This window comes from Amycolatopsis sp. NPDC004368, assembly GCF_053602515.1.
Genome location: NZ_JBSGDT010000006.1, coordinates 55,332 through 166,761 on the forward strand (window position 1 = coordinate 55,332; position 111,430 = coordinate 166,761).

Annotated in this window: 109 protein-coding genes and 2 pseudogenes (1 of these 111 running past the window's edge); 62 read left to right on the forward strand and 49 right to left on the reverse strand. The window is 71.6% G+C overall.

What is annotated here, in order from left to right; translation table 11 throughout:
• The 4 genes from nadA to ACWEOE_RS11905 all read left to right on the forward strand — a co-directional run.
• On the forward strand, nt 1-65 hold the end of the coding sequence (gene nadA / locus ACWEOE_RS11890) for a quinolinate synthase NadA (protein WP_452007349.1). It extends 961 nt beyond the left edge of the window; 65 of the gene's 1,026 nt are visible here — the last part of the coding sequence; the start codon falls outside the window, past its left edge; its stop codon occupies nt 63-65.
• A complete protein-coding gene (locus ACWEOE_RS11895) occupies nt 62-1,702 on the forward strand; it encodes an L-aspartate oxidase (protein WP_452007351.1) in 1,641 nt (546 codons plus the stop codon). Before nadA ends, ACWEOE_RS11895 begins: the two co-directional genes overlap by 4 nt.
• Nucleotides 1,699-2,598 (forward strand): carboxylating nicotinate-nucleotide diphosphorylase, encoded by a 900-nt coding sequence (gene nadC / locus ACWEOE_RS11900; protein ID WP_452007353.1) that lies wholly within the window; start codon nt 1,699-1,701, stop codon nt 2,596-2,598. The genes ACWEOE_RS11895 and nadC overlap by 4 nt, the downstream gene beginning before the upstream one ends.
• A 72-nt stretch (nt 2,599-2,670) precedes the next feature.
• The gene (locus ACWEOE_RS11905; RefSeq protein WP_452007355.1) at nt 2,671-3,849 is read left to right on the forward strand and encodes a S8 family serine peptidase; all 1,179 of its coding nucleotides are present in this window, start codon (nt 2,671-2,673) and stop codon (nt 3,847-3,849) included.
• Nucleotides 3,850-4,086: 237 nt separating this feature from the next.
• On the opposite strand, the gene ACWEOE_RS11910 is transcribed toward ACWEOE_RS11905, so the two are convergent.
• The 6 genes from ACWEOE_RS11910 to ACWEOE_RS11935 form a co-directional block, all read right to left on the reverse strand.
• Nucleotides 4,087-4,449: a hypothetical protein gene (locus ACWEOE_RS11910; RefSeq protein WP_452007357.1), complete on the reverse strand. Its 363-nt coding sequence runs from the start codon at nt 4,447-4,449 to the stop codon at nt 4,087-4,089.
• Nucleotides 4,446-5,747, reverse strand: coding sequence for an alpha/beta hydrolase (locus tag ACWEOE_RS11915; protein ID WP_452007359.1), 1,302 nt, complete (start codon nt 5,745-5,747; stop codon nt 4,446-4,448). Before ACWEOE_RS11915 ends, ACWEOE_RS11910 begins: the two co-directional genes overlap by 4 nt.
• A 16-nt stretch (nt 5,748-5,763) precedes the next feature.
• Nucleotides 5,764-7,065: a WXG100 family type VII secretion target gene (locus tag ACWEOE_RS11920; RefSeq protein ID WP_452007361.1), complete on the reverse strand. Its 1,302-nt coding sequence runs from the start codon at nt 7,063-7,065 to the stop codon at nt 5,764-5,766.
• Nucleotides 7,062-7,460 carry a hypothetical protein gene (locus tag ACWEOE_RS11925; RefSeq protein WP_452007363.1) on the reverse strand — a complete coding sequence of 133 codons (399 nt, stop codon included), beginning with the start codon at nt 7,458-7,460 and terminating at the stop codon, nt 7,062-7,064. Before ACWEOE_RS11925 ends, ACWEOE_RS11920 begins: the two co-directional genes overlap by 4 nt.
• Nucleotides 7,461-7,557: 97 nt before the next feature.
• Nucleotides 7,558-7,857, reverse strand: a complete 300-nt coding sequence (locus ACWEOE_RS11930; RefSeq protein ID WP_452007365.1) for a hypothetical protein — start codon at nt 7,855-7,857, stop codon at nt 7,558-7,560.
• A gap of 21 nt (nt 7,858-7,878) precedes the next feature.
• The gene (locus ACWEOE_RS11935; RefSeq protein WP_452007367.1) at nt 7,879-8,223 is read right to left on the reverse strand and encodes a WXG100 family type VII secretion target; all 345 of its coding nucleotides are present in this window, start codon (nt 8,221-8,223) and stop codon (nt 7,879-7,881) included.
• Between the two features lie 225 nt (nt 8,224-8,448).
• Here ACWEOE_RS11935 and ACWEOE_RS11940 point away from each other — a divergent pair, with 225 nt between their 5' ends.
• Both ACWEOE_RS11940 and ACWEOE_RS11945 read left to right on the forward strand, forming a co-directional pair.
• Nucleotides 8,449-9,408 carry a hypothetical protein gene (locus ACWEOE_RS11940; RefSeq protein ID WP_452007369.1) on the forward strand — a complete coding sequence of 320 codons (960 nt, stop codon included), beginning with the start codon at nt 8,449-8,451 and terminating at the stop codon, nt 9,406-9,408.
• 24 nt (nt 9,409-9,432) lie between these two features.
• Nucleotides 9,433-10,887: a class I adenylate-forming enzyme family protein gene (locus tag ACWEOE_RS11945; RefSeq protein ID WP_452007371.1), complete on the forward strand. Its 1,455-nt coding sequence runs from the start codon at nt 9,433-9,435 to the stop codon at nt 10,885-10,887.
• Here the strand turns inward: ACWEOE_RS11945 and ACWEOE_RS11950 are convergent.
• Nucleotides 10,884-11,309: a nucleotidyltransferase domain-containing protein gene (locus ACWEOE_RS11950; RefSeq protein WP_452007372.1), complete on the reverse strand. Its 426-nt coding sequence runs from the start codon at nt 11,307-11,309 to the stop codon at nt 10,884-10,886. The genes ACWEOE_RS11945 and ACWEOE_RS11950 overlap by 4 nt on opposite strands.
• Before the next feature lie 161 nt (nt 11,310-11,470).
• Nucleotides 11,471-15,436: a type VII secretion protein EccCa gene (gene eccCa / locus ACWEOE_RS11955; RefSeq protein WP_452007374.1), complete on the reverse strand. Its 3,966-nt coding sequence runs from the start codon at nt 15,434-15,436 to the stop codon at nt 11,471-11,473.
• Between the two features lie 135 nt (nt 15,437-15,571).
• On the opposite strand from eccCa, the gene ACWEOE_RS11960 reads away from it, so the two are divergent.
• From ACWEOE_RS11960 to eccD, 6 genes are read left to right on the forward strand one after another with little or no spacing between them, the layout of a single operon-like run.
• Nucleotides 15,572-16,348, forward strand: coding sequence for a WXG100 family type VII secretion target (locus ACWEOE_RS11960; RefSeq protein WP_452007376.1), 777 nt, complete (start codon nt 15,572-15,574; stop codon nt 16,346-16,348).
• Between the two features lie 39 nt (nt 16,349-16,387).
• Nucleotides 16,388-17,473 (forward strand): WXG100 family type VII secretion target, encoded by a 1,086-nt coding sequence (locus tag ACWEOE_RS11965; protein ID WP_452007378.1) that lies wholly within the window; start codon nt 16,388-16,390, stop codon nt 17,471-17,473.
• Nucleotides 17,473-18,825: a WXG100 family type VII secretion target gene (locus ACWEOE_RS11970; protein WP_452007380.1), complete on the forward strand. Its 1,353-nt coding sequence runs from the start codon at nt 17,473-17,475 to the stop codon at nt 18,823-18,825. The genes ACWEOE_RS11965 and ACWEOE_RS11970 overlap by 1 nt, the downstream gene beginning before the upstream one ends.
• Nucleotides 18,825-19,328, forward strand: a complete 504-nt coding sequence (locus ACWEOE_RS11975; protein WP_452007382.1) for a hypothetical protein — start codon at nt 18,825-18,827, stop codon at nt 19,326-19,328. The genes ACWEOE_RS11970 and ACWEOE_RS11975 overlap by 1 nt, the downstream gene beginning before the upstream one ends.
• A complete protein-coding gene (locus tag ACWEOE_RS11980) occupies nt 19,325-19,648 on the forward strand; it encodes a YbaB/EbfC family nucleoid-associated protein (RefSeq protein WP_220237990.1) in 324 nt (107 codons plus the stop codon). The genes ACWEOE_RS11975 and ACWEOE_RS11980 overlap by 4 nt, the downstream gene beginning before the upstream one ends.
• On the forward strand, nt 19,645-21,024 hold the full coding sequence (gene eccD / locus ACWEOE_RS11985) for a type VII secretion integral membrane protein EccD (protein ID WP_452007384.1): 1,380 nt from the start codon (nt 19,645-19,647) through the stop codon (nt 21,022-21,024). Before ACWEOE_RS11980 ends, eccD begins: the two co-directional genes overlap by 4 nt.
• On the opposite strand, the gene ACWEOE_RS11990 is transcribed toward eccD, so the two are convergent.
• The 3 genes from ACWEOE_RS11990 to ACWEOE_RS12000 form a co-directional block, all read right to left on the reverse strand.
• Nucleotides 21,021-21,227: a hypothetical protein gene (locus ACWEOE_RS11990; RefSeq protein WP_452007386.1), complete on the reverse strand. Its 207-nt coding sequence runs from the start codon at nt 21,225-21,227 to the stop codon at nt 21,021-21,023. The two genes, eccD and ACWEOE_RS11990, sit on opposite strands and share 4 nt — an antisense overlap.
• Before the next feature lie 205 nt (nt 21,228-21,432).
• Complete coding sequence (locus ACWEOE_RS11995; RefSeq protein ID WP_452007388.1) at nt 21,433-22,137, reverse strand: GNAT family N-acetyltransferase; 705 nt, start codon at nt 22,135-22,137, stop codon at nt 21,433-21,435.
• Complete coding sequence (locus ACWEOE_RS12000) at nt 22,134-23,141, reverse strand: Lrp/AsnC family transcriptional regulator (RefSeq protein WP_452007390.1); 1,008 nt, start codon at nt 23,139-23,141, stop codon at nt 22,134-22,136. Before ACWEOE_RS12000 ends, ACWEOE_RS11995 begins: the two co-directional genes overlap by 4 nt.
• Nucleotides 23,142-23,239: 98 nt before the next feature.
• Between ACWEOE_RS12000 and ACWEOE_RS12005 the strand changes: the two genes are divergently transcribed.
• Nucleotides 23,240-23,599, forward strand: a complete 360-nt coding sequence (locus tag ACWEOE_RS12005) for an MFS transporter (RefSeq protein WP_452007392.1) — start codon at nt 23,240-23,242, stop codon at nt 23,597-23,599.
• A 224-nt stretch (nt 23,600-23,823) separates the two neighbouring features.
• Here the strand turns inward: ACWEOE_RS12005 and ACWEOE_RS12010 are convergent, their stop codons facing one another.
• Nucleotides 23,824-24,897 (reverse strand): type VII secretion protein EccE, encoded by a 1,074-nt coding sequence (locus ACWEOE_RS12010; RefSeq protein WP_452007682.1) that lies wholly within the window; start codon nt 24,895-24,897, stop codon nt 23,824-23,826.
• Nucleotides 24,898-25,043: 146 nt separating this feature from the next.
• Between ACWEOE_RS12010 and eccB the strand changes: the two genes are divergently transcribed.
• From eccB to ACWEOE_RS12025, 3 genes are read left to right on the forward strand one after another with little or no spacing between them, the layout of a single operon-like run.
• Nucleotides 25,044-26,465 (forward strand): type VII secretion protein EccB, encoded by a 1,422-nt coding sequence (gene eccB / locus ACWEOE_RS12015; protein WP_452007394.1) that lies wholly within the window; start codon nt 25,044-25,046, stop codon nt 26,463-26,465.
• 14 nt (nt 26,466-26,479) lie between these two features.
• Nucleotides 26,480-27,157 (forward strand): response regulator, encoded by a 678-nt coding sequence (locus ACWEOE_RS12020; protein ID WP_452007396.1) that lies wholly within the window; start codon nt 26,480-26,482, stop codon nt 27,155-27,157.
• A 3-nt stretch (nt 27,158-27,160) separates the two neighbouring features.
• On the forward strand, nt 27,161-27,829 hold the full coding sequence (locus ACWEOE_RS12025; RefSeq protein WP_452007398.1) for a response regulator: 669 nt from the start codon (nt 27,161-27,163) through the stop codon (nt 27,827-27,829).
• 348 nt (nt 27,830-28,177) lie between these two features.
• On the opposite strand, the gene ACWEOE_RS12030 is transcribed toward ACWEOE_RS12025, so the two are convergent.
• A complete protein-coding gene (locus ACWEOE_RS12030) occupies nt 28,178-28,972 on the reverse strand; it encodes a carbon-nitrogen hydrolase family protein (RefSeq protein ID WP_452007684.1) in 795 nt (264 codons plus the stop codon).
• A gap of 84 nt (nt 28,973-29,056) precedes the next feature.
• On the opposite strand from ACWEOE_RS12030, the gene hisD reads away from it, so the two are divergent.
• From hisD to hisB, 3 genes are read left to right on the forward strand one after another with little or no spacing between them, the layout of a single operon-like run.
• Nucleotides 29,057-30,382, forward strand: a complete 1,326-nt coding sequence (gene hisD, locus ACWEOE_RS12035; protein ID WP_452007400.1) for a histidinol dehydrogenase — start codon at nt 29,057-29,059, stop codon at nt 30,380-30,382.
• Entirely contained in the window at nt 30,379-31,491 is a 1,113-nt protein-coding gene (locus tag ACWEOE_RS12040) for a histidinol-phosphate transaminase (RefSeq protein ID WP_452007401.1), read from the forward strand. Before hisD ends, ACWEOE_RS12040 begins: the two co-directional genes overlap by 4 nt.
• Nucleotides 31,488-32,087 (forward strand): imidazoleglycerol-phosphate dehydratase HisB, encoded by a 600-nt coding sequence (hisB, locus tag ACWEOE_RS12045; protein ID WP_452007403.1) that lies wholly within the window; start codon nt 31,488-31,490, stop codon nt 32,085-32,087. The genes ACWEOE_RS12040 and hisB overlap by 4 nt, the downstream gene beginning before the upstream one ends.
• Before the next feature lie 26 nt (nt 32,088-32,113).
• Here hisB and ACWEOE_RS12050 read toward each other — a convergent pair whose 3' ends face one another.
• Complete coding sequence (locus ACWEOE_RS12050) at nt 32,114-32,617, reverse strand: GNAT family N-acetyltransferase (protein ID WP_452007405.1); 504 nt, start codon at nt 32,615-32,617, stop codon at nt 32,114-32,116.
• Nucleotides 32,618-32,767: 150 nt separating this feature from the next.
• Between ACWEOE_RS12050 and ACWEOE_RS12055 the strand changes: the two genes are divergently transcribed.
• Nucleotides 32,768-32,926: a hypothetical protein gene (locus tag ACWEOE_RS12055; protein ID WP_285969281.1), complete on the forward strand. Its 159-nt coding sequence runs from the start codon at nt 32,768-32,770 to the stop codon at nt 32,924-32,926.
• Nucleotides 32,927-32,947: 21 nt separating this feature from the next.
• Here the strand turns inward: ACWEOE_RS12055 and ACWEOE_RS12060 are convergent, their stop codons facing one another.
• Nucleotides 32,948-35,131, reverse strand: coding sequence for an MMPL family transporter (locus tag ACWEOE_RS12060; protein WP_452007407.1), 2,184 nt, complete (start codon nt 35,129-35,131; stop codon nt 32,948-32,950).
• A gap of 206 nt (nt 35,132-35,337) precedes the next feature.
• Here ACWEOE_RS12060 and ACWEOE_RS12065 point away from each other — a divergent pair, with 206 nt between their 5' ends.
• Nucleotides 35,338-35,913, forward strand: coding sequence for a TetR/AcrR family transcriptional regulator (locus ACWEOE_RS12065; protein WP_452007409.1), 576 nt, complete (start codon nt 35,338-35,340; stop codon nt 35,911-35,913).
• Between the two features lie 379 nt (nt 35,914-36,292).
• Here ACWEOE_RS12065 and ACWEOE_RS12070 read toward each other — a convergent pair whose 3' ends face one another.
• A complete protein-coding gene (locus ACWEOE_RS12070) occupies nt 36,293-36,838 on the reverse strand; it encodes an RNA 2'-phosphotransferase (protein ID WP_452007411.1) in 546 nt (181 codons plus the stop codon).
• Nucleotides 36,839-36,884: 46 nt separating this feature from the next.
• Nucleotides 36,885-37,346 (reverse strand): redox-sensitive transcriptional activator SoxR, encoded by a 462-nt coding sequence (soxR, locus tag ACWEOE_RS12075; RefSeq protein WP_452007413.1) that lies wholly within the window; start codon nt 37,344-37,346, stop codon nt 36,885-36,887.
• 53 nt (nt 37,347-37,399) lie between these two features.
• Here soxR and ACWEOE_RS12080 point away from each other — a divergent pair, with 53 nt between their 5' ends.
• Nucleotides 37,400-38,077 (forward strand): thiamine pyrophosphate-dependent enzyme, encoded by a 678-nt coding sequence (locus ACWEOE_RS12080; protein ID WP_452007415.1) that lies wholly within the window; start codon nt 37,400-37,402, stop codon nt 38,075-38,077.
• 2 nt (nt 38,078-38,079) lie between these two features.
• A complete protein-coding gene (locus ACWEOE_RS12085; protein ID WP_452007417.1) occupies nt 38,080-38,970 on the forward strand; it encodes a transketolase family protein in 891 nt (296 codons plus the stop codon).
• Between the two features lie 60 nt (nt 38,971-39,030).
• Here ACWEOE_RS12085 and ACWEOE_RS12090 read toward each other — a convergent pair whose 3' ends face one another.
• Both ACWEOE_RS12090 and ACWEOE_RS12095 read right to left on the reverse strand, forming a co-directional pair.
• Complete coding sequence (locus ACWEOE_RS12090; protein WP_452007419.1) at nt 39,031-40,203, reverse strand: acyl-CoA dehydrogenase family protein; 1,173 nt, start codon at nt 40,201-40,203, stop codon at nt 39,031-39,033.
• Nucleotides 40,204-40,247: 44 nt separating this feature from the next.
• On the reverse strand, nt 40,248-40,442 hold the full coding sequence (locus ACWEOE_RS12095) for a hypothetical protein (RefSeq protein ID WP_452007421.1): 195 nt from the start codon (nt 40,440-40,442) through the stop codon (nt 40,248-40,250).
• Nucleotides 40,443-40,620: 178 nt separating this feature from the next.
• Between ACWEOE_RS12095 and hisH the strand changes: the two genes are divergently transcribed.
• The 3 genes from hisH to ACWEOE_RS12110 all read left to right on the forward strand — a co-directional run bounded on the left by hisH (nt 40,621) and on the right by ACWEOE_RS12110 (nt 42,437).
• Nucleotides 40,621-41,241 (forward strand): imidazole glycerol phosphate synthase subunit HisH, encoded by a 621-nt coding sequence (hisH, locus tag ACWEOE_RS12100; protein WP_452007686.1) that lies wholly within the window; start codon nt 40,621-40,623, stop codon nt 41,239-41,241.
• Nucleotides 41,242-41,276: 35 nt separating this feature from the next.
• The gene (priA, locus tag ACWEOE_RS12105) at nt 41,277-42,008 is read left to right on the forward strand and encodes a bifunctional 1-(5-phosphoribosyl)-5-((5-phosphoribosylamino)methylideneamino)imidazole-4-carboxamide isomerase/phosphoribosylanthranilate isomerase PriA (RefSeq protein ID WP_452007423.1); all 732 of its coding nucleotides are present in this window, start codon (nt 41,277-41,279) and stop codon (nt 42,006-42,008) included.
• Nucleotides 42,009-42,095: 87 nt separating this feature from the next.
• Entirely contained in the window at nt 42,096-42,437 is a 342-nt protein-coding gene (locus ACWEOE_RS12110) for a DUF1330 domain-containing protein (RefSeq protein WP_452007425.1), read from the forward strand.
• A 9-nt stretch (nt 42,438-42,446) separates the two neighbouring features.
• Here ACWEOE_RS12110 and ACWEOE_RS12115 read toward each other — a convergent pair whose 3' ends face one another.
• The 3 genes from ACWEOE_RS12115 to ACWEOE_RS12125 are packed head-to-tail and all read right to left on the reverse strand — an operon-like array spanning nt 42,447 to nt 44,301.
• A complete protein-coding gene (locus tag ACWEOE_RS12115) occupies nt 42,447-42,833 on the reverse strand; it encodes a PPOX class F420-dependent oxidoreductase (protein WP_452007427.1) in 387 nt (128 codons plus the stop codon).
• Nucleotides 42,834-42,868: 35 nt separating this feature from the next.
• Nucleotides 42,869-43,795, reverse strand: a complete 927-nt coding sequence (locus tag ACWEOE_RS12120; protein WP_452007428.1) for a hypothetical protein — start codon at nt 43,793-43,795, stop codon at nt 42,869-42,871.
• Nucleotides 43,792-44,301, reverse strand: coding sequence for a sigma-70 family RNA polymerase sigma factor (locus ACWEOE_RS12125; RefSeq protein WP_452007430.1), 510 nt, complete (start codon nt 44,299-44,301; stop codon nt 43,792-43,794). Before ACWEOE_RS12125 ends, ACWEOE_RS12120 begins: the two co-directional genes overlap by 4 nt.
• 106 nt (nt 44,302-44,407) lie before the next feature.
• Between ACWEOE_RS12125 and hisF the strand changes: the two genes are divergently transcribed.
• The 10 genes from hisF to ACWEOE_RS12175 all read left to right on the forward strand — a co-directional run bounded on the left by hisF (nt 44,408) and on the right by ACWEOE_RS12175 (nt 49,614).
• Entirely contained in the window at nt 44,408-45,181 is a 774-nt protein-coding gene (gene hisF, locus ACWEOE_RS12130) for an imidazole glycerol phosphate synthase subunit HisF (RefSeq protein ID WP_452007432.1), read from the forward strand.
• Nucleotides 45,178-45,543 (forward strand): phosphoribosyl-AMP cyclohydrolase, encoded by a 366-nt coding sequence (gene hisI / locus ACWEOE_RS12135; protein ID WP_452007434.1) that lies wholly within the window; start codon nt 45,178-45,180, stop codon nt 45,541-45,543. The genes hisF and hisI overlap by 4 nt, the downstream gene beginning before the upstream one ends.
• Nucleotides 45,540-45,902: a DUF1304 domain-containing protein gene (locus ACWEOE_RS12140; RefSeq protein ID WP_452007436.1), complete on the forward strand. Its 363-nt coding sequence runs from the start codon at nt 45,540-45,542 to the stop codon at nt 45,900-45,902. The genes hisI and ACWEOE_RS12140 overlap by 4 nt, the downstream gene beginning before the upstream one ends.
• Before the next feature lie 111 nt (nt 45,903-46,013).
• On the forward strand, nt 46,014-46,199 hold the full coding sequence (locus ACWEOE_RS12145) for a hypothetical protein (RefSeq protein ID WP_452007438.1): 186 nt from the start codon (nt 46,014-46,016) through the stop codon (nt 46,197-46,199).
• Nucleotides 46,184-46,420: a hypothetical protein gene (locus ACWEOE_RS12150; protein ID WP_452007440.1), complete on the forward strand. Its 237-nt coding sequence runs from the start codon at nt 46,184-46,186 to the stop codon at nt 46,418-46,420. Before ACWEOE_RS12145 ends, ACWEOE_RS12150 begins: the two co-directional genes overlap by 16 nt.
• A 14-nt stretch (nt 46,421-46,434) precedes the next feature.
• Nucleotides 46,435-46,752 carry a hypothetical protein gene (locus ACWEOE_RS12155; RefSeq protein WP_452007442.1) on the forward strand — a complete coding sequence of 106 codons (318 nt, stop codon included), beginning with the start codon at nt 46,435-46,437 and terminating at the stop codon, nt 46,750-46,752.
• Between the two features lie 74 nt (nt 46,753-46,826).
• Nucleotides 46,827-47,558: a DUF3592 domain-containing protein gene (locus ACWEOE_RS12160; protein WP_452007444.1), complete on the forward strand. Its 732-nt coding sequence runs from the start codon at nt 46,827-46,829 to the stop codon at nt 47,556-47,558.
• 46 nt (nt 47,559-47,604) lie between these two features.
• Entirely contained in the window at nt 47,605-48,345 is a 741-nt protein-coding gene (locus ACWEOE_RS12165; protein WP_452007446.1) for a DUF3592 domain-containing protein, read from the forward strand.
• A gap of 187 nt (nt 48,346-48,532) precedes the next feature.
• The gene (locus ACWEOE_RS12170; protein ID WP_452007448.1) at nt 48,533-48,808 is read left to right on the forward strand and encodes a hypothetical protein; all 276 of its coding nucleotides are present in this window, start codon (nt 48,533-48,535) and stop codon (nt 48,806-48,808) included.
• Complete coding sequence (locus tag ACWEOE_RS12175) at nt 48,805-49,614, forward strand: hypothetical protein (protein ID WP_452007450.1); 810 nt, start codon at nt 48,805-48,807, stop codon at nt 49,612-49,614. The genes ACWEOE_RS12170 and ACWEOE_RS12175 overlap by 4 nt, the downstream gene beginning before the upstream one ends.
• On the opposite strand, the gene ACWEOE_RS12180 is transcribed toward ACWEOE_RS12175, so the two are convergent.
• A complete protein-coding gene (locus tag ACWEOE_RS12180) occupies nt 49,611-50,219 on the reverse strand; it encodes a TetR/AcrR family transcriptional regulator (RefSeq protein WP_452007452.1) in 609 nt (202 codons plus the stop codon). The genes ACWEOE_RS12175 and ACWEOE_RS12180 overlap by 4 nt on opposite strands.
• Nucleotides 50,220-50,326: 107 nt before the next feature.
• Between ACWEOE_RS12180 and ACWEOE_RS12185 the strand changes: the two genes are divergently transcribed.
• The 6 genes from ACWEOE_RS12185 to ACWEOE_RS12210 all read left to right on the forward strand — a co-directional run bounded on the left by ACWEOE_RS12185 (nt 50,327) and on the right by ACWEOE_RS12210 (nt 56,318).
• The gene (locus tag ACWEOE_RS12185) at nt 50,327-51,889 is read left to right on the forward strand and encodes an anthranilate synthase component I (protein WP_452007454.1); all 1,563 of its coding nucleotides are present in this window, start codon (nt 50,327-50,329) and stop codon (nt 51,887-51,889) included.
• Nucleotides 51,890-52,028: 139 nt separating this feature from the next.
• Nucleotides 52,029-52,541, forward strand: a complete 513-nt coding sequence (locus ACWEOE_RS12190; RefSeq protein ID WP_452007688.1) for a Trp biosynthesis-associated membrane protein — start codon at nt 52,029-52,031, stop codon at nt 52,539-52,541.
• 154 nt (nt 52,542-52,695) lie between these two features.
• On the forward strand, nt 52,696-53,505 hold the full coding sequence (trpC, locus tag ACWEOE_RS12195; RefSeq protein ID WP_452007455.1) for an indole-3-glycerol phosphate synthase TrpC: 810 nt from the start codon (nt 52,696-52,698) through the stop codon (nt 53,503-53,505).
• Nucleotides 53,502-54,722, forward strand: a complete 1,221-nt coding sequence (trpB, locus tag ACWEOE_RS12200) for a tryptophan synthase subunit beta (RefSeq protein WP_452007457.1) — start codon at nt 53,502-53,504, stop codon at nt 54,720-54,722. Before trpC ends, trpB begins: the two co-directional genes overlap by 4 nt.
• Nucleotides 54,719-55,513, forward strand: coding sequence for a tryptophan synthase subunit alpha (gene trpA, locus ACWEOE_RS12205; protein WP_452007459.1), 795 nt, complete (start codon nt 54,719-54,721; stop codon nt 55,511-55,513). The genes trpB and trpA overlap by 4 nt, the downstream gene beginning before the upstream one ends.
• A 19-nt stretch (nt 55,514-55,532) precedes the next feature.
• Nucleotides 55,533-56,318 (forward strand): MBL fold metallo-hydrolase, encoded by a 786-nt coding sequence (locus tag ACWEOE_RS12210; RefSeq protein ID WP_452007461.1) that lies wholly within the window; start codon nt 55,533-55,535, stop codon nt 56,316-56,318.
• A gap of 22 nt (nt 56,319-56,340) precedes the next feature.
• Here ACWEOE_RS12210 and ACWEOE_RS12215 read toward each other — a convergent pair whose 3' ends face one another.
• Nucleotides 56,341-57,705, reverse strand: coding sequence for a glutamine synthetase (locus tag ACWEOE_RS12215; RefSeq protein WP_452007463.1), 1,365 nt, complete (start codon nt 57,703-57,705; stop codon nt 56,341-56,343).
• Between the two features lie 74 nt (nt 57,706-57,779).
• Between ACWEOE_RS12215 and ACWEOE_RS12220 the strand changes: the two genes are divergently transcribed.
• Nucleotides 57,780-57,962 carry a hypothetical protein gene (locus ACWEOE_RS12220; RefSeq protein ID WP_452007465.1) on the forward strand — a complete coding sequence of 61 codons (183 nt, stop codon included), beginning with the start codon at nt 57,780-57,782 and terminating at the stop codon, nt 57,960-57,962.
• A gap of 40 nt (nt 57,963-58,002) precedes the next feature.
• On the opposite strand, the gene ACWEOE_RS12225 is transcribed toward ACWEOE_RS12220, so the two are convergent.
• Nucleotides 58,003-58,302, reverse strand: a complete 300-nt coding sequence (locus ACWEOE_RS12225; RefSeq protein ID WP_452007467.1) for a hypothetical protein — start codon at nt 58,300-58,302, stop codon at nt 58,003-58,005.
• A gap of 163 nt (nt 58,303-58,465) precedes the next feature.
• Between ACWEOE_RS12225 and ACWEOE_RS12230 the strand changes: the two genes are divergently transcribed.
• Nucleotides 58,466-59,197, forward strand: coding sequence for an amino acid permease (locus ACWEOE_RS12230; protein ID WP_452007690.1), 732 nt, complete (start codon nt 58,466-58,468; stop codon nt 59,195-59,197).
• Between the two features lie 196 nt (nt 59,198-59,393).
• On the opposite strand, the gene ACWEOE_RS12235 is transcribed toward ACWEOE_RS12230, so the two are convergent.
• Entirely contained in the window at nt 59,394-60,041 is a 648-nt protein-coding gene (locus tag ACWEOE_RS12235; RefSeq protein WP_452007469.1) for a helix-turn-helix domain-containing protein, read from the reverse strand.
• Nucleotides 60,042-60,183: 142 nt separating this feature from the next.
• Between ACWEOE_RS12235 and ACWEOE_RS12240 the strand changes: the two genes are divergently transcribed.
• The 5 genes from ACWEOE_RS12240 (at nt 60,184) to lgt (ending at nt 64,819) form a co-directional block, all read left to right on the forward strand.
• Nucleotides 60,184-61,029: a helix-turn-helix domain-containing protein gene (locus ACWEOE_RS12240; protein ID WP_452007471.1), complete on the forward strand. Its 846-nt coding sequence runs from the start codon at nt 60,184-60,186 to the stop codon at nt 61,027-61,029.
• Nucleotides 61,026-61,205, forward strand: coding sequence for a DUF397 domain-containing protein (locus tag ACWEOE_RS12245; RefSeq protein ID WP_452007473.1), 180 nt, complete (start codon nt 61,026-61,028; stop codon nt 61,203-61,205). Before ACWEOE_RS12240 ends, ACWEOE_RS12245 begins: the two co-directional genes overlap by 4 nt.
• A gap of 86 nt (nt 61,206-61,291) precedes the next feature.
• Nucleotides 61,292-62,422 (forward strand): amidohydrolase family protein, encoded by a 1,131-nt coding sequence (locus ACWEOE_RS12250; protein WP_452007475.1) that lies wholly within the window; start codon nt 61,292-61,294, stop codon nt 62,420-62,422.
• Between the two features lie 11 nt (nt 62,423-62,433).
• Nucleotides 62,434-63,609: a M20 metallopeptidase family protein gene (locus tag ACWEOE_RS12255; RefSeq protein ID WP_452007692.1), complete on the forward strand. Its 1,176-nt coding sequence runs from the start codon at nt 62,434-62,436 to the stop codon at nt 63,607-63,609.
• Nucleotides 63,610-63,700: 91 nt separating this feature from the next.
• Entirely contained in the window at nt 63,701-64,819 is a 1,119-nt protein-coding gene (gene lgt, locus ACWEOE_RS12260; RefSeq protein WP_452007477.1) for a prolipoprotein diacylglyceryl transferase, read from the forward strand.
• A 79-nt stretch (nt 64,820-64,898) separates the two neighbouring features.
• Here the strand turns inward: lgt and ACWEOE_RS12265 are convergent, their stop codons facing one another.
• From ACWEOE_RS12265 to ACWEOE_RS12280, 4 genes are all read right to left on the reverse strand, one after another.
• Entirely contained in the window at nt 64,899-65,729 is an 831-nt protein-coding gene (locus ACWEOE_RS12265) for a hypothetical protein (protein WP_452007479.1), read from the reverse strand.
• Nucleotides 65,730-65,743: 14 nt separating this feature from the next.
• On the reverse strand, nt 65,744-67,099 hold the full coding sequence (locus ACWEOE_RS12270) for a hypothetical protein (RefSeq protein WP_452007481.1): 1,356 nt from the start codon (nt 67,097-67,099) through the stop codon (nt 65,744-65,746).
• A 10-nt stretch (nt 67,100-67,109) separates the two neighbouring features.
• Nucleotides 67,110-67,451 carry a hypothetical protein gene (locus tag ACWEOE_RS12275; RefSeq protein WP_452007483.1) on the reverse strand — a complete coding sequence of 114 codons (342 nt, stop codon included), beginning with the start codon at nt 67,449-67,451 and terminating at the stop codon, nt 67,110-67,112.
• 133 nt (nt 67,452-67,584) lie between these two features.
• Nucleotides 67,585-68,370: an SDR family oxidoreductase gene (locus tag ACWEOE_RS12280; protein ID WP_452007485.1), complete on the reverse strand. Its 786-nt coding sequence runs from the start codon at nt 68,368-68,370 to the stop codon at nt 67,585-67,587.
• Between the two features lie 370 nt (nt 68,371-68,740).
• Here ACWEOE_RS12280 and gltB point away from each other — a divergent pair, with 370 nt between their 5' ends.
• From gltB to ACWEOE_RS12295, 3 genes are all read left to right on the forward strand, one after another.
• Nucleotides 68,741-73,282, forward strand: a complete 4,542-nt coding sequence (gene gltB / locus ACWEOE_RS12285; RefSeq protein WP_452007487.1) for a glutamate synthase large subunit — start codon at nt 68,741-68,743, stop codon at nt 73,280-73,282.
• Entirely contained in the window at nt 73,275-74,783 is a 1,509-nt protein-coding gene (locus ACWEOE_RS12290; protein WP_452007489.1) for a glutamate synthase subunit beta, read from the forward strand. The genes gltB and ACWEOE_RS12290 overlap by 8 nt, the downstream gene beginning before the upstream one ends.
• A 299-nt stretch (nt 74,784-75,082) precedes the next feature.
• Nucleotides 75,083-76,474 carry a class II 3-deoxy-7-phosphoheptulonate synthase gene (locus ACWEOE_RS12295; protein ID WP_452007490.1) on the forward strand — a complete coding sequence of 464 codons (1,392 nt, stop codon included), beginning with the start codon at nt 75,083-75,085 and terminating at the stop codon, nt 76,472-76,474.
• Here ACWEOE_RS12295 and ACWEOE_RS12300 read toward each other — a convergent pair.
• From ACWEOE_RS12300 to ACWEOE_RS12320, 5 genes are all read right to left on the reverse strand, one after another.
• Nucleotides 76,471-77,775 (reverse strand): wax ester/triacylglycerol synthase family O-acyltransferase, encoded by a 1,305-nt coding sequence (locus ACWEOE_RS12300; RefSeq protein WP_452007492.1) that lies wholly within the window; start codon nt 77,773-77,775, stop codon nt 76,471-76,473. The genes ACWEOE_RS12295 and ACWEOE_RS12300 overlap by 4 nt on opposite strands.
• Before the next feature lie 108 nt (nt 77,776-77,883).
• A complete protein-coding gene (locus ACWEOE_RS12305; RefSeq protein WP_452007494.1) occupies nt 77,884-79,146 on the reverse strand; it encodes a hypothetical protein in 1,263 nt (420 codons plus the stop codon).
• 3 nt (nt 79,147-79,149) lie between these two features.
• Complete coding sequence (locus ACWEOE_RS12310) at nt 79,150-80,658, reverse strand: SPFH domain-containing protein (protein ID WP_452007496.1); 1,509 nt, start codon at nt 80,656-80,658, stop codon at nt 79,150-79,152.
• A 50-nt stretch (nt 80,659-80,708) separates the two neighbouring features.
• On the reverse strand, nt 80,709-80,918 hold the full coding sequence (locus tag ACWEOE_RS12315) for a hypothetical protein (RefSeq protein ID WP_452007498.1): 210 nt from the start codon (nt 80,916-80,918) through the stop codon (nt 80,709-80,711).
• Entirely contained in the window at nt 80,915-82,969 is a 2,055-nt protein-coding gene (locus ACWEOE_RS12320) for a PASTA domain-containing protein (RefSeq protein WP_452007500.1), read from the reverse strand. Before ACWEOE_RS12320 ends, ACWEOE_RS12315 begins: the two co-directional genes overlap by 4 nt.
• A 103-nt stretch (nt 82,970-83,072) precedes the next feature.
• Between ACWEOE_RS12320 and ACWEOE_RS12325 the strand changes: the two genes are divergently transcribed.
• Entirely contained in the window at nt 83,073-83,441 is a 369-nt protein-coding gene (locus tag ACWEOE_RS12325; RefSeq protein WP_452007502.1) for an Rv2175c family DNA-binding protein, read from the forward strand.
• 142 nt (nt 83,442-83,583) lie between these two features.
• Here ACWEOE_RS12325 and ACWEOE_RS12330 read toward each other — a convergent pair whose 3' ends face one another.
• The 5 genes from ACWEOE_RS12330 to merB all read right to left on the reverse strand — a co-directional run bounded on the left by ACWEOE_RS12330 (nt 83,584) and on the right by merB (nt 88,651).
• The gene (locus tag ACWEOE_RS12330) at nt 83,584-84,372 is read right to left on the reverse strand and encodes an LLM class F420-dependent oxidoreductase (protein WP_452007504.1); all 789 of its coding nucleotides are present in this window, start codon (nt 84,370-84,372) and stop codon (nt 83,584-83,586) included.
• Nucleotides 84,373-84,376: 4 nt separating this feature from the next.
• Nucleotides 84,377-85,300 (reverse strand): phytoene/squalene synthase family protein, encoded by a 924-nt coding sequence (locus ACWEOE_RS12335; RefSeq protein WP_452007506.1) that lies wholly within the window; start codon nt 85,298-85,300, stop codon nt 84,377-84,379.
• Nucleotides 85,297-86,775: a phytoene desaturase family protein gene (gene crtI / locus ACWEOE_RS12340; RefSeq protein WP_452007508.1), complete on the reverse strand. Its 1,479-nt coding sequence runs from the start codon at nt 86,773-86,775 to the stop codon at nt 85,297-85,299. The genes ACWEOE_RS12335 and crtI overlap by 4 nt, the downstream gene beginning before the upstream one ends.
• The gene (locus ACWEOE_RS12345) at nt 86,772-87,863 is read right to left on the reverse strand and encodes a polyprenyl synthetase family protein (RefSeq protein ID WP_452007510.1); all 1,092 of its coding nucleotides are present in this window, start codon (nt 87,861-87,863) and stop codon (nt 86,772-86,774) included. The genes crtI and ACWEOE_RS12345 overlap by 4 nt, the downstream gene beginning before the upstream one ends.
• Nucleotides 87,864-87,964: 101 nt before the next feature.
• Complete coding sequence (gene merB, locus ACWEOE_RS12350; protein ID WP_452007512.1) at nt 87,965-88,651, reverse strand: organomercurial lyase; 687 nt, start codon at nt 88,649-88,651, stop codon at nt 87,965-87,967.
• Nucleotides 88,652-88,751: 100 nt separating this feature from the next.
• Between merB and ACWEOE_RS12355 the strand changes: the two genes are divergently transcribed.
• The 3 genes from ACWEOE_RS12355 to ACWEOE_RS12365 all read left to right on the forward strand — a co-directional run bounded on the left by ACWEOE_RS12355 (nt 88,752) and on the right by ACWEOE_RS12365 (nt 92,553).
• A complete protein-coding gene (locus ACWEOE_RS12355) occupies nt 88,752-89,636 on the forward strand; it encodes a methylenetetrahydrofolate reductase (RefSeq protein ID WP_452007513.1) in 885 nt (294 codons plus the stop codon).
• A 41-nt stretch (nt 89,637-89,677) separates the two neighbouring features.
• Nucleotides 89,678-91,366, forward strand: coding sequence for a DUF885 domain-containing protein (locus ACWEOE_RS12360; RefSeq protein ID WP_452007515.1), 1,689 nt, complete (start codon nt 89,678-89,680; stop codon nt 91,364-91,366).
• 275 nt (nt 91,367-91,641) lie between these two features.
• The gene (locus tag ACWEOE_RS12365) at nt 91,642-92,553 is read left to right on the forward strand and encodes a DMT family transporter (RefSeq protein WP_452007517.1); all 912 of its coding nucleotides are present in this window, start codon (nt 91,642-91,644) and stop codon (nt 92,551-92,553) included.
• Here the strand turns inward: ACWEOE_RS12365 and ACWEOE_RS12370 are convergent.
• Complete coding sequence (locus ACWEOE_RS12370) at nt 92,478-93,056, reverse strand: GNAT family N-acetyltransferase (RefSeq protein ID WP_452007519.1); 579 nt, start codon at nt 93,054-93,056, stop codon at nt 92,478-92,480. The two genes, ACWEOE_RS12365 and ACWEOE_RS12370, sit on opposite strands and share 76 nt — an antisense overlap.
• On the reverse strand, nt 93,053-93,577 hold the full coding sequence (locus ACWEOE_RS12375) for a YbaK/EbsC family protein (RefSeq protein WP_452007521.1): 525 nt from the start codon (nt 93,575-93,577) through the stop codon (nt 93,053-93,055). Before ACWEOE_RS12375 ends, ACWEOE_RS12370 begins: the two co-directional genes overlap by 4 nt.
• A gap of 246 nt (nt 93,578-93,823) precedes the next feature.
• On the opposite strand from ACWEOE_RS12375, the gene ACWEOE_RS12380 reads away from it, so the two are divergent.
• From ACWEOE_RS12380 to ACWEOE_RS12405, 6 genes are all read left to right on the forward strand, one after another.
• Nucleotides 93,824-94,288 (forward strand): SAV_6107 family HEPN domain-containing protein, encoded by a 465-nt coding sequence (locus ACWEOE_RS12380; RefSeq protein ID WP_452007523.1) that lies wholly within the window; start codon nt 93,824-93,826, stop codon nt 94,286-94,288.
• Nucleotides 94,278-95,045 (forward strand): maleylpyruvate isomerase family mycothiol-dependent enzyme, encoded by a 768-nt coding sequence (locus ACWEOE_RS12385; RefSeq protein ID WP_452007525.1) that lies wholly within the window; start codon nt 94,278-94,280, stop codon nt 95,043-95,045. Before ACWEOE_RS12380 ends, ACWEOE_RS12385 begins: the two co-directional genes overlap by 11 nt.
• Nucleotides 95,046-95,105: 60 nt before the next feature.
• Nucleotides 95,106-95,765: a VOC family protein gene (locus ACWEOE_RS12390; protein WP_452007527.1), complete on the forward strand. Its 660-nt coding sequence runs from the start codon at nt 95,106-95,108 to the stop codon at nt 95,763-95,765.
• A 132-nt stretch (nt 95,766-95,897) separates the two neighbouring features.
• A complete protein-coding gene (locus ACWEOE_RS12395; protein ID WP_452007529.1) occupies nt 95,898-96,473 on the forward strand; it encodes a UbiX family flavin prenyltransferase in 576 nt (191 codons plus the stop codon).
• Nucleotides 96,448-97,044 (forward strand): nitroreductase family protein, encoded by a 597-nt coding sequence (locus ACWEOE_RS12400; RefSeq protein WP_452007530.1) that lies wholly within the window; start codon nt 96,448-96,450, stop codon nt 97,042-97,044. The genes ACWEOE_RS12395 and ACWEOE_RS12400 overlap by 26 nt, the downstream gene beginning before the upstream one ends.
• A complete protein-coding gene (locus ACWEOE_RS12405) occupies nt 97,029-97,970 on the forward strand; it encodes a 2-oxoglutarate and iron-dependent oxygenase domain-containing protein (protein WP_452007532.1) in 942 nt (313 codons plus the stop codon). The genes ACWEOE_RS12400 and ACWEOE_RS12405 overlap by 16 nt, the downstream gene beginning before the upstream one ends.
• A 40-nt stretch (nt 97,971-98,010) precedes the next feature.
• On the opposite strand, the gene ACWEOE_RS12410 is transcribed toward ACWEOE_RS12405, so the two are convergent.
• From ACWEOE_RS12410 to ACWEOE_RS12440, 7 genes and pseudogenes are all read right to left on the reverse strand, one after another.
• The gene (locus tag ACWEOE_RS12410; RefSeq protein ID WP_452007534.1) at nt 98,011-99,699 is read right to left on the reverse strand and encodes an FAD-dependent oxidoreductase; all 1,689 of its coding nucleotides are present in this window, start codon (nt 99,697-99,699) and stop codon (nt 98,011-98,013) included.
• Between the two features lie 233 nt (nt 99,700-99,932).
• The gene (locus ACWEOE_RS12415; protein ID WP_452007536.1) at nt 99,933-102,686 is read right to left on the reverse strand and encodes an alkaline phosphatase family protein; all 2,754 of its coding nucleotides are present in this window, start codon (nt 102,684-102,686) and stop codon (nt 99,933-99,935) included.
• 4 nt (nt 102,687-102,690) lie between these two features.
• Nucleotides 102,691-104,073: an ABC transporter permease gene (locus tag ACWEOE_RS12420; protein WP_452007538.1), complete on the reverse strand. Its 1,383-nt coding sequence runs from the start codon at nt 104,071-104,073 to the stop codon at nt 102,691-102,693.
• On the reverse strand, nt 104,070-105,035 hold the full coding sequence (locus ACWEOE_RS12425; protein ID WP_452007540.1) for an ABC transporter ATP-binding protein: 966 nt from the start codon (nt 105,033-105,035) through the stop codon (nt 104,070-104,072). The genes ACWEOE_RS12420 and ACWEOE_RS12425 overlap by 4 nt, the downstream gene beginning before the upstream one ends.
• A gap of 490 nt (nt 105,036-105,525) precedes the next feature.
• The gene (gene def / locus ACWEOE_RS12430) at nt 105,526-106,026 is read right to left on the reverse strand and encodes a peptide deformylase (protein ID WP_452007542.1); all 501 of its coding nucleotides are present in this window, start codon (nt 106,024-106,026) and stop codon (nt 105,526-105,528) included.
• A gap of 510 nt (nt 106,027-106,536) precedes the next feature.
• A pseudogene (locus ACWEOE_RS12435) lies at nt 106,537-106,905 on the reverse strand (hypothetical protein); the annotation flags it as partial.
• Between the two features lie 150 nt (nt 106,906-107,055).
• Nucleotides 107,056-111,303: pseudogene (locus ACWEOE_RS12440) on the reverse strand (ATP-dependent helicase); the annotation flags it as partial.
• Nucleotides 111,304-111,430: the final 127 nt, after the last annotated feature.

Here is a 111,430-nt window from a genome sequence, read left to right on the forward strand (position 1 = left end):
CCGCCCGGGCGCGCGCTTCGGTGCAGCGGATGATCGAGATCGGGCAGCCCGGCGGCGGCGAATGACCACGCCGGTTAACGCTTCTCAGGCGAAAACCCCGATGTGGGAAGCCCGGGCGGACCTGGTCGTGGTGGGCAGCGGGGTGGCCGGTCTGACGGCCGCGCTGCGCGCTCAGGAGCTCGGGCTCCACGTGCTCGTGGTGACCAAGGCGGCGGTGTCCGACGGCAACACGCGCTGGGCCCAGGGCGGCGTCGCGGTGGTGCTGGAAGGTGAGCACGACCTCGGCGACTCGGTCGCGAAGCACGCCGAAGACACCTTCACGGCGGGGGCCGGGCTGTGCGACGAGGACGCGGCGCGCTCGATCATCGACGGCGGGCCCGCGGCCGTGGCGCGGCTGCGGGCCGAGGGCGCGAAGTTCGACGCCGGGGCCGAGGGGCTGGCAAGGACTCGCGAAGGCGGCCACAGCGCGTTCCGCGTGATCCACGCGGGCGGCGACGCGACGGGCGCCGAGGTGGAGCGCACCCTGGTGGCGCAGGCGGGCGACCGGCGCGTGCCGGTGCTGGAGCACCACATCGCGGTCGACGCTTTGCTCACGCCCGTGGGTGAGGTGGCGGGGGTGACCGTGCTGGACCGCGACGGTGTGCCGGGTGTGGTGCGGGCTTCGGCCGTGCTGCTGGCCAGCGGTGGGTTCGGGCAGCTCTACCAGGCCACGTCCAACCCGGAGATCGCGACCGGAGACGGGCTCGCGCTCGCGCTGCGGGCCGGCGCGACCGTGGCCGACGTCGAGTTCGTGCAGTTCCACCCCACCGTGCTCTACACGCCGGACGCGCGTGGCCGCTGCCCGCTCGTGACCGAGGCGGTGCGCGGAGAAGGCGCGACGCTCGTCGACGGCGCGGGGGCATCGGTGATGGCGGGGGTGCACCCGCTGGGCGACCTGGCGCCGCGTGACGTCGTGTCGGCCGCGATCACGCGGCGGATGGCGCTGGCGCCGGGTGGGGTCGACGACCACGTTTTCCTCGACGCCACCGGCATTTCCGGCTTCGCGCGGCGCTTCCCGACCGTGCACGCGGCGTGCGCGGTGCTGGGCCTCGACCCGGCCGTGGACGCGATCCCGGTGACTCCTGCGGCCCACTTCGCGTGCGGCGGTGTGGTGACCACTGTGGACGGACGGTCGAGTGTGACGGGGCTGTACGCCGCCGGTGAGGTGGCGCGCACCGGGCTCCACGGGGCCAATCGGCTGGCGTCCAACAGCCTGCTCGAAGGCCTGGTCGTGGGGCACCGCGTGGCCGGGGCCGTGGCCACGGACCTGGCGGCCGGCCGGTTGCCGGATCCGTCGCGGGGCCGGGTGCCTTCGCGCACGTCGGCGCCGGCGGCCGACCGCGACGCCCTGCAGCGCGTGATGAGCCGCTACGCCGCGATCGGCCGCGACGCCGACGGCCTGGCGGCGGCGGGTTCCGTGCTGGACCTGTCCACCCAGGACAGTCCGTTGTGGACGCACGCGGCCGTCGAGGATGCCGCGCTCACGGTGGTGGCGCAGGCGTTGCTCGCGGCGGCCGCGCGGCGCACCGAATCGCGGGGCTGCCACGTGCGGTCCGACTTCCCCTCGCGGGACGAAGGCCGGCGGCGCAGCCAGCTCATCCGGCTCAGCCCCTCCGGCCAGCCGGTGCTGGCCGACCCGATCGCCCTGGAAGGTGCGGCATGACCGAGTTCTTCCCCTTTTCCGAAGCCGTCTCGCGTGCCCTCGTGGATGCGGGGCTCGAGGTGGCCGATGTCCGGCGCGTGGTGACCACGGCGCTGGAGGAGGACCTGCGCTACGGCCCGGACGCCACCACCGCGTCCACCGTGCCGGCCGACGCGCGGGCCGTGGCCGAGCTGACCCCGCGTTCGCCGGGTGTGCTCGCCGGTGTGCCCGTGGTGCTGGCGGTGTTCGACGCCGTGCTGGGCGAGGACTACGAGGTGGTCTCCGCGCTCGCGGACGGTTCGCGGCTCGCGGCGCGGGAGCCCGCTCTGGTCGTGCGCGGTCCGGTGCGCGGCCTGCTCACGGCCGAGCGGACGGCGCTGAACCTCGTGTGCCGGCTCTCGGGCATCGCGACCGCGACGGCCGTCTGGGTGTCCGAAGTGGAGGGTTCGGGCACGGCGATCCGCGACACCCGCAAGACGACGCCGGGTCTGCGGTTGCTGGAGAAGTACGCGGTGCGCTGCGGCGGTGGCGTGAACCACCGCATGGGTCTCGGCGACGCCGTGCTGATCAAGGACAACCACGTCGTCGCCGCGGGTTCGGTCACGGCGGCGCTGGCGGCCGCGCGCGAGCACGCGCCGGAGCTGGCGTGCGAGGTCGAGGTGGACGATCTGGCGCAGCTGGAAGAAGCGCTCGCCGCGGGTGCCGACGAGGTGCTGCTCGACAACTTCACGCCGGCGCAGTGCAAGCAAGCCGTGGCGCGGCGCGACGCCGTGTCGCCGAAAACGCGGCTGGAATCCTCTGGTGGCCTCACCCTCGACCGTGCTAAGGCCTACGCCGAGTCCGGTGTGGACTTCTTCGCGGTGGGGGCGCTCACGCACTCCTCGCCCGCGTTGGACCTCGGGATGGACCTGCGCTGAACCTGTTGCCGCGGCGCCCGCTCGACTAGAATCCCGTTGTCGGACAGCGAGATTCTCCGGGAGGGTGCCGCGGTGAGGTGGCCAGCCGTCGTCGCCGTGGCCGGTTTGGTCTGGAGTGCCTCGGTGGGTTTTGCGGGGTCCGCGAGCGCGGTGGGGGCGTGCGCGAACCCGTCCGGCACCTACACCGGCGCTGTGTCGTGGGGACAGCGGATCGTCGATCCGCCTCGTCTGTGGCCCCTGTCCCGCGGAGACGGCCAGGTCGTGGCCGTGATCGGCACCGGCGTCGACGCGCAGAACGCGCAGTTCGCCTCCGGACAGGTCTTGACCGGGCCGGGCACGGCACCGTCGGACTGCGACGGCCGCGGCACGATCGCCGCCGGCATCGTCGCCGCCCAGCCCTCGGGTGACACCACCTTCGTCGGCGTCGCTCCCGGCGCGAAACTCCTGCCGCTGCAGTACGTCGACCCGTCCGCCCACGACGGCGGCGATCCGGGCGCGCTGGCCTCGGCCCTGGACACGGCGGTGGACCGCGGCGCCGGCGTGCTGCTGATCGCCGTGCCCGCCGCGTCCGACAGCCCGGCCCTCGACGCCGCCGTGTCCCGGGCCCGCGCCCGCGGCGCCGTCGTGGTCTCCGCGGCGGCCGCCACCCAGCAGGGCGCGCGGAGTTTTCCGACGGCGTCGGCCGGGGTCCTGGCGGTCGGCTCCACCAACCAGGCCGGCGCCCCGGTCCAGACCGAATCCGGCGACTACCTCGGCATCTCCGCCCCGGGCGCCGACCTCGTCAGCACCTCCGCCGGCGCCGGTGGCACCGTCGCGCACCGCTGGCCCCTCACCGACCCGGGCCTGGCGGCCGCCTACGTCGCCGGCGTGGCCGCCCTGGTGCGCGCCGCACACCCGGACTTCACCGGCGACCAGGTCGTCACCCGCCTGACGCTCACCGCGTCCCGCCCCCCGTCGGGCGCCCACGACCCCCGCCGCGGCTGGGGCGTGGTCGACGCTTATGCCGCGGTGTCGTCGACACTGCCGGCCTCCGTTGCGGGGCCTGGTACCGCGCCCGCTGCGGTGGCCGTTCCCGTCGTCGTCCCGGCCGCACCTCCGGCCACAGCTCCGTCGAACACCCCGGCGGCCGCGATCGCCCTGGGCGGCGTCGCCCTGGCGGCGACCGCGGGCGTCGCGGTCGCGACGGTGCGCCGGGGCCGTCGGCGCTCCTGGCGCCCCGCCCGCTTCGACTCGCAGGTTCCGCGCGGCTGAGGTTCGGGACCGAGCGAGCAGGTCAGGCGGGTGTCACGTGGCGCGTTGAGCCGATGATTGCCACTCCGTTGCCCGCGGGATAGGTGCACGGTGAGATCCGCGCCATCACCGTCCAGTACCCGCTGCGGCCGCTGCGGCTCGTGGCGGGCTTCTTGCCTCGGGGGCCGCTGACGCTCCTGCACCGCCCCACCCAACGCGGCGTTGGTCGGGGTAGGGCGTACCGAATGCGGGGTGGGTTCAGGCGGGGGTCACGCAGCGCGTCGACCCGATGATCGCCACCCCGTTGCCCGCCCGGGTCACGTGCACGGTGAAATCCGCGCCATCACGGTGAAACCGCGCGATCAGCTCCCGCGGCGTGCTGCGGTCCTGGGCCTGCCACCCGGCGGCCTCCAAGGACGGCAGCACCGCTTCCGCCAGCCTGTTTTCCGCGTCGTGGGTGGGGGTGAGGTGCACGCCGTACTGCCAGCAGACCAAGGTGCCCGGGTGGGCGGGGTCGCAGTCGAGTTCGCCGGCGACCGTGGGGGTCACGTGGGGGCCGAAGGTGGCGGCGACGTCGTCGATGACGGCGGTGAGCTCGTCGGCCAGCAGGGGGAGGGTCATCGCTGGACTCCCGGGACCGTCGTGAGCGCGCCGCCGGTGAGGACGCCGTAGATGTTGGTCCACGAGTCGGAGCCGGGTTTCAGCACGTCGCTGTGCGAGGACAGGCCCCAGAGTTCGTTGCCGGCCGCGTCGTTGCCCGTGGCGAGGTCCGTGACGCCGGGGAACGTGTCGGGGTCGGCGCCGTGGCCGATGCCGGTCCATTCGGCGCCCCAGGCGTTGCCCTGGGCGAGCACGATGGGGTCGAGCGGCGCGGTCATCGAGAACCGCTGCACGCCGGCCTGGCTCGCGGGCAGGTCGGCCGGGCTCCACACACCGTGGCCCATGCCGGCGGACTCGACGTGCAGCACGCGATCCACGGCCAGCCCCTGGGAATCGGCCAGCCCGACGGTCGCGCCGCCGTAGCTGTGGCCGATGGCGGTGATCGTCGCGGCGCCGCCGGTCTGGGTGTCGACCTGGCCGCGCAGCTCGTCGCCGAAGGTCTTGAGGTCGGGGGCCATCGTCTGCGCGTAGCTCGCGTCCGGGCCTTCGACCAGCGGGTTCTGCGGGAAGTCGCCGTCGGCCCACACGACCGTCGCCGTGCGGCCCGTCGGGTCGGCGGCCACGAGGCTGCGGCCGAGGTCGGCGTAACCCTGGAAGTTGTCCAGCCGCGTGTTCACACCGGGCACGAACAGCCCGACGTTGCGCGTCCCCGGCTGGATCGAGCCCACGAGCTCGACGATCCGCCCGTCGGCGGTGGGATCGAACTTCAGGATCTGCCGGTTGTTCGCCAGGATGTCCTGGTACAGCGCGATTCGCCGCTGTGAACGAGCGATGTCGTCGGTGTCGCCGCCCGAAGACTGCAGCTGCTTCAGGTGCGTCTGCTCGGCCGTCAACGCGTCGGACACCTTGGTGCGGTTCGAGCTGATCGCACCGGCCCACGCCCCGCTCGCCGCCGCCCCGACGGGACCGCTCACCGCCGGCAGCGGGTCCTCCGGCAGCAGCGACCGGTACGACGCCGCCACCTGCTCGTCCGCGCGCCGGTAGCCGGCGGCCGACGCGGTGAGCCCGTTCTGCAGCACCTTCGCGCGCTGCACCTGAGCGTCGATCTTCTCGCCGAGCTCGCTCAGCGTCTTCTTGAGCGTGGCGGCGCAATCTGCCGAAGCCGAAACCTGGCCGAACGCCGTGGCGGGCACCGCAAGCCCGGCCACGGCCTTGCCCGCCGTCTCGAGCGCGCCCGCGCGCCCGCCCAGGTCCGCCGCGGCTGCGTCGAGCTGGGCGGGAGCGACCCGGTAACCCCCGGAGTCCACTGCAGCAGTCACCGAGCCGTCCTCCCTGTCAGTAGGTTTCCGGCTCTTCGCCGATCACCGACGGAGCCACGGGCGCCTGCTGGCCCCACACGTTCTCCGTCTCCACGAGCCACGCCGGGATCCGCCGGCCCGAACCCATGTCACTGCCGGCGCCCATGCCCATCGGCATCATGGGCATCATCGGCATCGCGCTCTTCGCCGCCGCGCCCGCGGCACCGGCCGCGCCGCCCGCGAGTCCACTGAGGACGTTCGACGCGCCGCCGTCGCCCGCGAGGCCGGAGTGCGCCGACGGTACGTCGCCGCCGCCGGAAAGCCCGCCACCACTGGGTATTCCGCCGCCGTCGAGCGGAGGAGCACCTCCGCCGCCGACCGGGATCCCGCCGCCGGCGCCGCCTTCGGTGCCCGCGCCGCCGCCGAGCTTCGTGCCCGGTTCCTCGTCCTTCTTGTCGTCGGAGTCCTTTCCGGACGCCCACGCGGGCACCTTCGGCATGATCGAGCCGAACCGCCCGAACGCCGCCGCCGACGCCGCGGCGAGCCCCGCCGTGAACATGTCGCCGAACAGCGGGCTGCCCGCGGTGGCCGGGTTCGAGCCCGCGACCCCCGTGGTGCCGGTGGTGGTGCCATCGTTCGGCAACGGGTGCGTGTCGCCCGGGGGGCCGAGCACGACACCCGAGCCGCCGAGCCCGTTGCTCGCCGCGCCGCCGCCGGACGCGCCGCCACCGGCCGGAGGGGCCTCCGGTGAGTCGAGGGCGTTGGGCGACACGGGAATCGAGTCCTCGGCGGCGGTGTAGTTGGTGGCCAGGTTCGTCATCACGACGATCGCCTTGGCGTGCGCGGATCCCGCCGCATTCGCGGCCTGCTGCTGCGCCTCGACGTTGGCGATGGCCTGCTGCCGCTGCTGGGCCGCGGCGGCCACGGTGGCCGGCGACGAGTCGGGCGGCAGCAGCGGCGGGTTCACGGCCAGCGCGACCTCGCCGGGGGAGATGTCCGGCACCGCAACCGGCGGCGGCATCTCGGCCTTGGCCTTCACGAGCGCGTCGGCCGCGTCCTCGAGCATGTGCTGCATGCCCTGCGCGGTCTGGGCGACCTTGCGGATGCCGCCGACGAGGTCGGTGATCATGTGCGAGTACTGGTCGGCCGCGCCGCCGGTCCACTCGCCCGAGAAGTCCGACAGCTCCTTCGACAGGTTCTCGGCCTGCTCGTGCAACCCGATCGCGGCGGAGTTCCACTGGTCGGCCGCGGCCTGGGCGCTGCTCGGGTCGCCGGCCTGCAACATCGCGTACAGCTGCTGGTGCGTGTACGCGGCGAAGTTGGTGTGCGCGCCGCTCATGCGTCCGTCCCCCCGTGGTTCGAGCTGCCGCCGGAGCCGAGGCCCAGCAGCGAAAGCAGCGGATCGAGCAGGCCGGTCTCACTGCCGGACTGGTGCAGGTCACCGGCCACCGACTGGTCGGCCTGGGCGTAACCGTCGGCGACGGTGGTGGTCACGTCCTGCGCGAATGTGATCGCGCCGCGGACCTGTTCGAGCAGCCCGCGCATTTCCGCGACCGCCGCGCGGTGGGCGTCGACGAGTGAGCCGGCTTCCCCGAACTCCCCGAACAGCAGCGGGTGGTCGCCGAGCGTGCTGAGGAAATCGTCGGGCTTGGACATCGCGTGGATCTGGGTTTCCAGCTCCCGCACGAAGTCCTTCAGCGATTCGAGGTGAACGTAGTACGACTGGTCCGGCATCGGTCCCGACCCTCTCGTGCGTATCGGACGCTGGAAAGCCGGCCGGCCGGTGCGAGCGGGGGGTTTCCCGCACCGGCCGACCGACGTCGGGAGCGGATCAGGCGAACAGACCCTGGTTGCGGTTCTCCAGCTGCGACTGCAGGTCGTGGGCGTCGCCCACCTTGCCGCCGAACTGCGCGATGATCGCGACGATGTCGGCGGTGGCCTGCCGCAGCCGCGTCTCGGCCGAGCGGGCGGCCTCACCGGCGGAGCTACCGGAGGCGTACCAGGTCGCCGTGATCGGCTGGAGGTTCTGGTGCAGCTGCTCGAGCTGCGAGGTCAGTGCCTTGGCCTTGGCGGCCAGCGACGCCGAGCTGTACTGCAGCGCGGCGAAGTTGATTTCGACGACGTCAGCCATCTTGCCGGTCCTCTCCGAAACTCAAAGGTTGAGGCGAGGGATCACCGACGAGCCCTCGAGGTTGTGGCCGACGCTCTGGAAGCTCTGGTGCACGTCCGAGTCGCCGGTGTTGTAGTTCGTGTGGCTCGTGTGCACGAGCTGCGACATGGTGTCGAGCTCCTTCACCGCGGCCTGCATCTTCTCCTGGAGCCGGCGCTGCAGGTCCCAGAACGCCACGGCCTGGTCACCCTTGTAGTTGCGCAGAGTCTCGGTGAGCTCCGACTCCAGGCTGGCCATGGTCGTCTTCGCGTTCGACGCGGTTTCCTCGAAGCCCTGGACGGCGCGCGTCATCGCAGCGGAATCTGCCTGGAATCCCGGACTGGACATGACGGGCCACCTCCTTCCCTCTCGCGGAAGATCCCGGTGCGCGAGAGGCTTGCCCCTGCCCGCGCGTTGTGAATGTCACGCTAGAAAACGAGAAGGTGTGGTCAAACGGCACAACTGCCGGTCGCTTTGACGGCACTATTACCTACACGCAGTGGGGCGTGCCCCACCGCGGGGACGGGGGCGCTCTCCAGTGCCCTTTTCCGCCGGCCTCGCGACGCTGGGCGCATGACAACTGGGGGAACAACCGCGGGGCGGCTGCACCGCCCGCTCGTGGTGCTGGCCGGGGCGATGGCGGTGCTGCTCGTGGTGTCGGCCGCGGGGCTGGTGTTCGATGATCGCACGCTCGTCAACGCGCCGTTGTGGGCGAAACCGTTCAAGTTCGCCGTTTCGGTGGGAATGTACGCCTTGACGCTCGCCTGGCTGCTCACCTTGGTGCGGCGCGGGCGGCGTGTGGGGTGGTGGCTCGGCACGGCGTTCGCCGTCGGCATCGGCGCGGACATGGCGCTGCTGGTGTGGCAGGTGGTGGGGCGCGGCCGGGCGTTGCACTTCAACCACGCGACCCCGGATGACTTGTCGATCAACAACTTCGTGGCCACCGGCGCGTTCACCGCCTGGAGTGCGACGGCGGCCGTGGTCGTGCTGCTGCTGTTCCAGAAGCTGCCGGACCGCGCCCTCTCCTCGGCGCTGCGCTGGGGAACGGCGCTGGCGGCGGTGGGGATGGGCTCGGCGTTGCTCATGTTCTCGCCCACGCCACAGCAGCGGGCCGTCATGTCCGAGGGCGTCCGCCCACCGACGGTCGGCGGCCACACGGTCGGTCTGGCCGACGGCGGACCCGGCCTGCCGGTGCTCGGGTGGAGCACGGCGGGCGGGGATCTGCGGATCCCGCACTTCGTCGGCATTCACGCGATCCAGGTGCTGCCGCTGATCGCGCTGGCTCTGGTGGCCCTCGCGCGGCGCTACCCGGTGCTGTTGTCGGATTTGGTGCGCCGCCGGCTGGTGTGGACCGCGGCCGCGGGTTACGCGGGACTGATGGCGCTGGTGACGTGGCAGGCGTTGCGCGGCCAGTCGATCGTCCGCCCGGACTTCTGGACGCTGGCGGCGGCCGCCGGGCTGATCGCCGTGGTGGCAGCGGGTGTGGGGCTGTCGTTGCGCTCACCGCGGGTGCACGTTCTGACGGAATTCTGAGATCTTGGGCGTAGGACTCGGTTCATGGTCTACCCGCAGTCACTGCTCGACGCGCTCGGTTCGGATCCGGACGCGGTGGCGTTCGAGCACGGCACCCGCCACGTCACGCGCGGTGAGGTGCTCGACTTGATCGGCCGGTTCACCGCCGGGCTGAGGGCCGCGGGGGTTTCGCGGGGTGACGGTGTCGGCCTGGCCACCGCCGTCACGCCCGAGGGCTGGGCCGCGCTGATCGCCGCGCAGGTGCTCGGGTGCCGCGCGGTCGGTATCCGGGCGGGCCTGCCGGCCGAGCACCTGCGTGCGGTGGTCGGCGACCTGAGCGTGGTCGTGGCGGACTCCGAAACCGCGGAGCTGCGGGAGGCGGCGTCGCGGCTGCTGCCGGTCGAGACGTTGGTGCGGGCGACGTTCGAGGAGCCGGTGCCGTGCGGGCGTCCCGAGGACATCGGGTGGGTCGTGTTCACCAGCGGCAGCACCGGATTGCCGAAGGGGGTCGCGTACAGTTTCGAGGCGCTGACCGCGCAGGGGATCGAGCACCGCCCGTCGGAGGACGCCGCGGACCTGGCCGACCGCTACCGCCGGTTCCTGTTGTTCGGCACCCTGACCAGCGCGGTGATGATCACGCACCTGCGCTCGTGCCTCCTGGCCGGCGGGACGGTCGTGATTCCGTCCGAGCTGCCGGACTTCCCGTGGATCCTGCCGCGACTGGACATCACGGCCGCGCTCACGACCGTTCCCCGGTTGTACCGGATCCTCGACGTACTGCGTGAGTCCACTGTGGATCTCAGCGGCGTCCGGATGCTGGTGGTGGCCGGGTCTCCCGTCGCGCCCGGGCTGATGGCGGAGGCGTTTTCCCGGGTGGGGCCGGGGATGCAGCAGGCCTACGGCCAGACTGAGGTGGGGAAGATGACCGTGCTGACCCCCACGGACGTCGCAGAGTTCCCGACCGCGCTCGGCTCGGTGGGGCGGCCGCTCGCCGGGGTCTCGATCTCGGTGCGGTCGGCCTCGGGTGAGGCCGTGCCGGCCGGTGTCTCGGGGGAGATCTTCGTGCGGACGCCGGGGCTTTTCTCGGGCTACTGGGGAAATCCCTCGCTGACCGCCTCGGTGCTCGCCGACGGCTGGGCCCGCACGCAGGACATCGGCCACTTCGACGCCGACGGTTTCCTGCACCTGACGGGGCGCACGCGCGATGTGGTGATCGTGAACGCGGTGATCCACTACACGGGACCGATCGAGCGTGCTCTGACCGTCGACGCCTCCGTGGACCAGGCTTACGTCGTCGCGGTTCCCGACGAGGGCACCGGGGAGCGGGCGCGAGCCTTTGTCGTCGCGGCCCCTGGCCACACGCCGGACCTGACCGCCCTGCACGCCATCGTGGCCGGCTTCGTCGGCGAGACGGCGGCGTCGGTGACGGTGATCGACGCGGTGCCGGTGGCGGCTTCGGGGAAGCCGGACAAGAAGGCTTTGCTGGGGTTGCTGGGTTAGCCGAAGGCTTTGCGAAGGGCGGCAACGTCGGCCAGATCGTGGGGCCGCGGTTCGTAACCCTCGTGGAACGCGAGCTGCTGCGCTGTCGAGATGCACGGCACGGTGCGGCCGCTGATGGTCCCCGTGGTGAAACAGTCCGCCGGATAGCGGAACAGGCCGCCGGCGGTGTCGGCGGCCTGGGTGGCGGAGCCGTCCGCCGCGAGGTGCAGCGGGTGCAGGTCGAGGACGGCGCCGTCGGGGCGGGTGAGGACGAAGCGGACCGGGCGGAAGTTCTCGGTCTCGGTGAAGTCGTGCAGTGCTGCGATAACGGCGGGTTCTTCGTCGGCGCGGTGCAGCAGGTCGAGGTCGGAGTGGTGGCGCGTCTGGCGGCCCAGCAATGCGTCGACGCCCCAGCCGCCGGCGAGCCAGAAGTTCCTCGACACAGGTCGCGTCCTGAATGCAAAGCAGCTCATCATCAAGATGATGGGTGACGTCCTGCTTGAAGCGGGATTTCGAGTTTTGCCTGATTACTCGGGAGGTGGGGCTTACGACTATCGAGTACTGGAAGCGCCGCGTGGCCCGGTGACCTGAGTCGAAGTCACCGTTAGGACTCCACCGGTTTCGTCCACGCCACCTGCACCAACCCAGTCCCGTGCCGACGTGACACCAACGTCCCCCGGCCCGGTGGCTGGGGCGAAGGCTTCACGTCGCCGAGCAACGGGCCCTCCTCCTTCGCTCCCGACATGATCAGTCCCGGCGAGCCCAGCTCCCGCACCCGCTGCAACACCGGCTCGTACAAGCCCCGCCCGGCGCCGCCCGAGGCGCGGGCGATGATGAGGTGCAGGCCGATGTCCCGGGCTTGCGGCAGGAATTCCAGCAGGGGCAACAGAGGGTTCTTGCCGGCAGTGGCCACGAGTTCGTAGTCGTCGATCAGCACGTACAGGTCCGGGCCCCGCCACCAAGAGCGCGAACGCAGCTGCTCCGGTGTCACATCCGGACCCGGAAGCCGGTTGCGCATCGCCGTCGCGCATTGGCTCACCAGATCCGTCAGGGTGTTCTCCGCGCCGGCGTAACCCAGCAGGTGCGGCTGGTCCACGGCGCCCAACAACCCGCGCCGGTAGTCGCCCACCAGCATCAACGCCTCGTCCGGGGTGAAGGTCGAGGAGATGCCCGAAGCCAACGCACGCAGCAAAGAGCTCTTGCCCGACTCCACGTCGCCGAAGGCCAGGAAGTGGGGGTCGGCGGCGAAGTCCAGTTCGACCGGGCGCAGGGTCGACTCCGCGATGCCCAGCACAACCCGCGACGAAGCCGGCAGTGACTCCAGCGGCACTTCCGCCGGCAGCAACCGCACCTGTGGAGCGCGGGCACCTGGCCAAGCAGCAGTCACCCGGCGCACCAGATCCAAGCCACCGGCACCGATGGTCTCCGGCCGCTGGTCACCATCCACCCGCGGAAGCGCGGACAGGAAGTGCAGCTTCTCGGCAGTCAGACCACGACCAGGACGGTCGGCCGGCACATTGAGAGCCACCTTCCGATCAATGGACGAATCCGCCGGATCACCCAGGCGCAGCTCGAAGCGCGTACCAATGGCGTCACGCAGCTGGGCCCGGATGCCGATCCACTGGTTCACCGTCACGATCACGTGGATGCCGAAACCCAGACCCCGCGCGGCGAGCCCGGTGATCTGCTCCTCCAGCTGCTCGTATTCCTGCCGAATCGTGGTCCAGTTGTCCACGAACAGGAACACGTCGCCGAATTCGCGGCCGTCCGTGCTCTCCGTCAACTCGGCGCGGCGGGAGCGGAAGGCGGCCATCGACTCGATGCCCTGGGCCGCGAAGAACTCCTCGCGTTGTTCCAGCAGCGTGGTCAGCTCGGCGACCACGCGGCGGCACCGCTGGGCGTCACGGCGGGTGGCGTAACCCGAGACATGGGGCAGGCCGGCGATGGGTGCGAGTGCGCCGCCGCCCATGTCCAGCACGAAGAGCTGCACCTCGGCAGGGGTGTGGGTCAGCGCGAGCATCGCCGCGATGTCCTTGAGCAAAGTCGACTTGCCGCTTTGTGGTGCGCCGACGATCAGGGCGTGGCCGGCCGCGCCGGAGAAGTCGGCCCAGAGCATGTCGCGGCGTTGTTCGAAGGGTTTGTCCACCAGGGCGACGGGGATGGTCAGCTTGCCGTTGCCGCCCCAGCCCAGGGGGCACAGGCCGCGCGCGGGATCGTCACCCAGAGGTGGCAGCAGCTGGTCCAAAGTGGGCGGTTCGGCCAGCGGCGGCAGCCAGATCTGGTGCGCGTCGGGACCGCGGCCCTCCAACCGGGACAGCATCGCGCCGATGATGGTCTCGCCCGAGCCAGAGCCGGCGCCGGAACCCGAGGGCAACGCAACCTCAGCCGTCGCCTGCACCGAAAGCGGCACCTCCACCGCCTCGAACGTGAACGGCAGCACCCCCACCTGCCGCCCGTCCTCCCGCACGATCGTGCTGCGCGGCGGCAGCTCCCCCGAGACATACGCCGCCTTGAAGCGCGTCAAAGTCTCGTTGTCCGACTTCAGGTACGCCGACCCCGGCACCGGCGGCAGGTGGTACGCGTCCGCCACCCCGAGCACCGCGCGGCTCTCCGAGGCGGAAAACGTCCGCAGCCCGATCCGGTACGACAGGTGCGAGTCGAGCCCCCGCAGCCGGCCCTCCTCGAGCCGCTGGGAAGCCAGCAGCAGGTGGATCCCCAGCGAACGCCCGAGACGCCCGATCGCCACGAACAGATCGATGAACTCCGGCCGCGACGACAGCAGCTCGGAGAACTCGTCGATGATCACCAGCAGCGACGGCAACGGCTGCAGCGCGACGCCATCCGCCCGGGCCTTCTCGTAGTCGCGCACGGAAGCGTAGTTGCCCGCCGCGTGCAGGAGTTCCTGGCGGCGCAGCAGTTCGCCGTTCAACGCGTCGGCCATGCGGTCGACGAGCGTGAGGTCGTCGGACAGGTTCGTGATCACCGCGCACACGTGCGGCAGCCCGGTCATGCCCGCGAACGTCGCGCCGCCCTTGAAGTCGATGAGCGCCAGGTTCAGCTTCTCCGACGAATGGGTCACGGCCAGCGCCGTCACCAAAGTGCGCAGCAGCTCGCTCTTGCCGGAACCCGTCGCGCCGATCACGAGGCCGTGGGGACCCATGCCGCCCTCAGCCGATTCCTTGAAGTCCAGCTCCACCGGCCGGCCGTCGGGGTTCACGCCGAGGGGAATGCGCAGCCGGTCGCGCGCCGCGCGCGGGGCCCACGTCATGGTGGTGTCGGTGTCGCGCGGGTCACCGATGCCGAGCAGCCCGGCCAGCCCGAACGTCGCCGACATCGGCTTTTCACTGACCACCGCCGTGCCCTGGTACAGCGGCGTCAGCGCGCGCGCGAGCGCCTCCGCGGCCCCGCGGTCGAGCAGGTCGGGGGTGCCGAGGAACCCCAGCCGGGCCTCGGTGCCGCCGTCGAGCACGACCATGCCCAGCTGGTCCGGGGCCACGTGCAGGCTCAAAAGCTGCTCGTTCGACGTCGCGCGCGGCTGTTCACCGCCGATCTCCAGCACCGTGATCCCGAGCCGGCCCTCCTCGGCGAGCAACCGCGGCTCACCCTGCGTGCCGCCGCCGTCGACCACGACCACCACGTGCGGCAGGTCCTGCGGCGCGCCCGGCCGTCGGGTGAACGCCGGGCGCTCGCCCAGGTCCGGGCCCAGCAGTTCCGCCAGCTCCACCGGCCCCGACGCCACGAGCCGGCGCCGCCCCGTGGCGTCCGTCAACACCGAAGCCGTGGCGTGCGGCAGCCACTTCGCCCAGTCCCAGTCGTGTCGGCGGTCCGGGTGCACGCAGAACGCCACGCGCAGGTCGGTGGGGGAGTGGAACGTCACCAGCTGCGCCAGCAGCGCCCGCACCATCGCCAGCACGTCAGGGCGCCGGCCCGAAAGCGTCGTCGCCGCGTACGAGCGCAGCGACAGGGAAACCGGCAGGCCCTCCACAGTGGAGTACGTGCGGATGAAGTACTTCAGGTTCGTCGACGACACCGGGTCGAGGTCTTCCAGCGGCACGGTCTGCGGCGCGCGCAGCGGCGTCGCGAGCGGCTGCGGGCCGCTGGCCGCGCGCACCAGCGCGAAGTGCCGGTCGCCGCGGCGGCGGTCCCAGTACTGGCCGGTCTCCACGTACGCCCACAGGTCGGCGGGGTCGGGTTGCTGCGCGACGAGCGCGGCGCGCTGCTCGTCGGCGACCGCGCGCACCTTCGTGCGCAGACCGGCGAGGTAGCGCTGGTAATCGCGGCGCTCCTCGTTGATCTGCGCCTTCTTGGCCATCCCGCCGCGCCCCAGCGACATCACGACCATGCCGCCCATCGCGGTCACGAACAGAGCGCCGAAGATCCAGGTCATCACCCCGCCGTCGCGTCCGATGTAGACGAACGACATCGCGCCCATGCCGAGCATCATCGGCAGGAACATCATGAGCTGCACGAGCCCGCCCGAGCCGCTCTTGGGAAGCATCGGCGGGGACTGCAGCATGATCTCCCCGGGCTGCTCGCCGAGCAGGTCGAGGCGGTCACGGGACAGGCTCATACCCCGTATTTTCGCCACCACCGCGGCCGTCCTGGTGGGTACTTTTGCCGTCCGCTCACAGCCGGACACGCTTTTACGCTCTGCCGAGCCCCCCCGCACGGGGGAGGCAGCACGCCGCTACCGGGAAGGAGAGCCATGGTCACCACCGGCGAGTACCGGGCGGAACCCGAGGCCATGCGCTCGATCGTGGGCAACGTCGGCGGCATCGTCGCCCACGGCATCAACGCGGTCTCCGACCTGGAGAAACTCGTGATCCAGCCGACGTCGTTCGCCTCCTTCGGCAGCGCGGTCGCGGCGGCCAACTCGGCCCTGCAGTCGACCCAGGTCACGGCCGTGCGCACGCTGCTGCAGCTGCTCCAGCAGGTCAACGGCCTGGTCAAGACCAGCGCCGACGCGTACCAGGCGGCCGACCAGGCCGCGGCGAGCGGCTACGGCGGCGGCACCTCCACCACGGCGGCGCCCACGTCGTCGATCTGGGGCACCCCGCACGCCGGCGAGCTCGCCACCATCGCGATCAACGACAGCGCCGGGGCCCACGGTGACCCGGGCTCGGTCGGCAACGTGCTGCGCTACCTCGGCGACGCCGACCTCGGCAAGCTCGGCGAGCACCCCATCACCGACGCCCGCTTCCACGGCGTCGCCGACTTCAACGACTGGCTCGCCGGAGACGCCGACAACCAGGCCCGGGTCGGCCTGATCGAGGTCTACTCCGGCACCGCCCGCACCTTCGGCGACGTGCCCGGTGGCGTGCACGCCGGCGATGTCGTGGTGGTCGAGCCCCTGCTGTTCGCCGACTCCGGCGCCGTGATCGGCGTGGCCGGCGACGGCGGTGCCCTCTACAACCACGGACTCGTCGATCCCGGGATCGACGGCCTGGCCAAGCTCAGCGTCTACCGGCCCGCGTCCGTCTGACTCCCGACTCCCGAGCGACTCCCGAGCAAGTGAGGTCCGATGCTGACTTTCCCGAACTCCAGCGCGATGGACGCCACGGCGTCCTCGGGTGGCCCGATCACCACGTTGCCGCAGATCGTCACCGGCCAGCCGGAGCAGATCGCGAAGCACGTGCTCGACCTGCTGCACAAGGCAAGCGAGTTCGCGTCGCTCTACACCGAGCTGAGCAAGGCGGCCGACCAGCTGGGCAAGGTGTGGTCCGGCACCGCGTCGGAGTCGGCGCTGAAGAAGATCACCGATTCGCTCGACCAGCTCACGAAGATCATCGGTGTGATCGAGAAAGGCGCGCAGCTGCTCGGCGTGTCCGGCACGCTCGTGAAGACGGCGCAGGAGGCCTACCGCTCGGTGGTCTCGGCGGTGAACCCCACCGTCGCGTCGCTCATGTCGAACTGGTGGACCTACGGCGCCGCCGTGGCGCTGTCCACGGCCACCAGCGCTTCGCTCAAGGCGTTCATCACGGCGATCGGCGCGCTGCTCAAGGCGCTCGGCGCCGGTGACCTGGCCAACCAGATCACGCAGGTCGCGCAGATCATCGGCGAGATCGAGAAGCTGTTCCACGGCGGTGACGCCGGTGCGGCCGCCGCGGCCGGGACCTCGGGCAACGCGGCCGTGTCGGGCACGCCGGTCACCGCGCCGGTGGCGCCGCCCTCGGTGGCGAGCGCGGCCGGCCAGCAGGCGATCGCGGGCGGCACCGGCGGGGGTACGCCGACCGGGCAGCCGTCGTTCACGAACTACACGCCACCCGCACTCGCCGGCACCGCGCCGTCCACCACGCCGATGAACCCGGTGACGGCCAACGGAACCCCGCTCGATCCGGCGAACAGCTGGATCGCCGTCGACCCGAGCACCACGGGCACCACCGGCACGACAGCTCCGAGCACCACGCCGATCGCACCCCCGACCGGCGGCACCGTCAGCCCGATCGCCCCCGGGGGTGCCGGGGAGGTCGTGATCCACACCGATCTCGCCACCGGCCAGTCGACGGTCGAGGCCCCCGCCGGGCAGGACCTCGACATCGACCTGGACCTCACCTACAACGGCCGGCACTTCCAGCAGCACGTGGACATCGACGCGAAGGGCGCCTGATGGCCGTCGACGCGTCCGGGGTCGTCAGCTCGGTCCTGTCGTCCTACCGCCGGGTGCTGGTCGAGTACCAGCGCCGGGTCACGGGCGACCCGGCGGCGTTGACCACCGCGTCTGAGCAGTGCGGCACACAGGCGTCGGCCGTCAACGGCAAGGCGACCGAGATCTCCCAGGCCGCCAAGGATCTGCACACCGACTGGGACGGCGCCGCCTACACCGCCTACGCCGCGGCCGCGCAGAAGTCCGCCGGCGAGCTCACCGAGGACGGCACGAAACTGGCCGACCAGGGCCGGCGGCTGGCGAAGGCCGCGCAGCTGCTGCAGTGGGCCCGCCAGGCGGTCGACTCCGTGCTCGCGCAGTTCGACCAGTACGGCGCCCAGCTCACCAGCCAGGCCAAGGCTGCAAACCCGAACGCCGTGGCCGCGTTCATCTCCGCCGCGCGCTCGCTCGGCGAACAGGCCGTCGCCATGGCGAAGCAGGTGGCCGAAGAGCTGTCCGAAGCGCTGGAGCAGCTCTTCCCTCCGGAGGGCGTCGGCCGGCTCGAACACGAGCTGGGCAAGTGGAGCACCGGTGCGTTGAGCTGGCTGGGCGGCGAACCGCTCGACGGTCGCAAGCGCCCGCGCACGGTGCCGTCGTGGTTCGGCAACTCCGGTTGGAAGAAGCTCACCTGGGACGGCCTCCAGGGCACGCGCGCGTCGAAGAAGGCCGACACGCCGTTCGGGCAACCGGAGCCGGAAACCTTGAAGGACAAGGCCTTCAAGAACACCGAGATCACCTACTACAAGACCCAGCACGAGCAGGACGGCTTTTCCCCGGAGTACGACGGGAAAATCACCTCCGAGGGCTGGGACGCCAAGGCCTCGGGGCACGCCCAGCTCGCCGCGCTCGACAAGAGCGTGGACGGCAAGCTCGAGTACGGCGTCGCGGAGGCGCAGGGCAAGGCGTCCGTCTTCGCGGGCGGCGAGGTGAGCGGTTCGGCGCAGTTCGGTGAACACGGGCTGGGGGTGCACGGCAACGCGTTCGTCGGCGGCAAGGTCGAGGGCGAGGTCTCGGCCGATGTCGCGGGCGTCGGGGTCGGCGCCAACGGCACGCTGCAGTACGGCCTCGGCGCTCAGCTCGACGGCCAGGCCGTGTACGACGCCGGGCACATCAAGGTCAACTTCAAGGCGGGTGTCGCGCTCGGCCTCGGCGCGGGTGTGGGGGCGAAGATCGACATCGACCTGCCGAAGCTGGGCCACACCATCGGCGAGTACGGCGGCGCGGCGGTCGACGCCGTCGGCAGCGCCGCGAACCAGGCGGCCGACTACGTCGGGCACACGTGGGACGACGCCGTGAACTACGTGGGGTCCTGGTAGTGGCCGCCGACACCGTCTCGCTCCCGCTGGGTTTCGACGTCCCCGAGGGGTGGACGCCGCTCGACCCGGCGGGGGCGGGCGCGCCCGGTGTCGCGTTCGTCGCCGTGCACCGCGAGCCCGGGTTCACGCCCAACATCACCATCGGCGTGCGGCAGCGCCCCGACCCGGCGACGCTCGCCGAGATCGCCGACGAGGCCGTGGAACGCCTGGGCCGCACCATGGCGCTGCTCGACGTGGTGCGCCGCCACGACGTCGGCAATCCGACCGCGCCCGGGCTCACGCAAGTGCTGCGCCTGCGCACCGGTGAGGGCACGGACCTGGTGCAGACGCAGGTGTTCCTCACCGTGCCGGGCGTCGACGGACCGGTCGGGCGAGTGGTGCTGGAGCTCGTCTTCACGGCCGAACCCGAGGCCGCGCAACGCCTCACCCCCGACTTCCGCCGGTTCGTCGCCAGCGTGCACGTCCGCCGGGAAACCCCCGCAGGAGAAGGAGAACAGCTGTGACCGACCCGTACGCCGTGCCGGACATGGACGAGCTGCTGGCGCAGGTCCGCCGCCAGACCGAGGAGGTGCAGCGCATCCAGCGCTCGGTCGAGGCCATGGAGGTCAAGGCGGCTTCGCGGCAGAACGAGGTCACGGTGTCGCTGCGCGGTGACGGCCGCTTCACCTCGATCGACATCGATCCGCGCGCGATCCGCGAGTACGACGCGCGCAACCTGTCGGAGATCGTGCTGGAGGCGGTGAACGCGGGCCTGCAGAAGCTGGCCGAGGCGAGCAGTGCGAAGTTCGCCCCGGTGATCGAGGCGTCCAGGTCCGTGCAGTGAGTGCGCCCGCGCTCGCCGGGTCGACCCGGCGCGTGACGATCGTGACGCCGCGCGCCCGCGTCGACGTGGCGCTGCCGCAGCAGAGCACGTTCGCGGAGCTGGTGCCGCAGCTCGTGCGGCTCGCAGGCGCGACCGGCCAGGCCGCGGCCGAGCACCCCGGGTGGGTGCTCTCGCGGCTCGGCGGCGCGCCGCTCGCGCTCGGGCTCACGGTGGCCGCCGCGCAGGTGCGTGACGGTGAGGTGCTGCACCTGACCCCGCGCGAACGCCCGCGTGGCCCGCTGCTGTTCGACGACGTCGTGGACTCGATCGCGAGCGTCGGCGACGCCGCTTCCACGGCGTGGGGCCCTCGGGTCGCCCGGCGCGCGGGCATCGCGGCGGCCGTGGTGCTGCTGGCCGCCGGTGGTCTGCTCGTGCAGGCGTCGACGGCGGGCAGCGTGCTGGCGCCGATCGCGACCGGGCTGCTGTCGGTGCTGTTGCTGCTCGGCGGTGGCGCGCTTTCCCGCGCCTACGGCGATTCGGGCGCGGGTGCGGCCGGTGCGGTGGCGGGGGTGTTCGTCGCGCTGGCGGCCGGGATGTCGATCCTGCCGCCGCACGGAGTGTTCTCGCTGTCGGCGGGCCCGCTCGCCGCGGGGCTGGCGGCGGTGACGGTGTACGGCGTGCTGGCCGCGGTGTCGGTGGCCGACCGGCTGCCGGTGTTCGTGGCCATCACGGGCGCGGCCGGTCTCGGCGCGCTGACGACCGGCGTGGTACTGCTGGCGGGCGTGAAACCCGTGGCCGCGGCGGCCGTTGCGGCGGTGCTGGCCACGGCGCTCGCGGCGGTGGCCCCGATGCTCGCGCTGCGCCTCGGCCGGCTGCCGCTGCCGCGGGTGCCGGACGACATGGAATCCTTCCGCGCCAACGAACAGCCCTCCCTCGGCGCGGACGTCGTCGGCCGGACCACCTACGCGCAGCTGCTGCTCACCGCGCTGCTGGTGGCGCTGGGGCTGGTCGTGCTCGCGTCGGCCGTGACGCTCGCGGTTTCGGGCGGGCCGTGGGAAGCCGGGCTGGCCGCGTTGACGGGGATCGCGTGGGTGCAGCGTTCGCGCTCCTACGCGGGCCGCTCGCAACGCCTCGTGCTCGCCGGCTTCGGCGTGGTCACGCTCCTCACGGCGGCCGCGTGGCTGATCGCCGCCGACAACCGCGTGCTGCTCCTGACGGGCGGCGCGGCGCTGCTGGTCGCCGCCGTGGTGTGCCTGGTGTACGCGACGCGCGTGGCGAAGGGCGTGCGGTCGCCGTACTGGTCGCGGTTGCTCGACGTGTCTGAGTTCCTGGTGCTGCTGGCGCTCGTGCCGTTCGTGGGGATGATCGCGGGGGTGTACCAGGCGGTGCGGGGCTAGCGTCTTGTGATGACGAAGTGGGTGCGGCCCGGGATCAGGTCTTCGGGTTGCGGGTGCAGGTGGCCGTGGTTGGCGTCCGCCTCACCCGGCGCGGTGAGGTGGTCGAGGGTCCAGCCGCCGGCTTCGGCCGGGGCGGCGGGGTCGTCGCTGCCGAACGGTGGCGCAAAACCGGTCTCGGCGCACCACTTGTGGTAGGGCCGCATCGCAGGGGAGTAGAGGCCGGTGGTGCCGGTGACGTCGGCGGCGAAGCGGCTGCCCGGTGCGCTCAGCCGGGCCGTGGTGTCGAACAGCGTGACGATCCGCCGCGCTCTCCGGCCGGCTCCCGGGCCAAGGGATCGTCGAAGAGCCGGTCTTCGCGCTCGGACTCACGGGCCCGGACCGCGGCGATCCAGTACGCGCTGCCCACCGTCACAGCGTCCACCAGGTGGCCGTGCCGACCGTGGTGAAGCCGAGGGAGTCGTAGAGCGGTTTGCCGGGTTTGGCGGCGGTGAGGGTGACGGCGCGTCCGTCCACTTCGGACAGGACGGTGTGCATCAGTGCCCGGCCGACGCCCCGGGAACGCTGGGCAGGCAGGGTGGTCACCCAGTAGAGCCCGACGGCCGCTCCGTCGTCGACGGCGAGGCAGGCGCCGGCGGGTTCGTCGTCGCGGGTGATGAGCCAGGTGCTCACGCCGGCGCGGTCCAGCAGAGCGGGCGGGAAGACCTCGCCGCGGACGTAGGGCTGGTGGCGGTCGAGCGGAAAGCCATGGACGACCACGTTTTCCACCGTCGCGAGCAGGTCCGGATCCTCTACGCGCAACGCACTGCGCTCGCCGAAGCCGGGGCCGGTGCGGGTCATCACGGGCAGCTGCCGTGAGGTGAAGCCGAGCGGGCTCAGGTCCACTGTGGAGTACGCGTCTTCGACCAGCACCACCGGTGCGTTCTTGGCCAGCTCGATGAGCTCGGCGACGTCGTCGGCGCTCGGGGTCGCGGTGCGCAGCACGATCCGCGTGCCGCTGCGCTCGCTGCCGTGCACGCACACGAACCCGGGCCGCGTGGTCACGGCGTGGCCGCGTGTCTCGGCGACGACCGTCCAGAACGCGGCCGCGTTGGCCACGGCGAGATCCAGCGTCATGCGCCCGACCCTAACCGGCCGGTGGCCCGCTCGGGAGGGCCGATTCGACCGCCGAACGGAGTGCCAATCGGGCTGGCGGCCTTCAGCGTCCGCAGCACCGGTGCCGTCTCGCAGGTGCGGATGCCGGGCAGCGCGCCGAGGCGTCGGGTGAGGTAGCGGTGCAGGTCGGCGGAGTCGGTGCACAGGGCGTGGGCGAGCAGGTTGGTGGGTCCGGTCGTCGCCGCGACGACCGCCAGCTCGCGGTGCGCGGCGGGTGCGGTGCCCACGGCGTCGAGGTCGGCGGGCGCGACGGCCATCCACAGCAACGCCTGCGTGGTGGCGCCGAAGAGCGCCGCGTCGATCTCGACGTCGAAGAACAGCGCACCGGCGGTCTTGAGCTCCGCGAGCCGCCGCGCGACGACGGCGGGGGAGCGCCCGGCGGCGGCCGAGAGCTCGGCCTGGCCCGCGCGGCCGTCCTGGCCGAGGGCGGTGAACAGCGGCGCGTCGGCTTCGGTGAGCTCGACCGGACCGGGGCTGACGTCGGACGTGAGCTGCCGTTGTTGCGCCTCGGTGAGCCCGTCGACGCGCCCGCGCCACGCCGTCGGCCCGCCGAGGTAGGTGTGCAGCATCCGGTGCGCGGAGACGCCCGTGATGCCCGCCGTGCGCGGGATGTCGCGCAGCAGCAAGGAGTTCTCCTGCGCCGACGGCGTGACCACGATCGCGCACAGCTCGGTGCCGCCGCCCGCGAGCTTCACCCACGTGGTGTCCGTGCGCCGCACCAGTGCCGTGGCGACGCGCTGTGCCACCCCGGGCACCACGGTCAGCCGCACGAGCCACTGCGCCTGCCCGGTGAGGTGCGGGTCGGCGAGCCCGACCACCCGCAGGCCGGCCTCGGCCCGCAGCCGCCGGTAGCGGCGCGCGACGGTCTGCGTCGACACGCCCAGCACCGCGCCGATCCGGGCGAACGGGGCCCGGCCGTCGAGCTGCAGTGCGTGGACGAGAGCGCGGTCGAGGTCGCCGAGCATGCACTGATTCTGCTGCTTTCGGGCTTTGCGTGGAATCTTTGTCCACAAATCGGCTTGTTGCTGCAACTGCCTGCAGGCGGTGTCCAGGCTCCTGTGCCATGCCGAACGAACCCCGTCACCGCTGGGCGGCGCTGGCCGTGCTGCTCGTCGCCGAGGCGATGAACCTGCTCGACACCACGATCGTCCAGGTCGCCGCTCCCGCCATCCACGCCGAACTGGGCGGCGCGGCCGCCACGATCTCCTGGTACAGCGCGGCCTCCACGCTGCCGTTCGCGCTGTTGCTGGTCACCGGTGGCCGCCTCGGCGACATCGTCGGCCGCCGCCGGGTGTTCCGCCTCGGCGTGGCCGCGTTCACGCTCGCCTCGGCGGTCTGGGCTGCTACGGCGGTGACGGCCTTCGGGATGACGCGGGTTCGGGTCAGCGCGGAGGGCAGGGTGTCTCGCACTGCGGCTTCGTGACCCCGGTGCAGCGGTACTGCCCGGATTTCTTGCGGCACCGGTGTTTCCGCACTCGGGTAGGTGCCCACTTGCCGGGCGCGCGAGACGGGATCGGGTCAGCGCGGGGGCAGGGTGCGCCGCACTGCGGCTTCGTGACTGTCGTGCAGCGGCACTGCGTGGCTGCCTTGCCGCACGAGCGCTTCCACACTCGGTTGGGTGCCCACTTGCCGGGCGTGCGAGGCGGTTCAGGTCAGCGCGAGCGGCAACGTCCGCCGCACTGCCGCTTCGTGACCGCCGTGCAGCGGCACCACCGAAACTCCCTGCGGCACCGGCGCTTCCGCACCCGACCGGGCGCCCACCCGCACCGTGACGTCCACCCGCTCTCGCCCACCGGGCGTACGGCGCAACGTGGCCGAGGTGGCCGTGAACGCGGCTTCGGGCACAGCCAGGCCGAGGATCCGCGCGAGGCCCCGCGTCGAACGCGGTCGGTAGCACGTCTGGGTGGCCCCGGACCACGACCAGGCGCGCCAGCCGTCGCCGTCGGTCTCCAGGGGGACCGGTGAGGCGGGCACGCCCAGGGCCACCCGCAGTTCCGTGGTCAGCTCGCCGGCTTCGAGGACCGTGGACGGGTAGCCCGCCTCGGCGAGGGCGACCATGAGGCTCAGCGCCGCGCTCGCCGTGCTGCGCAAGGCGCCCAGTTCGCCGCCGCCGCGGGCGAGGGCGGCGATGGGGGCGTCGGCGGGGCGGTAGCGGACGGCGAGCCAGCGCGCGCGGTACACCTGCGGGCCACGCGGCACGGCCCACGTCAGCAGCTGCACGGCGGCGAGCGGGATGTCGGTGCCGTGGAAGGACTTGCGCAGGATCGCGAGCAGCGCGTCGGCCGGGGGTTCGCCGGCGCCGGGGGTGAGGCGGACGATGGCGCTCCAGTCGCCGTCGACCTCGGCGACGCCGAAGCGGTTGCCGGCGCGGTCCACGTGCTGGCGCACCCGCACCGGCCCGGCGACGCGGTGCAGCGGGTCGGGGCTGTCGCGGCGGCTGTCGTGGCGGCGCAGCCGGTAGCCGAGCCACGCGCCCGCCCACGCGGCGAAGTGCCGGCCGCCCACGCGCACCGACGTGGTCAGCACCAGCACTCCCGCGACCGCGGCCACGGTGATCCGCGCAGGCTGCGCGACCTCGCCGACGGTGAACACGAGCAGCACCGCGATCGCCGCGATCTCCCACAGCGCGGCCTGCAGCGGCCGGATCGGCAGCAGCCACGGCAGCGCGGCGGTGCCGGCCCGCGAAGGCGGCGCGGCCACCGGTGCCGGCAGGGCTGACACGGACACGGACGAACCCCTTCCCGGGCGGTACCGGTAACGCTAGTGCCCCACACACCGCCGCGAGGGCGTAAAAATTACCCTCGTCCTCCGCGTCCGCGCGCTCCTACGCTCGCGCCCGGAACAAGGCGTGAGGGGGCCGGAGCAGCGTGTGGACGCAGCGGGACCAGATCCAGGCCTACCAGTTCCTGCGCCGCAGGCTCGTGTCCGCGCTCGTGGCCGCCGACGCCAACCACCCCGTCTCGCCCAGCCGCCGGCTCGTGCTCGGCACGGTGCTGGGCCTGGCCGCCGCGCTGCTGGTCACGGCCGTGTTCGGCGTGATCGGCCTGCTCAACCCCTCCGGCGGCAAGGATTGGCTCGCCGGCGGGCGCGTGATCGTCGAGGAGGGCACGGGCGCCCGGTTCGTGCTCGGTGCCGACGGCGCGGTGCACCCGGTGCTGAACTACGCCTCGGCCCGCCTCCTCGCCGGCGGCAAGGGCGACGCGACCGTGTCCGTCTCCTCCACCGATCTGGGCACGGCCCCGCGCGGCACGGAGATCGGCATCTCCGGTGCCCCCGACTCCCTGCCCGCCACGACGGCGCTGGTCTCGGCGCCGTGGACCAGCTGCAGCCGCACGACGCAGGACGCGCCCGCGTCGGCCGAGCCGCTGGTGGCGGTGGTGCTCGGCGCGCCGTCGGCGGGCACGCAGCTGCCGCGCGGCTCGGGCGTGATCGTCCGGCTGCCCGACGGCGAGCGGTACCTCGTGGCCGACGGCCGCCGCTACCGGCTCAGCGACGAGGCCGCGGCCGCGCTGCAGTTCGACAGCTACCCGACCATCGCCGTGTCGTCGCGGTGGATCGACACCGTGCCCGCCGGGCGCGATCTGGGCGAGATCGCGGTGCCCGGCGCCGGCGGCCCCGGCCCGCACGTCGGCGGCGTGAACACCCGCGTCGGCGAGGTCCTCGGTGTGGTCGACGCGATGGCCGGCGCCGGCGACGCCACCTCGTACTACCTCGTGCACGCCGACGGCCTCGAACCCGTCGGCCAGACCGAGGCGAGCCTGCTCGTCACCACCCCCGCCAACGACTCCGCCTACGACGGCGACCCGGCGCCCGTCCGCGTCCGCGCGGCCGACGTCGCCGCGGTGCCCAAGGTCGCGGCGACGCGCGCCGGTGGCGCCGACCCGGCGGCGTACCCCGACCGGATCCCCGGCAAGGCGCCGATCACCGGCTCGTCGGTCACGCTCTGCGCGCAGGGTGGGCGCATCTTCGTCTCCGCCGACGTGCCCGTGCCGCCGGGCGGGCGCGCCCTGCCGGTGACCACGCGACGTGACGCCCGCGTGGCCGACGAGGTGTACGTGCCGCCCTCGGGTGGCGCCGTGGTTTCCGACGCGGGCTCCGGCACGACCTACCTGGTCACGGACCTGGGCCGAAAATATCCGGTCGCGACCGCCCCGGCGCTCGCCTCGCTCGGTTACGGTTCGGTGGCCAGGCAAGCGCTCGCGAGCGGTCTCCTGGCACTGGTGCCGACGGGACCCGCGCTGGATCCGGCCACGGCCGGTCAGCCGGTGCCCTCGGGTGGAACGGGGTGAGCGAGTCGGTGCACATGACTGAGGAACGACCTGTCGCGGCGGAGGCCACACGCATCCGGGTGGCGGTGATCGAGGACCACCCGCTGTACCGGCGGTCGGTGGAGCGCGTGCTCGCCGAGTCGCCGGACGTCGAGCTGGGGGCGGTGGTCGACTCCGTCGCCCGCTTCCACGTGGAACGCCAGCCGCCGGGCTCGGTGGTCCTGCTCGATCTGGGCCTGCCGGGCGTCGCCGGCGCGGCCGCCGTGCTGGAGGTCTGCGAGCTCGGCCACCACGTGCTCGTGGTCTCCGCCCAGGCCGAGTCCGAACAGGTCCTCGCCGCGATCTCCGCGGGCGCCAAGGGATTCCTGTCCAAGGACGTCGACATCGACGAGCTGCTGACCGCCATCCGCGTGGTCGCCGAGGGCGGTTCGTACGTGTCGGCCGTGGTCGCCGGCATGATCATCAAGGACAACACCGAACGCCCCGTGCCCCGCCCCGAGATGGAACTCTCGCCCCGCGAGGAACAGGTACTACGGCTCGTCGCGGCCGGCGAACGCGACATCGACATCGCCGCCATCCTCGACATCGGCGTCCGCACCGTGCGCGGCTACCTCGACCGCATCCGCGACAAAACCGGCGAACGACGCCGCCCGGGCCTGGTCAAGGAAGCCATCCGCCGCGGCTTGGTGGGCGGCCCCGGAAGGACGCTGTAGCTCATGACCGACTCCGGGGGAGAACCGGCCGCCGTGGCCGACGTCGCCGACCGCATCCACGTCGGCGTCATCGAAGACCACCCGCTCTACCGCGACGCCGTCGCCCGCGTCCTCACCGAGGCTCCTGACATCGAGCTGGGCACCGTCGCCGACTCCGTCGCCCGCTTCGCCGTGCAGGACCAACCCCCGGGCAGCGTCGTAGTCCTCGACCTGAAGCTACGAGGAGTCCAAGACGCCGCCGCGGTGCTGGAAGTCGGCCACATGGGCCACAAGGTATTGGTGGTCTCCGCCCACGCCGAACAACCCGAAGTCCTCGGCGCCATGCAGGCGGGCGCCAAGGGCTTCTTGTCCAAGGACGTCGACGGCGACGAGCTGCTCCGCGCCATCCGCACCATTGCCCAGGACAACGCCTACGTCTCCCCCACCTTGGCCGGCATGATCATCCAGGACAGCGAAGACCGCCACGCCGGCCCCAAGATCGTCCTCTCGGAACGCGAAAGGCAAGTCCTGCGCCTGGTCGCCGCCGGCGAACGCGACGTCGACGTCGCCGAAATCCTCAACATCAGCGTCCGCACCGTCCGCTCTTACCTGGACCGCATCCGCGACAAAACCGGCGAACGCCGCCGCGCCGGCTTCGTCCGAGTCGCCATCCGCGAAGGCCTACTCCGCTAACCCCGCCAGGCAGCAGCCCCGCCAGCTCGCGACCGCGACACCCCGCCACCGCAACGCCCCACCACCTCGCGAACGTGACGGACAGCCCACGAACCACCGCAACGGCCCCTGACCACGGCAGGGCCGTATCACCCAGGCCCCTCCCCGCACCCCGATCCGAAGCCGCACTGCGGCCGCCGAGCCGTTGTCAAGGCACGCTTTCCCGCCTTGACAACGGCTCAGCGGCCGTCAGCACACTCCAGCTTCGGGGTGCACGCCCACCGCAACCCGCCCTGCGAGGACAACCCCCCAAAAAACACAAGCCGCCCTGCGAAGGACGGCGCGGACAGCGACACACCGAACACCCCCTCACAACCTCCGATTACCCAACACCCCAGTAACCCCCCGAGCCTTGCCAGCCACCGCACCATCAACATCCACCACAACCACCTCCGGCGCCTCCCCCAACTCCACCAACACCCTCCCGAACCCGTCCGCCACCACCGAATGCCCAACCCCAGTCGGCGCCTTCGGGTTCACCTCAATCCCCGAAGCAGCCGGATCAGCCTGCCCACACCCCACAACCCAACACCCGGAATCCAACGCCCGAGCCCTCACCAACACCCGCCACTGATCCACCTTCCCTTCCCCAGCTCCCCAGGAAGTGGGCACCAGCACAACATCCGCCCCATCATCCGCAAGCCGCCGAAACAACTCCGGAAACCGAACGTCGTAACAGGTGGCAACCCCGAACACAGTCCCCTCAACCTCGAACGTCACCGGCACATCCCCAGCCGCCACAGTGTCCGACTCCGCAAACCCGAACGCGTCATACAAGTGGATCTTGTCGTAGGACAGCCGCTGCCCGAGCCCGGTGATCAAGAGCGTATTCCGCACCCGCCCGTCCCCGGCAGGTGTGAACATCCCCGCCACGACCAACACCCCGAACTCCGCCGCAACCGCCGACACCGCAGAAGCCCACGGCCCATCCAGTGGCTCCGCGACCGGCAGCAACGGCCGCCCGAACCTGGCCATCATCGCCTCGGGGAAAACCACGATCCGCGCCCCGTCACGCACCGCGGACGCCACCCCGGAACGAAGAAGTTTCAGATTCTCCCCCGGATCGTCCCCCGAATTGACCTGGCACAACGCGATTCGCGGCACGGCGTTCTCCCTCATCGTGGGACGGCAAGTCGCCACCGAGTATCCCCGCCCGGCCACCGAGAGCCACCTCGTACCCTGGTCACCATGCTGAACCGCACCGACCTGCGTGGGCAGGTCCCGACCGCCGCCGAACTGCGTGCCGCCCTGCCGCGGGCCGAATACGACGTGGACGCGGCCCTGCACCACGTGCGGCCGGTGGTGGAGGCGGTCCGCGACCGCGGTGTGGACGCCGTCCTCGAGTACACCGAGCAGTTCGACAAGGTGCGTCCGGAATCCGTCCGCGTGCCCGTCACCGAGCTGGCCAAGGCCCTCGAAGGCCTCGACCCGCAGGTGCGCGCCGCGCTGGAGGAGTCGATCAGCCGTGCGCGCAAGGTGCACGCCGACCAGCGCCGCCACGACGTCACCACGCAGGTGGTGCCCGGCGGCACGGTCACCGAGCGCTGGGTGCCGGTGGACCGCGTCGGGCTGTACGCGCCCGGCGGGCTGGCCGTGTACCCGTCCACCGTGGTGATGAACGTCGTCCCGGCGCAGCTCGCCGGCGTGCGTTCGCTGGTGGTTTGCTCGCCCCCGCAGGCGGCCTTCGGCGGCCGGCCGCACCCGACGATCCTCGCGGCCGCCGCGCTGCTGGGCGTCGACGAGGTGTGGGCCGTCGGTGGCGCGCAGGCCGTGGCGCTGCTCGCGTACGGCGGCACGGACACCGACGGCGCCGAGCTCGCCCCCGTCGACATCGTCACCGGCCCGGGCAACATCTTCCTCACCGCCGCCAAGCGCCTGGTCCGCGGCGTGATCGGCATCGACTCCGAGGCCGGGCCCACCGAGATCGCGATCCTCGCCGACGACACGGCCGACCCGGTCCACGTGGCCGCCGACCTCATCAGCCAGGCCGAGCACGACCCGCTCGCGGCCAGCGTGCTGGTCACCACGTCGCAGGAGCTGGCCGACGCCGTGGACCAGCGGCTCACCGAGCGCGTCGCCGCCACCAAGCACAGCGATCGCGTCACGCAGGCCCTGGGCGGCAAGCAGTCCGGCATCATCCTGGTGTCCACTGTGGACGAAGGGCTGCGCGTGGTCGACGCCTACGCGGCCGAGCACCTCGAGATCCAGACCGCCAACGCCCGCGAGGTCGCCGGGCGGGTGCGCAACGCCGGCGCGGTGTTCGTCGGGGCGTACGCGCCGGTGTCCCTCGGCGACTACTGCGCCGGCTCCAACCACGTGCTGCCCACCGGCGGCTTCGCCCGGCACTCCTCGGGCCTGTCGGTGCAGAGCTTCCTCAAGGGCATCCACGTGGTGGACTACAGCGAGGACGCGCTGCGCGAGGTCGCCGGCCGCGTCGTCGCGCTGGCCGACGCCGAGGACCTGCCTGCCCACGGCGAGGCCGTGACCGCCCGATTCGCGGGGGAGAACCGATGACCGACGAGGCCGTGCCGGGCGCCGAAGTGACGCTCGAGCACCTGCCGCTGCGCGAGGACCTGCGCGGCAAGAGCCCCTACGGCGCACCGCAGCTCGACGTGCCCGTGCGGCTCAACACCAACGAGAACCCGTACCCGCCGCCGCCCGAACTGGTGGCCGACGTGGCCCAGGCCGTGCGCGCCGAGGCCGCCGAGCTGCACCGCTACCCCGACCGCGACGCCGTCGCGCTGCGCACCGAGCTGGCCGACTACCTCACGGTGTCGACGCGGGTCGTGCTGTCCGAGGCGAACGTGTGGGCCGCCAACGGGTCCAACGAGATCCTGCAGCAGATCCTGCAGGCCTTCGGCGGCCCGGGCCGCAGCGCGCTGGGCTTCGAGCCGTCGTACTCGATGCACCCGATCATCTCCTCCGGCACCCGCACGGAGTGGGTGCCGGTGCCGCGTCGGCCCGACTTCACGCTCGACACCGCGGCCGCCGCCGAGCTGGTGGCCCAGCGCAAGCCGGACATCGTGTTCGTGACCAGCCCCAACAACCCCACCGGCGGGTCGATCCCGCTGGAGCAGTTGCGCGGGGTGCTGGCGGCGGCGCCGGGCATCGTGGTGGTGGACGAGGCCTACGCCGAGTTCTCCTCGCAGGCCAGTGCGGTCGCGCTGATCACCGAGTACCCGGCGAAGCTGATCGTGTCGCGCACCATGAGCAAGGCGTTCGCCTTCGCCGGAGGACGGCTGGGGTACCTGGCCGCCGCGCCGGCGATCGTCGACGCGCTGCAGCTCGTGCGGCTGCCGTACCACCTGTCGCGGCTCACGCAGGCCGCCGCGCGCGCCGCGCTGCGCCACGCCGACGCCACGCTCGCCACCGTCGCGAAGCTCGCGGCCGAACGCGACCGTGTGGTGGAAGCCTTGCTGGGGCTCGGGTTCACGCCGGTGCCGAGCGACGCGAACTTCGTCCTCTTCGGACAGTTCGCCGATGCCAAGGCGAGCTGGCAGTCCTATCTGGACCACGGGGTGCTGATCCGCGACGTCGGCATCGACGGCCACCTGCGCGTGACCATTGGCACCCCGGAAGAGAACGACGCGTTCCTCGAAGCGAGTAAGGAAGTGCCGCGATGACCCGCATCGGCAAGGTGGAGCGCACGACCAAGGAGTCGTCGATCCTGGTCCAGCTGGACCTCGACGGCTCCGGCCAGGTCGAGATCGCCACCGGCGTGCCGTTCTACGACCACATGCTCACGGCGTTCGGCGTGCACGGCTCGCTGGACCTCAAGGTCGAGGCCACCGGCGACGTCCACATCGACGCGCACCACACCGTCGAGGACACCGCGATCGTGCTCGGCCAGGCCCTGCGGCAGGCGCTGGGCGACAAGAGCGGCATCCGCCGCTTCGGCGACGCGTGGATCCCCATGGACGAAACCCTGGCCCACGCCGCGATCGACGTGTCGGGCCGCCCGTACTGTGTGCACGTGGGGGAGCCCGAGCAGTTCAACACGTTCACGATCGGCAACAACTACCCGTTCGTGCTCACGCGCCACGTGTTCGACTCGCTGTCGTTCCACGCGCAGATCGCGCTGCACGTGCGCGTGATCCACGGTCGCGACCCGCACCACATCGCGGAGGCGGAGTACAAGGCCGTCGCGCGGGCCCTGCGCGCCGCGACCGAGCCCGACCCGCGTGCGGGCGGGATCCCGTCCACGAAGGGCGTTCTCTAGGACCGCGAGGCCGGCACGACGCCCGGCTAGATCTCGAGGTGCGAGTCGACCCCGTCATCACGCAGGTCGATGTTCGCGCCGACGGATTTCATCAGGCGTTGTGCCGCCTTGTTGTCCGTGGTGGTCGAGGCGACGTACCGGCCGCCGCCGCCCTCGCGGGCCGCGTCGATCAGGGTCTCGGTGACCCACTTGCCGATCCCGCGGCCGCGGTACCGGCGGGCGACCCAGACCTGGGCCTCGATCTCGACCGACTTGCCGCGGTGGACGGGGTGCAGCCGCGCGCCGCCGACGATGGTGCCGCCGACCTGGATGGTCCAGGCCGTGGTGGTCGCCGTCTCCGGGTCGAGTGAGTTGCGCCGGTGGAAGGTCAAGAACGCCTCGCGCCGCTCGGTGGTCCAGCCCGGTGGGCCGTCCATCGGCGGCAGCACGTCGAGCGGGTCGGCGCCCTCGACCGCGACGTCGAGCAGCCGGATCAGGGCCTGCTCGTCCAGTGGTGTCAGGACGATCTCGGCATCGGCGGCTCCGCTCACCCGGGAAGCTTGCCACGTCGAGCCGCCGAGCGCGACGTCCGGGGGCCCGCGGATCGGAGGAGACGTGGGTCACGTGCTCGAGGGCGGCGTGTGCCGCGGCCTCGCTGCCCACTCCTGGCCTGGTCGAGACGGTGTGGGACGCTGGGCCTCGTGAGCAAAGAAGTTGTCGCCATCCTGCTGCTGGCGCTGGCCGGCTTCCTGGCCGGTGGCGTCTACTCCACGTGGAAAACGGCGAAGTTCATCGCCGTGGCCCTGGGTGTCGCGGCGCTGCTGGCGATCGGCGGTGCCGTCGCCTGGCTGGTCGGCTGACCCACCAGGCGACGGCGTCCCTCACACGCGGGCGGGCTCGCGTTCGTCGTCGATCGAGTTGTCCAGGGCCTTGGTGAGGCCTTCGCCTTCCACATCGACGTTGGGCAGCACGCGGTGCAGGCGCTTCGGCAGCCACCAGGCGTGGCGCCCGAGCAGCGACATCACGGCCGGCACGATCGTCATGCGGATCACGAACGCGTCGACGAGCACGCCGAACGCGAGCGCGAACCCGATCGACTGGATCAACGTCGACTCCGCCAGCACGAAGCCCGCGAACACGCTGATCATGATCAGGGCCGCGGCCGTGACCACCCGGGACCCGTGGCGGAACCCGGTGACCATGGCTTCGGCCGGTTCGGCGCCGTGCACGTGTTCCTCGCGCATCCGCGTCACCAGGAACACCTGGTAGTCCATCGCGAGTCCGAAGAGGACACCGACGAGCAGGATCGGCAGCATGCTCATGATCGGCCCGGTCGACTCCACCCCGAGCAGGTCGGTGAGCCAGCCCCACTGGAACACCGCGACCACGGCGCCGAACGTCGCGACCACCGAGCCCAGGAAGCCGAGCGTGGCCTTGAGCGGCACCACGATCGAGCGGAACACCAGCATCAGCAGGAGGAACGCGAGCCCGACGATCAGCGCGAGGTAGGGGAGCATCGCGTCGGAGAGCTTCTCGGACACGTCGATGTTCGCGGCCGTCTGCCCGGTCACGGCGAGGCTCGCGCCCGTCGTCTCGTGCAGCGGCTCGGACTGCGCGCGGATGGCCGCGACGAGGTCCTCGGTCTGCTTGCTGCTCGGCCCGCTCTTCGGGATCACGGTGAGCAGGGCCGTGTCACCGTGGATGTTGAGGCGCGGGGGCGTCACGCCGGCGACGTCGGGCAGCGTGCTGATGCCGGCGACGGCCTGCTTCAGCGCCTCGGGGTCCTTGTTCACGCCGGTGTCCACGACCACGAGCAGCGGCCCGTTGGCGCCGGCGCCGAAGCTCTCGCTCACGAGGTCGTAGGCCTTGCGTTGCGTGGATTCGGGGGCCGCGGTGCTGTCGTTGGGCAGGCCGAGCTGCATGCTCAGCGCCGGGATCGCGACCACGATCAGGCCGGCGAGCGCCGTGAGCAGCACGGGCCAGCGGTGCCGGGCGACGAAGCGCGCCCAGCGTTCGCCGTGCGAAGCCTTGCTGGGGTCGCGGCGCAGGCGCAGGCGGCCGCCCAGCACGCGGGCGCCGGCGAAGCCGAGGATGGCGGGCAGCAGCGTGAGCGCGATGAGCACGGCGATCGCGACGGTCGCGGCCGCGGCGATGCCCATCTGGCCGAGGAACGGGATGCCGACGACGGTGAGCCCGGCCAGCGCGATGATCACGGTGAGGCCGGCGAACACCACGGCCGATCCGGCCGTGCCCGCCGCGCGGCCCGCGGCTTCCTCGGGTTCTCGCCCGATGCCGAGCTCGTGCCGGTAGCGGGAGACGATGAACAGCGCGTAGTCGATGCCCACGGCGAGCCCGATCATCAGCGCGAGCACCGGGGTGTTCGAGTTCAGCTCCAGCGCGCCGGAGGCGAGGTAGATGCCCGCCATGCCGATGCCGACGCCGATCAGCGCGGTGAGCAACGGGATGCCGGCAGCGAGCAGTGACCCGAACGTGATGATCAGCACGACGGCCGCCACGGCCACGCCGAGGCCCTCGGTGGCGCCGGTCTCGGGCATCGCCTGCACCGCGTCGCCGCCGAACTCGACCTCGAAACCGCTCTGCTTGGCGCCGTTGGCACTGTCGAGCAACGCCTGACGGTCGCTGTCCGTGAGCTCGAAGCCCTTCACCTGGTAACTCACCTGGGCGAGCGCCACCCGGCGGTCGGGGGAGATCGATTTCGCCTGGAACGGGTCCGCGACGGTCGTCACCTTCGGCGCCGCCTTGAGCTTCGCCACCGTCGCCTCCACTGCAGCGTGACCGGCGGGGTCGGTCACGGTGTGCCCCGGCGGGGCCGCGATCACGACCCGCGCGGTCGCACCACCGGCCGCTGCCTGCGGAAACTTCGCCTGCAGCTGGTCGATCGCCTGCTGGGACTCCGTGCCCGGGATCGTGACCGAGTCCGAGAGCTGGCCGGACAGCGTGAGCGCGCCGATGCCCAACGCCACGAGCACGGCCGCCCACACGGCCGTGACGACGCCGCGGCGCCGGAACGACAACCGGCCGAGCCGGTACAGAAATGTCGCCACGAGTGTTTCTCCGTTTCGCCCGATAGGGCCTTCGTCACACGAACCAGTGACCCCGAAGCTAGCCGATCGGCAAGGGGAGTGCCAAGCCGATCGGCAAGTGTGTGACTAGCCGCACGGCTAGGAAATTGCTTGTTGATCGGCAAGTATCTCGGTTTGCCGACCGACTAGCGGTCACGTAGGCTTCCCGGGCTTGACGAGGAGGAACGATGACTACCGCCGCCCCGGCAGAAGACACTCGGACGCGGCTGCTCGGCACGGCGCTGCGGCTGTTCGCCGAGCACGGCGTGGAGGGCACGTCGCTGCAGATGATCGCCGACGCGCTCGGCGTCACCAAGGCGGCGGTGTACTACCACTTCAAGACCAAGGCGGAGATCACCGAGGCCGTCGCGGCGCCCGCGATCGGCGAACTCGACCACATCGTGTCGGAGGCCGCGAAGCAACGCCGCCGCGGCGCGCAGGTCGACTACCTGCTCGACGGGTTCGTGGACCTGGTCGTGCGTCACCGCGTGCTCGTCGCCCTGTTCTCGAGCGACCCCGGCATCGGCCGCGCGATCGAGAACTCGACCCGCGGCATGGAGGGCTTCAAGAACGCCCTCATCGGCATCCTGGCCGGCCCGGAACCCGACACCTCGTCCCGCGTGGCCGCCCTCGTCGCCCTCACGGGCCTCGCCATGGCCGGCGGTTCCCCTGACATCGCCGAACTCGACGACGAAAGCCTGCGCCGCGAACTGATCGACGTGGGCCGGCGCTTGCTGAACCGCCCGCGCCGGCACCACGACTAGATCACGGTGAGGTAGTCGGTCGTCTGCGTGCCACACCCAGCACGGCGGCAGCGATCCGCTTCACCGCCACCGGGATGTGATTCCGGGCGGGCACTTCGGTCGTGGGCCGCTTCGCGGCCGATGATCGGCGGGGCGGTGCCTGACTCGCCAGTGCTCGACCGACCGCGACGCCGCCCCGAGATCGGCGGGCGTGGCTGGTTCCCGGTCTCGAGTACTCAGCCGAGCAACTGTTCTGCTGCCCGCATCCAGCGCCCTCGGCCGCGCGGGGCACGACTGCCGGGGAGGGCTTGATTCGTGAACGCTCGGCCGACCGTGTCCCGTTGCCGGGTCGGCGGACTCGCCGTCCGAGCCGGCTGGTGCGGCCAGGCCCGCCGGGCGGTCAGGTCTCCGCCAGGTACTCCGGCGGCACCGTGGCGGTCAGCCACACGCCGTTCTCGCTGCGCTGGAACTCGAAGCCCGCCGCTGCCATCTCGCCGGCCGCCACGCGCAGGACCACGGCGCGGCCGTGGCGTCCGCCCACGGCCAGGGCGGTTTCGACCGCCGCCGACAAGTGCACCGCGTGCCGGCGCATCGGGCGCAAGCCCTCGCGGTGGATCGCACCCAGGAACCGCGTCGCGGTGCCGTGGTACAGCACGGCGGGCGGCGCGAGGGGCATCAGACCGAGCGAGACCGCCACGCTGTGCCCCTGGTTGGCGCGGATCCGCTCGCCGCTGTCGTCGAAGGCGAAGCGCTGCTTGTCGCTGCGCCGCACCACTTCCGTCAACTCCGCGCGCGAGACCCGCAGGCCGTGGGCGCTCAACGCGGCCAGCAGCTGCGCGACGCCGACCCAGCCCGCCTCGTCCAGCACGAGCCCGATCGACCCCGGTTCGTGACGCAGGTGGCGGGAAAGCCGCTTCGAGACGCGGACCATGTGTTTTTCATCCATGACAGCGTCCAGTGACCCACACCCGGACACCCCGGGCAACGGAAATTCAGATGCCGCCCTCGGAAACCGGGCGCAGTTTGCTCGCGCCGGGCCCGAAGCGGGCCAGTTCGTCGTCGGCGTTGTACAGGCTGCAGCTGCGCAGCGACAGGCACCCGCAGCCGACGCAGCCGGTGAGGCGGTCGCGCAGCCGCTGCAGGGCGTCGATGCGGGCGTCGAGCTCCTGTTGCCAGTCGCGGGACAGCCTGGCCCAGTCGGCTTTCGTCGGGGCGTGGTCGGCGGGCAGCGTGGCGAGCGCGCCGCTGATGTCCTCCAGGGAAAGGCCCACGCGTTGCGCCGCGCGGATGAAGGCGATGCGCCGCAGCACCGAACGCGGGTAGCGGCGCTGGTTGCCCGCCGAGCGTTCGGAGGAGATGAGGCCTTTGTCCTCGTAGAACCGCAGGGCCGTGTGCGGTACGCCGCTGCGTTCGGCGACCTGTCCGATGCTCAAGTGCTCCGCCAACCTCGTCATTGGTCCAGGTTAGCGCTTGACCTCGACATTGGTCGAGGTTGCATCGTGGGAGCATGACCACCACAGCAACGGATCTTCCCCGGCTGATCTCGCTGATGACCGGCGACGACAAGCACCAGGCCGCGGCCGAGTCCACAGTGGATGTTCTCTGGGTGCTCTACGACCGCGTTCTCGACATCACGCCCGCGAACATCCACGACCCGGACCGCGACCGTTTCCTGCTGTCCAAGGGGCACGGCCCCATGGCCTACTACGCCGTGCTCGCCGCCAAGGGTTTCCTCGACGAAGCGGAGCTCGCCGGCTGGGCGTCGGCGCGCTCGCGGCTGGGCTACCACCCCGACCGCAAGCGCGCGCCCGGCGTCGAGATCTCCAGTGGTTCGCTGGGCCACGGCCTGCCGCTCGCCCTCGGCACCGCGCTCGGCCTGCGGGCGCGGGGTCTCGGGAGCCGTGTTGTCACGCTCGTCGGCGACGCGGAGCTCGACGAGGGCTCGAACCAGGAGGCGATCGTCGTCGCCGCGCGGCTCGGCCTGGCGAACCTGACCACCGTGGTCGTGGACAACCAGTCGGCCACCCACGGCTGGCCCGGCGGCATCGCGCGCCGGTTCGAAGTCGAGGGCTGGGCCACGCACACGGTCTCCGGCCGCGACCACGAAGCGCTTTACGGCGCCTTCACCGCCGAACACCCGGGGCGCCCGCTCGCCGTGGTCGCCGTCGTCGAACCGAAGGGCTGACCATGCCGAACATGCGCGAGACGTCCCTCGCCACCACCGAAGAGATCGTGGACAACGACCCGGACGTCGCCGTAGTCCTGGCCGACATCTCCGCCGCCCAGCTCGCCGGCGCGGCGCGGCGCCACCCGGACCGCGTGATCAACGTCGGCATCCGCGAGCAGCTGCTGATGAGCTCGGGTGCGGGGCTCGCGCTCGCGGGCCTGCGCCCGATCATCCACACGTTCTCGCCGTTCCTCGTCGAGCGCGCGTTCGAGCAGGTCAAGCTCGACCTGGTCCACCAGGACGTCGGCGCCGTGCTCGTGTCCTACGGCGCGTCCTACGACATGCCCACCGCCGGGCGCACCCACCAGTCACCCGGCGACGTCGCGCTGATCGACTCCCTGCCGTGCTGGTACGTCCACGTGCCCGGCCACGCCGACGAGGCCCGCCGCCTGCTGCTCGACTCCGTGCCCGGCGACAGCCGCGTGTACCTGCGGCTGTCCGCTCAAGAGAACGCCGAAGCGCACCTGGGCGTCGGCTTCCAGCGGCTGCGCAGCGGCGGCAAGGGTGTGGTGCTCGCGGTGGGCCCGATGCTCGACCGCGTGCTCGCCGCAACCGGGGGCCTCGACGTGACCGTGCTGTACGCCTCGACGATCCGCCCGTTCGACGCGGCCGGCCTGCGAGCGGCGGTGGGGGACGTCGCCGACGTCGTGCTCGTCGAGCCCTACCTCAAGGGCACTTCGGCCCACCACGTGAGCGAAGCGCTGAAAGACGTGCCGCACCGCCTGCTCTCGCTGGGCACCTTGCGCGACACCGAGGTCCGCATCTACGGGACGATGGCCGACCACGACCTCGCGCACGGTCTCGACGCGGGCTCGATCGCGTTGTCCATCAAGGATTTCCTGCGTCCGTGAGGGGCGGGTCGCCGGCCCCTGGGGGTGCCGGCGACCGGTCCACTCAGGACACTCGGTGACTCAGCGGAACGCCGCGATCCCCGTCACCGACTGCCCCAGCGACAGCGCGTGCATCTCCTCGGTGCCTTCGTAGGTCAGCACCGTCTCGAGGTTCGCCATGTGCCGCATCACCGGGTACTCCAGCGAGATCCCGTTGGCGCCGAGCATCGACCGCGCCGTGCGCGCGACGTCGAGCGCCGAGCGGACGTTGGCCAGCTTGCCGAAGCTCACGTGGCTGTGGTGCAGCGACCCCGCGTCCTTGAGCCGGCCGATCTGCAGCGCGACGAGACCCGAGCGGTTCACCTCCACCAGCAGGTCGGCCAGCTTGCGCTGCGTGAGCTGGAAGCTCGCCAGCGGCTTGCCGAACTGCTCGCGCGAGAGCGTGTAGTCCAGCGCTGTTTCGTAGCACGTGCGGGCGGCGCCGACGACGCCGTACAGGATGCCGTAGCGCGCTTCGTTGAGGCACGACAGCGGTCCGCGCAGCCCGCGCACCTCCGGGAAGGCCGCCGACTCCGGCAGCCGCACGCCGTCGAGCACGAGCTCGGCCGTGAGTGACGCGCGCAGCGAAAGCTTGTGCTTCACCTCGTTGGCGGTGAAGCCCGGCGTCGAGGTCGGGACGACGAAACCACGCACGCCCTCGTCGGTCTGCGCCCAGACCACGGCCACGTCGGCGACGGTGCCGTTGGTGATCCACATCTTCGTGCCGGTGAGCACCCAGTCGGAGCCGTCGCGCACCGCGCGGGTGCGCATGCTGCCCGGGTCGCTGCCGGCGTCGGGTTCGGTGAGGCCGAAGCAACCCAGCGCCTCGCCCGCGGCCATCTTCGGCAGCCACTCCTGGCGGTGCTCCTCGCTGCCCCAGCGGTGGAGCGCGAACATCGCGAGCGAGCCCTGCACCGACACGAAGCTGCGCAGCCCCGAGTCGACGGCTTCCAGCTCGCGGCACGCCACGCCGTAGGCCACCGCGCTGGTGCCGGCACAGCCGTAGCCCTCGAGGTGCATGCCCAGGAGGCCGAGCTGGCCGAAGCCCTTGGCCAGCTCGCGCGCGGGCAGCGAACCCGACTCGTACCAGTCCGCGATGTGGTCGTGGAGCTGGTCGCGGGCGTAGTCGCGGACCGCGTCCCGGATGGCCCGTTCCTCCTCGGCCAGCCCCGCGTCCAGATCGAGGAAGTCGTGTGGGTCCGGGCTGGTGCTCATCGGCTGCTCCTACTGGCTCGCTTCGGCGCGGTGCCAGCAGGAAATCACAGATGACGCCCGTACCACCTCATGGGATTCATCACGTTCTCGTTGCGAGCGTCACGAGAGCGACATGAGTTGACGTCCTCGCGGGAGACCTGCGGCGGGATCGCCAGGTCCGTGAGCTGCGGAAACGGCACGCTGTCGATGTCTTCCCGCCACGCTTGGAACATCTGGCAGAGGAGGTCCGACTCGGACATGTCTGCCTCTTCCCTTTTTTCCGGGGGCGCCGACTGCGCCTCAGCCGAACGGGTGAATACCCCGTCCGGACGTCCGTGAAACGGGGTTGCGGGGAATTTTTCGCGGGCGCGTGACGAACGTCTACGCCGCGCGTCACGCGCGGTCCCGGACCGGGACTAGGCTTGAGGCGTGTCTCGTGTGGTGATCCTCGACTACGGTTCCGGCAACCTCCGCTCCGCCGAACGCGCCGTCGCGCGGGCCGGCGCCGATGTGGAGGTCACCGCCGACCCGCATGCCGCGCTGGAGGCCGACGGGCTGGTCGTGCCCGGGGTGGGAGCGTTCTCCGCCTGCATGTCCGGGCTGCTCGACGTGAAGGGGCAGCGGATCATCGGCAAGCGGCTCGCCGGCGGCCGCCCGGTGCTGGGGATCTGCGTGGGCATGCAGATCCTCTTCAGCCGCGGCGTGGAGCACGGCGAGGAGACCGACGGCACGGGGGAGTGGCCCGGCACCGTCGAGCGTCTGCACGCCGACGTGCTGCCGCACATGGGCTGGAACACCGTGCGCGCGCCGGAGGACTCGCAGCTGTTCGCCGGCATCGACCCGGACGAGCGCTTCTACTTCGTGCACTCCTACGCCGCCCGTGACTGGGAGCTGGACTCCGGCCTGGCCGGCCGCCAGCCGAAGGTGACCTGGGCCCACCACGGCGAGGACTTCGTCGCGGCGGTGGAGAACGGTCCGCTCTGGGCCACGCAGTTCCACCCCGAGAAGTCGGGCGACGCGGGTGCGCACTTGCTGCGCAACTGGCTGGACACCCTGTAGCTCGGCGCGGTGACCGGCGCCTTTAGGCTGTCGCGGTGACTTTCACGCTGTTTCCCGCAGTTGACGTGGCCGATGGCCAGGCCGTGCGCCTCGTGCAGGGCGAGGCCGGCACCGAGACCTCCTACGGCAGCCCCCTGGACGCCGCCCTCGCCTGGCAGCGCGACGGCGCCGAGTGGATCCACCTCGTGGACCTCGACGCGGCCTTCGGCAAGGGCTCGAACCGCGAGCTGCTGTCCGAGGTGATCGGCCGCCTCGACGTGCAGGTCGAGCTCTCGGGCGGCATCCGCGACGACGCCTCCCTGGAAGCAGCCCTGGCCACCGGCGCCCGCCGCGTCAACCTCGGCACCGCCGCGCTGGAGGACCCCTCCTGGACCGCCAAGGTGGTCACCACCTACGGCGACCGCGTCGCCATCGGCCTCGACGTGCGCATCACGGAGGAAGGCCACCGCGTCAAGGGCCGCGGCTGGACCTCCGACGGCGGCGACCTGTGGGAGGTCCTCGAGCGCCTCGACCGCGACGGCGCCGCCCGCTACGTGGTCACCGACGTGAGCAAGGACGGCACGCTCAAGGGCCCGAACCTCGACCTGCTGCGCGAAGTCACCGCCCGCACCGACGCGCCCGTGATCGCGTCGGGCGGCGTGTCCAGTGTGGACGACCTGAAGGCGTTGTCGGGGCTGGCCGCCGACGGTCTGGAAGGCGCCATCGTCGGCAAGGCGCTGTACGCCGGGGCGTTCACGCTGCCCGACGCGCTCGCCGCCGTCCGCTGAGGTTTACCCCGCGGGTAATCGACGGGGTTACGTCCGCTCGGCAGGATCGGTTCTCGACAGGAGACCGATCCGGCCGAGGAGACCGACATGACCGCTTACGCCATCGCGCACCTTCGCCAGCCCGGAGTCATCCACCCCGAAGTGGGCGAATACCTCCGGCGTATCCAGTCCACTTTGGACCCGTTCGGGGGCCGGTTCCTGGTGCACGGAGCGCAGGCGCAGGTCGTCGAGGGTGTGTGGCCGGGGCCGATCGTGGTGATCGGCTTCCCGGACCTGGTGCAGGCTGGACGCTGGTACGACTCGCCGCGCTACCGCGAGATCCTGCCGCTGCGCACCGACCACCTGGTGGGCGACGTGGTGCTGGTCGAGGGCGTGGCGCCGGGGCACGACCCGGCCGAGCTGGCCGCGGAGCTGCTCGGCGCCGGGTGAGCGGGGCCGTCAGCTTCCGTCGAGCTTCACGGCGATCCCGATCGTGCGCTGCGGGCCGCCGCGGAGCTTGCTGAAGAACATCGACACCGGCCCCACGAGCGGGTAGTGGCGGCGGATGGCCCGGCGCACCCGCTCGGTGCCGGCGTCGTCGAGCAGCCGGGCGCTGCCGCTCATCGTGGGGCCGTGGGTGCGGCCGCGCACGTCGCTCGGCTGGATCTCGACGCGGCCGTTGTTGCGGATGCGCTTGACCTTGCCCGCCTCGCGCTCGGAGTACACGAGCACCTCGTCGCCGTCGAGGCCGAACCACACGGCGGTGGGCACGGCGCGCCCGTCGCGGCGGAACGTGGTGAGGACGACGTATTTCTCGCCGGCGAGGCGCTCCAGGTCCGCGGACATGTGTCCACAGTAGTCCGGAGAGCGCGGACCGGGGTTCAGCCGCCGATCCAGCCGTACCCGGGCTGCGGGTCCGGTACCACGGCGGCGGCGACGGCCAACAGTTGCGAGCGCGGCACCTTGCCCGACACCGTGAGCCAGCGGCCGGAGGCCAGCCGCACCGTGACCAGGTCCGCCGCGGCGGCACCCGGGACCCCGCGGACGGTGACCGGCACCGAACCGCCGAGGCCGGGGGACGCCGGGCCGAGCGTCGCGCGCACGGGCCCGGCCTCCAGCGTTGTCGTGGCGTCCGCCGGCGTGGTGCCGCTCACGGTCGTCGCCGTCGCGTGCAGCCCGGCGGGCAGCTGTCCGAAATAGCCCTCACCCCCGACCGGCGTCGGCCGACCCGGCACGACATCCTCGGCGATCCGCTGCGCGACGGCCTTCGCCGACGGCACCGCGTCAACCTCGGCCCGCAACACGTGCGACTCGTCGGCCGACCAGGTCAGCACCGCCGACGTCGCGGAACCGGTGACCATCGCCACCCGCCCGTGCACCAGCACCTGGTCCGGCAACGCGGCGATCCGCAACGCCGTCGCCGACCACTCCGGATCTTCAGTGGAGAACGCCGACAACTCGATCCGGCTGGGTCCGGCGAACCACCGCCTCACCTGCGGCGTGGTCCCCGGCCCGGCCGACCGGTACTGCTCCGTGAACCCGTCCGGCAACCACCCGGGCGCGTAACTCAGCACCGGCCGGCCCGCGGCCGGCGGCACTCGCGCCGGCCACGTGGCCACCAACGACACCCCGACCGTGGCCGCCACCACCGCTGCGGCCACCGCCGCCAGGGCGAACCGCGGCCTCCGCCGCCGCTGCCGCGCCCTGACCAGCCGGTTGCGGATCTCGTGGCCGTCGGGAGCACGCTCGGCGAGCCGTTCGAGGCTGTCGCGCAGCAGCGTCTCGGTGTCGCGCTCGGGCTGGCTCATTCTCCGGCTCCGGTGGTCAGTGCGGGGGAAAGGGGAAACGCGGCGGCCCGCAGCGTCGCCAGTGCCCGCGAGATCTGGCTGCGCACGGTCGAGGGAGCGCATCTGAGCACGGCGCCGATCTCCTCGTCGGAGTAGTTCTCGTAGTACCGCAGCACCACCGCCGCCCGCTGTTTGCGGGGCAGGGCCGCCAGCCGGGCCAGCATCTCGTCCCGCTCGTCGTAGGCCACGGCGGGGTCGGCCGCCGGCGGGCCGATCGCGTCGAGCACCTCGTGGCTCGACGGCACCACCCGCCGGACCGCGCGGCGCCGCCAGGAGAGGTACTCGTTGGTGACCATCCGGCGCACGTACGTGGGCGGCGAGTCGATCTTCGCCCACCGCTCCTGCGCCCGCAGCAGCACGTCCTGCACGATGTCCTGCGCCAGGTGCGGATCGTCGGTGAGGACGGTCGCGTAGCGCAGGAGCCCGTCGAGGCGCTCCGCCACGAACTCGTCGAAGCTGGTGGTCACGCCCCTTCAGACGCGCGAGCACCCCGTTCTGATGCGTCGGGTCGAGAAATTCTCGCGGCCCGACCGGGCGGACGGACCGTCGCAGGTGGACGGCTACGCTTGTGGCATGGCTGTGGCGGTGAGGGTGATCCCGTGTCTGGACGTCGACGCGGGCCGCGTGGTGAAGGGCGTCAACTTCGCCGATCTGCGGGACGCGGGCGACCCCGTGGAGCTGGCCCATCGCTACGACGCCGAGGGCGCCGACGAGCTGACTTTCCTCGACGTCACGGCTTCCTCCGGTGACCGCGAGACCACCTTCGACGTGGTCCGCCGCACGGCCGAGCAGGTCTTCATCCCGCTGACCGTGGGCGGCGGCGTGCGCTCCACCGACGACGTGAACCGCCTGCTGCGCACGGGCGCGGACAAGGTGAGCATCAACACGGCCGCGATCGCGCGCCCGGAGCTGCTGCGCGAGGCGTCGCGCCGGTTCGGGGCCCAGTGCATCGTGCTGTCGGTCGACGCGCGGCGCGTGCCCGAGGGCAGCGAGCCGACGGCGTCGGGCTTCGAGGTGACCACCCACGGCGGACGCCGCGGCACCGGCATCGACGCGGTGGAGTGGGCCGCGCGCGGCGAGGAGCTGGGCGTGGGGGAGATCCTGCTCAACTCGATGGACGCCGACGGCACCAAGTCCGGCTTCGACCTGTCGCTGATCGAGATGGTGCGCAACGCGGTGCGCGTGCCGGTGATCGCCAGTGGCGGCGCGGGTGCGGTCGACCACTTCCTGCCCGCCGTGTCGGCCGGCGCCGACGCCGTGCTGGCGGCTAGCGTGTTCCACTTCGGACAGCTGAAGATCGGCGACGTCAAGGGTGCCCTGCGCGAGGGCGGGGTCACCGTCCGATGAGCCTCGACGCCGCGCTGTCGGAGCGGCTCAAGCGCAACGCCGACGGCCTGATCGCGGCTGTCGTGGTGGAGCACTCGACGTCCGACGTGCTGATGATGGCCTGGATGAACGACGAGGCCCTGGAATCCACCCTCACCACCCGGCGCGCGACCTACTGGTCCCGCAGCCGCCAGGAGCTGTGGGTGAAGGGCGAGACCTCCGGACACGTGCAGCACGTTCGCGAGGTGCGGATCGACTGCGACGGTGACACAGTGCTCCTGCGCGTGGACCAGACCGGGCCGGCCTGCCATACGGGCACCCACACCTGTTTCGACTCCGCGGAGCGCCTGCTCCTCGCCGACGAGAGTGAGAACACCCCGTGACGGTTGTCGCGAACGTGCTGGTGGGGCTGGTCGCCCTCCTCCACGTTTACATCGTGGTGCTCGAAATGTTCCTCTGGACGACCCCGCGCGCCCGCGCGGCGTTCGGCAACACCGAGACCTTCGCGCGGGAGAGCAAGGTGATGGCGGCGAACCAGGGGCTCTACAACGGTTTCCTCGCCGCCGCCCTCATCTGGGGGCTCATCGCCACCGACCCGACCGGGTTCCAGTTCAAGCTCTACGGCCTGGCCTGCGTGATCGTCGCCGGCCTGTACGGCGCCGCGACGGCGTCGAAGCGGATCCTGTTCGTGCAGGTCGTGCCGGGCGTGCTCGCGCTGGTGTTCGTGCTGCTGGCTCGCTGAGCCCGATTGTGCACACGCCGGCGGCGGCCATTCGGTCGCCTCCGGCGGCGGTGTCGTGCGTCGCAGGATTTTCCCTGGGCGAGGGCAATTTTTCGGCGGTACGTTGGCCCGATGGACCTGGGGACGACCAGCCGGCGGCCACGCCCGCGCAACGCCCGGGCGCGCCGATCGGCCAAGCGGCGCGCGGCGGAAGCACGCGCGTGGGCGAAGTGGGGCAGCGTGATCGGCCCCCGCAAACCCGAGCCGCACGCGATCCCGTTCCGCCTGACCTCCACGTCGAAGTGGACGGTCCGCTGACGAACCGCGCGAGAGGCGGCCTCGACGCCGACGAGCCGGCCTGGAACCGCGTGCTGCGCAAGCGATCGTGGCGATCCGTCACCGCCGCCGTCCTGTGGTTGCTCGTGCTGATCTCGGCGGTGCTCGGCATGGTCGGCGCGGACGCGTCGGCAGACTCCCTGCTCGTGAGGCGGGGTGCGCGCGGTCGGCCGGGTGGCCGAGGTGACGGATCCGGGGCCTGATCTGCCCGGCGCTCGTGGCCCTGGTGTTCTTCCCGTGGAGCACGGCGTTCGCCGTGCGCTGGGTCCGCCGGTGGCGTGCGGCCCGGCGCTCGCGCTGGGTGCCCGTCACGAGAACCGCCGCGAGCCCCGAAGGCGCGCACCAGGTGTTGACGTTGCACGTCGACGGCAGCACGCGGCTGAAGGTCCGGACCTTCTCGATGCTGCCCGGCCGCTACACGTTCCTGCAGCGACCCGAACCGCGGCACGCGTGGCTGGGTGGTGAGGGGCGCGGCCGTGTACTGGTGATCGAGCGCCGGGCGCTCCCCTACCCGATTCCCGTCCGCTCGGTGTGAACAACGGAACACGAGGGGGAGACAAGCAGGAATTGCCGTCATGGCGGCCGGAATCCGGATCTAGGCTTGCGCCGGTGAAGCACGAGACGACCGAGGCCGACACCGCCGCCTGTGATTCCGCGGTGCGGCAGCGCGTCCGCTGGACCGCGGTGGTCGCGGTCGTGTTCCTGGTGCTGCTCGGGGTTTCGGCCTTCGGCGCGAAGCGGATCTTCACGGCGTACAACGGCCTGCAGGTGAACGGGGCACCCGCGACCGGCAAGGTCACCGAGGTGTCCCACAGCCGTCGCGGCGTGAGCACGTTCGAGGTGGCGTACTCGGCGAACGGCACCCGTGAAGAGTCCTCCTTCAGCATCGACGGCGACAACGCGTACTCCGTCGGCCAGACCGTGACCGTGCGCTACGACCCGGCGGACCCGGCCCACGCGGAGGTGGACGGGCAGGTGGCCCCCTTCTCCCGCGAGGGGCTGATCGCGCTCGCGGTGCTGGTGTCGCTGGTCGTGTGCGTCTGGTCCGCGCTGGTGAGCCTGGCCTGGGCCCGTCGCCGCCGCGGCGAGGGCTGGCAGTGGGTCGAGACCACCGACCCGGCCCGCGGTGGCAACCCTGCGCTGAGCTTCCTGTGCACGGGCAGCGGCATCAAGGCGAAACGCACCCGCCACCTCCGCGCGGGCCGGTTCGCGCTCCGGCCCGGACCACCCGTCGCGGGCTGGCTCTCGGGTGACGGGAAGGTGGTCACGCTCGTGGTGCCGCCGGCGAAGGACGGCGGCCGGCCGTCGCTCTACCGCCTGCGCGACGCGGAAAAGCCGTGAGCGCCGCACCTGGTGGCCCGCGGATTCCGAACCGTAGGCTCTGCTGATGGATCTGGGGACGACCGGCTCGGCGAGGTGGGACCGCGTGCTGCGCCGGCAGTACTGGCGGTCGGTGGGCTGGGTCGTGGTGTTCGGGGTGGTGCTGCCGGCGCTGCTGCTGCTGGGCCTGTGGTGGCAGGACAGCCGCGCCACCTGGCTGCTCGACCACGGCGACGAGACCACGGGCCAGGTCACGCAGGTCCGCACCTCGGCCCGCGGGCACGACGTGCCCACCATCTCGGTCGCCTTCCAGGCACACGGCATCCCCGAACAGGTCGACATCGACGGCGACTCCGGCCGCGACTACCAGGTGGGCGACTCCGTCACGGTGCTCTACGACCCCGCCGACCCGACGCACGCGCGGACCCCGGACGACGAAAACCTCAGCGACGGCTGGATGTTGGCCTTCGTGATCCCGCTGCTCCTGCTCATCATCTTCATCCCGGTCACGATCGCGGCCGCGGTGGCCTGGGCACGCCGCCGCCGCGCCGCCCGCACCTCCACCTGGCGGCCCGTGCGCCTGCGCACCCACGAGGACACCGACCACGGCCAGACCGTGCGCTTCACCCTCAACGGCCGCCAGGTCGTCGCCAAGCCGACGGTCCTGTCCTACGTGCCGCGGGGCTCGAAACGCCGGGCCGGCGCACACGTCGCCGGGTCGGGCCGCCGGCTGGTGCTGGTCCTGCCCACCGGCTCCCGCCGCGGCCGGCCCCGCGCGGTCGCGCTGAAGGTGAGCGCCGAGCGGTAAGGGACCGTCAACACGCCTGGCGCGTCCGTTCGGTTGCCTTCTCCACCGGTGTTCTGGATCGCAGCTTTTTCGCTGGTGAAGCGTGATTTCTCGGTCGTAGTCTCGCCTGATGGATCCGGGGATCACGGACGATAAGGACGACGAACCTCTCCTAACCCGCACCGGGCGGCCGAAGGTGCCGGACCCGGTGACGTTGGACCGCGCCGTCCGCGCTCGTATCCGCCGGGCGAACGGGGCGGCGGCGCTGTGGGCGCTCGTGGTGGCGGCGACGATCGCCGGCGCGGGTGCGCTGTTCAGCTGGTCGGATCGGCTGCTCGTGGAGATGACCACCCAAGACCCCCGTCGAAGGGTGTGGGTCGCCGGCAGCGACCGGCGCCGCGTCCTGATGCGGTCCTACGGCCCCGGAAGCGTTGGGCCGTATGCGATCCCGCTGCGGGAGCAACGCGGGAAGGCCGGCCGGTGAGCAGACGTCCGGTCGGCAAGAAACGGCGTGGCCTGGCGAAGTTCCCGGTGGTCCGCGCGGCGCCCCGCGACGGAGAGCCGTACCTGCCACTCGGACGCGACGCGCGACCCGAGGGGGCCGAGCGGGTGCTGCAGCGGATGGGCGGGCGCGTGGCGCTGTACCTCGCGGCCGTGGCCGTCTGCGTCGGCATGGCGATCGCCGGCGTGAACCGCTTCGGTGCCATCGAGGCAAGCTCCCACGTGGTGCACGACGACGCCGTCACCGTCGACGCCGACGTCATCGGCTACCTGGCCGAGGGTACGTACATCCACGTCACCTACCCGGCCCCCAGCGGCAGCGTGTACGACGCGGCGCTGGGCGTGTCGCGGGGGAACTTCCCCGCCCCCGGCGAGCGGGTGCGGATCACCTACAACCCGGACGCGCCGAACACCGCCTGGTTCGCCGACGACGACGGGTGGGACCCCCTCCAGGAGACGATCGCCTTCGGCCTGCTGTTCGCCGGGATGCTCGGCTGGATCACCGCGGTCTCCTTCGCCGGGGTGTGGTGGTGGCGCCGGCGTGTGGTGCGGCGGACCGGGTGGCGCGCGGCGAAGTTCGACTTCGGCGAACCCGGCGTCGTCCATGCCGCGTTCACCGACGGCACCCGCCTCCGGTTGCGGCCGGCCGACGGCCTCTCCCGCAGGTACGCACGCTTCGGCCGCGGCCGGTACCGGGGCTTCCTCGCCGGTACCGGCGACAACATGGTGCTGCTCGTTCCCGGGAAGAAGGAGCTCGTGCTGAAGGCCGTCAGCACCCGGTGGACCTAGAACCCGAGGTCACCCGTGAGGTAGCGCTGCACGGTGGGCGCGATCGCCTTCACGAGCGTGTCGACGTCGGCGGCCACCATAGGCTCGAAGCGCGCGATGTAGCGGATCACGCCGATGCCCACGAGCTGCGACGCGCACAGCGAGGTGCGCAGCGCGGCGTCGCCCGAGCCCATGTCGGCGATGATCTCGGCGAAGAACTTCGAGAAGAACTCCCGCAGCACGGTCGCGGCCAGCTCGTGGCTCGCGACGCTGCGCACGAGTGCCTGGAACGTCTCGCCGCCGACGCCGTCCCAGCGCGTGACGAAGGTGCGCACGATGCGTTCGCCGAACTCGTCGTCCGGGCCGTCGCGCAAGGTGCCGAGCAGTTCGATCGGGGAGAACGGCAGCTCCAGCACGGCTTGGGCGAACAGGCCCTCCTTGCCGCCGAACCAGTGGTTGACCATGGCCGCGTCGACGCCGGCCCGCCCGGCGATGGCCCGCACGGTGGCGCGTTCGTAACCGTGTTCGGCGAACACCGCGCGGGCGGCCTCGACCAGCGCCGTCCTCGTGTCCTGTCCGGCAGGCCGGCGGCCGCGCCTGCGGGAGGTAGTGTCTTCGGTGCTCACGGGTCCACTATGACTGGTCGTCCCCGTGAATTCAACAGTCGCTGAATTCAAGCGCCGCCCCCGGTCCGACCGAGGTCCGCCGAGGCCCGCGCGGCACAATGGGGCGCATGGTCAGCTCAGCAGCCGGCAAATCCGCCGGGCCCGGCCCGGTCAGCCCCTCCCGCGCCGAGTTCCGCGCGCTCGCCGAAGGCCGCCGCGTGATCCCCGTGGTGCGCAAGGTCCTCGCCGACGGCGAGACCCCGCTCGGGATCTACCGCAAGCTCGGCGCCGATCGCCCCGGCACGTTCCTGTTCGAGTCGGCGGAGAACGGCAAGTCGTGGTCGCGCTGGTCGTTCATCGGCGTGGACAGCCCGGCCGCGCTGACCGTGCACGACGGCAAGGCCGTGTGGACCGGCACCCCGCCCGTCGGCCTGCCGACCGAGGGCGACCCGCTGCAGGTGCTGCGCGCCACCGTGGAAGCCCTGCACACCGAACCGCTGCCCGGCCTGCCCCCGCTGACCGGCGGCATGGTCGGCTACATCGGCTACGACGCCGTGCGCTGGCTGGAGAAGCTGCCCGAGCTCGCCGAGCGCGACCTCGACATCCCGGAGCTGACCATGCTCCTGGCCACCGACCTCGCGGCGTTCGACCACCATGAGGGCACCGTCACGCTCATCGCCAACGCCGTCAACTGGGACGACTCGCCCGAGCGCGTGGACGCCGCCTACGACAGCGCGCTGACGCGGCTCTCGGCGATGACCGAGCAGCTGCGCGTGCCCGCGCCGCCCACCGTCGCGACCTTCGACCGGCCGGCGCCGGAGTTCAAGCGCCGCCGCACGAAGGAGGACTTCCACGCGGCCGTCGACAAGGCCGTGGAAGCGATCAAGGCCGGCGAAGCGTTCCAGGTCGTGCCCTCGCAACGGTTCGAGATCGAGACCGGTGCCGACGCGCTCGACGTCTACCGCGTGCTGCGCACGTCGAACCCGAGCCCGTACATGTACCTGCTGCGGCTGGAGGGCTTCGACATCGTCGGCTCCAGCCCCGAGTCGCTGGTCACCGTGCGCGACGGCCGCGCCACCACGCACCCGATCGCGGGCACGCGCTGGCGCGGAGCCGACCCGGAGGAGGACGCGCAGCTCGCCAAGGACCTGCTGGCCGACGACAAGGAACGCGCCGAGCACCTCATGCTCGTCGACCTCGGCCGCAACGATCTCGGCAAGGTCTGCCGCCCGGGCAGCGTGCACGTGGTCGACTTCTTCCAGATCGAGCGCTACAGCCACGTGATGCACATCGTGTCCACGGTCACGGGCGAGCTGGCCGAGGGCAAGACCGCGTTCGACGCGGTCACCGCCTGCTTCCCGGCCGGCACGCTCTCCGGCGCGCCCAAGGTGCGCGCGATGCAGCTGATCGAAGAGCTGGAGCCAGTACGCCGCGCCCTGTACGGCGGTGTGGTCGGCTACCTCGACTTCGCGGGCGACGCCGACACCGCCATCGCCATCCGCACCGCGCTGATGCGCGACGGCGTCGCCTACGTGCAGGCCGGCGGCGGGGTGGTCGCCGACTCCGTGGCCGACTACGAGGACACCGAGTCGTTGAACAAGGCCCGCACGGTGCTCTCGGCCGTCGCGGCGGCCCAGACCATGGTGCCCGCGGGCGAGTTGGATCCGGCAGAGGACTCGGCCGGTGTCTGAGCAGGGAGAACCGGACCGCGTCGCCACGGATTCCGCAGCGGCCGAACCGGTGCAGCCCGCCGATCCGGCGCGATCCGGCGGCGAAACCCCGTCCGGCGCCGGGAAAACTCCGGCCAAGCCGTCCCGCCGTCCACTGTGGATGATCGTCGTCGGCCTGCTGCTGGGCGCGCTCGCCTTGTGGGGCGCGTCGAAGCTCGCTTGGTTCGCCGAGTTCCGCGACGGCGGGGTGCTCGGCCGCCGGCTCTACACCGAGGACGGTGAGCAGCGCGCCACCGCGCTCGTGCCCTTGGCGCTGCTGGCACTGGCCGGTGTCGCGGGCGTGATCGCCACCGGCGGCTGGGCGCGGCGGATCCTGGGTGTCGTGCTGGCGCTGGCCGGGCTCGCGGGTGTCTGGACCGGCGTGAACGGCGTGAAGTTCGGCGGCTGGGCGCCCGGGCTGCCCGTGACGGAATTGCTGGTTGGCCGCGGCCTGGCCGTGCTGGGCGGAATTCTTCTCGTCGTCGCGGGGTTGTTGGCGGTCAAGGTCGCGGGTACCGCGCGGCGGCTCGGGAGTCGTTACGCGGCCCCGGGCGCGAAGCGCGCCAAGCGCGATCCCGACGTCGAGCTGTGGGAGGCGCTTTCCGAAGGTGAGGACCCCACCGCGGGCAGGTGAACGCCGGGTACCGAAGCGCATTCGGAGCAAGGCGTGCACCCGGAACGGGCCCGTCCGAGTGCGGGGGTTAGCATCGTTTCGGCGGGAAGGGGAAGGTTTTTGTGAGCGAACTTGCGATGGGATCGATGATTTCGCCGACGGGCGGGTGTGCCCGATGAGCGTGCTCGAAGACATCGTCGCCGGCGTGCGCGAGGACCTCGCGGTCCGGGAATCCGCGCTGCCCTTCGACGAGCTCAAGGCCCGCGCGGCGAAGGCTCCCGCGCCCCGGGACGTGATGGCCGCCCTGCGCGAGTCGGGCATCGGCGTGATCGCCGAGGTCAAGCGGCGCAGCCCGTCCAAGGGTGACCTCGCCGCGATTCCCGACCCCGCTTCCCTGGCCAAGGACTACGAGGACGGCGGCGCGCGCGTGATCAGCGTGCTCACCGAGCAGCGCCGCTTCGGCGGTTCGCTCGCCGACCTCGACGCCGTGCGCGCGGCTGTCGACATTCCCGTGCTGCGCAAGGACTTCATCGTCAGCCCGTACCAGGTGCACGAGGCCCGGCTGCACGGTGCGGACATGGTGCTGCTGATCGTGTCCGCGCTGGAGCAGAACGCGCTGGCCGCTTTGCTCGACCGCGTCGAGTCGCTCGGCATGACCGCCCTCGTGGAGATCCACAACGCCGAGGAAGCCGACCGCGCGCTCGAAGCCGGTGCCCAGGTGATCGGCGTCAACGCCCGCAACCTGCACACGCTGGAAGTCGACCGGGACGTGTTCTCCCGCCTCGCCCCGGGGCTGCCGTTCGAGGTGTTCAAGGTCGCCGAGTCCGGCGTCCGCGGCCCGGGCGACCTGATGTCCTACGCCGGTCAGGGCGCCGACGCCGTGCTGGTCGGCGAGGGCCTGGTGGCCTCCGGCGACCCGAAGGGCGCGCTGGTGAAGCTCGTCACCGCCGGTTCGCACCCCGCCTGCCCGAGGCCGTCGCGGTGACCGGGGAGCACGGCAAGTACGACCCCGACGAGCGCGGCTACTACGGCCCGTACGGCGGCCGGTTCATGCCGGAAGCGCTCATCGGCGTCGTCGACGAGGTCGCGGCCGAGTACGACAAGGCGCGCACCGACCCGGAGTTCACCGGTGAGCTGCGCCGCCTGCTCAACGAGTACGCGGGCCGCCCGTCCCTGCTCACCGAGGCCAAGCGCTTCGGCGAGCACGCCGGAGGCGCGCGGGTGTTCCTCAAGCGCGAGGACCTCAACCACACCGGTTCGCACAAGATCAACAACGTGCTCGGCCAGGCGCTGCTCACCAAGCGCATGGGCAAGAAGCGCGTGATCGCCGAGACCGGCGCGGGCCAGCACGGCGTGGCCACGGCCACCGCGTGCGCGCTGCTCGGCATCGAGTGCCTGGTCTACATGGGTGAGGTCGACACCGAGCGCCAGGCGCTCAACGTCGCGCGCATGAAGCTGCTCGGCGCCGAGGTCGTGCCGGTGCGGACCGGGTCGCGCACACTCAAGGACGCCATCAACGAGGCCTTGCGCGACTGGGTCACCAACTCCGAGACCACGCACTACATCTTCGGCACCGCCGCGGGCCCGTACCCGTTCCCGACGATGGTGCGCAACTTCCACAAGGTCATCGGCGAGGAAGCGCGCGCCCAGATCCTGGAGCAGGCCGGGCGCCTGCCCGACGCCGTCGCCGCGTGCGTCGGCGGCGGGTCCAACGCCATCGGCATCTTCTCGGGCTTCTACGACGACCCGTCGGTGCGGCTGGTCGGCCTGGAGCCGGGCGGTGAGGGCATCGAGGGCAACCGCCACGGCGCGACGCTCACCAAGGGCTCCCCGGGCAACCTCCACGGCGCGATGACGTACCTGCTGCAGGACGAGGACGGCCAGACGATCGAGTCGCACTCGATCTCCGCCGGGCTCGACTACCCGGGCGTCGGCCCGGAGCACGCGTGGCTCAAGGACACCGGCCGCGCCGAGTACCGCCCGGTGACCGACGCCGAGGCCATGGACGCGTTCCGGCTGCTCTCGCGCACCGAGGGCATCATCCCGGCCATCGAGTCGGCCCACGCGCTGGCCGGAGCGCTGGTGCTCGGGCGTGAGCTCGGGCCCGACGGCCTGATCGTCGTGAACCTCTCGGGCCGCGGCGACAAGGACATGGACACCGCGGCCCAGTGGTTCGGCCTCGTGGACGGGGAGGGCAAGTGAGCGGCGTCGACGACGTCTTCGCGGCGACGCGGGCGGAAGGCCGGGCCGCACTGGTCGGCTACCTGCCCGCCGGCTTCCCCTCCGTCGACGGCTCCAAGGACCTCCTGGCCGCCACGATCGACGGCGGCGCCGACCTGCTCGAGATCGGCGTGCCCTACTCCGACCCGGTGATGGACGGCCCCACCATCCAGGCCGCCGCCCAGTCGGCACTGGACAGCGGGTTCAAGCTGAAGGGGCTCTTCGAGGTCGTCGAGGCCGTGTCCGCGCGCGGCGGCAAAGCCGTGGTCATGACGTACTGGAACCCTGTGCACCGCTACGGCGTGGACCGCTTCGCGCGTGACCTCGCCTCCGCGGGCGGCCTGGGCATGATCACGCCCGACCTGATCCCGGACGAGGCCGCCGAGTGGATCGCCGCCTCGGACACCCACGGCCTGGACCGGATCTTCCTGGTGGCCCCCTCGTCGTCGGAGGAACGCCTGGCGCTGACCACGGCCGCGTCCTCGGGCTTCGTCTACGCCACAGCCGTCATGGGCGTCACCGGCGCCCGCGACGCGGTCGGCGTCCACGCGGAGGACCTGGTCCGCCGCACGCGTGCCCACACCTCGCTCCCGATCGGCGTGGGCCTCGGCGTCCGCTCCGGCGACCAGGCCGCCCAGGTGGGTGCCTTCGCCGACGCGGTGATCGTCGGCTCGGCCCTGGTCACGGCCGCGGCCGAGGGCAGCGTCGACGGCGTGCGCAAGCTGGCGGAAGAGCTCGCGGAAGGCGTGCGCCGGGCTCCGGCCCGGGCCTGACTCCTCTCGGAGGTAGCCGATGCTGCGGCAGGTCGCGGACGGTGTGCGCGTCCACACCAGCACGTTCTGCCAAAGCAACGCGGTGATCGTCGAAGGCGACGCCGGTGTCCTGCTCATCGACGCCGGCGTGCTCGACGAAGAACTGGCCGACCTCGCTCGTTCACTGGACCGGCCCGTGGTGGCCGGCTTCTCCACGCACCCGCATTGGGACCACCTGCTGTGGCACCCGCTGCTGGGCGCGGCGCCCCGCCACGCCACTGCCCGCTGCGCGGCCTTCGTCGAGTCCCGGCTGTCGGCGCCGGGCGCCCAGGCCCGCGTGACGTCGATGATGCCGCCGGACCTGGTCTCACGGATCCCGCTGGACCTGCTCGGCGATGTCACCGCTCTGCCCGCCGACGCCACCGAGCTCCCCTGGGACGGGCCGCGGATCCGGATCCTCGAACACCAGGCCCACGCTCCGGGCCACGCGTCGCTGCTCCTCGAGGACTCCGGCGTGCTGATCGGCGGCGACATGCTGTCCGACGCGCTGATCCCGATGCTCGACCTGAGCGGCACCGCCGACCCGGTGGGCGACTACCTCGCGGCCCTGGACCTGCTCTCGACCACGGCCGCGTCGGTGGTCATCCCGGGCCACGGCTCGGTCGGGGCTGACGTGTCCGCCCGCATCGCCCAGGACCGCGCGTACGTGGAGTCCGTGCGCGACGGCGTGGATCCGGCCGACCCGCGGCTCGGCCCGACGGCGTTCGGCAAGGACTTCCTGCCCGGCGTGCACGAGCGGCAGGTGCAGCACCTCGGTGGTTCCTGAAGCCCACGCGGCCGTCAGTGCTTCAGTGCAGCCACCGCATCACGTCGCACAGGTCTTCGGCGTCCAGCGCGCCCAGTTCGGCGATCTCGCCGCGCCGGACGTCGGCCAGCGTCGTGGCCAGTTCCGGTCCGAAAGCTGTCTGAAGCGCATCGTCGGCGACGAACGCGGCCACCGCCTCGTCCAGTGACCGCGGCAGCCGCGTCACTCCCGCGGCCGCCGCGTCGGCAGCGGACAACGTTCCCGGATCCACCTCCACCGGCGCCGGCAACCGCGCCGAAGCGGCAACCCCGGCCAGGCCCGCGAACAGCAGCCCGGCCACGACCAGGTAGGGATTGGCCGTGAGGTCGAAACATTTCACCTCGAAGTTCGCGGCCGTCTCCCGTTTTCCGATCGGGCCGCGCACCAGGCGCAGTGGTGCTTCGCGGTTTTCCGGCCCCCACGCGGTGAACACGCCGGCCCAGTGGTGCGGTTCGAGCCGCAGGTAACTCACCACCGACGGCGCCCCGAGGGCCAGCAACGCGGGCAGCCGCGTGAAAATCCCCGCGGCGAACGATTCTGCGACGGGGCTCAACCCGAGCGCACCGGAACCTCCGGCACAGAGATTCCGCCCGTCCTCCCAGAGGCTGAAGTGCACGTGCCCGCCGTTGCCGACGCCGTCGGGCGCGTACTTCGGCGTGAACGACGTCCGCAACCCGTGCGCCAGCCCCACCGTGCGGATCGTCTCGCGCGCCAGCACCGCGACGTCCGCCGCGCGCACCGGATCGTCGGCGGCCACCGACACCTCGAACTGCCCTTCGGCGTATTCGGGGTGCACCTGCTCGACACCGATGTCCTGACTGTCCAAAGCGGACACCAGATCCCGCGCGTACTCGGCGTGCGAAGCCAACCGTGAATAGCCGTAGGCCGGCCCGGGAACGAGCAAGCCGTCGAGCCCCGCGACGACCCACTCCAGCTCGAACGCCATCCGCGCCGAATAGCCGTGCGAAGCGAGCTGCGCGGCCGCCGAAGCCGCCAGCGCGCGGGAGTCCTGCGGGTGGGGCGAGCCGTCCTGGTCGTAGCGCCACGCCGGTGCCCACGCCCAGCCCGGCTGCGCCGCGAGCACCGTCACGGCGTCGAGGTCGGGGTGCAACCGCAAGTCGCCGACGGGCCCGAGCGAGTACGCGCCGGAGGTGATCGTGTCCGTGCACAGGAAGAAGTCGAACGAGTTCGACGCCCCCACACCCCACGCCGCCACCTCGGCGAGCCGGCCCACCGGCACGGCCTTCACACGGGAGATGCCGGAGTTGTCGACGAAGGTCAACGCCACCACGTCCACCCCCGAACGGCCCAGCCGCGCCGCCACCTCGACACCCCGCAGGGAAAGTTCTGCCCGATCGAGCTGGCCCATCCTGCCCCCACGAGGTTCACTGGTTCATTCGGTCATCCCCCCGACGAGCCCTCCCGACGAGCGAGGAGCGCATCGTGTCAGACACCATCGAAACCCGTCCAGCGCTGAGGCGCACGCTGTCGGTGTGGCAGGCCGTGGGTCTGTCCGTGGCGCTGATGGCACCGAGCATGGCCGCCAACATCAACCCCCAGCAGACCGCGGCCGCCGCCGGGCGCGCCGTGCCGTATGCCTGGACCGTGGGACCCTGCCGACGCTGACGCCGGGCTCTTGCCGTCGCCTGGATGGTCGTCCCGTGCGCTATTCGCGCACGCAGGTCTGAAGGCCCAGAGATCGCCAACCGGGTGGGCAGTCGGGAACGTGGAAGTGGATGCAGCAGTAGATGACGAACCCCAACACCAGCACCACCGAGGGCACTCCGTAGCGCAGCCACCAGCGCCAGAGGCATCCGCGCGTGCCGCAGCGCGGCATCTCGCCTTCCCACATGGTTGTGCCGTGGGTACACGTCGGAGTGAACCAGCCAGTTTTCTCGGTGGCCGCGTACAGGTGCGCCCGGTTCTCCTCGGGCGTCTGTTTGGTGCTCCGGTGGGTGCTGGTCATCAGCAGTGGCAGGCGGAGCCGCAGACGATGCAGAACTGCGACCCGTTGCTGTGCAGGCAGTTGTGGTCGTAGCCGAGTACACGGCGGACCAAGTTGCGCAGTCGCTTAGTCACGATGTGAATCCTATCTGTAGTGGGCGGCCAATGAAACCGGCTGCCGCAACATCTCGCGCGCCATCCTCGGCACGGCACTGTTCGGCGGTGCGTTCTTCGTGATCGTGACGGCCGTGGAGATGATGGCCTTCGGCTCCGACGCCCCGGCCTTCCACGACTCACCCTCGCTGCTCGGCGAGCTGGGCAGCACCTTCGTCGGCTCCTGGGCCGGCGACGTGATCAGCATCGGCGCCGCCATCAGCGCCTTCGGCTGCTGCCTCGCCTGCGTGGTCGGCGGCTCGCGCCTGCTCTTCGCCCTCGGCCGCGACGCTTTCGACGGCCGCGGCATCGGCCGCACCTCCGCCAAGGGCACCCCGGTCATCGCCGTCACGGCCGTTGCGCTGGCTGCCGCGCTCATCATCGTGGTGTGCGCGGTGTTCTTCGGCGCGAAGGCCGAGGACACGTTCGCGTGGAGCGGCTCCATCGGGACGCTCATCCTGCTGGTGATCTACTTGTTGACCACCCTCGGCGCCATCCTGCTGCTCTTCGTCCGGCGGCGCGCCCACGCGCCGTGGTGGCACCTGGTGTTCCCGATCGGCGCGCTCGCGCTGCTGGGCTACACCGTGTACGTGAACGTCATCCCGTACCCCACCGAAGGCCCCGCCCGCTGGTTTCCCGTCACGGCGGGCGCGGTGCTGGTACTGGCCGTGATCCTGGTCCTCGCGCTGCCCGGTTTCGCCCGCCGGGTGGGGGAGCGGCTGAGCCTCGCGGGGGAAGCCGGCCCTGATTTGACGCAGCCCTGACGTGACGCAGCCCCGACGTGACGCAGCCCCGACGTGACGAGCCCTTACGTGACGAGCCCTGACGTGACCCAGCCCTGACGCATCGGCGCCCCCGGAGCCCGAGAAGCCACCGGGGGCGCCGGCCTTCGCCGCCGTGCGGCGAAGCTGGAACCCGGCCGCCGCGCCCGCTCGGGGTACGGCCGCGGCGGCCGGGAGCTCATTCGCCCGGCAGGTGCGGTTCGTCGTCGCCGGTCTCGGGGTTGCCGTCGTAGACCACGCAGTCGTCGTCGCTGATCCACCAGCCCACATCCATCACCTCCGGCCCGACGAGGTGCAGCCGCACGGTGTAGCCGAAAAAGCGAGCCAGCATCATCACGTTCGTCACCGCGTGATCCACGAACACAGGCGTGTTTTCCTTGCGCCACAACGCGATCGCGTCGATCCCCAACGCCGCCGCCACGTCGTCGCACGGGTACCCCGCCCGCAGCCGCAGCCGGCGCAGCTTCCGTTGCAGGCGCCACAGCTCGGTCATCGCGTACGCGTCGGCCGGGTTGTCGCCGTGGGGCATCCGCTGCCGCCACGGCGGACGCCGCTGCCCCGGATCGTCCTCGACGAGCAGCACCCGCAGCGAACACCCGAGGAACTGCGCGTACGCATCGAACAACGGGATGGTCGTGCTGGTCACCGCTCGCCGCTTCACCACGAGCACGTTCGCCGCCCGGATTCCCAGCATCCGCCCGGCTTCCCGGAAGGTCAGGCCCTCTTCCCGGCGGATCTCGTCGAGCCTCGCGGCCACCGCGACGAGCTGATCGAGCGCGGACAGCTGTATCGGCGCTGTCTCTCGCTCCGCGAGTTCCACTGTCATGTTCTCCCGTCTCTCCGCCGGTGCCGCCCTGGTGCCAATTGGTGCCGCCGAAAGCCGAAGAACTATGAACCCCGGCGGCAATCAGCGCAATGCACCGATCGAGTTAAGTAAAGGCACCAAAAGATGTGGTTTGCTGTGGTGCATGGCTGGCACCACTCCTCGAGCGCGCGCGATCGGCGCCGAACTCCGCAGGGCCCGCGAAGACGCCGGGTTGAGCGCACGCACACTGGCGACCCGCCTCGGGATCGCGCACACCACGATCGGTCGCTGGGAGTCTGGCGAGCGCAGCCCGCGCCCGACCGATGTCGCCGCGGTGCTCGGTGCGCTTGGCGTGGACCACGAGGTGCGCGAGGAACTGATCGAGCTTTCACGCAACAGCGATGGGCGCCATTGGGTTGCCTCCGGACTGCCGGAGCAGAAGCGCCAGCTTGCTGCTCTACTGGAACTGGAGCGCGATGCGGCGCGGATCGTGAATGTCTCGCCGCTGCTGGTGCCGGGCTTGCTCCAGTCTTCCGGCTATGCGCGCGCCATCATCGGTGGCGGTGGAGTCCCCTCAGTCGAGGTCGAGACCAGAGTCGCGGTGCGGATCGGTCGGCGCGATGTAATCATGCGGCGCGAACGCCCTGCCGAACTGCTGGCGCTGGTCGATGAGACCGCACTGAATCGGAACATCGGAGGGCCTTCGGTCATGGCCGATCAGTTGCGCTCGCTCGAAGAAGCCAGCCACTGGGCCAATGTGACCCTGCGAGCCATCCCCGAATCCGCAGGGTGGCACCCTGCACTGGAAGGGCCATTCGTGCTTCTGGAGTTCGCCGACCGCACATCGGTCGTGCAGATCGAGAACCGCCGATCCGCGTTGTTCTTCCACGAACCAGTCGATGTCGAGGCGTATCAGCTGGCGATCGATAGAGTCCAGGACATCGCGATGAGCCCCGCGGAGACCCGGGCACTCATCGCGGATGTCCTCGGCAACTTGGAGACGGGATGAAACAGCCCTTCACCGACTGGCGGAAGTCGAGCCGGTCGCAGAACACCTCGGATTGTGTGGAGATCGCGGTGACCACCGACCTCGTCGGTATCCGTGACACGAAACAGCGGGAAGCCGGTCACCTGACCGCCACCCGCGACGGTTGGTCGGCGTTCCTGGCCCAGCTCGGCCGCTGAACACCACCACCGGAAAGCCCTCAGCGACCCGAGAACGCTGAGGGCTTTCCGCTGTCCACCCCCGGCCCGCCCTTATGGTGGGGGACATGCTGGATTTCGTCGCCGACGTACCGCTCGTCGACCACCACTGCCACGGTGTGGTGACCAGCGCCGTCGAGCGGGAGGGCTTCGAGCGGATGCTCACCGAAGCCGACGCGGTCTCGCCGCTGGGCACGTCACTGTTCGATTCGCTCATCGGCCTGGCCGTGCGCGAGCGGTGCGCCCCCGTCCTCGACCTGCCGAAACACGCGGAACCCGGCGACTACCTGGCCCGTCGCGCCGAGCTGGGCGCCGAGGAGGTGAACCGGCGGTTCCTCCGGAAGACCGGCACCACCGACTACCTCCTCGACGGCGGCTTCCAGCCCGACGCGCTCACCGGCACGACCGAGTTCGCCACCCTCGCCGCCGCCCGGGCCCACGACGTGGTGCGGCTGGAGCAGGTGGCGGAGGACGTCGTGCGCGCGGGCACGAGCGCGAGCCGGTTCGCGACCGATTTCCGGACCGAACTCCAGAAGCGCACGGTGAACGCCGTCGGGGTGAAGTCGATCGCGGCGTACCGGGTGGGGCTGGAGCTTGAGGGGGAGCGTCCGGACGCGGTGGAGGTGGTGGACGCGGCCGGACGGTGGCTGGCGCGCGTCGGGGCCGGGTTGCCGTTGCGGCTGGCCGACGAGGTGCTCCACCGGCACCTGATCTGGTGCGGCATCGACCTGGGGCTGCCCGTGCAGTTCCACGTGGGCTACGGCGATTCCGACGTGGACCTGCACCGCTGCGATCCGTTGCTGCTCACCGGGTTCCTGCGGGCCACCCGCGACACGGGCGTGCCGATCCTGTTGCTGCACAACTACCCGTTCCACCGCAACGCCGCCTACCTCGCGCAGGTCTTCGAGCACGTGTTCGTCGACACGGGCCTCATCACGCACAACGCCGGCCTGAGAGCCCCGGCGATCCTGGCCGAGACACTGGAGCTGGTGCCGTTCGGGAAGCTGCTGTTCTCGACGGACGCGTTCGGGCTGGCGGAGCTCTACCACCTGGGCACGAGCCTGTTCCGCCAAGGACTGTCCGACTTCCTCGAATCGGCGCTCACCGCCGATGCACTGTCCGAAGTGGACGCCCAACGCATCACCCGCCTGGTCGCGAACGAGAACGCGAACCGGATCTACCGCCTGGAGCCCCGATGACTGGAGCCCCGATGACCAACCTGGCCACGCGCTGGCGCGCCGCCCTCGCCGACGAGCTGCCGGGGGCGATCGAGCTGCGTCACCGGCTGCACGCCGACCCGCGGGCGTCCGGCGACGAGGAGGACACCGCGCGCACGGCGGTGGCCGCGCTGGGGGCGGGCGAGGGCGTGCGCGTGGCGAAAACCGGGCGGCTGATCGAGCTGCCGGGCGAGCACGCCGGGCCCGCGGTGGCGTTGCGGGCGGAGCTGGACGCGTTGCCGGTGCCCGAGCGGACGGGGGTGGCGTGGGCGTCGGACTCCGGTCTGATGCACGCGTGCGGCCACGACGTGCACGTGGCCGCGCTGGTGGCCGTGTGCCGCGCGGCGCTCGGTGTCGGGCTGCCGCGGCGGCTGGTCGCGATCCTGCAGCCGCGGGAGGAGACGGCGCCTTCGGGGGCGCTGGACATCGTCGAGGCCGGGGCGCTGGAGGAGCTCGGCGTGGACACGGTGATCGGTGCCCACGTGCAGCCGCGGCTGCAGCACAACGTGGTGTCGGCGGCGCCGGGGCCGGTGAACGCGTCGACGGACGAGTTCGAGATCGTGCTCCACGGCCAGGGCGGTCACGCCGGGTATCCGCACCTGGTGCACGACCCGGTGCTCGCGTTGAGCCAGCTCGTGGTGAGCCTGCAGCAGCTCGCGAGCCGCCGCATCGACCCGGTGCACGGCGCCGTGTGCACGGTGGGGCGGATCCACGCGGGCACGGCCGCCAACGTCGTCCCGAACACCGCTGCCGCGCACGGCTCGCTGCGGCTCATGCGCGCGAGCGACCGCACGCACGCGCTGGAAGTGCTGGCCGACATCGTGCACGGCACGGCCCGCGCGTACGGCTGCACCGCCGACCTGCGGCTCAGCTCGGGTGAGCCGGTGCTGGTCAACGACCCGGCGCTCGCCGCGGCCGCGCAGCCGTGGCTGCTCGACGGTGGTGCCGACGTCGACGTGGACTTCCGCTCGTTCGGCGCCGACGACTTCGCCCACTACTGCGGCACGGGCACGCGGGGGCTGATGCTTTTCGTCGGCCTCGGCGACACCGCGGGCGCCCCCAGCCTGCACGACGAGGTGTTCCTGCCGGAGGACGCGGCCGTCGGGCAGGTCGCCCGGGCGCTGATGGCCGGGTACCTCGCCGCTCTGCAGCCGGGTGGTTACGAGTAGTCACCTTCGCGACCGGACCGTGACCGGTGCTTCACCCACCCTTCGGCAGCGTCCTCACCACACCGGAGCATTGACGCGATACGGTGACCGCGTGTATTCCGCCTCGGCAGCCTTCCTGGCCACGATCCCGAGCCCCGACCGCGGTGTGTGGCACCTGGGGTTCATCCCGATCCGCGCCTACGCACTGTGCATCATCGTGGGCATCATCGTCGCGATCTGGTGGGGTGAGAAGCGCTGGGTGGCCCGCGGGGGCACCAAGGGGACCGTGATCGACGTCGCGGTGTTCGCCGTGCCGTTCGGCCTGGTCGGCGGCCGCCTGTACCACGTGATCACCGACCCCGAGCTGTACTTCACGGCCGGCAAGAACCCGTGGAAGGCCTTCGCCATCTGGGACGGCGGCCTCGGCATCTGGGGTGCCATCGCCCTCGGCGGCGTCGGCGCGCTGATCGCCTGCCGCCGCAAGGGCATCCCGCTGCCGGCGCTGGCCGACGCGATCGCCCCCGGCATCGTCACGGCGCAGGCCATCGGCCGCATCGGCAACTACTTCAACCAGGAGCTCTACGGCGCGCACACCGACCTGCCGTGGGGCCTGGAGATCTACCAGCGCATCGACCCGGCGACCGGGCTGCCCAACGACCTCACCGGCATCGCCGTGGGCCACGTCCCGCTGGCCGACAGCCCCGTGCACCCGACCTTCCTGTACGAGCTGATCTGGAACCTGCTCGTCGCGCTGGTCGTGGTGTGGGCCGACCGCCGCTTCAAGCTCGGCCACGGTCGCGCCTTCGCGCTGTACGTCGCCGGCTACACGCTCGGGCGCTGCTGGATCGAGCTCATGCGCACCGACACGGCCAACCACATCCTGGGCCTGCGCGTGAACGTCTGGGTCGCGATCCTGGTGTTCCTGGGCGCGGTGGCGTTCATGATCGTGGCGAAGAAGAAGGGGCCACGCGAGCTGCCCGAGACCCTGCGCAGCCGCGGCGACGAACGCGACGCGGTCCCGGAGTCCCCGGAACCCGGTTCGCCGGCTGAGGGTTCCGCGCCGGAGTCCGCTTCGGACACCGCCGCGCCACCTTCCGAACCGGGCAGTGCCACGGACGCCGACGCCGACGCCGACGCCGGCGCCGGCGCCCGCGACGAGATCACGGTCGACGCGGGGTCCTCGTCTTCCGCGCCTTCCGGCTCGGACGCGAACAAGCCCGAGAAGTCCTGACTCCTCGGTTTCACGGCTTTCACCAAGCGAAGAGGTCCCCGGCTCACCACGAGCCGGGGACCTCTTCGCGTTGTGCGGTTCAGCCGAGCGGGGAACCACCGAAGTAGTCGTCGTCGCCGTCCGGGCGGTCCTCGCGGGGACGGCGCGGAGCAGGCGGGTTCTGGCGTTTCGGCGTGGGGCGGTCGGCGAGCGGGTCCGCGAACTCGTCGTCCGGGGGAGTGAAGCGGTCGTGGCCGGGCGCGGTGTGGCGGCCCGCGCCAGGAGACTGTGTGCCCGGAGACTGTGTGCCCGGGGACTGTGTGCCCGGAGACGGTGCGGGCGGGGGCGGCGAGGCCGGCGGTCGGCGGTGGGCCAACGGGTCGGCGAAGCCGTCGTCCGGCGGGGGAGCGCTGTGGCGACCGGCCGAGGAGGGCGGCGGGGAACTGCTGGCGAGCGGATCCTCGTTCGAGAACCCCTGCGGCTCCGGCGCCGCGGCCTGCGGGGTCGTACGGCTCGACTCGGCGAGGAGATCACGGGAACCCGTGCGGGCTTCGAGCACCTCCTCGGGGGAGAGGCCCTCCTGCATCTCCTCGTACATGTCCTTGGCCTCGCCGAGTTTGGCGTCGGCCAGGGCGCGCACCTCGGGGTCGGCGAACGCCTTGCCGGACGCGACGTCCTTCCACGACAGCTCGCCGGCGTCGACCTTGCGCTTGACCAGCCGCAGCGCGGCCGGGGCGTCGGGCTTCGAGGCGGCGAGCTTGAGGGCCTCGATGCGTTCGGGGGAATCGGTCTGCGGCAACGGCTTGAGGCGGATCTTCTCCAGGTCCTTCAGCAGCTGCCGAGACTTGCTCACGGTGCTGTCGAGCGCCGATTCCGCCTCGCGGATCTCCGGCGTCTTCCACGCGTCCTGCGCTGGGGTGGGCCGTGACATGACGGCGGGTCCTCTCAGTCGTCGATGCTGCCGCTGATCCGGCCGCTGCCGGAGTGCGCCGGGGTCCGGCTCTTCTTGCGGCTGTCCCAGTAGTCCTTGTTGTCCTGGTGGTTCTCGCGGGATTCCGACACGCCGTCCTTCACGGAGCCCTTGATGTCACCCACGTCACCGGCGATGTCCTTGGCGTTGTCCTTGATGTCGCCGACGTCGCCCGCGATGCCCTTGCCGATGTCGATCACGTCGGAGATGCTGCCGACGTCCTTGATCTTCGCCAGCTGCGAACCGATGTCCTTCACCGAGTTCCACAGATCGCCGACCTTCTGCACGATGTCCTTGATCATGTCGATGATCGAGATCAGCGCGTTGATCAGCGGCAGGATCTCCGAAAGGCCCGTGATCGCGTCGGCGATCCAGCCCGCGATCGGCACACACGCCTCGGCCGCCATCACCAGCAGCCGGTCGATCAGGCTCTTCAGCAGGTCGAGCGCCTTGGCCGCCAGCTTCTGCGAAGTGTCCGACAGCAGCTCGAAACCCTTGGCGATCAGCTCCGCGATCCCGGCCTCCGCGGCCAGCCCCGCGCGCCACCCGAGATCCACGTACGCCTTGTGCGCCAGCGACGCCGGCCCGCTCCAGCTCTCGCCGAGGATCTTCTCGTTGCCCACCATCACGGTCGAGAACGCCTTCATCGCCTCGGCGATGTTGCGCCACGCCTCGGCGTCGGCGGAGATCTTCGAGAAGTCGCCGGTGATGGGCTCGATGAACTTCTGGGTGAGCGTCTCGCCCGTCAGCTGCTGGAAGATCCACTCGACGGCCATGACCTCGACGCCGGCCTCTTTGACGAGGTCCTGGATGTCCTCACCGGAGGTGTCCTCGGGCGGCTGCAGCAGCTCGCTGATCGAGCTGCCTTCGTCGAAGCCGCTGGGCGAGGTCGACGGCGCCGCGCCCGGATCGCCGCCCGAGGACGAGGGCGAGTCGCCTTCGTCGTCCTCGTCATCGTTGTCGTCATCGTCATCGTCGTCGGAGTCGTCGTCGGAGTCCTCGTCCTTGTCGTCTTTCTTCTTCTCGTCTTTGTCTTCGTCTTTGTCGTCGCCGTGCTTCTTCTTGCCGTCTTCGTCCTCGTCCTGGCCGGGGCGCTTGCGTTCGTCGCCTTCGTCCTGGCCGGGCCGTCGGGGGTTGCGGGGGTCACCGGGCTGGTTTCCCTGGGCGGGGACACCGGGCGCCGGCGGGACGGGCGGTGTGTTCGGCCGGCTCGGCGGCGGCGTGGCCGGGTGGTTCTGCGGGGGCGCGGAAGGATGCGTCGGTGTCTGATGGGTCGGGGCTGGGTGCGTCGTGGTCCCGGAGTGTCCGCTCGGGTGGCTGTGCTTGGCCATGTCGTTCCCCTCAGGCCCTCGCGCTCGGGGCGCCGATTTCGTCGATCTCGATGCCGAACTGCTTGAGGATCACCGCGGCCTGGCCGTCGTGGTGGTCGTAGGAGTCGGCGGCCGAGCGGATCCCCTGGCTGAGCGAGTTCAGGCGGTTGTCGCCGAAGTCGAGGGTGCTGCCGTAGAGGTTGCCGACCAGGTCGACGACGGGGCGCAGCAGTGCGAACAGGCCCGTGAAGCCCGAGGTGTCGCACGCGGTGGTGCGCATGTAGTCCCTGATCTTGCCGACCTGGGCGTGCAGCCCGTCGGCGACGTCCGCGTACTCGCGCATGACGTCGGTGTGTACGTCGAAGTCCGACACCGATTCCCTCCCAGTGATCGCCGGTCGACGAACACTATGGCAGGAAGTGATCACCCTGCGTGGGGTGTTTCGGGAAATCCACCGATCAGGAAATCGAATTCCGACAAATCAGGCGTTGATCCACAAAGGACGTTCAGAGGTCCGGCAGTCCGAGCTCCAGGTTCGGCGCCTGCAGCCCACCGTCCACTTCGAGCACCTTGCCGGTGACGTACGAGCCGGCCTCGGAAGCCAGGTACAGCACCGCGGACGCGACGTCTTCGGCCGAACCGATGCGCCGCAACGGGGTCGCGTTCTCCATCTTCACACGGATCTCTTCGTTGCCCGCCACCACTTCCAGTGCGGACGTGAGCACCGAGCCCACGCAGATCGCGTTCACGCGCACCTTCGGCGCCAAGTCCACCGCGGCCAGCCGCGTGTAGTGGGAAAGCGCCGCCTTCGCCGTGCCGTAGGCCAGGAATCCCCGGCCCTGCACGCGGCCCATGATCGATGAGATGTTGACCACCGCACCGCCGCTCTCCAGCAGTGCCGGGGTCGCCGCCACGGTGAGCGCATGGGCGGTCGCCACGTTGAACCGGAACGCCTCCTCGAGGAAGTCCGTCGTCGTCTCCGTGAACGGTCTCGGGTACGTGCCGCCGACGTTGTTGACGACGATGTCAAGCCGCCCGAAGGCATCCGTGGCCGCCGAAGCGAGCGAAGCCGCCGCCGCGGGGTCGGCCAGGTCGACCGGCACCACGTGCGCCCGGCGTCCGGCCGCGGCGACGCGGTCGGCCACCTCGTGGAGCTGGCTCTCGGTGCGGGAGGCGATGACCACGTCGGCGCCGGCTTCGGCGAGTGCCACGGCGGTGGCCGCGCCGATGCCGCGCCCCGCGCCCGTGACCACCGCGACCTGGTCGGTGACGCGGAACCGATCGAGGATCATGCGGCGGACGTTAACACGGTTACGGAGCGAGCGGCATCGGTCACACGGGTGGCCTGCGGCTCGGCGAGACCCCAGGAAAACCGCCGGAAATGCCTGTGCCAGACCGGATGCGTAAAAGCCGGGTTACACTTGACGGAAACGCCCAGATCAGATAGTTAGCTAAGCGAACGACCTGGGTGCCATCAGGAACTACGTCGTTCCACGCAGCCAGATCGTTACCGTTCACCGCCGTCCGGGGCGCTCTGAGGTGCTGCTCCGGTGTTTCCCAGGTGTTAAAGTCGCGCTAACAAGCGGGCCATCGTCGTCCCGTGCGCTCCCCACGGCCGGCCCGCCGGCCTCGCACGAAGACGACGAAGGAGGTCCCTTTTCCATGATCTTCTCCGCCATTCCCGGCAAGCAGGGTCTCTACGACCCGGCGACCGAGCTGGACTCCTGTGGTGTGGCCATGGTGGCCGACATCCTGGGGCGCCGCTCCCACGGCATCGTCGCCGACGGGCTGACCGCGCTGGCGAACCTCGAACACCGCGGCGCCGCCGGCGCCGAACCGACCAGCGGCGACGGCGCCGGCATCCTGCTGCAGCTGCCCGACGAGCTGCTGCGCGCGGAAGCCGGCTTCGCCCTGCCCGCGGCCGGGGCCTACGCGGCCGGCATCGCGTTCCTGCCCACCGACACCGAGCAGCGCCGCAAGGCCGTGGCGCTGGCCGAGCGCATCGCCGCCGAAGAGGGCCTCGACGTGCTCGGCTGGCGCGAGGTCCCCGTCGACGTGGACCGGGCCGGAATCGGTCCCACGGCGCGTTCGGTGATGCCGCACTTCGCCATGCTGTTCGTCGCCTCGCCGGGCGGGGAATCGGGGCTGGAGCTCGAACGGCTCGCTTTCTGCCTGCGCAAGCGCGTGGAGCACGAAAGCCTGACTTCGGGCTGTGGCACGTACTTCCCGTCGCTGTCGGCGCGCACGATCGTCTACAAGGGCATGCTGACCACCGCGCAGCTGCCCGCGTTCTTCTCGGACCTCACCGACCGCCGGCTCGAGAGCGCGATCGCACTGGTGCACTCGCGCTTCTCCACCAACACCTTCCCGTCGTGGCCGCTCGCGCACCCGTTCCGGTTCGTGGCGCACAACGGCGAGATCAACACCGTGCGCGGCAACCGCAACCGCATGCGCGCCCGCGAGGCGCTGCTGGAGTCCGACCTGATCCCGGGCGACCTCACGCGGCTGTACCCGATCTGCTCGCCCGAGGCGAGTGACTCGGCGTCGTTCGACGAGGTGCTCGAACTGCTGCACCTCGGTGGCCGGTCGCTGCCGCACGCCGTGCTGATGATGATCCCGGAGGCGTGGGAGAACCACGCGACGATGGATCCGGCGCGGCGTGCGTTCTACCAGTTCCACGCGAGCCTGATGGAGCCGTGGGACGGGCCGGCGTGCGTCACGTTCACCGACGGCACGCTCGTCGGCGCGGTCCTCGACCGCAACGGCCTGCGCCCCGCGCGCTGGTGGCAGACGGCCGACGGACGCGTGGTGCTCGCCAGCGAGGCCGGCGTGCTCGACGTGCCGCCCGGTGACGTCGTGGCGAAGGGCCGCCTCAAGCCCGGCCGGATGTTCCTGGTGGACACCGAAGCCGGCCGCATCGTCTCCGACGACGAGGTGAAGTCGGCGCTGGCCGCGGAACAGCCGTACGAGGGCTGGCTGCACGCGGGCCTGCTGAAGCTGGCCGAGCTGCCCGACCGCGACCACGTGGTGCAGAGCCACGATTCCGTGCTGCGCCGCCAGCTCGCCTTCGGCTACACCGACGAAGAGCTCAAGATCCTGCTGGCGCCGATGGCCGCCAAGGGGGCCGAACCGCTCGGGTCGATGGGCACCGACACCCCGGTCGCCGTGCTGTCGAAGCGTTCGCGGCTGCTGTACGAGTACTTCAAGCAGAACTTCGCGCAGGTCACCAACCCGCCGCTCGACGCGATCCGCGAAGAGCTGGTCACGTCGATGGCCCGCATCATGGGCCCCGAGCGCAACCTGCTCGCGCCCGGGCCCGCGTCGTGCCGGCACCTGAACCTGCCGTACCCGGTGATCGACAACGACGAGCTGGCCAAGCTCATCCACATCAACGACGACGGCGACCTGCCGGGCTTCGCGTGCAGTGTCCTTTCCGGACTGTACGAAGTGGACGGCGGCGCCGAGGCGCTGGCCGCCGCGATCGAGCGGGTGCGGCGTGAGGCGTCGGAGGCCATCGCGGCGGGGGCGCGCACGCTCGTGCTGTCCGACCGCGACTCCGACCACCGGATGGCGCCGATCCCGTCGCTGCTGCTGGTTTCCGCGGTGCACCACCACCTGGTGCGCACCAAGGAACGCCTGCGCGTGGCGCTCGTGGTGGAGACCGGTGACGCGCGCGAGGTGCACCACATCGCCGTGCTGCTCGGCTACGGCGCCGCCGCGGTGAACCCGTACCTCGCCTTCGAGACGATCGAGGACATGATCGCGCAGGGCGCGATCACGGGGATCGAGCCGGCCAAGGCGATCCGCAACTACGTGCAGGCGCTGGTGAAGGGCGTCCTGAAGATCATGTCGAAGATGGGCATCTCCACCGTCGGCGCGTACACGGCGGCGCAGGTGTTCGAGTCGCTCGGACTGAGCCAGGACCTGCTCGACGAGTACTTCACCGGCACGTCGTCGAAGCTCGGCGGCGTGGGGCTCGAGGTGCTCGCCGAAGAGGTCGCGGTGCGCCACCGCCGGGCCTACCCGGACAACCCGACCGACCGCGTCCACCGTGGACTCGACACCGGCGGCGAGTACTCCTACCGCCGCGAGGGCGAGCTGCACCTGTTCACACCGGAGACGGTGTTCCTGCTGCAGCACGCGTCGAAGACCGGCCGTGACGAGGTTTACCGCCAGTACACCGAAGAGGTGCACCGCCTCTACCGCGAGGGCGGCGCGCTGCGCGGGCTGTTCAAGTTCCGCGAGGGCACCCGCGAACCCGTGCCGCTCGACGAGGTGGAGCCCGCCGAGGCGATCCTCAAGCGCTTCAACACCGGCGCCATGTCCTACGGCTCGATCTCGGCCGAGGCGCACGAGACGCTCGCCATCGCGATGAACCGCATCGGCGGCCGGTCCAACACCGGTGAGGGCGGCGAGGACGCGGAACGGCTCTACGACCCCCGCCGGCGCAGCGCCATCAAGCAGGTCGCCAGCGGCCGGTTCGGTGTCACGAGCGAGTACCTGGTCAACTCCGACGACATCCAGATCAAGATGGCGCAGGGCGCGAAGCCGGGCGAGGGCGGCCAGCTGCCGCCGAACAAGGTGTACCCGTGGATCGCGCGCACGCGGCACTCGACGCCGGGCGTCGGGCTGATCTCGCCGCCGCCGCACCACGACATCTACTCGATCGAGGACCTGGCGCAGCTGATCCACGACCTCAAGAACGCCAACGAGCACGCCCGCGTCCACGTGAAGCTGGTTTCCTCGCTCGGCGTCGGCACGGTCGCGGCCGGGGTGTCCAAGGCCCACGCCGACGTGGTGCTCATCTCCGGGCACGACGGCGGCACCGGTGCGTCGCCCATGAACTCGCTCAAGCACGCGGGCACGCCGTGGGAGATCGGCCTCGCCGAGACCCAGCAGACGTTGCTGCTCAACGGGTTGCGCGACCGCATCACCGTGCAGGTCGACGGCGCCATGAAGACCGGGCGCGACGTGGTGATCGCGGCGCTGCTCGGCGCCGAGGAGTACGGCTTCGCGACGGCCCCCCTCGTCGTCGCGGGCTGCGTGATGATGCGCGTGTGCCACCTCGACACGTGCCCGGTGGGCGTCGCGACGCAGAGCCCCGAGCTGCGCAAGCGGTACACGGGCCAGGTCGAGCACGTGGTGAAGTTCTTCGAGTTCGTGGCCGAGGAGGTGCGGGAAACGCTGGCACAGCTGGGTTTCCGCACGCTCGACGAAGCCATCGGTCACGCCGAGGTGCTCGACACCGAGGAAGCGCAGGCGCACTGGAAGTCGGCCGGGCTGGACCTGTCGCCGGTGTTCGACGTGCCCGTGGAGACCCCGTACGGCGGCGCCAAGCGGCGCGTGCGGGCGCAGGACCACGGTCTGGAGCACGCGCTGGACCGCACGCTCATCCAGCTCGCCGAGGCGGCGCTGGAGGACGCGCACCCGGTGCGGCTGGAGCTGCCGGTGCGCAACGTGAACCGCACCGTCGGCACGTTGCTGGGTTCGGAGATCACGCGCCGCTACGGCGGTGAGGGCCTACCCGCGGACACGATCCACGTGCTGCTCACCGGTTCGGCCGGGCAGTCGCTCGGCGCGTTCCTGCCGCGGGGTCTCACGCTCGACATGGTCGGCGACGCCAACGACTACGTCGGCAAGGGACTTTCCGGCGGGCGCATCATCGTGCGGCCCGACCCCGAAGCCGTGTTCGCCGCCGAGCGCCAGACCATCGCGGGCAACACGCTCGCGTACGGCGCCACGTCCGGCGAGATGTTCCTGCGCGGCCAGGTGGGCGAACGCTTCTGCGTGCGCAACTCCGGTGCCACGGTGGTCGCCGAGGGTGTCGGCGACCACGCCTTCGAGTACATGACCGGTGGCCGCGCCGTGGTGCTCGGCCCCACGGGCCGCAACCTCGCGGCCGGCATGTCCGGTGGCACCGCGTACGTGCTCGACCTCGACCGCGCCAAGGTCAACGGCGACATGGTGGACCTGTCCGCACCGGGTGCCGAGGACCTGGTGTGGCTCAAGCAGATCGTGCAGCAGCACTTCGACCTCACCCGCTCGGCGGTGGCCGCGTCGCTCCTCGGCGACTGGACGCGGCGTTCGGCGGCCTTCACCAAGGTGATGCCGCGCGACTACCAGCGGGTGCTCGACGCAGCCAAGGCCGCCAAGGCCGACGGCCGCGACGTCGACGAAGCGATCATGGAGTCCGCACGTGGCTGACCCGACCGGTTTTCTCAAGCACCACCGCGAAGAGCCGAAGAAAAGGTCCAAAGAGGACCGGCTGGCTTCGTGGGGCGAGGTCTACGCCGACGTGGACCCGGGCGAGCGCAACGAAGCCGTGCGCACGCAGGCCTCGCGGTGCATGGACTGCGGCATCCCGTTCTGCCACTCCGGCGCCTCGGGCTGCCCGCTCGGCAATCTGATCCCCGAGTGGAACGACCTCGTGCGCCGCGGCGACTGGGCCGCGGCGAGCGACCGGCTGCACGCCACCAACAACTTCCCCGAGTTCACCGGGAAGCTGTGCCCGGCGCCGTGTGAAGCCGGCTGCGTGCTGTCGATCTCGCCGCTCTCGGGCGGGCCGGTGGCGATCAAGCGGGTGGAGGCGACGATCGCCGACCAGTCGTGGGAGTCCGGGTACGTGCAGGCGCAGGTGTCGGAAGTGTCCTCGGGCCGCCGCGTCGCCGTGGTCGGTTCGGGCCCGGCCGGGCTCGCCGCCGCGCAGCAGCTCACCCGTGCGGGCCACGAGGTCACGGTGTTCGAGCGCGACGACCGCCTCGGCGGCCTGCTGCGCTACGGCATCCCCGAGTTCAAGATGGAGAAGAAGGTCCTCGACCGCCGCCTCGCGCAGCTGCGCAAGGAAGGCACGCGGTTCGTCACCGGCTGCGAGGTCGGGGTGGACCTCACGGTGGAGGACCTGCGCTCGCAGTACGACGCGGTGGTGCTCGCCGTGGGCGCGCTGCGCGGCCGCGACGACCGCACCACGCCGGGCCGGGAGCTGCGCGGCGTGCACCTCGCCATGGAGCACCTCGTGCCGGCCAACCGGTTCGTGGAGGGCGACGGCCCGCCCGCGATCGACGCGGCCGGCAAGCACGTGGTCGTGATCGGCGGCGGCGACACCGGTGCCGACTCCTACGGCACCGCCACCCGCCAGGGTGCGCTGTCCGTGACGCAGCTGGACCAGTACCCGGTCCCCCCGACGACCCGTGACGACGGCCGTTCGCCGTGGCCCACGTGGCCCTACATCCTGCGCACCTACCCGGCGCACGAGGAGGCCGGCGAGCGCAAGTTCGCCGTGGCCGTGAAGCGGTTCGTGGACGACGGCGCCGGCAACGTGAAGGCGCTGGAGCTGCAGCAGGTGCGCGTGGTGAAGGACCCGGAGACGGGCCGGCGCGAGGTGCTGCCGACCAGCGACGAGATCGAGGTGCTGCCGGCGGACCTGGTGCTGCTGGCGATCGGCTTCGAGGGCGTGGAGCAGATGTCGCTGCTCGAGGGCCTCGGCCTGTCCCTGACCCGGCGCGGCACGCTCTCGTGCGGCGCCGACTGGCAGACGGAGACGCCGGGCGTGTTCGTCTGCGGCGACGCCCACCGCGGCGCGTCGCTGGTGGTGTGGGCCATCGCCGAGGGCCGGTCCGTGGCCAACGCCGTGGACGCGTTCCTCATGGGCGACTCCGACCTGCCGGCACCGGTGCACCCCACGGCGCTGCCGCTCGCGGTGGTTTAGTCACCCCCGGTTCGCAGGCCCCGGCGCAATGGCGCGCCGGGGCCTGTTTTTCACCGTGCCTCGGTGCCGCTCGGCCGGATCCACAGTGGATCACCCGCGAGGACCCGCCGGGCGGAGAAGGAGTCGACCTGCTCAGAACCGGCCGCACGCCGCGCTGCGAACCGCCGTGGTGGGCGTTTCCGTCGCGGCCGTGACCATCGGGCACCGAGCCGGCCAGGACGATCACGAAGACGACCCGGACGTGTGACCCACACCGCCCTCCGACAACGAGCCGGGCGGCGAACCTTATCCTGGGTGCCGTGAACTGGACAGTGGACGTTCCCGTCGACACACTTCCCGAACTGCCGCCCCTGCCGCCCGAGCTGCGCGATCGCCTGGACGCGGCGCTGGCCCTGCCCGCGGCGCAGCAGCCCGAGTGGCCCGACGTCGAGCTGGCCAAGCGGGTGCGCGGCGTGCTGGAGAGCGTGCCGCCGATCACGGTGCCGGCCGAGATCGACCGGTTGCAGAGCCGGCTCGCGATGGTGGCGCGCGGTGAGGCCTTCCTGCTGCAGGGTGGCGACTGCGCGGAGACGTTCGAGTCCAACACCGAGCCCCACATCCGCGCCAACCTGCGCACGCTGCTGCAGATGGCCGTGGTCCTCACCTACGGCGCGAGCCTGCCCGTGGTGAAGATGGGCCGCATCGCCGGCCAGTACGCGAAGCCCCGCTCGGCGGCCACCGACGCGCTGGGCCTGCCGGTGTACCGCGGCGACATCATCAACTCCCTCGTGCCCAAGCCCGAGATGCGCGTGCCCGACCCGGGCCGCATGATCCGCGCGTACGCCAACGCCGGTGCCGCCATGAACCTCGTGCGCGCCCTCACCGGCGCCGGCATGGCCGACCTGCACCAGGTGCACGACTGGAACAAGGACTTCGTGTCCGCCTCGCCCGCCGCGCAGCGCTTCGAGGCCCTGGCCAATGAGATCGACCGCGGCCTGCGGTTCATGAGCGCCTGCGGCGTCACCGACACGTCGCTGCAGTCCACCGAGATCTTCGCCAGCCACGAGGCGCTCCTGCTCGACTACGAGCGCGCCCTGCTGCGCCTGGACAACGCCGACGCCGCCAACCCCAAGCTGTACAACCTGTCGTCGCACTTCCTGTGGATCGGCGAGCGCACCCGCCAGCTCGACGGCGCGCACATCGCGTTCGCGGAGCTGCTGTCCAACCCGATCGGCCTCAAGATCGGCCCCACGACCACACCCGAGCAGGCCCTGGAGTACGTCGAGCGCCTCGACCCGCGCCACGAAGAGGGCCGGCTCACGCTCATCTCGCGCATGGGCAACGGCAAGGTCCGCGAGGTGCTGCCCGCGATCGTCGAGAAGGTCGAAGCCTCGGGCCACAAGGTCATCTGGCAGTGCGACCCCATGCACGGCAACACGCACGAGTCGTCCACCGGCTACAAGACCCGCCACTTCGACCGCATCGTCGACGAGGTCCAGGGCTTCTTCGAGGTGCACCACAAACTCGGCACCTACCCGGGCGGCATCCACGTGGAACTCACGGGCGAAGACGTCACCGAATGCCTCGGCGGCGCCCAGGAAATCTCCGACATCGACCTCTCCGGCCGCTACGAAACCGCCTGCGACCCGCGCCTGAACACCCAGCAGTCGCTCGAGCTGGCGTTCCTCGTGGCGGAGATGCTGCGCGGCTAAACGGTATTCAGCAACACCGCGGTCGACTTCAGCACCGCGTCACGCAGATCGCCGAGGTCGGGGATGGCCTCGGCGTTCGCCTGCAGTCCGATGTGGACGCCGTCGCGATAGGGCGCGACGGCGATGCCCACCGCGTGGCGCGGCGCGAGCGGCACGAACGGGTACACCTGGGCCAGGGGCGCGCCCGCGAGGGTGAGCCGGGCGGCGGGCAGCGGCACGGTGGTCACGACCAGGTCGAACAGCAACGACGCGGCCAGGCCCGCCGTTCGGGTGCCGAGGCGGTGCAGCACCGTCGGCACGCGGTCGGCGAGCAGCGGGAACGCGCCGGCGCCGCGGGACGGGCCGGCGGCCTTGTTGCGGGTCATCGCGCGGCGGACCACGTGGAGGCGTTCGACGGGGTCGTCCTCGCCGATGGGCAGGTCGCACAGGTAGCCGGAGAGTTTGTTGCCGCCGAGCTGGGCGCCGGCGCGGCCGCGCACGCTCACCGGGATCAGGGCGCGCAGGGTGCGGTCGTCGGCGCGTTTGCCGCGGTTGACGAGCCACTCGCGCAGGGCGCCGGCCAGCACGGCGAGGACGACGTCGTTGCTGGTGCCACCGTGGGCGCGGCGGATGCGGCGCACGTCGGCGGTGGGTAGGCGCACGAAGCCGAGCCGTCGTTCCGCCGAACCGGGCGCCGAGACGGGCGACAGGGGCGGCCGAGCGGCGCGCACGACCGACGTCGCGATCCCGGCCGTCTCGCCGGCGTGGGCGAGGGCGTCTTTCACGGTGTCCAGCGCGCTTCGCGGCCGCGGAACCGGGCCGGAGGTTCGTGTGAGCGCGCGGTCGGGCACGGTCAGGCCGTCCAGCAGGCCGACAGTCACCGCGTACGCGCCTTCGCCGTCGGTCAGCGCGTGGTGCAGTTTGAGCAGCACGGCGAACTGCCCGCGCAACCCGGTCACCACGGTCAAGTCCCACAACGGACGATCCGTGTCCAACGGCTCGGTGATCCACTCCGCCGCGAAGCCGGCCAGCGGATCGGAGTCGTGGAGCGTGCTCAGCTCCTGGTGGTGAACGTGTTGTGCCGCAACGAAATCCGGATCTTCGGCCCACGTCGCGGCGCCCGGGGGAAACAGTTCCGTTCGCGCTTTTCGGCGCAGCTGCGGCATTTTCTCCGCCCGCACCGCCAGCAGCGCCGCGAGCTCCTCGCCGTCCGCTCGCCCGCGAGAGGTGAACACCAGTACCGCACCCATGTGCATCGGCGCGGTTTCGCTTTCCAGGCACAGAAACGCGACGTCCAGCGAACTGAGCGGGGTGCGAACCATCACGACCGTCCTGGTGCGGCGGAGCAGGGGTGGGATGGCCCCACGACACCACCTGAACATGACGGGAGGGTGGTCGCGGTGTTTCGTGGGCGCTAACGCCCCGCAGGTTCACTCACCCGGGTCACGCCACCGCCGCGCGCCCCGGCCCTTCGGCGGCTTCGGCTCCGCGACCTTCGCCATCCGCGACGGCTGGGGTAACGGCTGGGGCAACGGCACGGGCTCACCCGGCTTGCCGACCGGACGCGTTTCGTCGGCCGAATCCACCGGCGTCGGCCGCGAGGGCTGGGGCAGTGGTTCGGCGGCGGGCGTGGCCATCGCGACGGTCGGGCTGTCGTCGCCGGTGCGCGGGGGCAGCTGCCTCGCCTGGGCGGGCGGCGACAGCGGCTCCGCGACCTTGCCGGTGGCCTGCGCGATCGTCGGGGCACCGGCCCGCTCGGCGGCCTTGCGCCGGGGCAGCGGCGAGGCTTGACCCGACCGCGGCGCCTCAGGGCCGACCGGGACGTTGCGACGGGGGAGCAGCGCCCCTTCGCCGGCCAACCGTGGCAGCAACACGGACGGCGAACGCGGCGGCCCTCCCGCGGCCTCCGCCGGGGGTGAATCCTCAACGGCCGAGCCGCCCGCGGGATCCCGGTGCGGCAACGGCGAACTCGACCGAACCGGCAGCTCCGCAGCAGGCACACCCGACTCCACAGCACCCCCCGCGGCAGGCGCCGCCGACGAAGACGAACCCTGCCCCACGAACGCCGACGTCGCCCGCCGCAACGTCACCCCGTTACCGGGCCGCCGGGGCAACCCCGGCCACAGCTCCCCGGCCGCCAGTGCCGCGGCGCGAACAGCCGCGCCGTCGAGCTCGGTGTGGGTTTCCTCGATGTCCCGGTCCAGCCACTGGATCACGAGCGTGAACGGGCCGTCACCCGGCAGTGGCCACACGAAGATCTGGTGGTCCAGGTGGAACTGCGTCCCGCCGCCACCCACGGCGCGCAGCACGGGCGACGCGGGCTCGGAGGCCGACGGCACCGAAATGGACTCCGAGCTGGCCCGGCTGCCGTCCGGGTACAGCACGCCGACGAGCAGCGCGTTGTAGTCCGGGATCCGCCGGTGGTCGATGAGGGAGCCGCCGCGGCCCTCCTGGAGGCTGTCACGCGAGTACACGGCCAGGCGCAACGTCAGCGCCTCCGGCCAGACCTCGACGCCGCGCAGGGCGACGATCGTGCGCTCGGATCGGCCGAGCGGCCGGGCCCACGGCAGCAGCGCGGGCACGATGTGGTCGCTCGGCGGGCCCATCCACGGACGGCCCTCGTAGCCGAACAGCTCCTGCTCCCGCACGGGGAACAGGGGGCGTTCACGAGGTCCGTCCGTGAAAAAGCTCATGCGCTACTCGCGGGGGGACAGGTCGCCGTTCGACAACGCCTGCTCGGCGCCCGAAGCGGAGGACGAACCCGAAGAACCCGACGAACCCATGGCGTCCATCAGCTGACGCGCCAGGCCGAGGCCCGTCCCGCCCAGCGACAACGCCTTGGTGAACATGTCCGACATCCCGTCCGCACCGTTCAGGACCACCATGTGGTCGACGTTACCGAACGCCTGCGCGCCGGCCTCGACGATTTCCGGCCAGCGTTCGGCCAACTGTTGTGCTACCACAGCTTCCTGGTTCTCCGCCAGCGCCGCCGCCCGCGCCTTGATGGCCTCGGCCTCCGCCAGACCCTTCGCGCGCGCCGATTCGGCCTCCGCGAGACCACGGGCCTTCGCGGCTTCCGCCTCGGCCAGCCCGCGAGCCTGCGACGCCGCGGCCTCGGCCTCACCGGTGGCCCGCGTGGCCCCCGCCGACGCCTCCGCACGGGCCTTCGTGGCCTGCGCTTCCGCCTCGGCGGCCGTCTTCACGCGTGTCGCGTCCGCCGCGGCCCGCAGCTCGGTTTCCTTGGCCTCGGCCTGCGCACGGGCGATCTGCGCGTCACGGTCGGCGTCGGCCGTCGTGCGGGTTTCGTACGCCTTCGCGTCCGCCGGCTTGCGCACCTGCGACTGCAGCCGCTGCTCCGCCAGCGCCGCTTCCAGCTCGGCCGCCCGCGTCTCCTGGACCACGACCTCCTGCCGCGCCGTCGCCTCGGCCAGCGGGCCCGACTGGCTCGCCTTCGCCTTGGCCTGGTCGACCTCGGCCTGGTAGCCGGCCTGCTTGATCTGGCTTTCCCGCATCGCGCCGGCCTTCTGCGCGGCCGCGACCTGCTCCGCCTGCGTGGCCTCCTGGTCACGCTGCGCCTCGGCGATGCGCGCGGCCGACGCGATGGCCGCCGCGTGCGGCTTGCCGAGGTTGAGGATGTAGCCGGACTCGTCGTCGATCTCCTGGATCTGCAGGGAGTCGACGATCAGTCCCAGTTTGATCATCTCCGTGGCCGACGACTGGCGGACCTCGCCGGTCAGCGCGTCGCGGTTGTGGATCATCTCCTCGATGGTCAGCCCGCCCACGATCGAGCGCAGGTGGCCCGAGAACAGCTCGTGGATGGTGTCGTTCATGCCCTTCTGCTGGTCCAGGAACCGGCGGGCGGCGTTGGCGATCGAGGCGTAGTCGTCGCCCACCTTGTAGATCACCACCGCGCGCACGGTCACCGGCAGGCCCTGCTTGCTGACGCAGGAAACCTGCAGGTTGACGCCCCGCGTGTCGAGCGAAAGCCGCCGTGCGGTCTGGAAGCCGGGGATCACGTTGACCCCGCGACCGGTCACGATCTTGAACCCGAGGCTGTCCGCGGTCTCGGTGCGCTCCACCCGGATCCCCCACCCGGAGATGATGAGCGCCTCATTCGGCTCCGCGACCTTGTAGAGGACCCGCAGGAGCCCGAACAACACGATCACGGCTACCACCGCGATCACGACGATGAGCCAGATTTCCATAACAACCCCTCGCAGCCCGATTTTCGGTTGTCGGTAGCTCTTCGACGCCGTCAGGACGTCAGCGGTTGCCACCGTTCAACGTAAACCGTCCGCGGGGGTTCGAAATCCACCACAAGGACCTGCGTACCGGCCGGATAGCTCAGCTCGGGGTCGGCCGCGTAGGCGTAGAAAGCTTCGGTGCCGCCCCGGACGCTGAGCAGCACTTCGCCGATCAGCCCGGGGCCGACGGCACCCGTGACGCGGCCTCGGTTGCCGATCATCCGCCGAAGCCCCGGATCTTCACCTTCGTGCCCTTCGGCACCAGCGAACCGGGCTGCGGGTCCTGCTGGAACACGAAGTTGAACCCGCCGCCACCGCCGTGGTTGCGGCCACCGCCGCCACTCTGCTTGTCGACGTCGAGCCCGGCCTGCTTGAGGATCTGCTCGGCCTGGTCGAACGGCTTGAACCGCACGTCCGGCACCTGCACGGCGTTGGAGACGAAAACCTTCACCTGCTTGCTGCCCGGCGTGTTCGCCGGCGGGTCCGTGCGCGTGACCCCACCGGCCGGGATCGTCTGCGAGAACTCCTCGCCGCCGTCCACCGGCTGGAACCCGGCCTGCTGCAGCAGGCCGAACGCCTCGGCCTTCGGCCGCCCGGTCACGTCGGGCACCGGCGGAAGCGGTTCCGGGCCCTTGGAGAGCACCACGGTGACCTGGCCGCCGATGTCCACGGGCGAGCCGGGCGCCGGGCTCAGGCTCACGACGGTGCCCTCGGGAGCGGTGTCGCTGAACTCCGGCGTGCCCTGCGCGATCTTGAGCTGCTGAGCTTGGATGGCCTTGGTCGCGTCGGCCAGCGACGTGCCGACCTGGATGTTCGGCACCACCGGCTTGCCCTTGGACACGACGACGGAGACCTTCGCGTCCTTCTCGAGCTTTGTGCCTTCGGCCGGGGTCACCTTGACCACGGTGTTCGCCGGCACGGTGTTGCTGAACTCCTGGCTGTACTGCGGGGTCAGGTTGGCCGCGCGCAGCTTGTCGCCGGCCTCGGCCTGTGAAAGGCCCACGAGCTTCGGCACCGACGACGTGGTGGGCGCCGATTCGCTGAGGATGAACGCGAACGCGCCGATCAGCCCGCCCAGCACCAGCACGCCCAGCGCGATCAGGGCGAACATCTTCCGGCGGTCGCGCGGCTTCGGCTCGTCGGCCGGCGGCCGCCCCCGGCGCGGTGGTGGCGGCGGTGCGGCGGCCGCCGGCATCGCCTGGCCCGCGGGCGGAGACAGCGGCGAGCCCACCGGTACGGCCCGGGTCAGCGCGCGTGTGGGATTCGGCCCGGAGGCCGGAGCCGAGACCGGCAGCGTCTGCTGGGTCACGGGGATGCGCGGCATCGTGCGCTCGGTGTCGGACATGCGGTCGCCGTCCGGCGGCGGGGGCACGGGCACCGGCACGACCGGCAGGCCCAGCTCGGCGCGCACGGCCTGCAGCTCGGCCAGGAACACGCCGGCGTCGGCCGGGCGCAATGGGGCGTCGCGGCGGGTGGCGCGCAGGATGAGGTCGTCGAGCGCGGGCGGCAGGTCCGGGCGCAGCTCGCTCGGGCGCGGCACGTCGTCGTTCACGTGCCGGTAGGCCACCGACAGCGCCGTGTCGCCGGTGTAGGGCGCCTGGCCGGTGAGCATCTCGTAGAGCAGGATCCCGGCCGAGTACACATCGCCGCGGGCGCCGGTGACGCCCGAGGCGACCTGCTCGGGCGAGAGGTAGGCGACGGTGCCGAGGATGACGCTCGAGCTCGTGGTGCCCGCGCTGGCGACCGCGCGCACGAGGCCGAAGTCGCCGACCTTCACCACGCCGCCCGACAGCGCGCCGCTGCTGCGGCCGATGAGCACGTTCTCCGGCTTCACGTCGCGGTGCACCAGCCCGGCGGCGTGCGCGGCGGCCAGGGCCGACAACACGGGCTCGGCGATGCTCAGCGCGAGCGCGACGTCGAGCTTGCCCTGCTCGGCCAGCAGATCGCGCAGCGTGCCGCCGTCCACGAGCTCCATCACGAGGAACGCGAGACCCGCGTCCGCGCCCGGCGGGACGTCGAAGCCCTGATCGTGGACCGCGACCACGTTCGGGTGATGCAGCTGCGCCGCCGATCGCGCTTCGCGCACGAACCGGTCCACGAACGACCGGTCGTCGGCGAAGCGGGGATCCATGATCTTGATCGCGACCGCGCGGTCCAGCCGGGTGTCCACGCCCCGGTAGACCGACGACATCCCGCCCCGGGCGAGCAGCCTGTCCACGCGGTAGCGGCGTTCGAGCAGCGTGCCGACGAGGCTGGGGTGCGTGCGTGTCACGGCTGGATATCGTACGGACCCACGCCCGCGTGGGTGAGGTGAGGCGGCGGGTCACCCGTGCGTACCAGTCGGGAAACCGGTCGAATGTGGCACAGTGTCACGTGTGAGTGGGATTCCTGTCGCCGACGACGTCCTCGACTCCGCTGTCACCGTCCTCCCCCTGAACCAGGTGGCGGCCGTGCTCGGGATCTCGTCCAACAAAGTGCGCCAGATGCTGCGCGACGGTCAGCTGATCGCCGTGCGGCGCGGAGGCGAGCTGTGCGTGCCCAGCGACTTCTTCGTCAAGGACGGGGTGGTCAAGGGCCTGGCGGGCACCATCACGGTGCTCGCGGACTCGGGGTTCAGCCGCACCGAGATGCTGCGCTGGCTCTTCGCGGAGGACGAGACGCTGCCGGGGGTCACTCCGGTCAACGCCCTGCGGACGAGCCACGGCACCGAGGTGAAGCGGCGCGCCCAGGCCATGGCTTTCTAGCGCTTTTCAGGCTTTTCGCCCGGTTCGCTCCGCGCCGGTCCGACCACGCGGGGTGACCGGAACGCGGCCACACCCCCTGTCCGAAACACCGAAGGCCTCCCCGCCGTGTCGCGCGAGGAGGCCTTCGGGTTGTCAGCGGGTGTCAGCCGTTCTGCTTGTCGCGCCAGGCGACCCAGCTCTTGAGCGGCGTGAGGTCGTAGTCGGGGCCGCCGATGCCCACGGTGAACGTGCTCACGCCCAGCCCGACGAGCTTCGGGCCGAGCTCGTCGGGGTCGCCCTGCACACCGCACGAGCGCTCGATCTCGCCGGGGTCGCGGCCGAGGTCCGCGCAGTGCTGGTCGAGGATCTTCACCTTGCGCTCGACGACCTCCGGGTCGCCGAAGCCGTGCCAGATGTCGGCGTGCTTGGCCACGAGCTTGAGGGTCTTCTTCTCGCCGCCACCGCCGATGAGCACGGGGATCTTGCGGGTCGGCGCCGGGTTCAGCTTGCCGAGGCGGGATTCGATGCGCGGCAGCGACTCCGCGAGGTCGTCGAGGCGGCCGCCGGCGGTGCCGAACTCGTAGCCGTACTCGTCGTAGTCCTTTTCGAACCAGCCCGAGCCGATGCCCAGGATGAGGCGCCCGTTCGAGATGTGGTCGACGGTGCGGGCCATGTCCGCGAGCAGTTCCGGGTTGCGGTAGCTGTTGCAGGTCACCAGTGCGCCGATCTCGACCCGCGAGGTCGACTCGGCCCAGGCACCGAGCATCGTCCAGCACTCGAAGTGCATGCCCTCGGGCTCGCCGTAGAGCGGGTAGAAGTGATCCCAGTTGAAGACGATGTCGACGCCGAGGTCCTCGGCGGCGGAGGCGGCGCGGCGGATGCTGTCGTAATCGGCGTGCTGCGGCTGGAGCTGGACGCCGATCCGCAAGCGCTTGTTCGAAGCAGAGGTCATGGTTTCAGACTCTACGCACGCGCGAACGAGCCCACACCTCGACCAGGCGCGGCAGGGCCACGGCCAGGCGGCGGCCCGGGCCGACCACCGCGCGCCGGTTCAGCACGTCGTAGTCCATCGCCTCGATCTCGTCGAGGATGCCTTCGTACAGCGTGATCGCGGTGCGCACGCAAGGACGGGATTCGGGGCGCAGCAAGGGAATTCCGGCCTCGGCCCGGCGGTACACCGCGCGGGTGCGCGACACCGCGACGGCGAGCGCGCGCCGCACCCGCGGGTCGGGCAGCCCGCGCCGGCGCGCCGCCACGAGCAGCTCACGGTCCACTCCGAACACCGAAAGTTCATTTGTCGGCAAGTAGAGCCGGCCGCGGTCGAGGTCTTCGCCGATGTCCCGCAAGAAATTCGTGAGCTGGAACGCTTCGCCGAGCGCCGCCGCGCTCGGCTCGGCCTCGGCCGGCGGCACGACGGTGCCGAACACCGGCAGCATCTGCAGCCCGATCACGCACGCCGAACCGTGCACGTACTGCGCGAGGTCGGCGTAGGTGGCGTACTCGGTGACCGTGAGATCCATTCGCATCGAGTGCAGGAACGCGTCCACGAGCTCACGCCGGATGCCGTAGCGGCGCACGGTGTCGGCGAGCGCGGCGGGCACCGGGTCGGCGGGCGCGCCGCCGTCGTAGATCTCGTCGACCATCCCGGCCACGTGGTCCAGCGCGGCCTTGGGATCCCTGCCCGGCTCGGGGTTGTCCACGAGCTCGTCGGCCATGCGCGCGAAGCCGTACAGCGCGTGCGCGGCGGGTCGGGCGCGAGCCGGCAGGAGGCGGGTGGCGAGGAAGAAGGTGCGACCGTGGCGGGCGTTGATGCGGCGGCATTCGGTGTACGCGGCGCGCAGGCCGGGTTCCGTGATGCCGGCGGCGTCGAGTTCGGTCACCGGCCGGTGATCCTTTCCGCGGCGAGACGTCCGGAGATCAGCACCGGCGGGATGCCGACGCCGGGGGTGGTCCCGCAGCCGGCGAGCACCACGTTGCCCGCGGCGCGCACCAGGTTGGCGGGCCGGAACGGGCCGGTCTGGGTGAACGTGTGCGCCAGCGAGAACGGCGTGCCCGCGGTGAGCCCGCGCGCGGCCCAGTCGGCGGGCGTCACGACCTCGTCGACGGTGAACTCCTCGCCGAACCCGGTGAGCCCGCGCGATTCCAGGGTGCGCAGCAGTTCCGCCCGGTAGGCGGGGCCGACGCGCGGCCAGTCGATGCGGCCACGGCGCAGGTTGGGCGCGGGCGCGAGCACCGACACGATCTCGCCGCCTTCCCCCGCGAGCCCCGGTGCCGTGGCGGTGGGGCGTGTGACGAGCAGCGACGGATCGCTCATCAGCCGGCCGTCTCGCACGATCTCGGCGAACGTCCGCTCCCAGGCGCGGCCGAAGAAGATCGTGTGGTGCCCGAGCTGCGGCCACGACCTCGTGGTGCGGCCGTGCAGGACCACGGCCGAAGGCGAGTAGCGCAGCGGCAGCACGCGGTTGGGCCGCGCGCCGATCAGCCGGTAGGCGGTGCCCAGCTCGGTGGCGAGCACCACCGCGTCGCACCTGATGCGCTCGCCCGTGCGCGTGCGGACCGCACGCACGCGCGACGACACCCGCTCCAGCCACGCGGCCTCGGTGCCGAAGCGCAGGTCGGCGCCCGCTTTCGCGGCGGCCGCGGCCATCGTGCGCGCGACCGCGCCCATGCCGCCGCGCGGGTAGTAGACGCCGCCGACGGTGTCCATGTACGCGATCACGCCGTACGCGCCGAGCGCGCGCGCCGGGTCGAGCCCCGCGTACAGCGACTGGAAGGAGAACAGCCGGCGCACGCGTTCGTCGCGCAAGAACCGCGCCACCTTCGGGCCCAGCCGGCCGAACCCGCCCAGCACGGCGAGCTTCACCAGCTCGGGGCGCACGAGGTTCAGCGGCGAGTCGAAGTTCGCGCCGATGAAGTGGTCTTTCTGCGCCGCGTACAGCTCCGTGAGCCAGCGCCGCAGCGCGCGGTAGCCGGCGGCCTCGGCCGGGCCCGCGAACGCGCGGATCTCGGCCTCCATCGCGTCGCCGTCGGTGCGCAACGCGAGCGTGCTGCCGTCGGCGAAGCGAGCGTGGTAGGCGGGGTCGAGCTTCGTCAGCGGCAGGCTCGCCGCCAGCGATCCGCCGACGGCGTGCAGGGCCTCGTCCACCAGCTCGGGCATGGTCAGCACGCTCGCGCCGGTGTCCACGGTGTTGGCGCCGAAACCCTGCTGGCCCGCGCGCCCGCCGGGCTCCTTGTCCTGCTCCAGCAGCGTCACGCGGCGGCCCGCGCCGAGCAGGTGCAGCGTCGCCGAAAGGCCGGCCAGGCCGGCTCCGACCACCACCACGTGGTCGGTGGGCCCGGACACGGATCTGGTCACGAGGTCCGCCGCGTCGCCTTGCCGACCAGGTCGGCGAGCGCAGCCGGCGCCGGCTCGGCCAGGTGCGCGCGGTCGAGCGCGGCCGTCGCCGAGGCGGTGAGCTCGTCGATGCGGTGCTCGACGGCGTCGACCGCACCGACGTCGGTCAGGGCTTCGCGCACGGCGTCGACGGAGGTGTCGGACAGGTCGGCCTTGCCGATCGCGTCGGCGATCACCTTCGCGGCGGCGCGGTCGCCGCGCTCGTCGGCCAGCTGCACGCCCAGGGCCACGAGCAGGGTGCGCTTGCCCTCGCGCAGGTCGTCACCCGCGGGCTTGCCGGTCACCGACGGGTCGCCGAACACGCCGAGCAGGTCGTCGCGCAGCTGGAAGGCCACGCCGACGTCGCCGCCGAACTCGAGCAGGGTGTCCACGAGCCGGTCGTCGGCCCCGGCGAGCGCGGCGCCGAGGTGCAGCGGGCGCTGCACGGTGTAGGCGGCGGTCTTGAGCCGGTCGATGCGCAGCGCGGCCTCGGGCGAGGCGTCGCCGACGGCCTGCGTGCGCACGTCGAGGTACTGCCCGGCGAGCACCTCCGTGCGCATCGCGCGCCACGCCGGACGAGCCTTCGCGAGCGTCTCGGCGGGCAACGGGGCCTCGGCGAACATGTCGTCGGCCCACGCGAGCGCGAGGTCGCCGACGAGCACGGCCGTGGCCAGCCCGAACGTCGCGGGCGAGCCGAGCCACCCGTGGTCGGCGTGCACCTTGGCCGAGGCCACGTGCACGGTCGGGTTGCCGCGGCGCGAGTCGGAGGAATCGATGAGGTCGTCGTGGATCAGGGCGCACGCCTGGATCAGCTCGAGGCTCGCCACGACCTGCAGCGCGCCCTCGGCGGCTTCCCCGGAAGCCGCCCCGCCGGCGCCGCGCCAGCCCCACCACGCGAACGTCGGCCGGATGCGCTTGCCGCCGCACAGCACGAAGCCCGAGAGCACGTCGATGCCCGCCGCGACGCTCGGCTCCGTGCGCACGATCTCGTCGCCCGCGCGGCCGAGGAACGCGGTCAGCGCACGCTCGACGTGGACAGGCAGATCGTCGTCGAAACCGGGCGCGTCCATGCCGCCATCATCCGGGGCGAGGGGCCGGCCGGTCGCGCCGGGTGCCCCGGATGTGGCGCACGAGACGCCGAGCGGGGCCGGGTACCGGGGCCATCTCGGGGTCAGCCCCGACCGGTCCAGAACTCGCCCGGCAGTCCGGCGGCGCTGAAGTACGCGGCGGCCTCGGCCGGTTCGCGGCGCCGGTAACCGTGGTCGAGCCGCCCCGCGTACCAGCCCTCGGCCAGGTGCCACAGCGCCGGCAGATCGAGCACGGCGCCCTTGGCGAGGCCGGTGCGGGCGACCCATTCGTCCACACAGGACTCGTCGCAGAACAGGCGCTGCACGGAACAGGTGTGGCGCACGTCGTCCCACATCCTGGCGGTCGGCACGGGGAAGTGCGCGACCTGCGTCCCCTCCGGCGGCGCCTCGCGGCTCACGACCAGCGCCAGGGGTTCCGTGCACGTCGGACAGCGCGTGGCGACGAGCACCTCGGGCTCGGCGGGCACCAGGTGCGGGATCGCGAACGAGTCCCACGCGCAGCCGCCCCACCACAGGGTGTGTTCGCCCATCACCGAGAACCCCAGCGGGATCGCCGCGAAGGGGTGGGCCAGCACCACGTGCTCGCACTCGTCGAGCACCAGGTGGCGGGCGTCGGCGAGGCGGTGCAGCGCCTGCTTGGCCACGGCGAGCGACCCGTGCGCGGCGTCGGCCAGCTCGGGTGCCGTGGGCGCACGGCCGCGCGTGGCGAAGGCCCGGTACACGGCCACTCGCACGTCTTCGTCCCAGGCGGTGTCGTCTTCGCGGCTCATGGCCGGCTCCTCGCGAGTCGTGTGCGTCCGACGGTACTCGTGGCCAAGGCCACGCGCCGGGGCCGACCACGCCCGGTTTCGCCCACTATCATTTCCCCTTATGACGTCCGTGATCGAGCGGTTGCAGGGGGACGGGCCCCGGTTCTCCATCGAGTTCTTCCCGCCCCGCGACGAGGCCGACGAGGCCGTGCTGTGGCGCGCGATCCGCGAGCTCGAGCCGCTGGACCCGGCGTACATGTCGATCACCTACGGCGCGGGCGGCTCGAGCCGCGACGGCACGATCCGCAGCATCGCCCGCGTCGCCACCGAGACCACACTCGTCCCGATGGCACACCTCACCGCCGTCGACCACTCGGTGGCGGAGCTGCGCAACGTGATCGGCTGGTACGCGGCCGTCGGCGTGCGCAACATCCTGGCGCTGCGCGGCGACCCGCCCGGCGAGGTGTACGGCGACTGGGTGCGTCACCCCGAGGGACTCGAGTACGCGGAGGAGCTGGTGGAGCTCGTCCGCTCGCTGGGTGATTTCTGCGTGGGCGTGTCGGCGTTCCCCTACGGCCACCCGCGGTCGCCGGACCTGGAGTCGGACACCAAGTACCTCGTGCGCAAGTTCCGCGCCGGCGCCGATTTCGCGATCGCCCAGCTGTTCTTCGAGGCCGAGGACTTCCTGCGCCTGCGCGACCGCGTGGCCGCGGCGGGCTGCGACGCGCTGGTGCTGCCCGGCATCATGCCGCTGACCACCGTGCGCACGCTGCACACCACGATCAAGCTCTCCGGTGCGCCCGCGTCGCGGCGGCTGCTCGACCGGCTGGAGCCGCTCGCGGACGATCCGAAGGCGTTCCGCGAGGCCGGTATCGACGCCGTCACCGAACTGGGTGAGAAACTGCTCGCCGAAGGTGTGCCCGATCTGCACTTCTACACGTTCAACCGGTCCAAAGCCACGCGCGAAGTGGTGACGCGGCTCGGGCTGGTGCCGGCGCGCGCGTAAGTCCGTACCGCGCGGGTGGCCGGGCCGGTACGGTTCGGCCCATGGCTTTCAGCGAACACAGCGTGCACGGGATTTCCGACCGGTACGTCGACGATTACGCGGCCGTGGACCCGGTCGCCGCCACCATGCTCGGCGTCGCGGGATACGACGACCAGCTCACCGACTACTCGCCCACCGGCCACGCGGCCCGTGCGGCGCTCGCGGCGAAGGCCCTGGCCGACGTCACCGCGACCGAGCCCGCCGACGCGGGGGAGCGGGTCGCGAAGGCGGTGTTCACCGAGCGCGTGGGCCTCGACGTGGAGATCCACGACGCGGGCCTCGACGTCGCGGCGCTGAACGTGATCGCGAGCCCCGTGCAGGACCTGCGCATGGTGTTCGACCTGATGCCCCTGGACACGCCCGAGCAGTGGGCCGACATCGCGGCTCGCCTGCGCGGGGTGCCCGAGGCGCTCGCGGGGATGCGCGCGTCGCTGCTGACCGCGGCCGACGCGGGGCGCGTGTCGGCGTTGCGGCAGGTGGCGAAGGTCGCCGAGCAGTGCGAGACCTACGCCGGCCTCGGCGAAGGCCCCAGTTTCTTCAGCGGGCTCGTGGGCAATGCGGGCTCTTCGGTCAGTGCTGCTCTGTCCGGCGACCTGCAGGCCGGCGCCCGCGCGGCCGACGAAGCGTTCGCCGAGTTCGCCGGCTTCCTGCGCGCCGAGCTCGCACCGAAGGCGCCGGCCAAGGACGCCGTGGGCGAGGACGTCTACCGGCTGTGGTCGCGCTACTTCATCGGCGCGGAGCTCGACCTGCGCGAGGCGTACGAGTGGGGCTGGCACGAGTTCGCCCGGATCGAGGCCGAGATGCGCGCGGTGGCTTCACGGATCCGCCCCGGCGCGTCGGTCGCCGAGGCCGCCGCCGTGCTCGACGCCGACCCGCGCTACCGCGTCCACGGCCGTCCGCAGTTCGAAGCCTGGATGCAGTCCCTTTCGGACGATGCCCTGCAATCGTTGCGCGGCAAGCACTTCGACATCCCCGATCGCCTCATGGCCCTCGAGTGCCGCATCGCCCCACCCGGCGGCGGCGTCGGCGCCTACTACACGGGCCCGAGCGAGGACTTCACCCGCCCCGGCCGCATGTGGTGGTCGCTGCCCGCGGACAAGGAGGAGTTCACCACCTGGCGCGAAGTGTCCACTGTGTACCACGAGGGCGCCCCGGGCCACCACCTCCAGATCGCGACGGCCGTGAACCAGGCCGCGTCGCTGAACAAGTACCAGCGCCTCATGACCTTCATCTCCGCCCACGGCGAAGGCTGGGCCCTGTACTCCGAGCGACTCATGCAGGAACTCGGCTACTTGTCCGACGACGGCAACCTCCTGGGCATGCTCTCGGAACAGCTCTTCCGCGCCGCGCGCGTCGTGGTCGACCTCGGCATGCACCTGGAACTCGAGATCCCCCGCGGCACGGGCTTCCACGAGGGTTCTCGCTGGACTCCGGAGCTCGGCCTGGAGTTCATGCTCACCCGCACGATCACCGACCAGGCCCACGTCCGCGACGAGATCGACCGCTACCTCGGCTGGCCGGGCCAGGCCCCCGCGTACAAACTCGGCGAACGGTTGTGGCTCTCCGCTCGTGATGACGCTCGGCAGAGGATGGGGGCTTCTTTTGACATCAAGGAGTTTCACACTCGGGCGTTGGAGATGGGTGGGATGGGGTTGGACACGTTGAGGGCGCAGTTGGCTTTGCTGGGGTGAGGTTGGTTTTGCCGGAGCCCTCCACGGTCTTTTCGAGGCTGTGGAGGGCTTCGCTGTCCAAATCCGTGGCTCGCCACCCCACCAACCCCTAGACTCCCGTTCGTGCACCGGATCTTCCTCGTCACCCCACCGCCCGCGCTCTGAGCGGGGTGGTCTCCGCCGCGTGGGCCGTCTAGAGGCCCGCGGCTGATCTGTGCTGCACAAAGCACGAGCTGCAGAACGAAACCGCCCCGCGTCGTCGTCGTCCGAAATCCTTCGACGCTGGAGCGTTTTCCATGTCTCTTGTCCTGTCCGAACGCGCCCGCGGCTCAGCCGCGCTCGTGGTCGCCGGTGTGCTGTGGGGGAGTGGCGGATTGGCCGGCTCCCTGCTCGGTCACCTGGCCGGCCTGCATCCCCTCGCCGTCGCCACCTACCGGCTCCTGCTGGGAGGTGCGGCGGCGATCGCGATATCCGGCAAAGGCATCCCGCGAAGCCGCGAAGCACGAAAGAACATCCTCGTCGTCGGCGCCCTCTTCGCGTTCTTCCAAACCACCTACCTCGCCGCCGTCGCGCTCGGGTCCGTAGCCACGGCGACCATGACCACCATCGGCGCCGCGCCCGTGATGCTCACCGTCGCCACGGCGGTCCGCAGGCGCCGGGCACCGCGGTCCCGGACCCTGTTGTCGGTCGCCGGCTCCCTGGCCGGCCTGGTGCTGCTGTCGTGGACGGCGCACGCCGAAACGTCGAAAGCCGGGCTGCTGCTCGCCCTCGCGGCGGCCGCGGGCTTCGCGGTCCTCACCACCCGCCCGGTCGACGACCCCCTCGCCACCACCGCGTACGGCTGCCTCACCGGCGGTCTCCTGCTCACCCCGATCGCCCTCACCTTGGGCATGGCGCTGCCCGCGCAACCACAGGTCCTGCTCGTCGCGGTCTACTTCGGCGTCGTCCCGACCGCGCTGGCGTACGCGGCCTACTTCAAGGGCCTCACCACCGCCCACCCCGTGCTCGGCGCGCTGTCGGCGCTGCTGGAGCCGCTCACGGCGACGATCCTGTCCGTCGCGTTCCTCCATGAGCACCTGAGCCCGCAAGCCTGGTGCGGCGCGGGCCTGCTGACCGCGGCCCTCGCGATCGGCTACTGGCGCCCGGAGTCCAGCGGCAGCGAGCGGCCGAGGATCGCGAACGGACGCGGGTCGCCCGTGAACCGGTAGTCGCGCAGCACGTCGACGAAGCCGGTGCGCCGGTAGAGCTTCCACGCGCGGCTCGTGCCCTCGGGGGTGGACAGCAGGACGTTGGCGTTGGGCACCCCGTCGAGCAGGCGGCGCAGCAGGTCCTCGCCGATCTGCTTGCCCTGGTTCTCCGGGCGCACGTGGATCTCGGTGAGCTCGAAGTAGTCGGTCATCCACCGCTCGGCCTCCTGCGGGCCGGAGCGGCGGGTGAGCCCGTGGCGCACCTGCTCGTGCCACCACTGCCCGGCGCGGCCCTTGTACCCGTAGGCGAGCCCGAGCAGCACGTCGTCGGCGTCGAGGGCGGCCATGCAGCGCCAGCCTTCGCGCAACGCGTGCGTGAGCCACATCGGCGCGCGCTGCTCGGCCGTGCCCTCGGGGTAGCGCATGGCCTTCACGTAGATGGCCAGCGCTTCCGGCAGGCGCGTGCGGAACTCGTCCGCGGACAACTGCACGTATCGGGAACACCCGGAGGACATGGCGGTCACGGCTGTCCATCCTCCACTCCCGCCGCGAGCGCGCCCGGGGTGCCCCCGGTCAGCTCGACGAGCCCGGCGAACGTCGTCGGGAACACCGACTTCGGGTGCCCGGCCGCGGCCCACACCTCGTCGTACTGGCGCAGGGCCGTGTCCACGAGTGTGACCAGCCGCCGCGGGTGCCCGACCGGGGCGACGCCGCCGATGGGCTGCCCGGTGTGCTCGCGCACGAAGTCGGCGTCGGCCTTGCCCACCTCGGTGAGGCCGGCCAGCGCCGCCAGCAGCTCCGGGTCGGCGCGGTGGGCGCCTGACGTCAGGGCGAGCAGGGCCGTCTCCTCGCCGCCGGTGGTGCGGGCGCGGAACACCAGGCTGTTGGCGATCGCGCCGACCTCGACCCCGAGCGCTTCGGCGGCCTGGGCCGCGGTGCGGACCTCGGCCGGCAGCACGCGCACGCCCTCGGCGGCGGAGCGCTGGCCGGCCTCGCTCAACGCGGCTGTGACCTTGGCGACGGCGGGATGGTCGAGGGAGCTCATGCGGTTATGCAACCACGCCGGCGGCACCGTGTCCCGCACCACGTCCCCGGATTCCACCGGCGGGGTTGAGAGAACCCGGCACCGGGGGTTACTCTGGAAATCGTTCGAACAGACGTTCGACATCCGGTGAGTGTTCACCGGCAGGTGCCCGGCAGTTGTCAGGCAGTTGTCAGGCAGGGGCGGGGGAAGCGCTCCTGCGGCCGGGCACCTGCCGGGACTCACCCGAGCAGCAGGAGGAGGGTCGTCATGTCCGTCTCGGTCGTGTCCCCTGCGGATCCCGGGCAGCCGCAGCTGCCCCTGTCGCTGCGTCCGCCGGCACCCCCGGCGGCGGCCACCCTGCTCGCCCAGGCCAAGCGCGGCCTGGCCGACGCCGAAAACGAACGTGATCCCGCCGAGCGGTTCATCGGCGCCTACCTCGCGGCCCTGCGCGGCGCGGGGGCGGTGCTCGCCGTGCGCGGGCGGCCGCGCCGGGGCCGGGGCCGCCCGGCCAGCGGCTGGGTGCTGCTCGACGCCGTGGCGCCGGAGCTGAAGGAGTGGTCTGCCTTCTTCGCGGCCAACTCGGCCACGCGCGCGGCTGCCGAGGCCGGCATCACGGGCAAGGTCACGGCCGAGTCGGCCGCGGGCCTGATGCGCGCCACCGGTCTGTTCCTCGAGCTGGTTCGCCGCGTCGTTCACGGCCTGCCCATTTCCGGCGAAGCCCATGTCGCGTGAGCTGGGCCCGGTCGACCACGGCCGGTTGCTCGAAGCGCTGGAAGTCGAAGCGCGCGTGCTGGGGGAGGTGGCGCACACGGCGTCGGCCGAGGCGCCGGTGCCCACCGCCCCGGGCTGGACGCTGGGGGAGCTGCTGCGCCACGTCGGCAGCGTTCACCGCCTCACGCTCGGCTGGCTGCGGGAGGGCCGCAAGCCCACGCAGTGGCAGCGCATCCCGCACCAGGACGAACCGGTCGCCGACTACTACGCCGTGGGCCGCGACGCCGTGATCGCCGAGCTGGCCGCCCACGACCCGGGCGAGCGCGCCGCCACCTGGTGGCCCGCGGACCCCACGTACGGCTTCTGGCGCCGCCGCACGCTCCACGAAACCCTGGTCCACCGCGTCGACGCCGAGCGGGCCGCGGGGACCGCACACCCGACCGTGCCCGCCGACCTCGCCACCGACGGCGTCGACGAGGTGCTCACCCTGTACTTCGGCCACAAGCTCGCCCTGCTCGGCCTCGCCGGCACCCGCCACGGCACCGTCGGCATCCGCACGGGCGGCCACAGCTGGATCGCCCGCGCGGGCCCCGAAACCATGGCCGCGTGGCGCTGCTCGCCCGAGGAGGCGGAGTCGGCCGACGAAGTGGTGAGCGGCGAGCCGGCCAACGTCTACCTCTGGTTGTGGGGCCGGGCCGCCCCGAGTTCCGTCGTCTCCTCCGGCAGCCACGACCTCGCGGCCCAGCTCTGGGCCCTCCTGCGGCTGGCCACCCGCTAGAACCGAAAAGTGGGGAAGCTTCCTCGGTTCTTGTCGGTGGTCGCCGCTACCGTCGGGCTCATGAGTACACCCCGGACCGCCGACGGCTCGATCGCCGGCCTCGTCGTCGAGGCAGCGCGGCCCTTGGACCTCGCCGGGTTCTGGGCCGCGCTGCTCGGCTGGCAGCAGCACGGCCCGGAGGTACGGCCCCCGGACACCGACGGCTGCGAGTTCGCACTCGCCTTCGTCCCCGAAACGGCCGCCAAGACGCACAAGAACAAGCTGCACCTCGACCTCGCCAGTCGCACCCTCGACCACCAGCGCGAGGTGGTGGCCCACGCGTTGACGCTCGGTGCGCGTCTCCTGGACGTGGGGCAGGGCGACGTCCCCTGGGTGGTCCTCGCCGACCCCCAGGACAACGAGTTCTGCGTCCTGGAGCCACGCCCCGAGTACGCCGACACGGGCGCTCTCGCCGCTCTCGTCGTCGACTCCCACGACCCCGTCGGCCTCGCCGGCTTCTGGTCGGCGTTGATCGGGTGGCCGGTCACGTCGACCCTGGCCGAGATCACCCGCGTGCGCAGCCCGTCGCGGCGCGGGCCGGCGATCGAGTTCCTGCTTTCGGCGGACCCCGTACGCGGACGCAACCGCCTGCGCCCCGCGCTGCGCACCTCGCCGGGTGATCCACAGGGTTCGGCCGAAGCAAGTGATCCCGAGGGCAACGAGTACACGCGCACGCCCTGAAAGTGCACGACTTTCGGTACTGTCGGGAGGCCGCCGCCGCGAATCGCGTGCGGTCTTTTCCGAAAACTGATCCCCGAAGCTACTGTGGCGCTCGATTTCGACTTCCACTGCTTCGAGGGATGATGCGACAAAATGAAGATCGTGATCGGCATGTCCGGGAGTTCGGGCGCGATTTACGGAGTGCGGCTGCTCGAGGTGCTGCGCACGGCCGAGGACGTCGAGACACACCTGGTGATCAGCGACTGGGCCGGAAAGAACATCGAGTGTGAGACGGAATACACCCTCGATTCGGTCAAGGCCCTCGCGGACGCCGTGTACGACGTTCGCGACATGGGTGCGGCGATCTCGAGTGGATCATTCCTGGTCGACGGAATGATCATTGCGCCGTGCTCGGTCAAAACACTTTCTTCGGTGGCCAACGCGTACAACGACAACCTCCTCGCCCGGGCCGCGGACATTCAGCTGAAGGAACGGCGAAAGCTGGTTCTGCTGTTCCGCGAAACGCCGCTGAACCGCACGCACCTGCGGCTGATGCTGGACGTGACCGACGCCGGAGGAGTGATCATGCCGCCGGTGCCGTCGATGTACCACGCCCCGAAGACCGTGGACGACATCGTCAACCACACCGTGCAGCGGGCGCTCGACCAGTTCGGGATCGAGAAGGGGCTCTTCACGCGCTGGCGTGGCCTACCCGCGGACGGGGCGTGACCGGGTGGACCTCGCCGAAGCGGTACGCGGAAGACGCACGATCAGGAAGTTCACCTCGGAACCGGTGCCGCGGGAAGTCCTGGAGCGCGTGATCGAGCTGGGGTTCTGGGCGCCGTCGGCCGGGGACGCCCGGTCCCACGCCTTCGTCGTCGTGGGCGGGGCGAAGCGGAAAGAAATCCAGGACATCGTGCGCGCCGCGATGGACGACGTGCGGCGCCTGGTGGAGAAGGAGTTCGCGGCCAACCGCCCGCTGGTGGACGAGATCGTGGACTTCTACGCCGGCTTCGGCTCGGCCCCGGTGCTGATCCTCGCCTACGCCGGCAAGTTCGTCGACGGCGAAGACGACGTTGCGAGCGTGTCCGCGGCGATCCAGAACGTACTTCTCGGCGCGTACGCAGAAGGCCTGGGGACCGCGTGGACGGGCCTCACCACCATGTGCTCGGCCGAGATCAGTGCCGCGGTGGGTGTTGCCGACCGCACGCTCGTGGGGATCCTCCCCATCGGACATCCGCGGGTCCTCCCCGGGCCGCGCGCGCAGAAAGAAGGGGAAGTGCGATGGCTGGGTCTCTGACCGCGGTTTCCACAGTGGACCTGCGGGCCGGCGAGCGCCTCTCGGGCGACGTCGACGCCGCGTTCACCGAGCTGGGCCTCCTGCTGGCCACCGGCCACGGCGTGGCGCCGGAATCCCTGTCGCGGGCCTTCCGCGCGGCGCGGGGCTTCTTCGACCTGCCGAAGGCCGACAAGGAGTCGTTCGCCCCCGCGCCCGGCGAGTTCCTGGGCTACTCGGGCCTGAAGACGGTGCGCGGCTCGACGACGTCGAGCTCCCCGCCCGACCTCAAGGAACGCTTCGCCATCGGCCCCGGCGCCACCGCCACCTCGACCGGAACAACCGACGCGGCGCGGCACCACGAGGAACTGGTGGCCGCCCTGCGCACCTGCTACGACGAGATGGAGCAGCTGGCCAAGCACGTGCTGCGCGCACTGACCGTGCCGTTGGGCGTCGGCCAGGACTACTTCGAGGCCAGGACGAACCGCAGCGCGAGCTACCTCGTGGCCATCGACTACCCCGCACTCGACGACGACGCCTGGGCCTCCGACCGCATCCGCGCGAGCGCCCACCGGGACCGCTCGTGCCTCACCGCCCTCGCGGTCGCGGGCGACGAACCGTCGGGCCTGCAGGTCCAGCTGCCCGACGGCACGTGGCAGGACGTCGCCGTGCCGGCGAACGTGCTGGCCCTCAACGTCGGCAGCATGCTCACCCGGTGGACCGGCGACCGGTGGCCCGCCCCGATGCACCGCGTCCGCAACCCCCACCCGAACGGCTCTCCCGCCACGCGTCGCCAAAGCCTGGCCTTCTTCTTCAACCCGAACCCGGACGTCGTGCTCGCCCCCATCACCCCGTCGAACGCCGCGCAGACCCCGCCGGCCGACGCGGTCACCGTCGGCGAGTTCCTGCGCACGATGCTGGAGTCGCACTCGCGGGGAAGCCCGGTCTGACCGCGGAGTCCATCACCCGAAACACTCCACAGTGGACGGTTCACCGCCCGACGGGCTCCGCGGGTTCCTGCGGCCGTCCCCGCGGCTGCAGCGCCTCGGCGGCGAACATCCGGTGCAGCAGCTGGATCGCCACGGAACCCTCACCCACCGCCGAAGCCACCCGCTTCACCGAGCCGTGCCGCACGTCGCCCGCGGCGAACACGCCCGGCAGGCTCGTTTCCAGCGGCAGCGGGTCGCGGTCGAGCGGCCACGGACCGGTCAGATCCGGGCCGGTCCGGATGAAACCCCGGCCGTCACGCTGGATTTCCGGGGGCAGCCACGCGGTGTGCGGGTGCGCGCCGATCATGACGAACAGAGCGTCGGCGGGCGTGGTGGCCGTGCGGCCGGTCAGGCGGTCGCGCAGCACGAGGTGGTCCAGCCACCCGGTGCCGCCGCCGTCGGCGATCTCGGTGGCCACCAGCACCCGAAGCCGGGGCGTGGCCTCGATTTCCCGCGCGAGGTAGTGCGACATGCCGGAACCCAGCGACTCGCCGCGGATCACCAGCGTCACCTGGGCGGCGAAGCGCGCCAGGTGCAACGCGGCCTGCCCGGCCGAGTTCCCGCCGCCGACCACGTAGACCTCGCGGCCGGCAACACCGGGCGCTTCGGACGCCGGGCCGCCGTAGTACACGCCGGCGCCGCTCAGCGCTTCCAGCGCCGGCACGCCCAGCCGGTGGTAGGTGGCGCCCAGCGTGAGCAGCACCGCGCGCGACCGCACCCGCACGCCGTCGGACAGCGTGAGCGCCAGCTCGCCGTCGCGGCAGAGGTCGGTCGCCCGCTGCATGAACACGAACTTGGCCCCGAACACCCACGCCTGGTCGTACGCCTGCTGAGCCAGCCGCCGCCCGCTGACGCCGCGGGGGAAGCCGAGGTAGTTGCGGATCAGCGAGCTGGACGTCGCCTGGCCGCCGAGACCGCCTTCGTCGACGACGAGCGTGCTGAACCCCTCCGACGCGCCGTACATGGCCGCCGACAGCCCGGCCGGCCCGGCACCGACGATCACCAAGTCGAACTCCATGCGCTCCGGGTTCACGGGCGCGCCCGAGGCCACGGCGATGTCGGCGTTGGTCGGGTTGCGCAGCACCGTGCCGTCGGGGAAGACGACGATCGGCAGCTCACCCGGCCCCGCCTCGGCGATGCGGGCGCGGCCCTCGACCGAGTCGGCAAGCGCGAACGAGTGCGGGATCGCGCACCGGCCGAGCACCTCGCGCAGCTCGTAGGCCCGGCCGGACCACGACTGGCCGACGATGTGGATCGTGTTGGGCGACGTGCGCCGCAGCTCGGTCCACTCGAGCAGCAGGTTCGAGATCGCGTGGTGGAAGACCTCGTCCGGCGCGGCCAGCGGGCGCAGCACGTAGTGGTCGATGAGGCCGCGCGCGATCGCGTCGAAGATCGCCTCGCCCGTGGCCCGGTCACCCCATTCGCCCCAGGCGATCAGCAGCCCGCGTTTCGCGTGCGGGTGCAGCCGCCGCGCCTGGGCCAGCAGTTCGGCGCCCGTCATCTCCGAAAACGACCGGCCGGCCAGCACGAGGGCGACTTCGTCCTCCTCGGCGAGCACCGCCAAGGCTTCCTGCGGCGACGAAAGGCACGCGATCCGGTAGTGGCGTGCGTAGCGCTCGCTCAATTCCCGCTCGACGTCACGCAGCGCACCCGCGTTCTCGTCGACGGCGAGAAGCACGGCGCCGGACATGTCCCCGACAGTAGCGGCGGGTCGTCCCGGAACGAACGGGTGAAATTTCAGCGGTTGTCAAACGCGGAAAGACGAACACCCCGCCGCCGACGGCGGGGTCGGGCCCTGGCCACCGAGGCCGAAATTCCCGGCCCGAGCGGACGAAGCCCCCGGTCGCCGGTGAAGCCGACCGGGGGCCCGTGTCCGCATCTCAGCTGTCACATTTCAGCTGTCACAACTCGGCTGCCGGGAACTCAGCCGTCCGAGTCGTTCGACGGGATGAACGCACCCGGCACCTGGTCCGGCGCGAACACCTTGTTCTCACCGGGGTACGGCGTCTTGAACCCGTGCACCTGGTACCACGTGAAGCGGTTCATCTGCTCGGGGTTCGCGTAGTCCGCCGTGGCGTTGGGACCGGTGAACCGCTGGTTCTTCTGCCACGCCGCCCACTGGTTCGCCACCTGCTGCTTGTCCGCCGGCACCGCGGTGTCGGGCTGGACCGAGGCGAACTGCGGAGCCACCACGTCCGGACCACACGACGGCTGGGTCGCGAGGCCGCCCGTGAGCGACGTGCGGTTCGCCACCGCGTTGAACGGCGTCAGGTTCGGCTTGTTCGTGAACGCACTCGCCATCGGGGTGGCCGCGCTGTCCTTCTGGTTCATCGGCTGGATCCCGAGGATCTGCTCGATCGTGCGAACCATCGTGATCTGCGAGTAGTACGTGCTGTCCACGACACCGTGCTGGGCGTACGGGCTGATGACCTGCACCGGCGCGCGGTGCCCGTCCACGTGGTCCAGACCGGCCTGGGAGTCGTCCTCGACCACGAAGATCGCGGAGTCCTTCCAGTACTTGCTGTGCGAGATCTCGTCGACGATCTCACCCACGGCGAGGTCGTTGTCCGCGACCTGCGCGGCGGCGTTCGCCGGACCACCGGTGTGGTCACTGGAGAGCCAGAACATGTTCAGGTTCGCGGGACCGTTCTTCTCGAAGTCCTGCTTCCAGATCTGCTCCCGGTAGACGTCCGGCACGGAGGTGTCGAACTTCGGGAAGCCGTGCACCGACACGTCGTTGAGCGACGGGATCGGCGATGACGACACGAGCGGGTAGGCGCTCGGCTCACCGGTGTTGGCCATGTTCTTGCTGTCGCAGTACAGGTTCTGCCACGACGCGCCCGACGGCTTGGTCAGGAACTGCTGGAACTCGCCGAAGTCGCGCACGGTGTTGCCCGCCGCTTCGGCACCCGACCACAGCGTGCCGGAGGCCTGGTGGCCCAGCACGTCGTCCTCGGTGTCGTAGCTGCGCAGGTACTCACCGGCCGAGGACTCGGTGTACTCCGGGTCATCGGCCTGCATGAGCCAGTTGTGGCCCTCGGCGGAGTTCGTGCCGATGTCGTACGTGTTGTCGTACAACCCGAACTGCTGCGCGAGCGCGTGCTGGTTCGGCGTCACGTTCTCGCCGAACTGCGCGAGCGCCGCGTCGCCGTTGCCCTGCGGGAGGTCACCGAAGACCTGGTCGTAGGTCCGGTTCTCCTTGACGAGCAGGAACACGTGCTTGATGGTCGACGGGTCGCCGAGGCGAGCCGGCACCGGCACGGCCTGCTTCTTCTTGCCGTTCGCCACCTGGACGGCGTTGTTCGTCCAGCCGTTCTGCTTGAACACCTTCGGCGTGTACGACTTGATCGTCCGGTCGTCAGGCAGCTGGAAGCGCGTGAGGCTGGACGTCGTGTCGTGCGTGCCGTGCCCGGCGGCCGTGGTCGGGCGCTGGGCGTCGATGCCGCGGGTGTTGGACACGACGATGTCCTTGCCCACCGTGGCGATCGCGGTCGGGAAGTAGTCCGTGGGGAGCAGGCCGATGTAGCTGGCCGGGTCCTTCGGGCTGGTGTACTTGTACACGGCGATCGCGTTCGCGCGGCCGAGCGTCACCAGCAGGTGCCCGTCCTTGGTGAGCGCGATGCCGTCGGGCTCGTACCCGACCGTGGCCTCGGGCCATGGCTGGGTCGCGATGGTCTGGGTGACCTTGTCCTTGCCCGAGTCGATCACGGACACGGTGTTGCTGGACGTGTTCGCGACGAACACCGCGCTGCCACTGGCGTACACCGCGGTCGGGTGGAGCCCGACGTTGATGGTGGCCACGGCGGCGGCCGGCTTGGCGGTGTTGATCACCGAGACCGTACCGGTGGTGGAGGCACCCGTGAACGGGTTGGCCGGCACCTGGGTGTTGTACGAGTTGATCGTGGTCTCACCCGGGAGCGGCATGCGGCCGCCCTCGTTGCTCACGTAGAGCTTCTTGCCCACCAGCACGAGGTCGCGCGGCGCGATGCCGGTGTTCCAGCTCTGCTGCACGACACCGGTCGACGCGTTGATGGCGACCACGCGGTTCTGGCCGTTCACGGCGGCGTACACGACGGCGCCGTCGGGCGAGAACACCGCCTGGGCGACCAGGGCGTGCTTGGGTCCGTCGGCGGGGATCTTGACGGAGACGGGGTTGGCGAGCGTGCCGTCTGCATTCACCGAGAACTTGGTGTAGCCGTCGGTCTGGGCGAGCCACAGGGACTTGCCGTCGGGGGAGTACGACGGGCCTTCCTGGCCGACGTCGGTGCCGGCGATCTTGAGGTTCACCTTCGCCGACGTGCCGATCAGCTGCTGGACCTTGTAGGTCTTGAGGTCCACGATCGTCAGCGCGGCGTCGCCGTCGGTGGTGATGGCGGCGAGGTGCGTGCCGTCCGGGCTGATCTTCGACGCCATGATCTTGCCGTCGTTGATGACCAGCCGGTCGCCGATCGGGGCGAGGTACTGGTCACTCGAGATGACCATCCCGTCCTTGGTGTTCTGACCGACGTGCTGCTTGCCGAACTGCTCCGTCGACGCGGAGCCGATACCGGAGGCGCTCACGACCAGAGCGAGCGTGGCGGTTCCGGCGGTGACGAGGCGGATCTGGCGAGATCTGCCCGCACCGGGAGAGCCGGAGCCGGCTCTCCCACCACGCCTGCGGCGGCGTGTTACCTGCATGGGGTCATCCCTTCGGGGTGGAGGACAGCAGTTCGACGCTGGCGTCGAACTGCCACATCGGGTTGGGTTGGTCCCCCGTGGGGGTCCGCACCTGGAAGTAGCCGTTCACTTCCTTCGGTCCGTCGCCGTCGGCGACGAACCGCCCGTCGGAGGTGACGTCGAGCTGGTAGATGGCCTGACCAGTCGTGTCGACGTCGGGGAGGTGCCAAGAGACGACGCAGCGCCAGTCGTTGCCCGGGCCTTCCTGGGCGACGAGGCCGCCGCCCTTCTGGCAGTCGGAGGTGACCTTGAGCTGGGCTTCGGTCACGGCGGGGCGGTGCAGTTCGTCGGTCTGCAAGCGGTAGAGGTGCGCGAACGTCGTCGAGAGCGACTGCTCCACCTTGTCCTTCGTCACGCCGGAGCCCAGTGACGGCGTGGCCACGGCGATGATCGCGAAGGCGACCACGATCAGCCCGACCAGCGGCAGCGCGCCGGCGGTGATCGTGCGGCGGGCCGAGCCGTCGTAGCTCAGGTTGGTGAAGTCGCGGCGCAGGAACAGCAGGTACGCGAGCGCGGTGGCCACGACCGTCCACACGAGACAGACGAGGATGCTGACCAGCAGCGGCCCGGCCTGCGTGGGGCTCGTGAAGAGGCCTTCCCACGCGATGAACGAGTACGTCGGCAGCGCGAGCCGCAGCGCCACGGGCAGCGGCAGCAGCTGCGCGACCGCCATCCCGAGCGCGACGACGGCGGGCAGCAGCAGGCCCATGGGCGAGCGGCCCAGCGCGACGGACCCGAGCAGGCCCACCGCGGCCAGCGCGAGCGTCGGGGCCAGCGCGCACACCCACGCGAGCAGCACTTGACCGGCGGCGGCGCCGGGGGAGAGCAGGTGGCCGTCGAGGCCGACGAGCTGGTTGTCGCCGGCGCCGAGCACACCGCCGACGATGCTGGACACGGCCATGCCGGCCACGAGCACGAAGATCACGGTGAGGCTGGCCAGCACCTTGGCCACGAAGATCCGCCGGTACGAGCGCACGGCCACCAGCAGGTGGCGCCAGGTGCCCAGCCGGTCCTCCGACGCGAACACGTCACCGGCGACCACGGACGTCAGCAGCGGGAGCGCGTAGCTGCCGGCGAACCCGAGCATCACGAGCGAACCGGCCCAGCCCGTGGCGTTCATCCAGCGGCCGAAGACCGTGTCCACGGGCAGGTCGCTCTGCTGGCTCACCACGGCGACGAACAGCGCCGGGGCGATCCAGCACGCGAGCACGAGCAGGCGCACACGCCACTGCGAGATGAGCTTCACGAGCTCGAAGCGGTAGCCGCGGGCCACCGAGGCGGGCGCTTCGCGCGTGGTTGGGGTTTCCGGTGTGCCCGGCGTTCCGGGTTCGGTGAGGGTCGCGGTCATCGGTCGGACTCCTGCTGGCGAGACGCGGGTTCGGGCGCCTCTTCGGATTCAGTGAGGGCGAGGAACGCGGCTTCCAGCGGCGAGACCACGGGCGCGAGCTCGCGCAGGGCCACGCCCGCGTTGACGAGGCGCACCACGAGGTCGTCGAGGGCGGGCACGAGCGCGCGCACCACGAGCAGGCCGCTGTCGGGTCCGGACTTGTCGCCGAGGTGGACGCCGGGGGTCTCGGCCGCCAGCTTGCGCGCGGTCTCGCGGTCGGACGTCACGAGCCGGTAGTCGAGCTCCTGGCTCTCCGAGGAGAGCTTGCCCAGCGGGCCGGTGAACACCACCCGGCCGGTCGCGATGATCGTGACCTCCGAGCACAGCGCTTCGAGGTCGTCCATGCGGTGGCTGGACAGCACGACCGTGGCGCCTTCGGCGGCAAGGCGCTTGAGTACGCCGTGCACGTGCTTCTTGCCGGCGGGGTCGAGGCCGTTGCTGGGCTCGTCGAGCACGAGCAGCCGCGGCCGTGTCAGCAGCGCGGCGGCGAGGCCGAGCCGCTGGCGCATGCCGAGCGAGAAGCCGCGCACGCGGTCGTCGGCCACGTCGGTGAGCCCGACCTGGCCCAGCGCGTCGTCGATGTCGGCGGCGCGGGTGTCACCGCCGCGCAGGGCGGCCAGCGCGGCGAGGTTCTTGCGCGCGGTGAGCGAGGGGTAGAGGCCGGGGCCGTCGACGAACCCGGCGACGCCACCGGGTGCGTCGAGGGTCCGCCCCACGGGCGAGTCGAGGATCTCCAGCCGGCCTTCATCCGCGACGGCGAGGCCCAGCAGCAGACCCAGCAGCGTGGTCTTGCCCGCGCCGTTCGGCCCGGCCACCCCGTGGATCTGCCCCTGGGCGACGTCGAGATCGATTTCGTCGAGAGCGACGACTTCGCCGAAACTTTTGGTGATTCCCCGAGCCCGGACTGCCAGAGGTGTGTCCATGGTCCCTTTGCTTTCGTCGTGAAACGTGCGTCAGGAACTTAGGGACGGTAAATTAATCTCGAACACTGGCCGGGTGAACTGCGGGACAACGGGGTTCGGACGAAACAAGTCGCGCGGGTGGATTGTCCGGCTTAAAGCGGGTTCTTGCCGTGAGTTAACCGTCCGCTTGCTTGCGCTGCTGCCTCAGAGGAGTGACGCCGAGTCGAACCCGGTCGATATTTCTGAACGGCGGGTCGGCGGAGAAAAGCACGCGAACCGCGCTCAGTTGCGGCATGGTCGAGAGTAGCGCCTGATGTGGAAATTGCCGGAATTCGTCGCGAAGACGTGCTCGACGGGTATTCGACTACCGCCCGTTCGGTGTAGTGGGAGGAGTGGCGTGTGGCGCCATTTGTTGGCATGGGCAATACGCCAAATGGAGTACCCGATGCTGAAGGAGCGGGTTCGGCTGCCTCAAGCTTCATCCGCCGTCAGGTACGCCTGCGCCGATCGCTCACCGATTCCAGAACCAGTCCTTGCCCCGCGCCTGCTTGAGCGCCTGCTTCTTGCGCTCGGGCGTGAGCCGGTCGAGGTAGAGCTTGCCGTCGAGGTGGTCGGTCTCGTGCTGCAGGCACTGCGCCAGCACGTCGACCCCCTCCACCTTGATCGGCTCGTTGCGCAGGTCCACGCCCCGGACCACGGCGTGCTTGGCCCGCACAGTCGGAAACCACAGCTCCGGCACGGACAGGCAGCCCTCGTCGATCTCGTGCGACTCCTGCGACAACGAGACGATCTCGGGGTTGATCACATACCCCGTCAACCCGCCCACGTCGTAACTGAACACCCTCAGCCCCACCCCGATCTGCGGCGCCGCCAGCCCCGCGCGCCCGTCCGGCTTCACCGAGTCGAGCAGATCCGTGACCAGCGCTTCGACCTTCTTGTCGAAGGTCGTCACGGGATCGCAGACCGTCTTGAGCACAGGGTCCCCGAAGTAGCGCAGAGCGCGCATCGCCATGATCGAACGTCCTTTTCCCGCCGAGTGTCCGGCCGCAGTCTAGTGACCACCCCGCCCACCCCGACCCCCGGCAGTTGCCTGGTCAAGCCCGCAGCCGGAGTCCCTTCGGAGCGGGTCGGCGATCCGCGCCGCTCAGTCGTGGCCCGGAGCCCTCGCCCGTCTCAGCGCAGTCTTGGGCGCCGCCGACTTCCGCGCGGCTGCGAACCCTGTGCGTTCTCGCGGCCGGGTCACGGTCGCCAACCGCGGCCGCAAGCTGCCTGATCGGGCGAGGTTTCGGGCCACCTGGCAGCCGCCCTGGTCAAGCCCGCAGCTCGAACTCCTCCGGCAAGGCCCGCGATTCGCGCCGCTCAGTCGCGGCCCGGTACCCCCGCCCGCCCCGACGCAGACTTGGGAGCCGCCGATTCCCGCGTGCTGCGAACCCCGTGCGCCCTTGTGGCCAGGTCACGGTCGCGAACCGCAGCCGCAGCCATCTGGCCGGGCAGGTTTCCGGCCACCCGGCGCCTGACCTGGTCAGGCTCGCAATCGGAGTCCCTTCGGGGTCGCGCGGAAGCCGGCCTCCCGCAGGATTTCGGCGAGTTCGGAGGTGAGGGCCTGCTCGCCGTCGGCGCGCTGGACGGCCAGCTGGCCCAGCCAGCCCTCGCGCACGGCCGTGGACAGGCCCGCCGCCGCGGCGCGCAGGGTGTCGCGGTCCTCGGTGAAGCTGAGCAGGGAACGGCCGCCGCGTTCGACGTAGAGGGCGGGGAGGCCGTCGACGAGGACCGCGAGCGCGCCCGCTTTCCGGGCGGGGCGGTGTTTCGTGTCGCCCGTGGCGGCCGGCCAGGGGAGTGCCGCGCCATAGGGCTGAGCCGGGTCGGCGGCCGCCAGGACCACGGCGCGGTCGCCCGTTCGGGCACCGGAACCCGACCAAGCGCCGGGCCCCGACAATCCCGGACCCTGCGGTCCGGAACCCGACGGTCCCGGACCGGACAGCGCAGGCCCAGACAGCGCAGTCCCAGACAGTGCCGGCTCAGACAGTGCGGGCCCCGACAGTGCCCGCAACCGGTCCACCGCTCCCTTCGCCGCGAACTGGGCCGCGCCAAGGCCCTCCACGACGTAGCCGCGCACCACCTGGCCCGCGTCCTCCATGCCGCGCAGTACCTTGTAGATCCCCGAGAACCCACCGGTCACGCGTTCGGTGTCGAGGGCGCCCCGGGTCAGAACGCCGTGCCGCTCCAGGAACGCCTCGGTTCGGGCGTGAGCCCGGCGCGTCGGGTCCGTTTCGCGGGCGGGAGTGAGGGCCCAACGGCCGGCGACCGTCGGCGGGCCCGTGCGCGACGGCATCGCCGGGCGGCCGGCCCGCATGCGCGCGTAGCGCCCGCGCGGGGCCTGCCGCCGGGGTTTGTGCGCGCCGTGGCCCGCGACCTGGGCGCGCAGCGGCGCCAGCGTGTCGCCGGTGACCAGCCCGGCCCACACCAGGTCCCACAGCGCGCCCGCGATGTCGCCGTCGTTCGGCGGGGCCTCCAGCTGCGGCGAAACGCGGTCGACCAGCTGCCGGAAAAACAGCGCTCCACCCTCCAAAGTGGACAGCAGAGCCTCGTGCAGCGGACTCGACTGCGCGTTCTCCTCGACCTCCGGCAACAGCAGATCGGCGACGTCCGTGGGCGCCAGCGCCAGCCACCCGTCACCGCCGGACAGCGCGCCGCAGCCCGCCCACGTGACCTCGCCCGCGGTGGTCAGCTCGTCGAGCAACGCGGGGGAATAACCCGGCAGCCGGCTCGGCAGGATCAGCGACTCCACCGCACTCGCCGGCAGCGGCGCGCCCGCCAGCTGCTCGACCACCGACAGCACGTCGTCCGCCGTCGGTGCCGAGCGCACCCGCGCGCCGATCCCGTGCCACGACGGCAGGAACCGGCCCAGCGCCGCCGGTTCCACCGGCTCGACCTCCGCGCGCAGCTTCGCCAGCGACGCCCGCCGCAGCCGCCGCAGCACCGCCGCGTCGCAGTACTCGAGCCCCACGCCGTGCGTGTCCGGGTGCCCGACCGGGCTCAGCTCACCGCGCACCAGCCGGCCCTGCCCGGTCAGCCGCTCGAGCACCCCCGTGACCACGGCCGGCCCCAGCCCGAACCGCGCGGCCGCCGCCGATGCCGGGAACGGCGCCCGGATCCGCGCGTAGCGCCCCAGCAGGTCACCGAGCGGATCCTCCACCGGTTCCGTGAACGCCTCGGGCACCCCCACCGGCAGCGCGACCCCCAGCGCGTCGCGCACCCGCCCGGCGTCCTCGATCGCCAGGTACCGCTCCTCACCCGCGATCCGCACCCGGATCGCGCGCCGCGCGGCCTCCAGCTCCGCCAGCCACTCCGGCTGGATGCCGCGCGCCGAAGCCTCGGAAACGGACAGATCACCGAGGAACCGCAACAGATCCGCCGCGTCCTCCGCCGACCGCGCGTGCCGGTCGGGATCGAGCCGCTGCAACGACCGTTCGACCTCCCGCACCGCCTCGGGATCCAGCAGCTCGCGGATCGCCTCCGTGCCCAGCAGTTCGGCCAGCAGCCCGGAATCCAGCGACAACGCGGCCGCCCGCCGCTCGGCCAGCGGCGCGTCGGTCTCGTACAGGAACATCCCGACGTACCCGAACAGCAGGCTCCGCGCGAACGGCGAGGCCGCCGGCGTCTCCACCTCCACCAGCCGCACGCGCCGGGCCCGCACATCGGCCATCAGCTCCCGCAGCCCGCCCACGTCGTAGACGTCCTGCAGGACCTCCCGCATCGCCTCCAGCACCACGGGGAACCGCTCGTACTTCGCCGCCACCGACAACAGCTGCGACGCCCGCTGCCGCTGCTGCCACAACGGCGTGCGGCGCCGCGGATCCCGTCGCGGCAGCAGCAGCGACCGCGCCGCGCACTCGCGGAACCGCGCGGCGAACACCGCCGATCCGCCGACCTCCGCGACGATCAGCTGCTCGACCTCCTCCGGGTCCAGCAGCACGTCGTCGGCGCCGATGGTGACCTCGCCGCCCTCGGCGTCGAGCGCGTCGGGCAGCCGCAGCACGATGCCGTCGTCGGAGTGCGCCACCTGGGCGTCGACCCCGCGGTTCTCCCGCAGCCGCGCGGCGATCGCCAACGCCCACGGCGCGTTGACCTGCGCGCCGAACGGCGAGTGCACCACGATCCGCCAGTCGCCCAGCTCGTCGCGGTAGCGCTCGAGCAGGATCGTGCGGTCGTTGGGCACGTGTCGCGTTGCCGCCTTCTGTTCTTCCAGGTACGCCAGCAAGTTGTCGCACGCCCGCTGGTCGAGCCCGGCCGCGGCGGCCCGGTCGCGCGCCGCCGCGCTGTCCGAAGTGGACAGTTCTCGCACGAACGCGCCCAGCGCCCGCCCCAGTTCCAGCGGCCGCCCCGCCGCGTCGCCCTTCCAGAACGGCATCCGCGCGGGCTCGCCCGGCGCGGGCACCACGATCACGCGGTCGTGGGTGATGTCCGTGATCCGCCACGACGACGTGCCCAGCAGGATCGTGTCGCCGACCCGCGACTCGTACACCATCTCCTCGTCGAACTCGCCGACGCGCGACCCGGGTTTGTCGTCGGCGCCCGGCGTCATCACCGTGAACAGCCCGCGGTCGGGGATCGTGCCGCCCGAGGTGACCGCCAGCCGCTGCGACCCCGGCCGCCCGCGCAGCTCACCCGTGACCCGGTCCCACGTGATCCGCGCCCGCAGCTCGCCGAACTCCTCACTCGGGTAGCGCCCGGCCAGCATGTCGAGCACCGCGTTCAACGCGTCGTCCGGCAGCGCGGCGAACGGCGCCGCCCGCCGCACCAGCGCCGCGATCTCCGGCACCGTCCACGGTTCGAGCGCCACCATCGCGACCACGTGCTGCGCCAGCACGTCGAGCGGGTTGCGCGGGTACCGCACGGCCTCGATCGCCCCCGCGGCCATCCGCTCCGCCACCACCGCGCACGACACGAGGTCACCGCGGAACTTCGGGAACATCACCCCCGACGACACGGCCCCCACCTGGTGCCCGGCGCGCCCCACCCGCTGCAGTCCCGACGCGACCGTGGGCGGCGCCTCGATCTGCACGACGAGGTCGACCGCGCCCATGTCGATGCCCAGCTCCAGCGACGACGTGGCCACCACACACGGCAGCCGCCCCGATTTGAGCTCCTCCTCCACGTGTGTGCGCTGCTCCCGCGACATCGAGCCGTGGTGCGCCCGCGCGATGGTCGGCGCCGCGCCCGTGGTGAGCCCCGACTGCCCGATCGCCTCGGCGGGGAACGCGTCGCCCACCTGCAGCTGCGTCTGCTCCGCCACCAGCTCGTTGAGCCGCGCGGTGAGCCGTTCGGTGAGCCGCCGCGAGTTGGCGAACACGATCGTGGACCGGTGCGCCTGGATCAGCTCCAGCACCCGCTCCTCGACCGCGGGCCAGATCGAGGGCCGCTTCACCTCCGCGCCCGCGACCTCCTCCTGCGTGCCGATGCCGCCCTCCGAGGGCAGCTGCGACAACGAGGTGAGGTTCTCCAGCCGCTCCATCGGCGACGGCGCCGGCCCGTCGAGGTTCGCCATGTCCTCCACCGGCACCTCGACGCGGACTTCGATCGTCTTCGCGAGCTTCGGCTGCACCACCGTGACCGGGCGCCCCCCGGCCAGGAACGAGCTCACCTCGTCGACCGGCCGCACGGTGGCCGACAACCCGATCCGCTGCGCGGGCTTCGGCAACAACGCGTCGAGCCGCTCCAGCGACACCGCCAGGTGCGCGCCGCGCTTGCCGCCGGCCACGGCGTGGACCTCGTCGACGATCACCGTCTCCACGCCCGCCAGCGACTCCCGCGCCGACGAGGTGAGGATGAGGAACAACGACTCCGGCGTGGTCACCAGCACGTCGGGTGGCGTCTTGCCGAACGAGCGCCGCTCGGCCGCCGTGGTGTCGCCGGTGCGCATGCCGACCTCGATCTCCGGCGCCGGCAGCCCCAGCCGCCGCGACGCCTGCGAGATCCCCGCGAGCGGCGCGCGCAGGTTGCGCTGCACGTCGACCGCCAGCGCCTTCAACGGCGAGACGTACAGGATCCGGCACCGCTTGCGCGGCTCGGCGGGCGGTGGTTCCACCGACAGCCGGTCGAGTGCCCACAGGAACGCGGACAGCGTCTTGCCGGACCCGGTGGGCGCCACCACCAGGGCGTGTTCCCCGGCGTGGGCGGCCCGCCAGGCCCCTTGCTGCGCCGCGGTCGGCGCGGCGAACGCCCCCTCGAACCACGTGCGGGTCGCGGGGGAGAAGAGGTCCAGAACGTCTGCTGCCACGTTCTCCATAATGCGCGGCACCCCCGACAGTTTCTTCGGCCCCGCCTTCGGCGGGGCGTGCGAGATCGCCTTTGAGCCGGTTTCCGGACGGGGCAGTCGGATCGGCCGGGGGCCGATCGCACCGCCCCATCCGGAA

Bases quoted from the DNA above. Each gene is read 5' to 3' on its own strand.
- ACWEOE_RS11895 (WP_452007351.1), top strand. From the start codon at position 62: ATGACCACGCCGGTTAACGCTTCTCAGGCGAAAACCCCGATGTGGGAA.
- nadC (WP_452007353.1), top strand. From the start codon at position 1,699: ATGACCGAGTTCTTCCCCTTTTCCGAAGCCGTCTCGCGTGCCCTCGTG.
- ACWEOE_RS11910 (WP_452007357.1), bottom strand. From the start codon at position 4,449: ATGACCCTCCCCCTGCTGGCCGACGAGCTCACCGCCGTCATCGACGAC.
- ACWEOE_RS11920 (WP_452007361.1), bottom strand. From the start codon at position 7,065: ATGAGCGGCGCGCACACCAACTTCGCCGCGTACACGCACCAGCAGCTG.
- ACWEOE_RS11925 (WP_452007363.1), bottom strand. From the start codon at position 7,460: ATGCCGGACCAGTCGTACTACGTTCACCTCGAATCGCTGAAGGACTTC.
- ACWEOE_RS11930 (WP_452007365.1), bottom strand. From the start codon at position 7,857: ATGGCTGACGTCGTCGAAATCAACTTCGCCGCGCTGCAGTACAGCTCG.
- ACWEOE_RS11935 (WP_452007367.1), bottom strand. From the start codon at position 8,223: ATGTCCAGTCCGGGATTCCAGGCAGATTCCGCTGCGATGACGCGCGCC.
- ACWEOE_RS11940 (WP_452007369.1), top strand. From the start codon at position 8,449: ATGACAACTGGGGGAACAACCGCGGGGCGGCTGCACCGCCCGCTCGTG.
- ACWEOE_RS11945 (WP_452007371.1), top strand. From the start codon at position 9,433: ATGGTCTACCCGCAGTCACTGCTCGACGCGCTCGGTTCGGATCCGGAC.
- eccCa (WP_452007374.1), bottom strand. From the start codon at position 15,436: ATGAGCCTGTCCCGTGACCGCCTCGACCTGCTCGGCGAGCAGCCCGGG.
- ACWEOE_RS11960 (WP_452007376.1), top strand. From the start codon at position 15,572: ATGGTCACCACCGGCGAGTACCGGGCGGAACCCGAGGCCATGCGCTCG.
- ACWEOE_RS11965 (WP_452007378.1), top strand. From the start codon at position 16,388: ATGCTGACTTTCCCGAACTCCAGCGCGATGGACGCCACGGCGTCCTCG.
- ACWEOE_RS11970 (WP_452007380.1), top strand. From the start codon at position 17,473: ATGGCCGTCGACGCGTCCGGGGTCGTCAGCTCGGTCCTGTCGTCCTAC.
- ACWEOE_RS11990 (WP_452007386.1), bottom strand. From the start codon at position 21,227: ATGCGGCCCTACCACAAGTGGTGCGCCGAGACCGGTTTTGCGCCACCG.
- ACWEOE_RS11995 (WP_452007388.1), bottom strand. From the start codon at position 22,137: ATGACGCTGGATCTCGCCGTGGCCAACGCGGCCGCGTTCTGGACGGTC.
- ACWEOE_RS12000 (WP_452007390.1), bottom strand. From the start codon at position 23,141: ATGCTCGGCGACCTCGACCGCGCTCTCGTCCACGCACTGCAGCTCGAC.
- ACWEOE_RS12005 (WP_452007392.1), top strand. From the start codon at position 23,240: ATGCCGAACGAACCCCGTCACCGCTGGGCGGCGCTGGCCGTGCTGCTC.
- ACWEOE_RS12020 (WP_452007396.1), top strand. From the start codon at position 26,480: ATGACTGAGGAACGACCTGTCGCGGCGGAGGCCACACGCATCCGGGTG.
- ACWEOE_RS12025 (WP_452007398.1), top strand. From the start codon at position 27,161: ATGACCGACTCCGGGGGAGAACCGGCCGCCGTGGCCGACGTCGCCGAC.
- hisD (WP_452007400.1), top strand. From the start codon at position 29,057: ATGCTGAACCGCACCGACCTGCGTGGGCAGGTCCCGACCGCCGCCGAA.
- ACWEOE_RS12040 (WP_452007401.1), top strand. From the start codon at position 30,379: ATGACCGACGAGGCCGTGCCGGGCGCCGAAGTGACGCTCGAGCACCTG.
- hisB (WP_452007403.1), top strand. From the start codon at position 31,488: ATGACCCGCATCGGCAAGGTGGAGCGCACGACCAAGGAGTCGTCGATC.
- ACWEOE_RS12065 (WP_452007409.1), top strand. From the start codon at position 35,338: ATGACTACCGCCGCCCCGGCAGAAGACACTCGGACGCGGCTGCTCGGC.
- ACWEOE_RS12070 (WP_452007411.1), bottom strand. From the start codon at position 36,838: ATGGATGAAAAACACATGGTCCGCGTCTCGAAGCGGCTTTCCCGCCAC.
- soxR (WP_452007413.1), bottom strand. From the start codon at position 37,346: ATGACGAGGTTGGCGGAGCACTTGAGCATCGGACAGGTCGCCGAACGC.
- ACWEOE_RS12080 (WP_452007415.1), top strand. From the start codon at position 37,400: ATGACCACCACAGCAACGGATCTTCCCCGGCTGATCTCGCTGATGACC.
- ACWEOE_RS12085 (WP_452007417.1), top strand. From the start codon at position 38,080: ATGCCGAACATGCGCGAGACGTCCCTCGCCACCACCGAAGAGATCGTG.
- ACWEOE_RS12090 (WP_452007419.1), bottom strand. From the start codon at position 40,203: ATGAGCACCAGCCCGGACCCACACGACTTCCTCGATCTGGACGCGGGG.
- ACWEOE_RS12095 (WP_452007421.1), bottom strand. From the start codon at position 40,442: ATGTCCGAGTCGGACCTCCTCTGCCAGATGTTCCAAGCGTGGCGGGAA.
- ACWEOE_RS12110 (WP_452007425.1), top strand. From the start codon at position 42,096: ATGACCGCTTACGCCATCGCGCACCTTCGCCAGCCCGGAGTCATCCAC.
- ACWEOE_RS12115 (WP_452007427.1), bottom strand. From the start codon at position 42,833: ATGTCCGCGGACCTGGAGCGCCTCGCCGGCGAGAAATACGTCGTCCTC.
- ACWEOE_RS12120 (WP_452007428.1), bottom strand. From the start codon at position 43,795: ATGAGCCAGCCCGAGCGCGACACCGAGACGCTGCTGCGCGACAGCCTC.
- hisF (WP_452007432.1), top strand. From the start codon at position 44,408: ATGGCTGTGGCGGTGAGGGTGATCCCGTGTCTGGACGTCGACGCGGGC.
- hisI (WP_452007434.1), top strand. From the start codon at position 45,178: ATGAGCCTCGACGCCGCGCTGTCGGAGCGGCTCAAGCGCAACGCCGAC.
- ACWEOE_RS12145 (WP_452007438.1), top strand. From the start codon at position 46,014: ATGGACCTGGGGACGACCAGCCGGCGGCCACGCCCGCGCAACGCCCGG.
- ACWEOE_RS12165 (WP_452007446.1), top strand. From the start codon at position 47,605: ATGGATCTGGGGACGACCGGCTCGGCGAGGTGGGACCGCGTGCTGCGC.
- ACWEOE_RS12185 (WP_452007454.1), top strand. From the start codon at position 50,327: ATGGTCAGCTCAGCAGCCGGCAAATCCGCCGGGCCCGGCCCGGTCAGC.
- ACWEOE_RS12190 (WP_452007688.1), top strand. From the start codon at position 52,029: ATGATCGTCGTCGGCCTGCTGCTGGGCGCGCTCGCCTTGTGGGGCGCG.
- trpC (WP_452007455.1), top strand. From the start codon at position 52,696: ATGAGCGTGCTCGAAGACATCGTCGCCGGCGTGCGCGAGGACCTCGCG.
- ACWEOE_RS12210 (WP_452007461.1), top strand. From the start codon at position 55,533: ATGCTGCGGCAGGTCGCGGACGGTGTGCGCGTCCACACCAGCACGTTC.
- ACWEOE_RS12215 (WP_452007463.1), bottom strand. From the start codon at position 57,705: ATGGGCCAGCTCGATCGGGCAGAACTTTCCCTGCGGGGTGTCGAGGTG.
- ACWEOE_RS12225 (WP_452007467.1), bottom strand. From the start codon at position 58,302: ATGACCAGCACCCACCGGAGCACCAAACAGACGCCCGAGGAGAACCGG.
- ACWEOE_RS12235 (WP_452007469.1), bottom strand. From the start codon at position 60,041: ATGACAGTGGAACTCGCGGAGCGAGAGACAGCGCCGATACAGCTGTCC.
- ACWEOE_RS12240 (WP_452007471.1), top strand. From the start codon at position 60,184: ATGGCTGGCACCACTCCTCGAGCGCGCGCGATCGGCGCCGAACTCCGC.
- ACWEOE_RS12245 (WP_452007473.1), top strand. From the start codon at position 61,026: ATGAAACAGCCCTTCACCGACTGGCGGAAGTCGAGCCGGTCGCAGAAC.
- ACWEOE_RS12250 (WP_452007475.1), top strand. From the start codon at position 61,292: ATGCTGGATTTCGTCGCCGACGTACCGCTCGTCGACCACCACTGCCAC.
- ACWEOE_RS12255 (WP_452007692.1), top strand. From the start codon at position 62,434: ATGACCAACCTGGCCACGCGCTGGCGCGCCGCCCTCGCCGACGAGCTG.
- ACWEOE_RS12265 (WP_452007479.1), bottom strand. From the start codon at position 65,729: ATGTCACGGCCCACCCCAGCGCAGGACGCGTGGAAGACGCCGGAGATC.
- ACWEOE_RS12270 (WP_452007481.1), bottom strand. From the start codon at position 67,099: ATGGCCAAGCACAGCCACCCGAGCGGACACTCCGGGACCACGACGCAC.
- ACWEOE_RS12280 (WP_452007485.1), bottom strand. From the start codon at position 68,370: ATGATCCTCGATCGGTTCCGCGTCACCGACCAGGTCGCGGTGGTCACG.
- gltB (WP_452007487.1), top strand. From the start codon at position 68,741: ATGATCTTCTCCGCCATTCCCGGCAAGCAGGGTCTCTACGACCCGGCG.
- ACWEOE_RS12300 (WP_452007492.1), bottom strand. From the start codon at position 77,775: ATGGTTCGCACCCCGCTCAGTTCGCTGGACGTCGCGTTTCTGTGCCTG.
- ACWEOE_RS12305 (WP_452007494.1), bottom strand. From the start codon at position 79,146: ATGAGCTTTTTCACGGACGGACCTCGTGAACGCCCCCTGTTCCCCGTG.
- ACWEOE_RS12310 (WP_452007496.1), bottom strand. From the start codon at position 80,658: ATGGAAATCTGGCTCATCGTCGTGATCGCGGTGGTAGCCGTGATCGTG.
- ACWEOE_RS12315 (WP_452007498.1), bottom strand. From the start codon at position 80,918: ATGATCGGCAACCGAGGCCGCGTCACGGGTGCCGTCGGCCCCGGGCTG.
- ACWEOE_RS12330 (WP_452007504.1), bottom strand. From the start codon at position 84,372: ATGACCTCTGCTTCGAACAAGCGCTTGCGGATCGGCGTCCAGCTCCAG.
- ACWEOE_RS12345 (WP_452007510.1), bottom strand. From the start codon at position 87,863: ATGGACGCGCCCGGTTTCGACGACGATCTGCCTGTCCACGTCGAGCGT.
- merB (WP_452007512.1), bottom strand. From the start codon at position 88,651: ATGAGCCGCGAAGACGACACCGCCTGGGACGAAGACGTGCGAGTGGCC.
- ACWEOE_RS12355 (WP_452007513.1), top strand. From the start codon at position 88,752: ATGACGTCCGTGATCGAGCGGTTGCAGGGGGACGGGCCCCGGTTCTCC.
- ACWEOE_RS12360 (WP_452007515.1), top strand. From the start codon at position 89,678: ATGGCTTTCAGCGAACACAGCGTGCACGGGATTTCCGACCGGTACGTC.
- ACWEOE_RS12365 (WP_452007517.1), top strand. From the start codon at position 91,642: ATGTCTCTTGTCCTGTCCGAACGCGCCCGCGGCTCAGCCGCGCTCGTG.
- ACWEOE_RS12375 (WP_452007521.1), bottom strand. From the start codon at position 93,577: ATGAGCTCCCTCGACCATCCCGCCGTCGCCAAGGTCACAGCCGCGTTG.
- ACWEOE_RS12380 (WP_452007523.1), top strand. From the start codon at position 93,824: ATGTCCGTCTCGGTCGTGTCCCCTGCGGATCCCGGGCAGCCGCAGCTG.
- ACWEOE_RS12385 (WP_452007525.1), top strand. From the start codon at position 94,278: ATGTCGCGTGAGCTGGGCCCGGTCGACCACGGCCGGTTGCTCGAAGCG.
- ACWEOE_RS12390 (WP_452007527.1), top strand. From the start codon at position 95,106: ATGAGTACACCCCGGACCGCCGACGGCTCGATCGCCGGCCTCGTCGTC.
- ACWEOE_RS12395 (WP_452007529.1), top strand. From the start codon at position 95,898: ATGAAGATCGTGATCGGCATGTCCGGGAGTTCGGGCGCGATTTACGGA.
- ACWEOE_RS12405 (WP_452007532.1), top strand. From the start codon at position 97,029: ATGGCTGGGTCTCTGACCGCGGTTTCCACAGTGGACCTGCGGGCCGGC.
- ACWEOE_RS12410 (WP_452007534.1), bottom strand. From the start codon at position 99,699: ATGTCCGGCGCCGTGCTTCTCGCCGTCGACGAGAACGCGGGTGCGCTG.
- ACWEOE_RS12415 (WP_452007536.1), bottom strand. From the start codon at position 102,686: ATGCAGGTAACACGCCGCCGCAGGCGTGGTGGGAGAGCCGGCTCCGGC.
- ACWEOE_RS12420 (WP_452007538.1), bottom strand. From the start codon at position 104,073: ATGACCGCGACCCTCACCGAACCCGGAACGCCGGGCACACCGGAAACC.
- ACWEOE_RS12425 (WP_452007540.1), bottom strand. From the start codon at position 105,035: ATGGACACACCTCTGGCAGTCCGGGCTCGGGGAATCACCAAAAGTTTC.
- def (WP_452007542.1), bottom strand. From the start codon at position 106,026: ATGGCGATGCGCGCTCTGCGCTACTTCGGGGACCCTGTGCTCAAGACG.